Source organism: Amycolatopsis sp., from assembly GCF_025464955.1.
Classification (GTDB): Bacteria; Actinomycetota; Actinomycetes; order Mycobacteriales; family Pseudonocardiaceae; genus Amycolatopsis.
The window spans coordinates 53060-144761 of record NZ_JAODNM010000126.1 but is presented as its reverse complement, the minus strand read 5'-3'; the positions used below and the strand labels follow the sequence as shown (position 1 = coordinate 144761).

Annotated in this window: 86 protein-coding genes, 1 tRNA gene, 1 rRNA gene and 2 pseudogenes (1 of these 90 only partly in view); 45 read left to right on the top strand and 45 right to left on the bottom strand. The window is 66.6% G+C overall.

Going from position 1 to position 91702, the window contains the following annotated elements; all coding sequences use genetic code 11:
• Positions 1-100: ribosomal RNA gene (gene rrf, locus JWQ81_RS33700) — 5S ribosomal RNA — on the top strand; the annotation flags it as partial.
• A 305-nt stretch (positions 101-405) separates the two neighbouring features.
• On the opposite strand, the gene JWQ81_RS33695 is transcribed toward rrf, so the two are convergent.
• Positions 406-1305, bottom strand: a complete 900-nt coding sequence (locus tag JWQ81_RS33695; RefSeq protein WP_297547833.1) for a ketopantoate reductase family protein — start codon at positions 1303-1305, stop codon at positions 406-408.
• 14 nt (positions 1306-1319) lie between these two features.
• Positions 1320-1814: a helix-turn-helix domain-containing protein gene (locus JWQ81_RS33690; protein ID WP_297547832.1), complete on the bottom strand. Its 495-nt coding sequence runs from the start codon at positions 1812-1814 to the stop codon at positions 1320-1322.
• Positions 1815-1994: 180 nt separating this feature from the next.
• On the opposite strand from JWQ81_RS33690, the gene JWQ81_RS33685 reads away from it, so the two are divergent.
• A complete protein-coding gene (locus JWQ81_RS33685) occupies positions 1995-4424 on the top strand; it encodes a glycoside hydrolase N-terminal domain-containing protein (RefSeq protein WP_297547831.1) in 2430 nt (809 codons plus the stop codon).
• Between the two features lie 48 nt (positions 4425-4472).
• On the top strand, positions 4473-5249 hold the full coding sequence (locus JWQ81_RS33680; protein ID WP_297547830.1) for an isocitrate lyase/phosphoenolpyruvate mutase family protein: 777 nt from the start codon (positions 4473-4475) through the stop codon (positions 5247-5249).
• A 12-nt stretch (positions 5250-5261) separates the two neighbouring features.
• On the opposite strand, the gene JWQ81_RS33675 is transcribed toward JWQ81_RS33680, so the two are convergent.
• Positions 5262-6026 carry an NAD(P)H-dependent oxidoreductase gene (locus tag JWQ81_RS33675; RefSeq protein WP_297547829.1) on the bottom strand — a complete coding sequence of 255 codons (765 nt, stop codon included), beginning with the start codon at positions 6024-6026 and terminating at the stop codon, positions 5262-5264.
• 70 nt (positions 6027-6096) lie between these two features.
• Between JWQ81_RS33675 and JWQ81_RS33670 the strand changes: the two genes are divergently transcribed.
• The gene (locus JWQ81_RS33670) at positions 6097-7101 is read left to right on the top strand and encodes a helix-turn-helix domain-containing protein (RefSeq protein WP_297547828.1); all 1005 of its coding nucleotides are present in this window, start codon (positions 6097-6099) and stop codon (positions 7099-7101) included.
• A gap of 108 nt (positions 7102-7209) precedes the next feature.
• Complete coding sequence (locus JWQ81_RS33665; protein ID WP_297547827.1) at positions 7210-8070, top strand: NAD(+)/NADH kinase; 861 nt, start codon at positions 7210-7212, stop codon at positions 8068-8070.
• On the opposite strand, the gene ligD is transcribed toward JWQ81_RS33665, so the two are convergent.
• Positions 8067-8984 carry a non-homologous end-joining DNA ligase gene (gene ligD, locus JWQ81_RS33660; RefSeq protein ID WP_297547826.1) on the bottom strand — a complete coding sequence of 306 codons (918 nt, stop codon included), beginning with the start codon at positions 8982-8984 and terminating at the stop codon, positions 8067-8069. The genes JWQ81_RS33665 and ligD overlap by 4 nt on opposite strands.
• Positions 8985-9182: 198 nt before the next feature.
• Between ligD and JWQ81_RS33655 the strand changes: the two genes are divergently transcribed.
• A complete protein-coding gene (locus JWQ81_RS33655; RefSeq protein ID WP_297547825.1) occupies positions 9183-10094 on the top strand; it encodes a Ku protein in 912 nt (303 codons plus the stop codon).
• Positions 10095-10261: 167 nt separating this feature from the next.
• Positions 10262-10480, top strand: coding sequence for a hypothetical protein (locus JWQ81_RS33650; protein WP_297547840.1), 219 nt, complete (start codon positions 10262-10264; stop codon positions 10478-10480).
• Here JWQ81_RS33650 and JWQ81_RS33645 read toward each other — a convergent pair whose 3' ends face one another.
• From JWQ81_RS33645 to JWQ81_RS33635, 3 genes are all read right to left on the bottom strand, one after another.
• Positions 10481-11293 (bottom strand): alpha/beta hydrolase, encoded by an 813-nt coding sequence (locus tag JWQ81_RS33645; RefSeq protein ID WP_297547824.1) that lies wholly within the window; start codon positions 11291-11293, stop codon positions 10481-10483.
• A gap of 37 nt (positions 11294-11330) precedes the next feature.
• Positions 11331-12071: an SRPBCC domain-containing protein gene (locus JWQ81_RS33640; protein WP_297547823.1), complete on the bottom strand. Its 741-nt coding sequence runs from the start codon at positions 12069-12071 to the stop codon at positions 11331-11333.
• 186 nt (positions 12072-12257) lie between these two features.
• Positions 12258-12788, bottom strand: coding sequence for an SRPBCC family protein (locus JWQ81_RS33635; RefSeq protein ID WP_297547822.1), 531 nt, complete (start codon positions 12786-12788; stop codon positions 12258-12260).
• A 192-nt stretch (positions 12789-12980) separates the two neighbouring features.
• Here JWQ81_RS33635 and JWQ81_RS33630 point away from each other — a divergent pair, with 192 nt between their 5' ends.
• Together JWQ81_RS33630 and JWQ81_RS33625 are read left to right on the top strand one after the other, a co-directional pair.
• On the top strand, positions 12981-13412 hold the full coding sequence (locus JWQ81_RS33630) for an SRPBCC family protein (protein WP_297547821.1): 432 nt from the start codon (positions 12981-12983) through the stop codon (positions 13410-13412).
• Positions 13409-13891, top strand: a complete 483-nt coding sequence (locus JWQ81_RS33625; protein ID WP_297547820.1) for a MarR family transcriptional regulator — start codon at positions 13409-13411, stop codon at positions 13889-13891. The genes JWQ81_RS33630 and JWQ81_RS33625 overlap by 4 nt, the downstream gene beginning before the upstream one ends.
• A 299-nt stretch (positions 13892-14190) precedes the next feature.
• Here the strand turns inward: JWQ81_RS33625 and glgB are convergent, their stop codons facing one another.
• From glgB to glgX (JWQ81_RS33600), 5 genes are all read right to left on the bottom strand, one after another.
• Positions 14191-16395 carry a 1,4-alpha-glucan branching protein GlgB gene (gene glgB, locus JWQ81_RS33620; protein ID WP_297547839.1) on the bottom strand — a complete coding sequence of 735 codons (2205 nt, stop codon included), beginning with the start codon at positions 16393-16395 and terminating at the stop codon, positions 14191-14193.
• Positions 16396-16400: 5 nt separating this feature from the next.
• A complete protein-coding gene (locus JWQ81_RS33615) occupies positions 16401-17783 on the bottom strand; it encodes an aminoglycoside phosphotransferase (RefSeq protein WP_297547819.1) in 1383 nt (460 codons plus the stop codon).
• A gap of 4 nt (positions 17784-17787) precedes the next feature.
• Positions 17788-19593: a maltose alpha-D-glucosyltransferase gene (gene treS, locus JWQ81_RS33610; protein ID WP_297547818.1), complete on the bottom strand. Its 1806-nt coding sequence runs from the start codon at positions 19591-19593 to the stop codon at positions 17788-17790.
• 96 nt (positions 19594-19689) lie between these two features.
• Positions 19690-21669, bottom strand: a complete 1980-nt coding sequence (locus tag JWQ81_RS33605) for a maltotransferase domain-containing protein (protein WP_297547817.1) — start codon at positions 21667-21669, stop codon at positions 19690-19692.
• 419 nt (positions 21670-22088) lie between these two features.
• Positions 22089-24206 (bottom strand): glycogen debranching protein GlgX, encoded by a 2118-nt coding sequence (glgX, locus tag JWQ81_RS33600; RefSeq protein ID WP_297547816.1) that lies wholly within the window; start codon positions 24204-24206, stop codon positions 22089-22091.
• Positions 24207-24879: 673 nt separating this feature from the next.
• Between glgX (JWQ81_RS33600) and JWQ81_RS33595 the strand changes: the two genes are divergently transcribed.
• Positions 24880-25788, top strand: coding sequence for a DUF222 domain-containing protein (locus tag JWQ81_RS33595; RefSeq protein WP_297547815.1), 909 nt, complete (start codon positions 24880-24882; stop codon positions 25786-25788).
• A gap of 119 nt (positions 25789-25907) precedes the next feature.
• Here the strand turns inward: JWQ81_RS33595 and treZ are convergent, their stop codons facing one another.
• From treZ to malQ, 4 genes are read right to left on the bottom strand one after another with little or no spacing between them, the layout of a single operon-like run.
• Complete coding sequence (gene treZ / locus JWQ81_RS33590; protein WP_297547814.1) at positions 25908-27635, bottom strand: malto-oligosyltrehalose trehalohydrolase; 1728 nt, start codon at positions 27633-27635, stop codon at positions 25908-25910.
• The gene (treY, locus tag JWQ81_RS33585) at positions 27632-29932 is read right to left on the bottom strand and encodes a malto-oligosyltrehalose synthase (protein WP_297547813.1); all 2301 of its coding nucleotides are present in this window, start codon (positions 29930-29932) and stop codon (positions 27632-27634) included. The genes treZ and treY overlap by 4 nt, the downstream gene beginning before the upstream one ends.
• Positions 29929-32067 carry a glycogen debranching protein GlgX gene (gene glgX, locus JWQ81_RS33580; RefSeq protein ID WP_297547812.1) on the bottom strand — a complete coding sequence of 713 codons (2139 nt, stop codon included), beginning with the start codon at positions 32065-32067 and terminating at the stop codon, positions 29929-29931. The genes treY and glgX (JWQ81_RS33580) overlap by 4 nt, the downstream gene beginning before the upstream one ends.
• 45 nt (positions 32068-32112) lie before the next feature.
• Positions 32113-34056, bottom strand: a complete 1944-nt coding sequence (gene malQ / locus JWQ81_RS33575; RefSeq protein WP_297547811.1) for a 4-alpha-glucanotransferase — start codon at positions 34054-34056, stop codon at positions 32113-32115.
• Between the two features lie 250 nt (positions 34057-34306).
• On the opposite strand from malQ, the gene eno reads away from it, so the two are divergent.
• Positions 34307-35590, top strand: a complete 1284-nt coding sequence (gene eno / locus JWQ81_RS33570) for a phosphopyruvate hydratase (protein WP_297547810.1) — start codon at positions 34307-34309, stop codon at positions 35588-35590.
• Positions 35591-35660: 70 nt separating this feature from the next.
• On the opposite strand, the gene JWQ81_RS33565 is transcribed toward eno, so the two are convergent.
• The gene (locus JWQ81_RS33565) at positions 35661-36104 is read right to left on the bottom strand and encodes a GNAT family N-acetyltransferase (protein WP_297547809.1); all 444 of its coding nucleotides are present in this window, start codon (positions 36102-36104) and stop codon (positions 35661-35663) included.
• A pseudogene (locus JWQ81_RS33560) lies at positions 36101-36627 on the bottom strand (response regulator transcription factor). Before JWQ81_RS33560 ends, JWQ81_RS33565 begins: the two are co-directional and overlap by 4 nt.
• A gap of 166 nt (positions 36628-36793) precedes the next feature.
• On the opposite strand from JWQ81_RS33560, the gene JWQ81_RS33550 reads away from it, so the two are divergent.
• A complete protein-coding gene (locus JWQ81_RS33550) occupies positions 36794-37021 on the top strand; it encodes a hypothetical protein (RefSeq protein WP_297547841.1) in 228 nt (75 codons plus the stop codon).
• A gap of 222 nt (positions 37022-37243) precedes the next feature.
• Here JWQ81_RS33550 and JWQ81_RS33545 read toward each other — a convergent pair whose 3' ends face one another.
• Complete coding sequence (locus JWQ81_RS33545; RefSeq protein ID WP_297547808.1) at positions 37244-37792, bottom strand: GNAT family protein; 549 nt, start codon at positions 37790-37792, stop codon at positions 37244-37246.
• A gap of 243 nt (positions 37793-38035) precedes the next feature.
• Here JWQ81_RS33545 and JWQ81_RS33540 point away from each other — a divergent pair, with 243 nt between their 5' ends.
• From JWQ81_RS33540 to JWQ81_RS33530, 3 genes are all read left to right on the top strand, one after another.
• A complete protein-coding gene (locus JWQ81_RS33540; protein ID WP_297547807.1) occupies positions 38036-38200 on the top strand; it encodes a hypothetical protein in 165 nt (54 codons plus the stop codon).
• Positions 38201-38259: 59 nt separating this feature from the next.
• Positions 38260-39150, top strand: coding sequence for a hypothetical protein (locus tag JWQ81_RS33535; RefSeq protein ID WP_297547806.1), 891 nt, complete (start codon positions 38260-38262; stop codon positions 39148-39150).
• A 123-nt stretch (positions 39151-39273) separates the two neighbouring features.
• Positions 39274-39966 (top strand): aspartate/glutamate racemase family protein, encoded by a 693-nt coding sequence (locus JWQ81_RS33530; protein ID WP_297547838.1) that lies wholly within the window; start codon positions 39274-39276, stop codon positions 39964-39966.
• Between the two features lie 7 nt (positions 39967-39973).
• Here JWQ81_RS33530 and JWQ81_RS33525 read toward each other — a convergent pair whose 3' ends face one another.
• The 3 genes from JWQ81_RS33525 to JWQ81_RS33515 form a co-directional block, all read right to left on the bottom strand.
• The gene (locus JWQ81_RS33525; RefSeq protein ID WP_297547805.1) at positions 39974-40480 is read right to left on the bottom strand and encodes a DUF1992 domain-containing protein; all 507 of its coding nucleotides are present in this window, start codon (positions 40478-40480) and stop codon (positions 39974-39976) included.
• A gap of 106 nt (positions 40481-40586) precedes the next feature.
• Complete coding sequence (locus JWQ81_RS33520) at positions 40587-41804, bottom strand: cytochrome P450 (protein ID WP_297547804.1); 1218 nt, start codon at positions 41802-41804, stop codon at positions 40587-40589.
• Entirely contained in the window at positions 41788-42327 is a 540-nt protein-coding gene (locus JWQ81_RS33515) for a PadR family transcriptional regulator (RefSeq protein WP_297547803.1), read from the bottom strand. Before JWQ81_RS33515 ends, JWQ81_RS33520 begins: the two co-directional genes overlap by 17 nt.
• Before the next feature lie 244 nt (positions 42328-42571).
• On the opposite strand from JWQ81_RS33515, the gene JWQ81_RS33510 reads away from it, so the two are divergent.
• The 3 genes from JWQ81_RS33510 to JWQ81_RS33500 all read left to right on the top strand — a co-directional run bounded on the left by JWQ81_RS33510 (position 42572) and on the right by JWQ81_RS33500 (position 44719).
• Positions 42572-42988 carry an SsgA family sporulation/cell division regulator gene (locus tag JWQ81_RS33510; protein WP_297547837.1) on the top strand — a complete coding sequence of 139 codons (417 nt, stop codon included), beginning with the start codon at positions 42572-42574 and terminating at the stop codon, positions 42986-42988.
• Between the two features lie 94 nt (positions 42989-43082).
• Entirely contained in the window at positions 43083-43484 is a 402-nt protein-coding gene (locus tag JWQ81_RS33505; RefSeq protein WP_297547802.1) for a YciI family protein, read from the top strand.
• Positions 43481-44719, top strand: coding sequence for a DUF6596 domain-containing protein (locus JWQ81_RS33500; protein WP_297547801.1), 1239 nt, complete (start codon positions 43481-43483; stop codon positions 44717-44719). Before JWQ81_RS33505 ends, JWQ81_RS33500 begins: the two co-directional genes overlap by 4 nt.
• 55 nt (positions 44720-44774) lie before the next feature.
• Here the strand turns inward: JWQ81_RS33500 and JWQ81_RS33495 are convergent, their stop codons facing one another.
• On the bottom strand, positions 44775-45209 hold the full coding sequence (locus JWQ81_RS33495; protein WP_297547800.1) for a DUF6069 family protein: 435 nt from the start codon (positions 45207-45209) through the stop codon (positions 44775-44777).
• A gap of 136 nt (positions 45210-45345) precedes the next feature.
• On the opposite strand from JWQ81_RS33495, the gene JWQ81_RS33490 reads away from it, so the two are divergent.
• Positions 45346-46290: an aldo/keto reductase gene (locus JWQ81_RS33490; protein WP_297547799.1), complete on the top strand. Its 945-nt coding sequence runs from the start codon at positions 45346-45348 to the stop codon at positions 46288-46290.
• Between the two features lie 19 nt (positions 46291-46309).
• Here JWQ81_RS33490 and JWQ81_RS33485 read toward each other — a convergent pair whose 3' ends face one another.
• The 3 genes from JWQ81_RS33485 to JWQ81_RS33475 all read right to left on the bottom strand — a co-directional run bounded on the left by JWQ81_RS33485 (position 46310) and on the right by JWQ81_RS33475 (position 47993).
• Entirely contained in the window at positions 46310-47110 is an 801-nt protein-coding gene (locus JWQ81_RS33485) for an ATP-binding cassette domain-containing protein (RefSeq protein WP_297547798.1), read from the bottom strand.
• Positions 47111-47261: 151 nt separating this feature from the next.
• Positions 47262-47405: a hypothetical protein gene (locus JWQ81_RS33480; RefSeq protein ID WP_297547797.1), complete on the bottom strand. Its 144-nt coding sequence runs from the start codon at positions 47403-47405 to the stop codon at positions 47262-47264.
• Positions 47406-47543: 138 nt separating this feature from the next.
• Positions 47544-47993 (bottom strand): DUF222 domain-containing protein, encoded by a 450-nt coding sequence (locus JWQ81_RS33475; RefSeq protein WP_297547796.1) that lies wholly within the window; start codon positions 47991-47993, stop codon positions 47544-47546.
• A gap of 367 nt (positions 47994-48360) precedes the next feature.
• Between JWQ81_RS33475 and JWQ81_RS33470 the strand changes: the two genes are divergently transcribed.
• Positions 48361-48789, top strand: coding sequence for a DUF5709 domain-containing protein (locus tag JWQ81_RS33470; protein WP_297547795.1), 429 nt, complete (start codon positions 48361-48363; stop codon positions 48787-48789).
• Positions 48790-49383: 594 nt separating this feature from the next.
• On the top strand, positions 49384-50172 hold the full coding sequence (locus JWQ81_RS33465; protein ID WP_297547794.1) for an oxidoreductase: 789 nt from the start codon (positions 49384-49386) through the stop codon (positions 50170-50172).
• Positions 50173-50296: 124 nt separating this feature from the next.
• Here JWQ81_RS33465 and JWQ81_RS33460 read toward each other — a convergent pair whose 3' ends face one another.
• The 4 genes from JWQ81_RS33460 to JWQ81_RS33445 all read right to left on the bottom strand — a co-directional run bounded on the left by JWQ81_RS33460 (position 50297) and on the right by JWQ81_RS33445 (position 54371).
• The gene (locus tag JWQ81_RS33460) at positions 50297-50989 is read right to left on the bottom strand and encodes an RraA family protein (RefSeq protein WP_297547793.1); all 693 of its coding nucleotides are present in this window, start codon (positions 50987-50989) and stop codon (positions 50297-50299) included.
• Positions 50990-51229: 240 nt separating this feature from the next.
• Entirely contained in the window at positions 51230-52717 is a 1488-nt protein-coding gene (locus JWQ81_RS33455) for a carboxylesterase family protein (RefSeq protein WP_297547792.1), read from the bottom strand.
• Entirely contained in the window at positions 52717-53034 is a 318-nt protein-coding gene (locus tag JWQ81_RS33450) for a hypothetical protein (protein ID WP_297547791.1), read from the bottom strand. Before JWQ81_RS33450 ends, JWQ81_RS33455 begins: the two co-directional genes overlap by 1 nt.
• Positions 53034-54371 carry an acyclic terpene utilization AtuA family protein gene (locus JWQ81_RS33445; RefSeq protein WP_297547790.1) on the bottom strand — a complete coding sequence of 446 codons (1338 nt, stop codon included), beginning with the start codon at positions 54369-54371 and terminating at the stop codon, positions 53034-53036. The genes JWQ81_RS33450 and JWQ81_RS33445 overlap by 1 nt, the downstream gene beginning before the upstream one ends.
• A gap of 80 nt (positions 54372-54451) precedes the next feature.
• Here JWQ81_RS33445 and JWQ81_RS33440 point away from each other — a divergent pair, with 80 nt between their 5' ends.
• The gene (locus tag JWQ81_RS33440) at positions 54452-55348 is read left to right on the top strand and encodes a LysR family transcriptional regulator (RefSeq protein ID WP_297547789.1); all 897 of its coding nucleotides are present in this window, start codon (positions 54452-54454) and stop codon (positions 55346-55348) included.
• A gap of 31 nt (positions 55349-55379) precedes the next feature.
• Here the strand turns inward: JWQ81_RS33440 and JWQ81_RS33435 are convergent, their stop codons facing one another.
• Positions 55380-55736 carry a helix-turn-helix domain-containing protein gene (locus tag JWQ81_RS33435; protein WP_297547788.1) on the bottom strand — a complete coding sequence of 119 codons (357 nt, stop codon included), beginning with the start codon at positions 55734-55736 and terminating at the stop codon, positions 55380-55382.
• A 134-nt stretch (positions 55737-55870) separates the two neighbouring features.
• Between JWQ81_RS33435 and JWQ81_RS33430 the strand changes: the two genes are divergently transcribed.
• From JWQ81_RS33430 to JWQ81_RS33420, 3 genes and pseudogenes are all read left to right on the top strand, one after another.
• Entirely contained in the window at positions 55871-56488 is a 618-nt protein-coding gene (locus JWQ81_RS33430; RefSeq protein ID WP_297547787.1) for a malonic semialdehyde reductase, read from the top strand.
• A gap of 72 nt (positions 56489-56560) precedes the next feature.
• A pseudogene (locus JWQ81_RS45155) lies at positions 56561-56707 on the top strand (hypothetical protein); the annotation flags it as partial.
• Between the two features lie 665 nt (positions 56708-57372).
• On the top strand, positions 57373-57798 hold the full coding sequence (locus JWQ81_RS33420; protein ID WP_297547785.1) for a pyridoxamine 5'-phosphate oxidase family protein: 426 nt from the start codon (positions 57373-57375) through the stop codon (positions 57796-57798).
• Here the strand turns inward: JWQ81_RS33420 and JWQ81_RS33415 are convergent.
• Entirely contained in the window at positions 57750-58811 is a 1062-nt protein-coding gene (locus tag JWQ81_RS33415; protein ID WP_297547784.1) for a LacI family DNA-binding transcriptional regulator, read from the bottom strand. The genes JWQ81_RS33420 and JWQ81_RS33415 overlap by 49 nt on opposite strands.
• Before the next feature lie 113 nt (positions 58812-58924).
• Between JWQ81_RS33415 and JWQ81_RS33410 the strand changes: the two genes are divergently transcribed.
• Complete coding sequence (locus JWQ81_RS33410; protein WP_297547783.1) at positions 58925-60079, top strand: adenosylhomocysteinase; 1155 nt, start codon at positions 58925-58927, stop codon at positions 60077-60079.
• A 248-nt stretch (positions 60080-60327) separates the two neighbouring features.
• Here JWQ81_RS33410 and JWQ81_RS33405 read toward each other — a convergent pair whose 3' ends face one another.
• Together JWQ81_RS33405 and JWQ81_RS33400 are read right to left on the bottom strand one after the other, a co-directional pair.
• Complete coding sequence (locus JWQ81_RS33405; RefSeq protein WP_297547782.1) at positions 60328-60606, bottom strand: hypothetical protein; 279 nt, start codon at positions 60604-60606, stop codon at positions 60328-60330.
• Between the two features lie 191 nt (positions 60607-60797).
• Positions 60798-63026 carry an alpha-galactosidase gene (locus JWQ81_RS33400; RefSeq protein ID WP_297547781.1) on the bottom strand — a complete coding sequence of 743 codons (2229 nt, stop codon included), beginning with the start codon at positions 63024-63026 and terminating at the stop codon, positions 60798-60800.
• Between the two features lie 329 nt (positions 63027-63355).
• Between JWQ81_RS33400 and JWQ81_RS33395 the strand changes: the two genes are divergently transcribed.
• From JWQ81_RS33395 to JWQ81_RS33375, 5 genes are all read left to right on the top strand, one after another.
• Positions 63356-63529 carry a CopG family transcriptional regulator gene (locus JWQ81_RS33395; protein WP_297547780.1) on the top strand — a complete coding sequence of 58 codons (174 nt, stop codon included), beginning with the start codon at positions 63356-63358 and terminating at the stop codon, positions 63527-63529.
• Position 63530: 1 nt separating this feature from the next.
• The gene (locus JWQ81_RS33390) at positions 63531-63875 is read left to right on the top strand and encodes a VOC family protein (protein ID WP_297547779.1); all 345 of its coding nucleotides are present in this window, start codon (positions 63531-63533) and stop codon (positions 63873-63875) included.
• A gap of 16 nt (positions 63876-63891) precedes the next feature.
• On the top strand, positions 63892-64749 hold the full coding sequence (locus JWQ81_RS33385; protein ID WP_297547778.1) for a class I SAM-dependent methyltransferase: 858 nt from the start codon (positions 63892-63894) through the stop codon (positions 64747-64749).
• A gap of 95 nt (positions 64750-64844) precedes the next feature.
• Positions 64845-65381 (top strand): helix-turn-helix transcriptional regulator, encoded by a 537-nt coding sequence (locus tag JWQ81_RS33380; protein WP_297547777.1) that lies wholly within the window; start codon positions 64845-64847, stop codon positions 65379-65381.
• Positions 65374-66060 (top strand): VC0807 family protein, encoded by a 687-nt coding sequence (locus tag JWQ81_RS33375; RefSeq protein WP_297547776.1) that lies wholly within the window; start codon positions 65374-65376, stop codon positions 66058-66060. Before JWQ81_RS33380 ends, JWQ81_RS33375 begins: the two co-directional genes overlap by 8 nt.
• On the opposite strand, the gene JWQ81_RS33370 is transcribed toward JWQ81_RS33375, so the two are convergent.
• Entirely contained in the window at positions 66061-66243 is a 183-nt protein-coding gene (locus JWQ81_RS33370; protein ID WP_297547775.1) for a hypothetical protein, read from the bottom strand.
• Positions 66244-66436: 193 nt separating this feature from the next.
• Here JWQ81_RS33370 and JWQ81_RS33365 point away from each other — a divergent pair, with 193 nt between their 5' ends.
• A complete protein-coding gene (locus JWQ81_RS33365) occupies positions 66437-67369 on the top strand; it encodes a DMT family transporter (protein WP_297547774.1) in 933 nt (310 codons plus the stop codon).
• On the opposite strand, the gene JWQ81_RS33360 is transcribed toward JWQ81_RS33365, so the two are convergent.
• The gene (locus JWQ81_RS33360) at positions 67357-67815 is read right to left on the bottom strand and encodes a helix-turn-helix domain-containing protein (RefSeq protein ID WP_297547773.1); all 459 of its coding nucleotides are present in this window, start codon (positions 67813-67815) and stop codon (positions 67357-67359) included. The two genes, JWQ81_RS33365 and JWQ81_RS33360, sit on opposite strands and share 13 nt — an antisense overlap.
• A gap of 100 nt (positions 67816-67915) precedes the next feature.
• Between JWQ81_RS33360 and JWQ81_RS33355 the strand changes: the two genes are divergently transcribed.
• Positions 67916-68608 (top strand): SDR family oxidoreductase, encoded by a 693-nt coding sequence (locus JWQ81_RS33355; RefSeq protein WP_297547772.1) that lies wholly within the window; start codon positions 67916-67918, stop codon positions 68606-68608.
• A gap of 33 nt (positions 68609-68641) precedes the next feature.
• On the opposite strand, the gene JWQ81_RS33350 is transcribed toward JWQ81_RS33355, so the two are convergent.
• The 3 genes from JWQ81_RS33350 to mgtA are packed head-to-tail and all read right to left on the bottom strand — an operon-like array spanning position 68642 to position 74407.
• Positions 68642-69928, bottom strand: coding sequence for a nitrate/sulfonate/bicarbonate ABC transporter ATP-binding protein (locus tag JWQ81_RS33350; protein ID WP_297547771.1), 1287 nt, complete (start codon positions 69926-69928; stop codon positions 68642-68644).
• Between the two features lie 38 nt (positions 69929-69966).
• Positions 69967-71703, bottom strand: coding sequence for an ABC transporter permease subunit (locus JWQ81_RS33345; RefSeq protein ID WP_297547770.1), 1737 nt, complete (start codon positions 71701-71703; stop codon positions 69967-69969).
• A gap of 40 nt (positions 71704-71743) precedes the next feature.
• Positions 71744-74407 (bottom strand): magnesium-translocating P-type ATPase, encoded by a 2664-nt coding sequence (gene mgtA / locus JWQ81_RS33340; RefSeq protein ID WP_297547769.1) that lies wholly within the window; start codon positions 74405-74407, stop codon positions 71744-71746.
• 302 nt (positions 74408-74709) lie between these two features.
• Between mgtA and JWQ81_RS33335 the strand changes: the two genes are divergently transcribed.
• Positions 74710-75066 (top strand): metalloregulator ArsR/SmtB family transcription factor, encoded by a 357-nt coding sequence (locus JWQ81_RS33335; protein WP_297547768.1) that lies wholly within the window; start codon positions 74710-74712, stop codon positions 75064-75066.
• Positions 75067-75085: 19 nt separating this feature from the next.
• Here JWQ81_RS33335 and JWQ81_RS33330 read toward each other — a convergent pair whose 3' ends face one another.
• Positions 75086-75535, bottom strand: coding sequence for a MarR family transcriptional regulator (locus JWQ81_RS33330; RefSeq protein WP_297547767.1), 450 nt, complete (start codon positions 75533-75535; stop codon positions 75086-75088).
• A 448-nt stretch (positions 75536-75983) separates the two neighbouring features.
• Between JWQ81_RS33330 and JWQ81_RS33325 the strand changes: the two genes are divergently transcribed.
• From JWQ81_RS33325 to JWQ81_RS33305, 5 genes are all read left to right on the top strand, one after another.
• A complete protein-coding gene (locus JWQ81_RS33325; RefSeq protein WP_297547766.1) occupies positions 75984-76619 on the top strand; it encodes a DUF4232 domain-containing protein in 636 nt (211 codons plus the stop codon).
• Between the two features lie 81 nt (positions 76620-76700).
• Entirely contained in the window at positions 76701-77324 is a 624-nt protein-coding gene (locus JWQ81_RS33320; RefSeq protein ID WP_297547765.1) for a hypothetical protein, read from the top strand.
• Between the two features lies 1 nt (position 77325).
• The gene (locus tag JWQ81_RS33315) at positions 77326-77796 is read left to right on the top strand and encodes a hypothetical protein (protein WP_297547764.1); all 471 of its coding nucleotides are present in this window, start codon (positions 77326-77328) and stop codon (positions 77794-77796) included.
• A gap of 108 nt (positions 77797-77904) precedes the next feature.
• Positions 77905-78534, top strand: coding sequence for a TetR/AcrR family transcriptional regulator (locus JWQ81_RS33310; RefSeq protein ID WP_297547763.1), 630 nt, complete (start codon positions 77905-77907; stop codon positions 78532-78534).
• Positions 78535-78642: 108 nt separating this feature from the next.
• Positions 78643-79290 (top strand): NAD(P)-dependent oxidoreductase, encoded by a 648-nt coding sequence (locus tag JWQ81_RS33305; protein ID WP_297547762.1) that lies wholly within the window; start codon positions 78643-78645, stop codon positions 79288-79290.
• A 39-nt stretch (positions 79291-79329) separates the two neighbouring features.
• Here the strand turns inward: JWQ81_RS33305 and JWQ81_RS33300 are convergent, their stop codons facing one another.
• The 4 genes from JWQ81_RS33300 to JWQ81_RS33285 form a co-directional block, all read right to left on the bottom strand.
• Complete coding sequence (locus JWQ81_RS33300) at positions 79330-79692, bottom strand: hypothetical protein (RefSeq protein WP_297547761.1); 363 nt, start codon at positions 79690-79692, stop codon at positions 79330-79332.
• 719 nt (positions 79693-80411) lie between these two features.
• A tRNA-Arg gene (locus JWQ81_RS33295) sits at positions 80412-80485 on the bottom strand.
• A gap of 255 nt (positions 80486-80740) precedes the next feature.
• Positions 80741-81145, bottom strand: coding sequence for a peptidase inhibitor family I36 protein (locus tag JWQ81_RS33290; protein ID WP_297547760.1), 405 nt, complete (start codon positions 81143-81145; stop codon positions 80741-80743).
• A gap of 196 nt (positions 81146-81341) precedes the next feature.
• Complete coding sequence (locus tag JWQ81_RS33285) at positions 81342-82427, bottom strand: LacI family DNA-binding transcriptional regulator (protein WP_297547759.1); 1086 nt, start codon at positions 82425-82427, stop codon at positions 81342-81344.
• A gap of 84 nt (positions 82428-82511) precedes the next feature.
• Here JWQ81_RS33285 and JWQ81_RS33280 point away from each other — a divergent pair, with 84 nt between their 5' ends.
• Positions 82512-83684, top strand: coding sequence for an MFS transporter (locus JWQ81_RS33280; protein WP_297547758.1), 1173 nt, complete (start codon positions 82512-82514; stop codon positions 83682-83684).
• Here the strand turns inward: JWQ81_RS33280 and JWQ81_RS33275 are convergent.
• Positions 83681-84322 (bottom strand): histidine phosphatase family protein, encoded by a 642-nt coding sequence (locus JWQ81_RS33275; protein WP_297547836.1) that lies wholly within the window; start codon positions 84320-84322, stop codon positions 83681-83683. The two genes, JWQ81_RS33280 and JWQ81_RS33275, sit on opposite strands and share 4 nt — an antisense overlap.
• Before the next feature lie 155 nt (positions 84323-84477).
• On the opposite strand from JWQ81_RS33275, the gene JWQ81_RS33270 reads away from it, so the two are divergent.
• From JWQ81_RS33270 to JWQ81_RS33250, 5 genes are all read left to right on the top strand, one after another.
• Complete coding sequence (locus tag JWQ81_RS33270) at positions 84478-86403, top strand: cytochrome c oxidase assembly protein (protein WP_297547835.1); 1926 nt, start codon at positions 84478-84480, stop codon at positions 86401-86403.
• A gap of 197 nt (positions 86404-86600) precedes the next feature.
• On the top strand, positions 86601-87077 hold the full coding sequence (locus JWQ81_RS33265) for a single-stranded DNA-binding protein (protein WP_297547757.1): 477 nt from the start codon (positions 86601-86603) through the stop codon (positions 87075-87077).
• A 144-nt stretch (positions 87078-87221) separates the two neighbouring features.
• Entirely contained in the window at positions 87222-88901 is a 1680-nt protein-coding gene (gene ettA / locus JWQ81_RS33260; RefSeq protein WP_297547756.1) for an energy-dependent translational throttle protein EttA, read from the top strand.
• A 135-nt stretch (positions 88902-89036) separates the two neighbouring features.
• Entirely contained in the window at positions 89037-91184 is a 2148-nt protein-coding gene (locus JWQ81_RS33255; RefSeq protein WP_297547755.1) for a hypothetical protein, read from the top strand.
• A gap of 243 nt (positions 91185-91427) precedes the next feature.
• On the top strand, positions 91428-91702 hold the 5' portion of the coding sequence (locus tag JWQ81_RS33250) for an NAD-glutamate dehydrogenase (protein ID WP_297547754.1). 4714 nt of this gene lie beyond the right edge of the window; 275 of the gene's 4989 nt are visible here — the first part of the coding sequence; its start codon is at positions 91428-91430; its stop codon lies off the right edge, out of view.

The window sequence follows — 91702 nt, the reverse complement described above, 5'->3', positions numbered from 1 at the left end:
CAGGGAAACGCCCGGTCCCATTCCGAACCCGGAAGCTAAGCCTGGTAGCGCCGATGGTACTGCAGTCGAAGGGCTGTGGGAGAGTAGGACACCGCCGGACATATTTTCAGTGAAGGATGACGGTAGCTCCGGTCGAGAGCATTTATTGTTCTCCCGGGGCTACCGTCATTTCCACGTCTGCGCGCACACACGAGTTCGCCGTCCATACACGCGAGTGTGCAGTTCATGCGCGCGTGTGCGTGATCGGTGGACATCCGCGTGCGAACCGTGCGCACGGAACGTCGGGCGACGCGCAGGGAACGTCGGACAGCGTGCACAGAGGGTCGGACGACGAGCCGACCGGTTGCGACCGCCGGCCGGCTGGGTGTGTACGCGAGCCGACCCGCCGCGGCATAACCAAATGCTCTACGGTTGTCCGGCGCCGAGGATCTCGCTGACGACGGCCGTGGTCGTGGGGGCTTGGGTTGCGCCGAGCGCGCGGATGATCGGGCCAGCGATGGCGTCGAGCTCCAGCGGCCGGTTGGACAAAAAGTCCTTGAGCATCGATGACTGCATGGTGGCCGGCATCTGCGCCAAACGCGTTTGCGCCGCTTCGCCGTCGAGGTCTACTCCGACCTTCGCCGCGGCCGCGACTGCTTCGGCGACCAGAAGCGTCGGCCACTCGGGACGCTTCTCGCGTGCCAGGCCGGCGGGCAGACCTGTTCCGGTGGTCAGGAGGGCGAACGGGGCCAGCATGGCGAGCTTGAGCCAGAGCACGCGGTTCTCGTCGTCCTCCGACCTCACCGCGAACCCCGCGTCCGACAGGAGCCCGGCAAGTCCGGCAGAATTCGGCGCGACCACGATGTCCGAGAACGGCGAAAGCTGTTCGATCACCCCCGGCCGGTGCCGAGTGGCTTCGACCGCGATCGTCGCGGCGACGACGTCCGATCCCGGATAGACCGCTCGGAGCAACGGAAGATGATCGACGCCGTTGAGGAACGGGACGATGGTCGTCCCGTTCACCATAGCCGCGGGAACTCGCTGCAGCGCAGACAGAAGCTCGGTCGCCTTCACCGCGATAAGCAGAATGTCGACCGGTCCGCCGAGCCAGGCTCGCGCCTCCGGACGCGTGGTGATGACGTCACGTCCGGGCAGTTGCAGCGTCAAGCCGGACGCGGCGATGACCGCGGCCGTGCGCTCGGTCGCTACCACCGTGATGTGGTGTCCCTGCGCGCTCAGTCGCGCCGCCAGCAGGCCGCCGATCGCGCCGGGCCCCAGCACGCCGATCCGGCGGGGCCTGGTCGATGGTTCAGCGTTGTCGCTCATCCTGGATCTCGCTTTCATTCTGCGGGTCGGGGTTCGCGCGGCATGCGCGAGAGTTTGGCCTCGTGCGCGTCCGGCCCCGCGACGTAGACGAAGGTGTCGAGGTTGATCGGCTGACCACTGCGCTTGTCGATCAGTTCGGGGTCCGCGACTAGACCGGTCTCCCGGTTGACCAGCCGCACCGGTGCTGTCCTGGCCGGTCCGTGTTTCGCGCCCCAGGCGCGTAGCGACTCGATGGCCGGTTGCAGGTCACGACCGCGCTCGGTGAGCAGGTACTCGTAGCGCGGCGGCCGGTCCTGGTATTGGCGACGTTCGAGCAGGCCCGACTCGGTGAGCGCCTTCAGCCGGCGAGCTAGCGAGTTGGTGGAGATCCCGAGGCTTCGCTCGAACTCGTCAAAGCGCGTCAGCCCGTGCAGTGCATCCCGGAGGATCAGCAGGCTCCACCACTCGCCGACCTGTTCGAGGCACAGCGCGAGCGAGCAGGTCATGTCTTCGAAACTTTTCCGCTGCATCGGCACCTCCCTGTGCAGCCTACTTCCATCATGGAAGTCATGGCGAATCGAGAGGTGACACCTCAGACAGTCATCAGATCTATTGCCGACCAACGACCCTTGATTCCGGGGATTCGTTGACAATCCTCCAGGATAGATCCTATCTTTTGGGGGTTCTTGGCCAGCTGAAGGGACTCAACGATGACGGACTCTTCCCCCAGTCGGAACGAGGCGGACCGGCAGGGCCCCTCGCGCCGCGACTTCCTGAAGATCGGCGGCACCGTCGGGGCAGGGCTGGCGCTCGGCGGACTGAGGCCGTTCGTCGCCCAGGCCGAGCCACTCAGGCCGCCGGGGCAGGCCGAATCGCAACTGGTCGCCGACTCCGTGGCCACCGAACTCTGGTACCCGGCTCCGGCGGACGAAGCGAAGATCATCGAACAGGGACTGCCGATCGGGAACGGGCGGCTCGGTGGCCTGGTCGGTGGCGACCCGGCACACGACGTCCTTTATCTGACCGATGCGACGCTCTGGACCGGCGGCCTCAACGCGGAACTGCAGAGTGACGGCCAGTTCCCGTATGACACAGCTCATTTCGGTACGTTCAGCCTCCTGGCGAAGCTGGCGGTCTCCGTGACCGGGCATTCGACGTCGTCGATCGCCGGTTACCGGCGGCGGCTCGACCTCAGCAACGGGCTCGTCACCTCGGCCTACACCTACCAAGGCGTCACCTATCGGCGCGAAACCTACGCGAGTCACCCGGACGACGTCGTTGTCATCCGCCTGTCGCAGTCCGGTGGCGGAACCCACAGCGGTTCGGTGTCGCTGGCCGGTACGCACGGCGAGACGACCACAGCCGACGCCGCGACCAAGTCGGCTTCGTTCAGCGCGACCTTCGGCAACGGCCTGAAGTACGGCGCCGTCGTGACGGCTACGTCCGCCACCGGCAAGGTCTCGGTCAGTGGCACGGATGTGACGTTTACGCACTGCGACGAGGTGGTCATCGTCGTGAGTGGCGGGACGAACTACACCCCCGACGCCGACGTGGACTTCATGGATGCCGGCTGCGATCCGCTCGCGCTCGCGCGCGTCAAGGCTCGAGCGGCCGCCCGAGTCGGCGGCAAGGTCCTGCTGGTGACCCACGTCGTCGACTACCACTCGCTGTACAACGGTATGACCGTCGACCTCGGTACGTCCACGAAAGCGCAGAAATCCCTCGACACCTGGGCGCGCTTGACCGCGCGTGCCGCGGCAGGCTCTGCCCCCGACCCAGAGTTGGAGGTGAGCTATCTGCAGCTCGGTCGGTACCTGATGATCTCGGGTTCGCGCGACAGCCTCCCGCTCAACCTGCAAGGGCTGTGGCTGAGCAACAACACGCCGGACTGGATGGCGGACTACCACACCGACATCAACGTCCAGATGAACTACTGGCTCGCCGATCGCGCGGGACTTTCACGGTCTTTCGACGCCTTCGCCGACTACTGCCTTTCACAGGTTTCGTCGTGGACAACGCAGACGCAGCGACTGTTCAACGACCCGAAAAACGGATTCCGCAACACCTCGGGAAAGGTCGCGGGCTGGACGACGGCGTTTTCGTCCAATATCTATGGCGGACTCGGCTGGTGGTGGCATCCGGCGGGTAACGCCTGGCTCTGCAACTCACTGTGGGAGCACTACGAATACACCCAGGACCGCGAGTTCCTGCGCAAGATCTACCCGATCATCAAGGGCGCGTGCGAGTTCTGGGAAGCCCGGTTGATCACCACCACCGTCACCGATCCCGCGACGGGCACTTCGCGCACCGTGCTCATCGATGATCACGACTGGTCGCCCGAGCAAGGTCCGACCGACGAACGGGGAGTCACCTACGCCCAGGAAATCGTCTGGGACCTCTTTGAGCACTATCGGCTGGCGACCGCGACACTGGGCAAGGATTCCGAGTACGCCAGGACGATCACCGGTCTGCAGAGCAAGCTCTATCTGCCGGTCGTCAGCCCGAAAACGGGGTGGCTCGAAGAATGGATGTCGCCCGACAACCTCGGCGAGGTCGAACACCGGCACTTGTCACCGCTGATCGGATTCTTCCCCGGAGACAGGATCAAGAACGATTCCAGCCCGGCAGAGTTGCTGACCGGTGTGCGCAACCTCCTGACCGCTCGCGGAATGGAGAGCTTCGGCTGGGCGTGTGCGTGGCGGGCATTGTGCTGGGCGCGGCTTCACGACGCCGAGAAGGCATACCAGCTGGTCCTCACCGTTCTCAAACCGTCGGTGAACTTCAGCAACGGGGCGGCGGCGAACCTGTTCGACATGTACAGCTTCGGTGACCGCACGATCTTCCAGATCGATGCGAACTTCGGCACGCCGTCGGCGATGATCGAAATGCTCCTGTATTCGCGGCCCGGGGTCATCGAGCTATTGCCCGCACTGCCGGCCGCTTGGGCCGCGTCCGGCCGCATCGCCGGTATCGGCGCCCGCGGCGGGTTCACCGTGGACTTCGCCTGGAAGGCGGGCAAGGTCACCTCGGCGACAGTCTGGAGCACCGGCGGCACGTCGACGACGGTCCGGGTCGGGTCGTGGAGCAAGAAGGTCGTACTGGCGCCGGGCCGATCGGTCACCGTGGTCCCGGGGAAGTAGGCGTCCGACAGCTGACTTGGTTCGGTGGAGTTGTCGTAGGGTCGGGGCATGACGTCCTCAGCCGACAAGGCCTCGACCCTGCTCAAACTCCACGAAGCGCCGGAACTGCTGAAGGTGGTGAACGTCTGGGACGTGATCAGCGCCAAGGTGGTCGCCGAACTCGACGGGACCCGCGCGCTGGCCACGGCCAGTCACTCCATCGCGGCTTCCTACGGTTACGCCGACGGGGAGAACATCCCGGTCGACCTGATGATCGAGGCCGTCGGCCGCATCGCCGCCGCCACTGACCTCCCGGTGAGCGCGGATCTCGAAGCGGGCTACGGCGATCCGGGTGAAACGGTCAGGAAAGCGATCGACGTCGGCATCGTCGGCGCGAACCTCGAGGACCAGGCGAAACCACTCGGCGACGCCGTTGCCGCGGTCGAAGCGGTGGTGAAGGCCGGTGAATCGGCCGGCGTGCAGTTCGTGCTCAACGCGCGTACCGACGTCTTCGTCAAGGCCGGCGACCGCGCGCCCGAGGACGTGCTCGCCGACGCCATCGAACGAGGTAAAGCCTTCCTCGACGCCGGCGCCCCGGTGGTGTTCGTGCCAGGCAAGTTCGACGAGCGGACCGTCGCCGCGCTCGTCGAGGCGCTCGGGCCGCAGAAGCTGACCTTGATCAGCCTGCCGGGATCACTCCCGCTCGAGACCCTGGAACGACTGGGCGTCGCCCGGGTGTCCTTCGGCCCGTGGAGCCAGCGCGTCGCCTTGACCGCCCTCAGCAACTTTGCGGCCGACGTCATCGCCGGCGGCGGCATCCCGGACGGGACGCGCCCGCTGAACTGACTCCGGTCGACCTCAGCCTGTGCGGTGCACCCCGTTTCCCGTTCTGCCCGGGGCGATTTCCGGGCGCAGCACCAGGTCCTTGTCGTAGTCCCCGCTGTTCTGGCGTCGGAACGGCAACGGTGTCGTCGTCGGCAACGTGCGTAGCCGCTCTCGCAACTCCTTCGCTGCTTGCTCGAACTGCTCGGCGGAGAACCGGTCCGCTGCCGGCACCAGCAGTGGGGGCACGACGTCCATTCCCGTGTACCACAGGGTTCCGTGCTGCAAGGGGAACAACAGGTCGTTGATCTCGCCGTTGATTCCGCGCGGCGCGAAGGTCGCTTCGCGGGCTCCGGCGCTCACCACGACCATCGCCCGCTTCCCGGAGAGTCCTCCTTCGCCGTACCGCAAGGTTCGACCGTTTTCGACGACGTCGTAGGCGAAGCCTCTGACGAAAACCCGGTCGAACCAGCCTTTGAGGATCGCCGGCATGCCGTACCACCAGAGCGGGAACTGGAGGATCACGGTCTCTGCCCAGCGGAGCTTGTCCCGCTCGGCGCGGATGTCGTCACTCAGCTTCCCTGACATGTACGCCCGCTTCGACGCCGAGCCGACTCGGAACGGTTCAGCGCTGTCGTGGTCGAAGTCGTCCGCGTCGACTGCTGCCTTCCATTCCATCGCGTACAGGTCGGACTGCCGATACTCGTGCCCGAGTGCACTCAGTTCCCGGATTCCTTCGTCTCTCAAGTGCGCGTTCAACGAGCGTTGGTCGGGGTGGGCGAACAGCCAGAGGATCTTCATAACTCCACTGTCGTTCGATCCGAGGACGTCGGCGAGTGGCCTGAAAGCCAACATGTGAAAGAATCGGGCCATGACCGCTTTCCCGTCGCCCGGCCGGCATCAGGTTGCCGTCCTCGTTCGCGACGGAGTGCTTCCGATGGAGTTGGGCATCGTGCACCGCCTGTTCGGACAGGCTGTTTCAGCCGGGGGCGACAAGCTGTACGAGGTCGTGACCTGCACGCTCTCACCCGGCGAGATCCGGACCGATGCCGACTTCGGCGTCACCGTTTCGACCGGCGTGGACGCGTTGAGCGAGGCCGACACCGTGGTCATCCCGGCTTCGACGGAGGACTACGAGTCGACCGATGCGCAACTGTCGGGCCCACTCACCGAAGCCCTCGCTCGTATTCGCCCCGGCACGCGCCTGGCGTCGATCTGCACCGGGTCGTTCGTGCTCGCCGCGGCAGGGCTGCTCGACGGGCGTCCGGCCACGACCCATTGGAAGTCAGCCGAGCAGTTCCAGGCGCTCTTTCCGCTGGTCGAGCTCGATCCGGATGTCCTCTACACCGACGACGGCGACATCCTGACCGCAGCCGGCGTCGCCTCCGGGATCGACCTCTGTCTCCACATGATCCGGTGTGACCACGGTTCTTCCGTGGCCAACGCCGTCGCGCGCACCACGATGGTCCCGCCTCACCGCGACGGCGGTCAGGCTCAGTTCATCCAGCGACCGGTACCCGACGCTCGGCAGCTGTCGACCGCCGCCGTCCGGGCTTGGGCCCTCGAGCATCTCGACCGGCCTCTCACCCTGTGCGACCTGGCAGCTCGCGAGTCGATGAGCAAGCGGACCTTCACCCGGCGTTTCCGCGACGAAGTCGGCGTCTCGCCTGGGCAGTGGCTGGCCCAGCAGCGGGTCGAACGCGCCCGTGAGCTGCTGGAGAAGACCGACCTCGCAGTCGACCGCATCGCGGAGGACGCTGGGTTCGGCACCGCGGCGTCGCTGCGCCAGCATCTGCAAACCTCGCTCGGTGTGTCGCCGAGCGCCTACCGCCGGACCTTCCGTGGTCCCGCGGCGTCGCCGAGTCCGGCGAACTAGTGACTGGAGCACGTTTTGCGTGATCTCTTCACCCCCTGCCTGCCCCTCGATCGTGGTGCACCGGGCATGCTCATGGGCGAGGACACCGGCGAAAGGGAGAGATCGTTCATGGGATCAATGCGCGCACTCGGCCTGGTCCTGCACCCGCGCCGGGACTGCGCGCCGGTGATCGCGACGATCGTCGACTGGGCACGCTCGCGAGATATCGACGTGCTCGGACTCCCGGAGGAGCCCGGTCGCGCGTCGGACCGGGTCTCCATGCTGGAGTCGGGACCCCTCGCGGCCCATGCGGATGTCCTGGTCAGTCTGGGCGGTGACGGCACGATGCTGCGGGCGATGCGGCTCAGCGCCGACAGGCGTATCCCGGTGCTCGGGGTGAACCTCGGCAGGCTGGGTTTCCTGGCCGAGGTCGATGTCCCCGAACTGGCCGAGGCACTGTGTTCGATCGAGCGCGACGAGTTCACCGTCGAAGACCGGTCGGGTCTCCGCGCGACGACCGGCGACACTGATGTGCGGGCGTTCAACGACATCGCGCTGGTCCGCGTCCCCGGGCACGGGATGACCGACGTCCAGTTGCACGTCGAGGGCAATCCGTTCGTCCGGTATTCCGCCGACGCACTCGTGGTCGCGACTCCGACCGGGTCGACTGCCTACAGCTTCTCGGCGGGTGGACCGATCGTCTCGCCCCGCGCGGAGGGGCTCCTCGTGACCCCGGCAGCGCCGCATTCGGCGTTCAATCGGGCGTTGTTCCTGTCCAGTGGTGAGAAGCTCGCTCTCGAGGTGCTGCCCAGCAGCGGGGAGCTCGCCGTGGAGGCGGACGGACTGCTGATCGGCCATGTCGTGCCTGGCGCGATCATCGAGATCTCGGTGCTCCCGGCCGCGGCCAGGGTGATCCGCTTCGGCCGGACCACGTTTTACCAGCGCACACAGCGTAAGTTCCGGCTCACCGGGTCCGCTGAGATCGACTAGTGGTTCGGCAGCGCCGCGACGTGGTCGGGCAGCTCGGCCAGCAAGTCACCGTCGCGCTCGAGACGTTCGAGGACGTCGTCACTGGTGAACGTCAGGTCTGACGTCGTCGTGCAGGCCTCGACTTCGGCCCAGGTGACGGGCGTTGACACCGTCGGCTGGGCGCGTCCGCGCAGCGAGTACGGCGCGATAGTGGTCTTCGCCGGGTTGTTCTGGCTCCAGTCGACGAAGACCTTGCCGGGGCGCAGCGACTTGACCATTTTGGCCACCACGAGGTCGGCTCGCCGCTCGGTCAGGCGCTCCGCGAGCGTTTTCGCGTACTCGGAGGTGGCTTCCGGGCGGCGGGTGCGGACCGCGCAATAGAGCTGCATGCCCTTGGAACCGCTGGTCTTGGCATATGCGGTCAGTCCGTCTTCGGCGAGCGCGTCCCGGAGGAGCACGGCGACTTCGGCGCACTCCACCACCGTCGCCGGCTCGCCCGGATCGAGGTCGAAGACCAGCAGGTCGGGGTCGCGCCGCGCGCCGCGTGGACCGACTGTCCACTGCGGAACGTGGAGTTCGAGCGCGGCGAGGTTCGCCGCCCAGATGAGTGTCGGCAGGTCGGTGATCACGGGATGGTGGTTGATCTCGGTGCCGCTGCCGCGCGAATGCGTTTCGAGCCGGGCGGTCCGCACCCATTCGGGTGCGTGGCGGGACACGTCCTTCTCGTAGAACCCCTGGTGATCGACCCCGTCGGGGTAGCGCAGGAAAGTTGTCGGGCGATCAGCCAGCCGGGGAAGCAGTACCGGTGCGACCTGGCGGTAGTAGTCGATCACGTCGCGTTTGGTGAACTCCGCCTCGGGATAGAGCACCTTGTCCAGGTTGGACAGCGACAGGCGCCGACCGTCTACTTCCACCTCGATTCGGCGGCCGGCCATCGGTGTCTCCTCGTGTCGCGGCGCTTGGCCACCAGTGTCGCGGACCTGGTCGGAACACGCCATGCAAGCGGCCGGAACGGCCCGTCGGTGCTGGTCACAGGCGCTGGTTCGGGTTTCGCGGAGTGTCGTTTCCCGGCTCGACAGCGTAACGTCTAAAAGCGTCGTGAGTTCGTTTTGCGATGGCGGAGGTGCGATTCGATGCGAGCGATGTGGAAGGGCTCGGTTTCGTTCGGGCTCGTGACGATCCCGATCAACTTGTACGCGGCCACGGAGAACAAGAACGTTTCGCTGCGCCAGGTGCATGAAACCGACGGTGGACGCGTCCAGTACAAGCGGTTCTGCAGTATCGACGGCGAGGAGGTGCCCTACGCCGAGATCGCCAAGGGTTACGAGCTCAGCGACGGCCAAATGGTGGTCATCACTGACGCTGACCTGGCGGAACTGCCGCTTTCGAGCTCAAAGACGATCGACGTGCTCGAGTTCGTCCCGCTGGAATCGATCGACCCGATCCACTTCGACAAGACCTACTACCTCGAGCCGCAGAAGGCCGCGATAAAGCCGTATGTGCTGCTGCGCGACGCGCTGCACAAGTCGAGCCACGTCGCGATAGCCAAGGTCGCCATCCGGCAGCGCGAGGCGCTTGCCGTGCTGCGAGTGCTGTCGGACGTGTTGGTGATGACGACCGTCCTGTGGCCGGACGAAGTCCGCACACCGGACTTCGCTTTCCTGCGCGAGGACGCTCCGTCGGTGCGGCCGCAGGAGATGACGATGGCGACCTCGCTGATCGATTCCCTGTCTGAGCCGGTGTTCGAACCTGACAAGTACCAGGACGACTACCGCGAAGCCCTGGACTCGCTCATCCAGGCGAAGATCGACGGCAAGGACACCACCGCGCCGAGCAAACCGGGGGAGAAGGCCGAGGTCGTCGACCTGATGTCGGCCCTGCAGGCGAGTGTCACCGCTGCGAAGAAGACCCGCTCGACCGGTCTCGTGAAGAAGACTCCCGCCGGTCGGCCCCGCAAAGCGGAGCCCGATCCAGAGCAGGAGAAGCCGGTCGCGAAGAAGCCCGCCGCGGCGACGAGAGCCCGCAGGACACCGAAAAGCGCCTGACCTGACCCGTCCGGATGGTGCTGGGGACTGCCCGCGGCGACACGCCGCGCATGTGCCAAACTCTGTCGTCCCGCAGTGGTATTAAGGGCTCAGCGATGAACTGGCTGCCCGTGCTCAGACCGGCGGACGGATGCGGTTCACCAGCGCGAGCGGAAGGCGGCGGGATGATGGATTGTGCGGCCTGCACCAGCGGGATCGACCACTGCCACGGCACCTTGGTGGTTCACCCCGACGGTGGGTACTCCGAGTGCACGGACGTCGAGTGCAGTGGCCTTGACCGGGTGCGTCACGCGTTGATCATCGACTGCCAGACCGTCCAGGGCGGCTGTGGTTGTGTCGACACCGACGCCGACGAGTCGTCGGACGGACTGCTGCGAGCGTCCTGATCAGCCGTGGTCGGTGAAGAACCTGGTCAGAACCGGTGCCAGTGCCGGTGGCTTCACGAGGTGCGTCTGTCCTGGCAAGGTCTCGTAGCGGGCCTGAGGCAGTACGTCGGCGAGTGACTTCGTGCCATTTCGCATCCATTTCGGGCTCTTGCCTCCGTCGATCACGAGCGTGGGTGCGGTCGCGGACGACCACTGGGCGGCCGGCAGCGGCGTGCCGTGCTGGTAGGCGTCCACCAGCCTCACGTCGTAAGGCAACGTGTGCGCCACCCCTTTCAACTTCGGCCACGCCGGCATGAGCCGCATCATCGCGACGACGAGGGCGGGCAGTCCGACGCCCTTGCGCATGAAGTGCTTGACCGAGTCACCCCGTCGGTCCGTGGCGACCAGCCGCTCCAGCTGCAGTAGGTAGTCCGGCGACAACGCTGCCCGTGTGTTGTCGACGATGAATGGTGCCTCGTACAACGCGAGCTTCTTCACGGGCAGCCCGCGGTTCGTTGCTTCCAGCGCAAGCGCGGCGCCCGAGGAGATGCCATACAAGTACGCGGATCCACCGGCCTCGGCGAACAGCGCTTGGAGGTCTTCGACTTCCCGCTCGGCCGAGTACGCCCCGGCGGCGCTGTTGTCACCGCTTTCGCCGCGCCCCCGCCGGTCGTAGGTGAAGACCGTGAAGTGCTCGGCGAGCAACGCCGCCAGCGGACCGTTCGGCCCGGACGCTCGGTAGCAGAGCGCGCCGTCGACCAGGATGAGAGCCGGTCCTTCGCCGATTCGGTCGAACGCGATGGCGGTGCCGTCCTGGGATGTAACCGTGTTCATGGGTCTCTCCATTCTCGACGTCTTGTCTCTCGTCGGGTCAGCCGAGCAGGTCAAGCCAGGTACGCCAAGCGGCTTCCGTCGACGACCTGTCGATCTCGGCGAACACGTGGTGGACGGCGACCATTGAGCCGCCGAGGCCCTGCATGAACCCGTACAGCGTGTCGCCGGTCCGCACCCCCAGGCACTGGGGACTGACCGAATACACCACACCTTCGATCGGCGGGAGTCCATCCGGAACGAACCGGACGGTGTCGCCCGGACTGATGGAGCCGGATAGTCCGAGCCGGTCGGCGAGTGCCGCCCAGGTCTTCTCCCAGTCGGCAACCGGCGGACCGAAAACGGTCACCGGGGAGGCCGTGCGACCAGCGAACCAGGCGAGGTATTCCCTCAGCGCCCGGAAGAAGAACGCGAGGCCGTAGTTCATCGCCTCGTACTCGGCTTCCCAGTCGTCGCCGGGGAGGAAACCGCTGGTCACCATGCGAAGTACCGTGCTGCCGCTGTCCTGTCCCTCGATGAGGAACTCGTAGGCGACGAACCGACCGTCCGGGGCCACGCCGCTGGTGTACGCGAGTCGTTTCAGCGGATCCCATTCGGTCACCGCGGATTCCGGGTTGTAGTCGCCGAACGCGGTCCGGACCGCGCCGCCTATCCCGGGGTCGACCTCGTTCCGGCCCATGAACCAGGAGTCGATTCCCGGTCCGGTGGCGATGGCTGCCCACACTTGTTCCGGGGTCGTGTCGACCTCAGCTTCGGCGGGGGTCCGGAATTCATGGCCCATCTCAGTGTTCCTCCTGGGGAGACCGGCGGTCGCGGCCGGCGCGCTCGGGTGCGAGGCGACTCAGCTCATCCCGCGGACTTCGCGGCAAGCGCGATCGCCGTCACCTTGACCATGCGACCAGAATCCCACCGACAACTAAAACTGTCAAGACTTCTTTCGCTGTCGGATGACCAGGTGTCGAGACTGTCAGTCTTTCGTCGCGGAAGGCGCCTCCGGAATGAAAGCCCCAGATGGCATGCCCGAAGCGAGGTATTCGTCGTACAGCGTGCGCCATGGTTCGGCGGTGTCGCTGTGGGGGCCGTCGGCGAGCTTGCCGTCCAAGTGTTTGGCGAACTCACCGAGGCAGACGCTCCAGCCCGCGGCGTTGCGTGCCGCTGCGTCGCGGGCTTCCAGGACATCGGTCAACGTGAGTCGGCACCTCCCAGGGTCGACTTCCTCGAGTTCGAAGTGAAGCTCGTCTCCGCCCCAAGTAAAGGCCAGATGCCGTGGCGGGTCGAACGAGATGACTCGACCCGTCATCGGCTCGGTGTGGGGGTCGTCCGAGAACGAGATGAGCCCGTCGACTCGCGGTTCGAGCTCGACTTTGGACGGGAACCAGTGCGCGAGCTCCGCCGGGTCGACGACCGCGGCCCAGACTCGCTCGATCGGGTGGTTGTAGGTGTGCTGGAAGCGGACGGACGGCCGTCCCTGGTGGTCAACGAACGTTCCGCGGTCCATCGGCTCTCCTTGTGGTAGTCGGCTTGCGGTGATCACCTCGCAATATGCCATAGACAGCATATGCCCTACAAGGCACTGACGAGATCAGCCCATCTTCGGTCGAGGGCTTTCGCGCATCGCCGGCTGGATCGTTCCTTGATAGTTGTCGCGACTACCGATAATGTAGTCGCAACAACTATCAAGGAGTCGGCGATGCACCTGATCTCGGCAGAAAAGACCATCAGGGGAGACCTGTCGGCGATCTGGGCTGTCGCCGTCGATGTGAACCGTTGGGCGAGCTGGGATCCGCATGAGGAGGAGGCACGGCTCGACGGAGCATTCGCCCCCGGCGGCACCGGCTGGTCGAAGCCTCACGGCGGACCGGCGACGACGTGGACGATCACCGACGTCACCGAGCGGAGCATTTGGGCGTCGGAATGTGCCCTGCCCGGAGGGAAACTCGCTGGTGAGAACGTCTTCGAAGCGTTAGGGGACGGGCGGGTCCGGTGTGTGAAAACGGTGCGCGTCACCGGTCCTCTGGTGCCGCTGTTTCGCTTCTACTTCGGTCGCCGCATCCGCCGGGACATGCTCAAGACCTTCACGGCGCTCGAGATCGCTGCCGCGCGGTACGCGGCAGCGTCATGACGGATCGGGAATCCGGCCCCCTGCTGTCGGCCGGGTTCTGGTTGCATCACGCGGCGTTGACCTGGCGGGCAGAACTCGACAACCGCTTGCGGCCGCTGGGACTGACCCCGACGCAGTTCCTGCTCCTGGCGTCGGTCGGGTGGCTGGAGCACCTCGATGGTCCGCCGACCCAGCAGGAGGTCGCTCGCCAGGCGGGTGCGGACCGGATGATGACCTCCAAGGTCGTGCGCACGCTCGAGGAACGGGGATTGGTGGATCGGCGTGCGCACGAATCCGATGCTCGTGCACTGCGATTGGCCTTGACCTCCGCCGGGCGAGTGTTGACCAGGCAGGCGACTGCGGTCGCACGTGAGGTGGACACCCGATTTTTCGGCGAAGAGTCCGAAGACCTCCGTGCCGCTTTGCGGAGCGTCGCGCTTCTGCGCAAGAACGCGCTCTCATCGGTGGCTTCGGTGGACGATGGTGCGTTGGGTCGCTGAGGCCGTGCGACCATCGATTGGCTGGTGGTCGCGCCACCGCCGGCCGTTCTCGGCGACACAACCGAACGGTCTGGCCGGTATCGGATCGGCGGACGCCAGGTTCTGCCCGACGGTGGGCGTCCGTTCTCATATGCCGACCTCGCCGCCGCAGTGCTCGACGAGGTCGACGTACCTCGACACCATCGCGAACTGGTCGCTGTGGCAGTGTGATGCGCTGAGCGGACCTTCGGCTTTGGCTACAGACTTCCTTGAGCGTGCTAGCTCGGTGACGTTTTCGACGTCACCGAGCTAGCGACGTCTCACGCCTCTACGTCCGCGTCCGCTTCCGGGGCTAGCCACAGCACGCCGCTCGGTGGCAGCTGCAGGATCGCTGACGCGGGCTGGCCGTGCCAAGGCTTGGCTTCGACTTCGACCATGCCGAGATTGCCAACACCGGAACCGCCGTATGCCACGGCGTCGGTGTTGACCACCTCGCGCCATCGGCCGGCTGACGGCAGGCCCACCCGATAGTCGTGGTGTGGAGACCCGGAGAAGTTCGCCACGCACGCGACCTGCGAGCCGTCCTCACCGATGCGCAGGAAACTCAGCACGTTGCCACCGGAGTCGTTCGCGTCGATCCACCGGAAACCCTCCGGCTTGCTGTCCGCGCTGAACAACGCCGGCGAAGATCGGTACACGCTGTTGAGATCGCCGAGCAGGCTTCGCACGCCCTGATGCAACGGCTGGTCGAGCAACGCCCAGTCCAGCGAACGAGACTCTGACCACTCCCGCTCCTGGCCGAACTCGCCGCCCATGAACAACAGCTGCTTGCCTGGGTGGGCCCACATGAACGCCAGCAGCGCGCGCAACCCGGCCGCCTTGTTCCAGTCGTCGCCCGGCATCCGTTGCCACAGCGAGCCTTTGCCGTGTACGACCTCGTCATGCGAAAGCGGCAGCACGAAGTTCTCGCTCCACGCGTATACGAGCGAGAACGTCATCTCGTTGTGGTGGAAGGATCGGTGCACCGCTTCACGGCCAAGGTAGTGCAGCGTGTCGTGCATCCAGCCCATGTTCCACTTGAAGCCGAAGCCGAGGCCGCCCAAATGCGTGGGCCGGGTGACGCCGGGCCACGCCGTCGATTCCTCGGCGACCATCAGTACCCCGGGATGCCGCTTGTAAACAGTCGCGTTCAGCTCCTGCAGGAACTTCACCGCGTCCAGGTTCTCGCGGCCGCCGTATTGGTTCGGCAGCCACTCGCCTTCCTTTCGCGAGTAGTCGAGATACAGCATCGACGCGACGGCGTCCACGCGAAGGCCGTCGAGGTGGAATTCCTCGATCCAGAACAGCGCGTTGGCGACGAGGAAGTTCCGGACCTCGTTGCGGCCGAAGTCGAATACGAGCGTGCCCCAGTCCGGCTGCTCGCCGCGGCGGGGGTCGGCGTGTTCGTACAGCGGGGTCCCGTCGAACCGCGCGAGCGCCCAGCTGTCGCGGGGGAAATGCGCGGGCACCCAGTCCACCAGCACCCCGATACCGCGCTGGTGCAACAGATCGACGAAGTATCGGAAGTCGTCCGGGGTGCCGAATCGGGACGTCGGTGCGTAGTAGGAGGTGACCTGGTATCCCCATGAGCCGCCGAACGGGTGCTCGGACACCGGAAGCAGCTCCACGTGCGTGAAGCCGGTCTCGATGACGTAGTCAGCGAGTTGCTCGGCCATCTCCCGGTAGTCCAGGCCTTGCCGCCACGACGCCAAGTGGACTTCGTAGACGCTGACGGGTGCGTTCGTCCAGTTCGTGGCTTCGCGCTTGGCTTCCCACTCCGCGTCGCCCCACGTGTACTCCGACGTCGTCACGACTGACGCGGTGGCAGGCGGCTTCTCGGTGGCGAACGCCATCGGGTCGGCCTTTTCGTGCCAGCTGCCATCGGCGCCGAGAATGCGGAACTTGTAGTGTGCGCCGGTCGCGACGCCCGGGATGAAAATCTCCCAGATGCCCGAGGAACCCAAGGAGCGCATCGGGTTTGCGCGGCCATCCCAGCCGTCGAAGTCGCCGATCACGCGGACACCGCGAGCGGTCGGCGCCCACACCGCGAACGACACGCCCTCGACAGTGCCGCTTGGGGTGTCGTAGCTGCGGACATGCGCGCCGAGGACGTCCCACAGCCGCTCGTGGCGTCCCTCACCGATCAGGTGCCGGTCCAGCTCGCCGACCGTGGGTAGCCACCGGTATGCGTCGTCCAGGGTGACCGGATGCCCGGAGTAGTCGATCTCCAGCCGGTAGTCGCCGGGGTGCTCGGGCAGCACGCCGGCGAACAAGCCGTCGACCACCCTGTCCAGCGGGAATCGGCGATCGCCGGCCACGACGTCCACCGACGTCGCGCCGGGGCGCAGCGCCCGCGCGACGATTCCGTTCTTGACCCGGTGTACACCGAGCACGGAGTGCGGATCGTGGTGTGATCCGGCCAGCAGCCGGTCCACGTCCTCCGGCGACGGCGCCGCCTCGGGGAGTTCGGCTGGGATCGCGTTCACGTCCTTCACTCGCTTCCTTCGGTTATCCGGGCGATCGACGACAGGGGGATGGTCAGCCACTCGGGCCGGTTCGCGTGCTCGTAGGAAACCTCGTAGACCGCCTTGTCCAGCTCGAACGCGCGAAGCAGCTCGGCATGATCGCGTGGGTCGCCGATCGATTCGGCTGCGGCCTCGGCGTATCCCTCACAGAACGCCGCACGGTTGCGTCGGGCCCACTCGAGCGCCCGCTCGGTCAGTGTCGGGTCTTCTGGCTGGCCGACGAGCATTTGGTACGCCGCGTAGTCGAATGACCGCAGCATTCCGGCGACGTCTCGTAGGGGGGAGCGCAGCGCCGTCCGTTCCGCGACCGGCGCGGCGGGCTCACCTTCGAAATCGATGAGCAACCATCCGTTGACCGTCCTGAGTACCTGGCCGAGGTGCAGGTCTCCGTGCACGTACTGCATGAACATGCCGTCACCGGCTTCGCGCAGTTTCTCGAAGGCCGCGCGCAGCGCCGGAACATGCTCGGCCAGTTCCGCCACACTCTCGACGACGGTATCCAGGCGATCGAGCATCGCCTTGGCTGTCCGCTCGAACTCCGCGGAGTCGGCTGGTTGCTGCCCCAGCGCGCGCTGAAGGTCGGCGTGCACCGTGGCGACGGCATGCCCCAGCCGGTGCGACTCACCTGCGAAATCGCCGCCGACCTCGTCGGGATGCTGGTCAGGGTCCGCCAAGAGGTCCCGGACGCTGGTCGTGGCCATCGCCCAGCCGTCGACCGCGTCGGGCAGGAACTGCTGGAGCAAGCCGATGGTCGTCGGTTCGCCGTCGAGTTCGCCGATGATCGACCCGAGTGGCTCCGCGATGTGTTCACACCCGACCTCCCGGAGCGCGCGGTGCAGAAGTAGATCCGGGTTCGCGCCGGTGGTGAGCTTGCGGAACAGCTTCAAGATGTACTGATTGCCGTAGACCAGGGAGGTGTTGCTCTGTTCGGAGGTGATCGGCCTGGCTCGCAGGTCCTGGGGCAGTTCGATGCCGGGTTCGGCGGAGAACCGCAGCGATCCGACCTGGTGGCCTGTTCTGATGAAGTCCAGCAGACACGCAGTGAGATCCCCGTCGCCACTCGCCTCGTAGCAGGGCAAGCCCGCCTCGGCGCCGATCCAGCTGGAGCCCAGGTGCTCGGGCAGCTGGGCCCGGCTGCCGATGAGCAGTTGGTACGGCTCGTGGCGGTCGTCCTGCACCACGTCCACGACCACGTGCAGCAACAACGGGTCACCGCCGAGCAGCACCGTGGTGTTCAGCGCGTTCACCGCGGTGATCGGTCGGTCCTTGCCGGCGAACCACCGCTGGGCCGGGAGCCACTCGGCCAGATGCGTGACAAGCCGGCTGACTAGTTCGTGGGGTTCGGTCACGTGGTTACCTCGTGTCGCCTTCGTTGTCCTCGACCAGCTGGAACCAGTAGAAACCGTGGCCCGGCAGGGTCAGCAGGTACGACAGCTCACCGATGTCGGGAAAGCGCACGCCGCCGGTGAGCTCCACCGGCGTGCTCCCGCGATGCTCCGACAGGTCCAGTTCGACCGGCTGCGGGAACCGGGAAAGGTTGTTGACGCACAGTACGACATCAAGTTTGCCGTCTGGCCTGATCCAGCGCCGTTTGTAGGCCAGCACGCTGGGGTTGGAACCGCCCAGCTCGATGAACTCGCCCTCGGCGAAGGCGTGGTGCTGCTTGCGGACCTCGATCATGCGGCGGGTCCAGTTCAGCAGCGACGAGGCGTTGTTGGTCTGCGCTTCGACGTTGATCGCCTGGTAGCCGTAGGTGGCGTCCATAGTCACGGGCAGGTAGATGCGGCCGGGGTCGCAACTGGAGAACCCCGCGTTGCGATCGGGAGTCCACTGCATCGGCGTCCGGACCGCGTCGCGGTCTCCGAGCCAGATGTTGTCTCCCATGCCGATCTCGTCACCGTAGTACAGAACGGGTGAACCGGGCAGGCTGAGCAGCATGGCGGTGAACAGTTCCTGCTGGTTGCGATCGTTGTCCAGCAGCGGCGCGAGTCGTCGGCGGATGCCGATGTTGGCCTTCATCCGCGGGTCCTTGGCATATTCCGCGTACATGTAGTCGCGTTCTTCGTCGCTGACCATTTCGAGGGTGAGCTCGTCGTGGTTACGCAGGAAGATGCCCCATTGCGTGCCGTCGGGAATCTTGGGCGTCTGCGCGAGGATCTCGGAGATCGGGAACCGGGACTCGCGTCGGACGGCCATGAAGATGCGGGGCATGAGCGGGAAGTGGAACGCCATGTGGCACTCGTCGCCGCCTACGGCCGGGTCGCCGAAGTACTCGACGACGTCTGACGGCCATTGGTTGGCTTCGGCGAGCAAGATCCGGCCCGGGTACTCCTCGTCGACGACCTTGCGGCAGCGTTTGAGAAATTCGTGGGTCCGGGGCAGGTTCTCGCAGTTGGTGCCTTCCTGTTCGAACAGGTAAGGCACGGCGTCGAGCCTGAAGCCGTCGATACCCAGGTCCAGCCAGAACCGCAGAGTATCGATCATCGCTTCCTGGACATCCGGGTTCTCGAAGTTCAGGTCGGGTTGGTGCGCGAAGAACCGGTGCCAGTAGAACTGCCCTCGTACCGGGTCGTAGGTCCAGTTCGAAGTTTCGGTGTCGACGAAGATGATCCGAGCATCGGAGTAGCGGGAGTCGTCATCGCTCCACACGTAGTAGTTGCCGTAGGGGCCGTCGGGTTCCATCCGCGACTGCTGGAACCAGGGATGGGCATCGGAGGTGTGGTTCAGTACGAGGTCGGTAATGACCCGGATACCGCGCTTGTGGGCTTCGTTGAGCAGCAAGACGAAGTCGTCGACGCTGCCGAACTCGGGGAGGACCGCACGGAAGTCACTGATGTCGTAGCCGCCGTCCCGCAAAGGCGAGGCGTAGAACGGCGGAAGCCACAGGCAGTCGATACCGAGCCAGGCGAGGTAGTCGAGCTTGCTGGCCAGACCTCGCAGATCGCCGGTGCCATCGCCGTTGGAATCGCGGAAGGCACGAACCAGAACCTCGTAGAAGACCGCGCCTTTGAACCAGTCGGGGTCCTTGGGTGCCTGTTCCGCGGAAAGGAAGTCTTCAGCCTGGGGTTCGACCAGCATGCCGTCGGGCGTCATCGTCTCACCGGTGTGCGGCACACCGTCCAGGCCGAGCGCCGCGTCGGGTCGGGGGTTGTCGTCCATGGGTTCCACCTCGTCCCACCTCATCGGGGGTGCGTTCGATCCGCCCCTGCGTACCTTGTGGACGCGGGGTTGTCTACGGGACTGTCTTGTCCCGGGCTAGATAGCGAGCCGGCGTTGTACGCCGACGACGTGAGCGACCGCGCGCCAAGGTTCGAGGCGCACGTAGTTGGCCTGTCCCCAGTCCCACGTCTCGCCGGTGACCTCGTCGTGCGCGATAAGCCGCTCGTGCCACTCGAAGCCCAATGAAGGCAGATCGAGCCAAAGAGTGCCTTCTTGCGCCGCTCCGGGGTCGAGGGTGACCACGGTGACCACGGTGTCCCCGGTTTCCGGATCCTGTTTCGAGTAGGCCAAGAGTGCGTCGTTGTCGATGTGGTGGAAGCGCAGCGTTCGCATCTGGTGTAGTGCCGGGTGCGCTCGCCGTGCGGCGTTGAGCCGGGTCAACCACGGCTCAAGGGACCGGCCCTCGGCCAGTGCGCCGGCGAAATCACGTGGCCTCAACTCGTACTTCTCCGAGTTGAGGTACTCCTCACTGCCTGCGCGGACAGGTTCGTGTTCGAACAGTTCGTAGCCTGAGTAGACACCCCAGGTGGGCGACAATGTCGCCGCGAGCGCTGCCCGCAGCGCGAACATGCCGGGACCGCCCGTCTGCAGGGATTCGTGGAGGATGTCCGGGGTGTTGACGAACAGGTTCGGGCGACCCTGCTCCCAATGCTCGACCAGGTCGACGCCGAATTCGATCAACTCTTCCTTCGTCGTGCGCCAGGTGAAGTAGGTGTAGCTCTGGGTGAAACCGAGCCTGGCCAAACCCCACAGGCGTGCTGGGCGGGTAAACGCCTCGGCGAGGAAGAGCACATCCGGGTACGCGTCCTTGACCGACTTGATCAGCCAGGCCCAGAAGTCCGGTGGCTTGGTGTGGGGGTTGTCGACCCTGAAGATCCGGACCCCGTGGCCCACCCAGTGGAGTACTACCCGCAACACCTCGGCATAGATGCCTTGGGGATCGTTGTCGAAGTTGACCGGATAGATGTCCTGGTACTTCTTCGGAGGATTCTCCGCGTAGGCGATCGAGCCATCAGGTCGGGTGGTGAAGAACTCGGGGTTTTTCACCACCCAGGGATGATCAGGAGCGACTTGCAGGGCCAGATCGAGCGCGACCTCCATCCCCAGTTCTGCCGCGCGCGCCACGAAGGCGTCGAAATCGGAGATCGTGCCGAGCTCGGGGTGGATGGCGTCGTGTCCGCCTTCGTCCGAACCGATCGCCCACGGGGAACCGACGTCTTCGGGCCCGGTGATCAAGGTGTTGTTGGGACCCTTGCGGTTCAACTGGCCGATCGGATGGATCGGGGGAAGGTAGACGACGTCGAAACCCATCTTCGCCACGCGGTCCAGCGCCGCGGCGGCGGTGGCGAACGTGCCGTGCACCGGCCGACCAGCCTCGTCGGTGCCGCCGGTGGACCGGGGGAAGAGTTCGTACCAGGCACCGAAAGCCGCACGTTCGCGGTCGACCCATACCTTCAGCGGTTTGCCTTTGGTGATGAGTTCACGAACCGGGTGTTCGTACATGACCTCCCGCACCGCCGTCGACGATGCTGGTCCTACGCGCTCGGACAGTGAGAGCTCGTTGTCGCGCAACGCCGTTGCCGCGCCGGCCAGTGTCATCCGCTCGAGTCGTCGGCCCGGGCGTCGCGACACCCTGTCCAGCAGCAGTGCCCCCGACTCCAGATCGTTGGCGAGTTCGGCAGGTCCCTGGCCGGCTGCGATCTTGACCTCGACGACGTGACGCCAAGTGGCCCACGGGTCGCTCCAAGCGTCCACCCGATAGGTCCACAGGCCTTCGGTATCCGGGACGATCATCGCTGCGAACGCATCGAGCCCGGTGCCCTGCTCCACCATTCGGGTCTGTCTGGCAACCCGGTCGTGGGGGCCTCTCCAGGACACCGTCGCCGATACGGCGTCGTGTCCTTCGCGCCACACCGTGGCTGTAACGGGAATGTGTTCGCCCACAACGGCTTTAGCCGGGTACCGACCACAGCTCACCGCCGGGGCCACGTCGTCGATGCCGAGCCGACCCGTCATGCGCAGCGCCCCTCTCGCCCATGGTGACGCGACATTGCCGCGGCCCTGCTCAGTCTGCCCGGTTGGGTCAGGAGGCTTGTCACCGGGGACTCTTGTTTGCGGTGTACCCGTTCTCCAGTTGGCTCACACTTCCTTCCTCAGCTGCCTGCTGCCGGCGACTGGTGTCCAAAGTGGTCACTGAGCGGTAATGGAGCCGTCATCTGCGTGTCACCCGTCCGGACGAAGACGGTTCCTGCGTGCCCGATTTTGGTCATTCGAGTGACGATCGCGTGTAGTGGGCTGTGCCGGCAGCGTGAGGCTCAGGCGATTTGCGGCACGTCTTCCGGTGAACTGCAACGGGCTGCGGAACGCGGGTGGCGGGCGACTACCGGTTGGTAACTGCTCCCGTTGCTTGTCGTCCTGCCGCCCTGTCCTCGTACTCAGCGTGGGGCGCAGAGGAGAAGCAACGACCTGCCTGGCAGGGTCACGCGACTGCCGGCTTTGAGTGCGCCGGGGTTGGCGGGGCTGCCATCGCGAGTGCTGGTGTCAAGCTTCGGGTCAAAGGTGACGCCGTACTCCGGCCCCGGCAATACGACGTCGACCGGCGATTCACCCGAGTGGAGCAGCAGTAGCCACGAGTGGTCCTTGATCACCTCGCCGTCGCGGGTTCGGGACTGGCTGTTCGAGCCGTCGATCCACATACCGAGGGTATGGCGGCGCTCGTCGAACCAGGTCGTTTCAGCCATCTCTTCACCGTCGGCCGAGAACCAAATCAGGTCAGGATCGCCACTGGGGGTTGTGCGGCCTTCGAAGAACTCCGGCTGCCGCAGCGCTGGGCTGTTGGCCCGCAGGTGCACCGCCCGTCGCGCGAACGCGAGCATCGATTCCGCGTCGGTGGACAAGTTCCAGTTGACCCATGACGTCTCGTTGTCCAGACAGTAGGCGTTGTTGTTGCCTTGTTGGGTGCGCCAGATTTCGTCCCCGGCGGTCAACATCGGAGTACCGGTGGAGAGCAGGAGGGTCGCGAACAGGTTGCGGGCCTGCCTCGCGCGAAGTTCCAGCACCTCGGGATCGGTGGTCTCCCCCTCCTCACCATGGTTCCATGAACGGTTGTCGTTTGTTCCGTCGCGGTTCTCTTCGCCGTTCGCTTCGTTGTGTTTGTTGTTGTAGGACACCAGATCCCGCAGGGTGAATCCGTCATGGGCAGTGATGAAGTTGATCGACTGCCACGGGCGCCGCAGGTCGTCGGCGTAGAGGTCCGACGACCCTGACAGCCGGTATGCGAGGTCGCGGACACTCCGATTGCCCCGCCAGAAGTCACGGACGTCGTCGCGGTAGATGCCGTTCCACTCCGTCCACTGCCTGCCGAACTCGCCCACGCGGTATCCGTCGCCGGTTGCGTCCCACGGTTCGGCGATCAGTTTGCAGCGCGACAGGATCGGATCCGTGGTGATCGCGGTCAGCATCGCCGAGTCGCGGTCGAACGCGCCGCCGCCAGGACGTCCCAGAGTGCTCGCGAGATCGAAGCGGAAGCCGTCTACTCCCAGCTCCGCCGTCCAGTAGCGCAGCGAGTCGGTCACCAGCCTCACGACGGCCGGAGAACCCGCGTCCAGCGTGTTACCGCAGCCCGTGATGTCGGCCATGTCCCCGTTTGGCGAGTGCAGGTAGTAGGCCGGCGCGTCGAGTCCCCGGAAGCTCAATGTCGGTCCGTCAGGACCACCTTCGCACGTGTGGTTGAACACGACGTCGAGCAGGACCTCGATGTTGGCCGCATGGAGTGCGGCGACCATGGTCCGGAACTCCTCGATCTCACGACCCGGTTCGCTTGCGTAGCCGGCGTGCGGTGCGAAGTAGCCCAGCGGCGAGTAACCCCAATAGTTGTGGCGGCCGGCACTGACTAGGGATGGTTCGTCTGCGAAGGAGTGCACGGGCAGCAACTCGACCCCGGTCACGCCGAGCCTGACCAGGTGTTCGATCGCGGCCGGATGGGCGAGGCCCAGATAGGTCCCGCGCAGCGCCTCGGGAACACCCGGGTGACGCTGGGTGAAGCCCTTGACATGCAGTTCGTAGAACACGGACTCTTCGAAGGGCGTTTCCGGCTTGATGCCCGTGTCAGGACCGCCGGGGGAACTCACGACCGACAGCGGGACGCTCCCGAGCGAGTCGATCAGCGACTCGGGCCCACTGGGGTCGCCGACGTAACCTACGGCGGCGTCCATGTCTGTCAGCCGGCCCGCAATCTTCCTGGCGTAGGGATCCACCAGCAGTTTTGCCGGGTTACAGCGCAGGCCGCGGGAGGGGTCGTACGGGCCATGCACCCGATAGCCGTACTTCTGGCCAGGGGTGACCCCCGGTACCAGACCATGCCACACGCCGAACGTTCGTTCGATCAGATCGATGCGTCGTTCAGAGCCGTCGTCGCTGATGAGGCACACCTCGACGGCGTCGGCGACAGCTGAGGTCACGGCGAACCGGACACCTCCTGCCTCCGAGTGCGCGCCCAAGGGGAACGGTCGGCCGGCGAGTACGAGAGTGTCGGACGCTGGTCGGGTAGCCATCCCCCGATACTTCCAGGGATCTTCACCGAAGTGTGCTGTTACCCCCATGGTCGGCTCCGTGAGGTGCCTGGCGGCCAGCGAGCAGGACGAGCGGCAGGGCGGTGCTCGACCCGATGAGGCGGCTAGGTGCGGTAATCACCACAAGCGGTTGATAAGCCAGCCGCAAGCCACCGAGACGTCGATCTTCACGGTCGGTGGCTTGCAGTCGCGAGAGAGTCAGCGGCTCGCTGGCCACGCGCATCGTTCAACTGGAGGCCGAAGTGGTCGGGCTGCGCACGGGCGGTGCAGGCCCGCGCGGCGATCGGCCAGGCGACAGCTCTGATGGAGCCAATCTCGAGTGCGCCCCGCAGGATGTCTCAGCAGCAGAACGTCAAGTTGCACCTCGATGCGAGCAGGTTGGTAGCCGCGTTCGAAGCGACCCGTCACGGAGACCTGCAGCCTCGCTCAACGGACGACGAGGTACGCGAGGGTCAGTTGCTATGGGAGCGTCTTGCGAGAACTCGGCCGGCTCAAAGGATTCTGCTCACGAATGACGCCTGCGGATCGAGCGCCTGGCCCGGTACGAGTGCTTTCGAGTCGTGTTCCGTCCCTGGGCCCGACAGTCGAAACATCACGCTTATGGGTGACGTGCGCAAGGCGGATTCTGTCGGTGCCCCTCAGTATGTTCGAACGCGTGATCGAACAAAGAAGACCTGAAGCGAAGTCGAGCCCGGACCCACCGGGGCTCGACGTCAACGCGCTGTTCGCGGTGGTTGTGGATGAGTTGGACCAAGACGATGCCTTACGGATGGTTCAGGTGATCGGAAAGGCGCAGGCGATGCTGGACGCTGTCCGGCTGCGTGTGCTGGGTCGGTTCTCCGCGCTGCGTGGTGATGACCCATCGGCTCTGAAGTTGGTGGCATGCACGGAAAAAGTCAGTACCGCCAGAGCCAGCCGGGACCTCGCGCTCGCGCGCAGCGTGAGGAACCGCCTTCCGCGGGTGTTCGCGGCTTTGGAGTCAGGACAGCTTGGAGGTGATCGCGTTGCCCAGATCGCCCGTGCTACCCACTCGTTGTCCACCTCCCGGTGCCGAGAGGTGGATCAGGCACTGCTTCCACGAGCTCGTGAGAAGACCCCAAGCCAGCTTGCTCACCTGCTGCGCGTTGTGATCGCGCAGATCGATCCGGTCGGTGCCGCCCGCCGGGCCGAAAAGCGCACGGCGGAGCGGCGTGTGTCCGTCGGGCGGGGTTCGGGTGGAATGTCGTGGCTGCGTGCGCTGCTTGATACCGACGAGACTCTCGCGGTGTACAAGCGGCTTGACGCGATCGCCCAAGACGTCCATAGAGGTGGGGATCGTCGGTCTCTCGATCAGTTGCGGGCTGACACGGTCCGGGACCTCCTGCTGGGGAACATGTCCAGTCGAGTCGTCACACACGTCTATGTACCGTCGGCGGGGCACGATCCCTCGCTCGGCCCAGATGCCGGGGCCGAGCCGCTCCGAACTCATCGAGGGGGCTCCCACCGGTCGGGTCGAATGTCTTCGTCGGGAGGCAAGACCGCGCGCAGGGGTTCGCGCAAGAACAAGGTCGGCAAGCGGCGATGAATATGCTTGCCTGTGGTGCTCGTGGGGCGGAATGTGCGACCGATTGTTAAGCCGGTGAATCAGGGTGGGGTGGCTGTCAGAAAACCCAGCCGGAGCCACTGCCAGGCTCCGGCTCTCGATCACCGGGCCGGTGAAACCGTCAGAAGCACAAACGACTCGGCAGGCACGCGAACCCCGTTGCCAGACAGGACTGCGTCTCCCCAGGACAGCAAGACCTCCTTGCTGTCACCGTCGAGCGGCACGGTCGCAGACTTGCGACTGAGATTGCATACGAGTCTGATGTTGCCGCGATGCAATGCGATCCACGAGTCGTCCGATGCGTGATGAACCGTGAGTGTGTCCAGCCTGGGGTTCGCCAGTACGGGGTGATCTCGTCGCAGGGCGATCAGCGATCGGTAGAGGCCGAGTATGTCGCGATGCCCGGGCTGGGTTAGTTCGGTCCATTTCAGCCGAGACCGCTCGACAGTCGCCGGATCCATGGGATCCGGCACGTCGGCTTCGCCCCAGCCGTGACGGCCGAATTCTCGACGACGCCCGGTGCGTACCGCCTCGGCGAGCGCGGGATCAGGAAAGGAGGCGAAGAACTGCCACGGAGTACTGGCTGCCCACTCCTCGCCCATGAAGATCATCGGCGTGTAAGGCGAACAGAACACAATCGCAGCACCACAGGCCAGCAATCCAGGGGAAACCGTCGCGGACAGCCTGTCACCGGTCGCCCGGTTGCCGATTTGATCGTGGTTCTGCAGGTAGGCCAGGAAACGGTGACCAGGGATGCGATGGGTATCTACGGGGCGACCATGGGTGCGCTCACGGAAGGAGGACCAACTGCCCGCGTGAAAGAATACTTCGCGCAATGTGCGTGCGAGTGCGCCGGGAGCGGCGAAGTCCTCGTAGTAGCCGCCTGTTTCTCCCGACAATGCGACGTGCAGGCTGTGATGCATATCGTCAGACCATTGGGCGTTCAAGCCGTAGCCGCCGGCTTCACGTGCTGTTACGAGCTTCGGGTCGTTCAGGTCGGACTCGGCTATGAGCGTCAATGGGCGTGCGAGGTTGGCTGACAATGCCTCGACTTCTGTGGCGAGCTGTTCGAGAAGGTGTACCGCTCGCCGGTCGACGAGTGCGTGAACGGCGTCGAGGCGCAGAGCGTCGACATGGAAATCGCGGAACCAGCTCAACGCGTTGTCGATCACGTACCGGCGTACTTCGTCGGAGTTCGGGCCGTCCAGGTTCAGGCCGGGTCCCCAATCGTTCTGCCCGGCGAAGTACGGGCCGAAACGACCCAGATATGCCCCGGACGGGCCGAGATGGTTGTAGACCACGTCGAGTGCCACGCCGAGGCCTCGTGCGTGGCACGCGTCGATAAGCCGTTTGAAGCCGTCAGGTCCGCCATATGGCTCGTGAACAGCGCCCCACAGCACACCGTCGTAGCCCCAGCCGTCCGTGCCATCGAACGAATTGACCGGCAGCACCTCGACCAGGGTGATGCCCAGCTCCACCAGGTGGTCGAGCTTTCCTATCGCCGCATCGAAGGTACCTTCCGGGGTGAACGTGCCGATGTGCAGCTCATAGACGACGCTGCCCGGCAGCGCACGACCGGTCCACGACTGGTCAGTCCACAGAAAGGTGTTGTGGTTGTAGACACGCGATGGCTTGTGTACGCCGTTCGGTTGCCACGTCGAACGTGGGTCGGGGAGGGCTGTGTCGTCGTCATCGAGGAGGAACGCGTAGTCGGTTCCGGACAAGTCTGCCGTCCACCAGCCCCCGGTGGCGCGGGTCATGGCGTGGACCCTTCCATCGACCTGCAGTCGGACGCGTTCCTGGGCTGGTGCCCATACGGTGAAGGTCACGGTTCACCTCGGACGAGCAGCGCAACGGGAAAGCGGTCGAGAAGCGCGGTCAAAGCGGGCAGGCGACTTTCGACCGAGCGGTCTGTCAGCACGTCGATCCACGTTCCGGACCCTGCCGGCAAGGGCAGGACTGTGTCGCGCCAGCCGCCGCCGGCCTCCAGCTGCGCCGGCAGTCGAGTGGCGACCACGACCAGGTCCGAGCTTCGAGTGAACGCGATGGCGTGGTCGGCAGCGTCTCCTGCTGCGTGGATGGCCCGGTAGCCGTGGAACAGGGCGGGACGGTCACGGCGAAGTGTCAACGCCCGGTGCGTCACCAGCAGTTTCGCCGCGCCGGTGTCGTCGACTTCGGGCAGCCACCCAGTCGAAATGCGGCCGAGGATTTCGCGGCGCCGGTCATAGTCCACCGGTCGTCGGTTGTCGGGATCGACCAGCGATAGGTCCCACAGCTCGGTTCCCTGGTAGACATCGGGGACGCCCGGCGAGGTGAGCTGGAGCAGCTTCTGTCCCAGACCGTTCGACCAGCCATGGTGGGATACCCGCTGCACGAATCCGGCGATCTCGGCTGCGAGTTCCTCGTCACCGAGGACCTCGTCCGGCCAGGCCGCGACGGCGCGCTCGAACGCCTCGTCGTGGTCGACCCAAGTCGTACGGACTTTGGCTTCCTTGGCGGCTTTGTCGAGATAGTCGCGCAACCTGGCCGGGCTGATCGGCCAGGCGCCGATCAGGGTCTGCCAGGCGAGCAGATTCAGCGACGGCTCGTCTATGCCATGCTTCGTCGACCAGGCAGTCACCGCGGCGGCGAATTCGCCGGGTAGCTCGGAAAGCACAGCCAACCGGGCACGGACGTCTTCAGAGCGTTTCGTGTCGTGGGTGGTGAGGGCGGTCATCGTCGAGGGCCATCCAGCCTCGCGCGCTGCGGCCAGGGAGTGGAACTCGTCGACTCCGACGCCGAAGACGTCCGGCGAGCCGCCGACCTCGTTCAAAGCAGCGAACCTGGTGTACCGGTAGAACGCGGTGTCCTCTGTGCCTTTCGCCACGACCATGCCGGACGTCTGCTGGATGCGGGTGGCCAGCTCATCTGCCGGAGCGTCTCGAACTTGGCTGTCCAGCGCGTCGAGTACTCCGACGAGGTCGGGTCGGGCTTCTCGGACGCGGCTTATCGCCGCACTCCAGTTCGGCTCACCCTCGGGCAGATACGAGCGGTACACATCGAACCCGATCATGATCTCGGCGACCGCTTGGCGTATCGCCTCGACGCCGAAGCTGTCGCAGCCGTCGATGAGGGCGGCGATCCGCCGGACCTCGGCCACCAGGATCGTGTCCGTGACCAATCGTCGCGTCGTGTCCTCGCACTTCGCGAAGTCCGTCGGAACACCGAGCTCGCCTGCAAGATCGGTGAAATCCGGAGCGGCCGAGGCGTCGACGAACACGCCGCAGATCTCTCGCAACGCGTCGTAGCCCGTAGTCCCGTCCACCGGCCAGCTGGTGGGCAACGCCTCGCCGGGATGCAGGATCTTCTCGACCACCAACCAAGCGTCGGGCGCTGCTTCCCGAAGTCGTCGCATGTAGGCACCGGGATCGGCCAGCCCGTCCGGATGGTCGACGCGCAGCCCTGTTACTTCGCCGGCCGAGATCCACCGCAGCACCTCGTCGTGGGTGGCGTGAAAGACCTCTGGGTCTTCCACGCGTGCTGCGGCAAGAGTGGTGATGTCGAAGAACCGCCGGTAGTTCAGCTCCGCATTGCCCCGCCGCCAATCAACCAGCTCGTAATGCTGGCGGTCGTGCACTTCCTCCGGTGAACCGCCTTCAGTGCCAGGGGCGATCGGGAAGCGGTGGTCGTAGTAGGCCAGCTCCCCGTCCTCGATCGAGAGCTCTGATACGGCGTCGGCTGAGCCGAGCACCGGCAGCAGCAGGCGTCCACGCGACCAGTCGATGTCGAAGTACCCGGCATAACGGGATCCCTGGCCGTCGCTCAGCACGTCCCACCACCACGGGTTGGCCCGGGGGACCTCGACGGAAAGGTGGTTGGGCACGATGTCGACGACTAGACCAAGCCCCGCTTCGCGTAGCGTGCCCGCCAGTACGAGCCGCTGTTCCTCGCCGCCCAGTGCGGGGCGTGCGCGGGTCGGATCGACGACGTCGTAGCCGTGTGTCGATCCGGGAGCGGCGTCCAGCACCGGCGACGCGTACAGCGCGCCGACGCCGAGCGCTCGCAGATAGTCGACGAGGTCCGCGGCGTCGGAGAATGTGAACTCCGGCCGGAGCTGTACCCGATAGGTCGAAGCGGGAACCGTCACTGAGCTGCCTGCTCGGTCTGCTTGGCGCGCCGCAGCACGACCAGTGACCGGGCCACGACCTTGAGCGTTCCCCCGGCCACGGCTGCTTGCTGACCAGGTTCGGCGGCCACCTCGCCGGTTGACGTATCGACCACCACCGTCCACTCGCGGCCGTAATCCTCGCCGGGCAAGGTCATCTCGATATCCTCGTAGTGGGCGTTGAAAGCCATCAGGAACGAATCGTCGACGACGGGCATCCCGCGCTGGTCGAGGTCGGGAATGCCTTCGCCGTTGAGGAACACGACGACCGCTTTGCCGAAGGCGTCGTCCCAGTTCTGCTCGGTCATCTCCTCGCCGGCCGGGGTGAACCAGGCGATGTCGCGGAGCTCGTCGCCCTTGCCGATCGGCTTGCCGGCGAAGAACCTGCGGCGGCGGAACACCGGATGCTGTTTGCGCAGGCTGGTCAGACCGGCGGTGAATTCGATGAGTCCCTTGTGCTCCTCGGCGAGCGACCAGTCAACCCAGGACAGTTCGGTGTCCTGGCAGTAGGCGTTGTTGTTGCCTTGCTGGGTACGGCCCATCTCGTCACCGTGCAGCAGCATCGGTACGCCTTGGGAGAGCAGCATCGTGGCGAGGAGGTTGCGCCGCTGCCGTTCACGCAGCACGTTGACTTCCTTGTCTTCGGTCGGGCCCTCGACTCCGCAGTTCCACGACCGGTTGTCGTCGGCGCCGTCGCGGCCGTCCTCACCGTTGGCCTCATTGTGTTTCTCGTTGTACGACACGAGGTCGTTGAGGGTGAAGCCGTCGTGCGCGGTCACGAAGTTGATCGACGCGAACGGGCGGCGGCCGTCGTCCTGGTACAAGTCGGAGGATCCGGTGATCCGTGACGCGAACTCGCCCAGCGTCGCGGATTCGCCCCGCCAGAAGTCGCGGACGGTGTCGCGGTACTGCCCATTCCATTCGGTCCACAGCGGCGGGAAGTTGCCGACCTGGTAACCACCGGGACCGACGTCCCATGGCTCGGCGATCAGCTTCACCTGGCTTACCACCGGATCCTGCTGCACGAGGTCGAAGAATGTCGACAGCCTGTCGACGTCGTAGAACTCGCGCGCCAGCGTGGCGGCGAGGTCGAACCGGAAACCGTCGACGCGCATTTCTGTCACCCAGTAGCGCAGCGAGTCCATGATCAGCTGCAGCGTGTGAGGGCTCCGCACGTTGAGGGAGTTCCCCGTACCGGTGTAGTCCATGTAGTACTTCGGATCGTCCTCGACGACCCGGTAGTACGCGTCGTTGTCGATGCCGCGCATGGACAACGTCGGGCCTAGGTGGTTTCCCTCGGCCGTGTGGTTGTAGACGACGTCGAGGATGACTTCGATGTTCGCCTCGTGGAAGGCGCGCACCATGCCTTTGAACTCCTGGACCTGGCCGCCTTGGTTGGACAACGCCGCGTAGGCGTCGTGCGGGGCGAAGAACCCGATGGTGTTGTAGCCCCAGTAGTTGCGTAAGCCTTTTTCGGCGAGGCCGTGGTCGGTCAAGAACTGGTGCACCGGCATCAGTTCGATCGCCGTCACACCCAGGTTCTGCAGATGCTCGATGATCGCCGGGTGCGCGAGACCGGCGTAGGTGCCGCGTAGCCGCGCGGGGACTTCGGGGTGGTTCATCGTCATGCCCTTGACGTGGGCTTCGTAGATGACCGACTCGTTGTACGGCGTCTTCGGCTGTCGGTCGTTCGCCCAGTCGAAGAAGGGGCTCACCACCAGCGAGTACGGCACGTGTCCGGCCGAGTCCGCGTCGTTGCGCTCCTCCGGTGAACCGAACTTGTAGCCGAACAGCGACTCGTCCCAGTCCACGCCGTGGGAAACGGCCTTGGCGTACGGGTCGATCAGCAGCTTGTTCGGGTTGCAGCGCAGGCCGCGTTCGGGATCGTGCGGCCCGTGCACGCGGTAGCCGTAGCGCTGACCGGGGCCGACGCCGAGCAGGTAGCCGTGATGCACGAAGCCGTCGACCTCGGGCAACCTGGCCTTGGTCTCCTTGCCGTCGTCGTCGAACAGGCACAGCTCGACGAAGTCGGCGACTTCGGAGAACAAGGTGAAATTGGTGCCGACACCGTCGTAGGTGGCGCCGAGCGGGTAGGGCGTTCCGGGCCAGGGCCGCACGTGTTCTCCTCAGGCGGTCGGGGGCTTAAAGGTACCCAAGCCGGGTCAGGGCATCCGACGGGCGGCGCGTAGCGGCGCGACCGCCGCTCGTACCCGCTCGTCGTCGAAGAACTCCTCGATGGTGACGGGGAGGGGGATACGCCAGTTCGGATACTGGTCGATCGTGCCGGGCAGGTTCGGCTGGCGGCGTTCGGCGACCACGTCGGCGGGTGAGGTCAGGACGAGGCGCGATGATGCGGAAGCCAGGAGCGCGTGCAGCGCGACGACCAGGTCATCGGTGGGCACCTCTTCACCGTGCAACAGCGCTATGAGTGCTTCTCGGTCAGCCATCGCGTCGGCGTATTCCAGGTCTGCCGGGCGGTCGAGCAGCCCCAGCTCAGCACGTACGCGGACGTGTTCGGCGGTGAGCCAGCCGGACACCGTCGGCAGGTCGTGGGTGGAGATGCTCGCCATCGTTTCGGGCTCCCATCGGCGAGGCGGGACGAACGGGCGCCCGGCCGAATCCCAGTCGCGCTGGAACCACAAGACGGCCGAGCTGAGTACGCCGCGGTCGTGCATGGTCTCGGTGACCTCGGGCTCGATCGTGCCGAGGTCTTCGCCCACCACGACGGCGCCGGCGCGATGCGCCTCGAGCGCCAGGATTCCGACCATCGCCTCGGCGTCGTAGTGCACGTAGGTGCCGCGGTTCGCCGGCTCGCCCGGCGGGATCCACCAGAGCCGCCACAGTCCGGCGATGTGGTCGATCCGGATACCGTCGGCATGGTCCAGGACTCCGCGCAGCACGTCCCGGAACGGGGCGTAGCCCAGCTCGGCGAGGCGGTCGGGCCGCCACGGCGGCAGGTTCCAGTCCTGGCCCTGCTGGTTGAACGCGTCCGGCGGCGCGCCCACCCGGACCTGCGCGGCGAAGGCGTCGCGAAGTGCCCAGGTGTCGGCGCCTCCGGGGTGGACGCCGACCGGCAGGTCGTGCACGACGCCCACGGGCATGCCGGCTTCCCGGGCTGCGCGCCGCACGTCATCGAGCTGACCGTGGCAAAGCCGCTGCAGCCAGACATGGAACGCCACCGCGTCGGCCAGCTCATCACGAGCGGCGGCGACCGCGGAACCGCCCGGATCACGCAGGGTTTCCGGCCATTCACGCCAGTCCGCACCGTGTACCTCCGCCAATGCGCAGTAGGTGGCGAAGTCTCGCAGGGCGAAGCCGTCTTCGATGCCAGAGGACTCGTGGAACGGCCACAACAGTCGCAACGCGGCCCGTTTGGCTTCCCAGACGGCGTCGTAGTCGATCAGTTCGGTGTTCTTCGGCGGCTCGAGGGCGAGCACGCGCGCCCGGGTGGCGTCGTCAGCGCGCTCGAACTCCACGGTCGCGGAAACACGCAGGTAGAGCGGGTTGGCGAAGCGGCGACTCGACGGCGAGTAGGGCGACCGCTCGACGGGGTGGGTGGGACTGATCGCCTGGACCGGGTTGACCAGTAGCACCCCGGCGCCCAGTTCGGCGCCCGAGCGGTGGGCCATCGTGGCCAGGTCACCGAAGTCGCCCATACCCCATGATCCGGCCGAACGCAGCGAGTAGAGCTGCAGCATCCACCCCCAAGCGGGCGGGACCTCGGGCAGGCGATGCGGTACGACGGCGAGCACCACGGACTGTCCGGCGGTCTCCACCCGATGCCAGCCGAGGGGCACGTCGGCGGGGATGACTCCGTCGAGGGTGCGGCGGGTGCCGTCCTCCAGGTGAAGGATGGCCGGTACGCCGATTTCGCGTGATGCGCCCGCCTTGACCACCAGCGTGGGCGGCAGGTCGGCGGCGGCGCGAGTGGTGCGGACGGCATCGAGTTCGCGGGTGACCGATTCCGGTGTGGATGCGTCGACGTCGAACTGCGCGAGGATCGCGACGACGACATCGTCGTCGACCTCCACTTCGCGCTGGTCCGCGTTCTCGTAGCGGGTCGCGACCCCGTAGGCGGTGGCGAGGTCGGCGAGGTCGGTGTGCACGGGGACAGCATTCCCGCACGGGGTCCAGGCCCGCCACACGGGTGTGCGGTCACCACCCGAAGGACACCTGCCGGATTAGTGTCCACAATGGATTCTGCGGCCGCCGAGGTCGGCCAATACCACAGATTATCGGGGTACGCGAACAGTTGCCGGACCGCTATGCTGCGGTCGCACCTTCCGCGGGCTCATCGGCGAGCCGACCGGTGTCCATCATCCCGGTTCATTCAGTCGTATTCGAATGAGGAGTCACATGACAGCCATTGTCCGTGTCGTCGGCCGCCAGATCCTGGACAGCCGCGGCAACCCCACCGTCGAGGTCGATGTCCGGCTGGCGGACGGGTCGATCGGCCGCGCTGCGGTGCCTTCGGGAGCGTCGACCGGGACCAAGGAGGCGGTCGAGCTCCGTGACGGCGACAAGGGGAGCTACCACGGCAAAGGCGTCCGCAAAGCGGTCGAGGCGGTCAACGGAGAGATCGCTGACGCGGTCAAGGGGTTCGACGCCGAGACCCAGGCCGACATCGACCGGGTCATGATCGAACTCGACGGCACTCCGAACAAGGCGAGGCTCGGCGCGAACGCCACTCTCGGCGTGTCGCTCGCGGTGGCCAAGGCGGCCGCGGCGGCGCACGCGGTTCCGCTCTACCGCTATGTCGGCGGGGTCTTCGCGCACCTGCTGCCGATGCCGATGATGAACATCATCAACGGCGGCGCGCACGCCGACAATGCGCTCGACTTCCAGGAGTTCATGATCGCGCCGGTCGGTGCGGAAACATTCGCCGACGCGGTCCGGATCGGCTCCGAGGTGTTCCACACACTGCGAAAGTCCCTCCACGAGGCTGGGCACAACACCAACGTGGGGGACGAGGGCGGCTTCGCGCCGAACCTCGGGACCGCCGACGAGGCGCTCGAATTCGTCACCGCCGCGATCGAGAAGTCGGGGTACATCCCGGGCGAGGACGTCGCGCTCCTGCTGGACCCCGCCGCGTCCGAGTTCTACGGCGACGGCGTCTACGACTACAAGGGCGAGGGGCGCAAGCGGTCGATCGAGGAGCACGTCGCGTATCTCACGGAGCTGGTCAACCGCTTCCCGATCGTGTCGATCGAGGACGGTATGGCGCAGGACGACTTCGCGGGCTGGAAGTCGCTGACCGAGACCATCGGCGACCGCTGCCAACTGGTCGGCGACGACGTCTTCTGCACCAACGTGAAGCTGCTGAAGGACGGGATCGACCGGGGCATCGCGAACTCGATCCTGGTGAAGGTCAACCAGATCGGCACGTTGACCGAGACGCTGGACACCGCGAACACCGCGTTCAAGGCCGGTTACACCGTGGTGATGTCGCACCGGTCCGGCGAGACCGAGGACACCACGATCGCGGACCTCGCCGTCGCGATCAACTGCGGCCAGATCAAGACCGGTTCGCTGTCACGGTCCGACCGGACCGCGAAGTACAACCAGCTCATCCGCATCGAGGAGGAGCTCGGATCTGAAGCCGTCTATGCGGGACGCAACTCGCTCAGCCGCGTCGGCTGAGCAAAATTCGGGTGCCGCGGCCGGGATTTCCGATTCCTGCCACGGCTCCGGGTGCGCAGGACGTGCCTCGTCAGGCCAACGACCGTTTGAGATAGACAGCTGTGTCTTCGAACCCCAGCCGCAGGTAGTAGTCCCTCGCCCGGCGGGTGGGGACGGTGACTTCCACTGCACCGCCCGCTCGCGCCCGGTCGACGACGGCGAGGACCAGCTCACCGCCGATGCCCTCGTTTCGAGAAGCCGGGGCGACCATCAGTTCCTGTAGTTCGACGATGGGCCCGTTGGCGTGGAGCGTCAGCAGCCGGAAGGCGAGCGCGTAGCCGACGACCTCGTGGTGCCTGCCGGCTTCCGCTACCAGCAGGTCCGCTGCGCCGGACGCAGTCAGCCGCACCAGTTCCGGGAACGTCGTGTCGAACGCTGTCAGCAGGGGGCGGTGGCTGGTCGCGAACCCGGTCAGCAGTGCGAAGACCCGTTCGGCATCACCGGCCACGGCGGCCCTGACCAGTATCCGGGTCATCGCGCCTGCAGGTAGGTCAGGGCTGTGCGGACCCGGCGGTTGTCATCGTCGGAACGTTCGAGGTGCGGCTTCGTGAAGATTCCGTTGATGTGTTTGGTGACGGCACTGATGGACAGGAACAGCCGGGCGGCGATGGCGGTGTTGGACCGGCCTTCCGCGAGGAGTCGCAGAACGTCGTGTTCCCGGGGCGTCAACCGGGCCAGCCGGTGGTCCGCCGGGCGATGGGTGAGTAGCTCGGACACGACGTCCGGACGTAGAACTGTTCGACATGCTGGGAGAGCACCAGCGCCGGCAGGCCGGGGACGAGGCGTCGAGCCGTGAGAGCTGCTCGCAGGCCTTCGTCGGTGAACGTCGGTGGTAGTCGGACGTCGACGACGGCGACGTCGGGCCGATGACGGACCATCGCTTCGAGGAGCGCGGGACCAGTGTCGACCGCCGCCGTGACAGTGATGCCCGCGGATTCGAGCAGCCGGATCAGACCTGTCCAGAGGAGGTACTGGTCTTCGGCGAGGACAACTCGCACGGAATCTCCAAGGTCGCGACGGTCGGGCCGCCTGAGGGGCTGGTGATCTCCAGTGTGCCGTCGAAGCTCGCGATCCGGCGCTGGACGCCTCGCAGCCCGGTGCCTGTGCAGCGTCGACGCCGCCAAAGCCTTGGTCTGTGATCGTCACCCGTAGCCGGCTTCCGTCATGGCTCGCGGTGAGGGCGGCGTCGACCGCGGTACTCGTGCTCGCCTCGATGGCGTTGTCCCTGGGGTCGCGCTGATCACCGGCGATCAGCGGGCACTGCTCGCCAGGGAAAGCTGGCTGACCGGTGCGCTGGGGCTCTGGATCCTCGGGTCGTTGGCACTGGCTCGACCGTTTCTTCTCGACGTCGCGATCAAAATCAGCCGTCCGGGTGCGGGGGGCGCGACTTGACGCCCTGTGGCGCCTTGAACCCAAGTTCCGAAAGTGGCTGGTGCTGGCCAGCGTCGCTTGGGGTGTCGCCTTTCCGCTCGACGCGGCGGCCCGGGTCGTGGTGGCCTACGCGCTGCCGTCGACAGCGTGCCGTTGATCGGCACGGTGCTGCTGGTGGGCCTGATCGTCCTCGCCCACGCCGTCGTGATGGTGTGCGGGCGCCGCAATGGCGCGTTGGCGCTGCTAAGGCGTCGCGGCTGACTTCCCTCGCCATTCCGAGGCGAGCAGGCCGAGGAAGACTTCGTCGACGAACTCCCCGTTTACCCACGCCGCGAGCCGCCGGGTGCCTTCGAGGACGAACCCCGATTTGGTGGACGCCCTGATCATCGGTTCGTTGGTGGCGAGGGTGTCGACCTGCAGGCGGTGCAGGCCGCGGATGGCGAACCCGTACTGGCACAGCGCGGCGGCGATGTCCACGCTCAGCCCTTGCCCTCGAAAGGCCGGTCGGAGCGACAGCCCGAGATGGGCTTCCCGGTTGTGCGGGTCGATGCTCCACAACAAGGCTTCGCCGACGAGCTCGTCATCGGCCAGCCGGACGACAGAGAACGACGCGGTGTCATCGCTCGGATCCGTCACTTTGTGCGGGGCCGTCGAGGAGCCGGGCGGAATAGGTCGCCAGGGGCGGGAGTCGGCCTTCGACCTGGTTTCGACGTCGTTGTAGAGCTCGGAATGGAGAATGGCAACGTCGGTTTCGTGCCGGGCTCGCAGCCCGATCGTCTCGCCACGGATCATGGCGAATGTCTAACCGACGCGTGCGGTCGCGGGCAAGCCGATTACCCCGATGCGTTCCCGAGTATGACTTCACGACGCTTGTCGATCGGCGCTTCGCCTTGCCAGCGTTGGATTTTGCGGACCTGTAGTCCGAGTTGTCCGGCGCAGGCAAGGCGGTCACCTGACCATGTGGAGTCGGCCACGAAAGGTTCAGACATCGGAGGGCCGGCGGCCATCACCGCCCCATTCGGCGCGGGCGCGGCGGTGGACAGGAAACGGTCGTCCCGCGTGCGCTACCGGGGGTACGGCCTGATCGCCGCGGACGTGACGCCGGCCCTGCCTGGCAGGCAGACCACGATCAGTGTCCGCGCGCTCGCCCAGGACGGCACGGTCATCGACAGGTTCACCCTGGTGCGCCGAGCCAAGTAGGCCCCTAGTGCGTATGTTTTTCACGTTGCCCCCTGCCTGTCCCCACCAGAAGGAGCTCCATGATGTGGCGTAAGGGAATTCGTCGTGCCGCGGTCCTGCTCGGAACCGGTGCGGTGGTGTTGCTGGGTGTGACGGCGCCGTCGGCCGAAGCGGCCACGGCCACGCCGCACGGCGTCACCGGCTGGACCCAGGTCAGCGAAACGCCCGAATTCACCCCGATGTACAACGAAGGCGTCGCCACGGTCAACCCGCCCGGCGGCAGTCCGCACCAGTACTACACGGGCACCCTCTCGGTACCGCTGGACCTGGTCTCCAGCTGGAACCACATCGGCGACCCGGACTCCTCCAAGGGCTACATCTTCGACGACTTCCAGTACAGCGCGAGCAACCCGACGTCGAAACTGTTTCGCGTGACCACGCCGTCAGGCGGCCACTACGACTACACGCACACCCTGGTTTCCGGCGAGGAGTACAACAACTCGTGGGTCGCGGTCTCCCCGGACTCGCAGTGGATGGTCAACGGCGAGTGGGACACGATGAACCACTTCCTCGTCTTTCCGACGCCGGTCCTGAACTCGTCCACCCCGCAGACGGGAGGCGCGTTGAACCTGGCTGCGTACCTGAACCTGGACCACCCGGTGCGCGACATCCAGGGCTGCACGTTCTTCTCGGCCACCCGGCTGCTGTGTGCTTCCGACGACACCGGTACGGATCTGTACCCGACCAGCAAGCAGCTGCTGCAGATCGACCTGCCGCACGCACTCGACGGCACCGAGGTCACCGGGCACGTCACCTCGCTGGGGCAGCTCCCGCTGTCCAGTATCTGCACGGGCAACTACGAAGTCGAAGGCACCGACTACGACCCCGCGACCGGCAACCTGCGAGTGCTGATCATCCAGCCGGGCGTGTGCGCGGCGGTCACCGAGCTGTACGCCTTCAAGCTGGCGTGACTCCGCCCCGGTCATGGCGCGGTAGTGTCGCCGACGTCGGTGCTTCGCCAGGACAGGGGAACGGATGACACGAACGTGGAACCCCGGCGGCGTGGTCCGATGAGCGCTCTCGCCGCTCGGCCGATGCGCACCATCGGGATGCTCGGCGGGATGAGCTGGGAGAGCAGCGCCGAGTACTACCGCCTGGCGAACGAACTGGTCCGGGAGAAGCTCGGCGGACTGCATTCGGCGCGATGCGTGCTGCATTCGGTCGACTTCGCCGACGTCGAACGCCTGCAGGTCGCCGGACGTTGGGACGCCGCCGGATACCTGCTCGCCGAAGCCGCGCGTGGACTGCAAGCAGCCGGCGCCGACCTGCTCGTGCTGTGTACCAACACCATGCACAAGGTCGCCGACCAGGTGCAGGCCGCCGTCGAGATCCCTCTGTTGCACCTGGGCGACGCGACTGCAGCGGCGGTATTGGGCGAAGGGCTGGCGACGGTCGGCCTGCTCGGTACGGCCTTCACGATGGAGCAGGACTTCTATCGGGATCGTCTGGCCGGCCATGGGCTGAAGGTGCTGATCCCGGAGGCGCAGGACCGGGCTGTCGTCCACCGCGTCATTTACGAAGAGCTGTGTCTCGGAGTAGTGAGAGAGTCGTCGCGCGACGCTTACCGAGCGGTGATCGGGAGACTGGTCGATGCCGGCGCGCGGGGAGTCATCCTGGGTTGCACGGAGATCGAGCTTCTGATCAGGCCGGAAGACAGTCCGGTGCCGGTGTTTCCCACGACCCGTCTGCACGTCGAAGCGGCCGTGGAGCGCGCTCTCGCCCCGTGAACGATGCTCACGGTGGCTCCTCCCGCCGGTGGCTCTTTCGACGCCACCATGACGTCCGTTTTGGCACGGGCTTCACTATTCTCGGCGCGCTCGGCGGGATTTCCTTGGCGTGCAAGCGATCCGCGTGCCACCGTTCGACAACCTCGCCGACAACCACCGGACGCACCGGAATCGACGGGCCCGATGGCGCGCGCATCCACGCCACGATTTCCTGATTGAGCTTTTCGACGACTTCGCGGACCGCGCGTTCGGATGTCAAGCGGCTGACCGTGTCCGGCAAGCGCTGGATCTCCTTGCGAAGCCTCAGTGAGGTGGGGAGCAGCGCGTCAGCCGACAGTCCCTCGCTCGCCAGCTTCCGCTTGATCCACCAGTTTTCGTCGTGGGGCCCGCCGGCATCGGGCAGCGGCTTGCCGGTGCCGGGCAAGTTGTCGAAGTCTCCGCGTGCTTCCGCTTCGCGGATCTGCTTGTCGACCCAGGACTCGAAGTTGACGCCGGACGGCTTGCGTTCGGTCATCAACCGATTGTCCCGAAATCCCACCGGACGTGCCAGCGCCCGGAGGTGGGTGCGGTCCGCTGCCGCATCACACCTCACCTCCGGTGTCGAGTCTTCGCACGGTCGCCTACCAGATCACCGGCACCGAGGCGACGCCCCCGGTCAGCCGGTCGGCGCGGATGACAAGGTCGTCGACGTCGATCGCCAGGCGAAGGTTCGGGAACCGACGGAACAGCGTCGAGAACACCACGCGCAGTTCGGTCCGGGCGAGACTGGCACCGATGCAGAAATGCCCGCCGTGCCCGAACGCGAGGTGGGTGTTGGGACGGCGCGACGGGTCGAACCGGTCGGGCTCCTCGAACACTTCGGGATCCCGGTTCGCCGCGTTGGAGGCGATGAGGACGGCTTCACCCCGGGCGATTGTCTGCCCGCCTACCTGAATGTCGGCATGCGCGTAGCGCAGCAGGCCCAGGCCTCCCGGCGCGGACATGCGCAGGATCTCTTCGACCGTGCCGGCCACCAGGCCGTCGGGGTCGGCGGCGAGAGCGTCACGCCGGTCGAGGTCGCTGAGCAGCCGTAGGACCCCGAGGTCGATCCGTCCCGCAGTAGTCTCGTGCCCGGCGAACAGAAGGCCGGCCGCCAGTTCTGCGAGCGCCTCGTCGGTGAACGTCGGGTCTTCGCTCTGCGCGAGGACCAGGTCCGAGATGACGTCCTGGGTCGGCTCTGCCCGTTTCGCCTTCGCCAACTCGCTGGTGTAGGCCGAAAACTCCTGCAACGCGTTGCGGGCATCGTCGCCGGCGTTCAGCTGACCGATCCGGTCGGACAAGCCGCCGAAGCGTTCGCGGTCCTCGTATGGGACGCCCAGCAGCTCGCAGATGACGAGCACCGGAAGCGGGAACGACAGATGTTCGTGCAGGTCGACGGGCTGCTCAGGGGCATTATCGTGAGCGGCCTCCATAGTGTCGAGACACGCGTCGACGATGGTTTGGACATGCTCGGTGAGCAGCCTCATCCGCCTGGCCGAGAACGCGGGCACGAGCAGCTTCCGCAGGCGTTGGCGATCGGCTTGCTCGTCGTCGTACTCACCGGACGGACCCGAGAGAACGGCCGCGTCGGAGACCTTGGACGCCTCCTCGGGCACCGGGTGCGACCGGCCTAGGCGGGAGTCCCCGAACAGGGCCTTGGCCTCGTCATGGCGGGTCACCAGCCACGCTGGATCGCCGGCGGGTGTGCGGACGCGGGTCATCGGAGCGGTCCGCCGCAGGACTTCGTAGAGCGGGGCGAGGTCGAGGATGTTCGGCCGGGCGAAGGGCAGTTGCGGGGCGAGCTCAGTGCTTGTGGTCATCGGAGTCCTCCTCGGATGGTGGGGTTGCTCGGTCGCGCAAGAGAGTGAGCCAGTTCTGTTCGGCATGGAGCCTCCTCAGCAGCTCGTCGAGTACGACACCGCTCCATGCCTCGGGTTCCCTTGTGTCGCGTAAGGCCGTCAGCCGGATGTGCTGTTTCGCCAGTGCTCGTTCACGCGCCTCGAATATCTGCCGACGCTCGTTGTCGGTGAGCCACTGGAATTGGCTCACCCTGACGAGGAACTCCGCGTTGTCGTCGGCCAGCTCGTCGGGCAGATCGGCAAGCAGGTCGTGCAGCAGTTCACGGCCGACTTCGGTGATCGTGTAGACGTGCCGCGGTGGACGTCCTTCCTGGGGCTCTGCGGTCTTGACCGCGGCGCCGGCCTCGGCGAACCGGCGCAGAGTCGGGTAGAGCGAGTTGTTCGACAGGGCGTATCCGGTGGTTTCTTCGACGCGCCTTCGCAGCTCGTAGCCGTGTGATGGCCGGGCTGCCATGTTCGCCAGAAGTACCACGTCGATCCACATAAGGCACTCTAACCTAGGTCACGATAACTTAGCTAGAACTCAATGTTCTCGTCGGCTGACAGCGGGTAATCTGGAAGCAATGTGACCGTCGTCACGGCGGCACCACCCCGTTGAGTGACAATATGAAGTCCATTCATGTACCGATGGAGTGAAAGATCGTTCTTCTCGGTCTCATGACTGTCACTGGGCGTCATATGTAGGCCAAGATGATCTTTATTCACCGCACACGGAAGGGGCTATGACCATGGGCGTCGAACACAGCGTCACCCGAGCGACGATCGTCTTCGGGCTGCGAACCTTCGGGGCCCGCCCGTCGCCTCTCAAGGTCGATCTCGAGTACGACACCCGCGACCCGTACGCCGTGACCACGGCCTATCACACCGGCCACGGCACGGTCCGCTGGATGTTCGGCCGCGACCTGCTCGCCGACGGCCTGCTCACCCAGGTCGGGGACGGGGATGTGCGAGTCGGCCCGGCCTCACATCCCGCGCTGGTTCTGTTCGAACTGAACGCTCCGGACGGGTCCGCGGTCCTGGAAGCTCCGGCACACGAACTCGCGACCTTCCTCAACCGCACTTATGAGCAGGTACCGCCGGGTGCCGAATCCGAACGGTTCGACTTCGACCACGAACTGGGCAAGTTGGCTTTCGGGAACTTCTGAAATAGCTCGCCTGGGGATGTCGAGAACTCGCCGCCGGCTCCGTTCCACTCCTGAATGCGCCAAGATGGGCGCGCGGAAGACTGAGGAGCCGGACATGCCGAAGTTCATGTTGCTGCAGAACTACACGCCGATCGAGGGCGTGGAACCGATCTCGAGCTGGGCGCCCGAGGACATCAATGCGCATGTCGCCTTTCAACTGGCGCTGAACAACGAGCTCGTCGCGTCCGGTGAATTCGTCGACGGTCAGGGCCTGGCCGGACCCGAGTTGGCGAAATTCGTCACTTTCGACGGCGTCGGCGCCCCAGTGGTGACTGACGGACCGTTCCCGGAGGCCAAGGAACTGCTCGCGGGCTACCGGATCGTCGACGTCGAGTCGGAGGCGCGTGCCGTCGAGATCGCGGCGAAGACCTCCGCCGCACCGGGTCCCGGTGGAGCCCCGATCCGCCAGCCGATCGAGGTACGCCAGGTGATGGGCGCGCCGACCCCTGAACTGTGAATCCCCGACCGGGGTTCGAGGATGTGTTGCGTGAGCTCGCGCCGCAGGTCCTCGGTGCGGTCATCCGGCGGTTCGGCGATTTCGACGCCGCCGAGGACGCGGTTCAGGAAGCGTTGCTCGCGGCGGCACTGCACTGGCAGCGGAACGGCGTGCCGGAGTACCCACGTGGTTGGCTGATCCAGACCGCCGTGCGGCGGATGACGGACCAGCTGCGCAGCGACAACGCCCGGCGACGTCGCGAAGAAGCCGTCGCCTCCCAGCTGCCGCCGGCTCGTGATGGTGACGGCGGAGTCGTCGTCGCCGACCATGACGACACGTTGACTCTGCTGTTCCTTTGCTGTCATCCGGCACTGACCCCGTCTTCGGCCATCGCGCTGACTTTGCGCGCGGTCGGTGGCCTGACCACCGCCGAGATCGCGAACGCGTTCCTGGTGCCGGAAGCGACCATGGCGCAGCGGATCAGCCGGGCGAAACAGCGCATCAAATCGTCCGGGGCGCAGTTCTCACCGCCCGAGGGCGGGGAATGGGCACCACGGCTGCGATCGGTGCTCCATGTGCTCTACCTGGTCTTCAACGAGGGGTACACCAGCAGCGTCGGCAGCGGCCTACATCGCACCGAGTTATCGGACGAAGCGATCCGGTTGGCGAGGCTGGCGCACGGCTTGCTGCCCGCAGACGGTGAGGTCGGCGGACTGCTCGCGCTCATGTTGCTCACCGACGCCAGGCGTCCCGCCCGTGCCGGCGACGGCGGCGCGCTGATCCCGCTCGCCGAGCAGGACCGGACGAAGTGGGACCGGCGGCTGATTGCCGAGGGAACCGCGTTGATCACCGCCGCGGTGACGGCGGGAGCGATCGGCGAGTACCAGTTGCAGGCCGGCATCGCGGCCGTCCATGACGATGCCGACCGCGCGGAGGACACCGATTGGCCGCAGATCCTCACCCTGTACGGCCTGCTCGAGCGGATGACCGGGAACCCGATGGTGGCGCTCAACCGGGCGATCGCCGCGGCCATGGTGCACGGGCCGACAGCCGGTTTGAAGTTGCTCGAAGCGCTTGACGAACCGCTGGCTGGCCACCACCGCCTGGATGCTGTCCGCGCCCACTTCTTCGAGATGGCCGGTGATATCGACGCAGCCGTGGCGCATTACCGGGCCGCGGCCGGCCGCACGACGAATCTTCCGGAACAGCACTACCTCGTCACCCGCGCAGCCCGGCTCGCGCGGACGGACGGCTGACCTGGTGACAGCGGCGTCCTGTGGGGACACCGCCGTCACCGTGCCGCTCGGGCGGTCATCCCCGGGACGTGGTCTTCGGCAGCCTTGGGATGAGCACCACACCGACGGCGAGATGGACTAGGACCAGGGAAATCTCGGTGCCTACTGTGGCGTGCTCCAGGAAGATCGGGACGAACGAGAGCACGAGGACGGCGGTTGCCAGTGCGGACCAGATTTTGGCGGCGCTTGGGGTGAAGTGCTCGAACAGTGCGAGAGCGGCCCAGCCTAGGGCTGAACACACAAGGGTGAAACCGGCGATGATCGGCAGCGTCAGGACGACTTCGCCCTGACCGTCGGCGAGGTGGAAGTCGACGCCCAGCGCCGAGGCAACGAACCAGACCGCGCTGGCGGCGACAATCGCCGCGCCGACGGTCAGAGCCCGGATCCACCGGCGGGCGGAACCGGCGGTGGCAGTGCGGGACGAGGGGCTGAAGGTGGTCGACGCAGTCATGGCGGTTCCTTGTCGGTGTCGTGCCGCCGGAGGCGCTCCGGCGGGCTTCTGCTGACACGTCGAACAGCGGACGGACGGATCGACACGGTCTCCGAAATTTCTTTTCCCGACCGGCCCGGCCATTAGGGTTCGGGGGATGAACGGTGAACTGGTGTACGGCTGCATGGGTCTGGGCGGTGCGTGGTCCGACGCCCCGCTGACCACCGAAGACGTCGATATCGCCGAACGTGCCGTGCGAGTGGCGCTCGATATCGGGATCACGTGGTTCGACCAGGCTGACATCTATCGGAATGGCAAGTCCGAGGAGGCGCTGGGGCAGGTCCTGTCCCGCGACCCCGGATTGCGAGACCGCGTCCGCATCCAGACGAAATGCGGCATCCGGCTTGGCGAGAACGGGCTTGAGGCGTACTACGACCTGAGCAAAGCGTCGATCCTCGAACGTGTCCACGGCAGTCTTGAACGGCTCGGCGTGGACCGCGTCGATGTGCTGTTACTGCACCGGCCCGACCCGCTGATGGAGCCCGACGAAATCGCCGCGGCGTTCGCGGAACTGCGTTCGGCGGGCAAGGTCGGCGCGTTCGGTGTCTCGAATATGTCTGCGTCGCAGATGGAGTATCTGCGGTCCATCGTGGACGAGCCACTGGTGGTGAACCAGTTGGAGATGAGCCTGCGCAAACGGGACTGGGTGGAGGCAGGAGTCCTGGTCAACCATCCGGAGGGCGCCGGGATCAGTTTCCCCGAGGGCACCATTGAGTATTGCCAGGCCCACGATGTCCGGCTTCAAGCCTGGGGCGCGCTGGCCCAGGGGGTCTACTCCGGAGCCGCGCCGGCGGACCGCTCGCTTGCCGAGGAGCGCACGGCCGTCCTGGTCTCGACCATGGCCGGGGAAAAGAACACGACGCCGGAGGCGATCGTGCTCGGCTGGCTGATGCGGCATCCCGCGGGGATCGAACCCGTCATCGGCACGGCGGACCCGGTCCGGATCCGCGCCTGCGGCGACGCCGCCCGGCAGGCCGCGGCGATGACCGGGCCCGAGTGGTACTCGCTGTACACCGCGGCCCGTGGTCGTCCGGTGCCCTGAGAGGTCTGTCCGCCCGCCGTCACAGCGGTGACGGCGGGCGTCGGTCGCTGCCCGGCACTGAGCCGGTGAACCCGACTAGGGAGTCCGTCAGTTCGGTGAGCGCGGTGTTCGTATCCGCCGGTGCGGTTTGTTGCCGAGGCGGCTTGATCTTGACCCCGTGCTCGGCTGTACCGGCAATGAACTCTTCGGTCGAGCTTTGGCAGACGAGCTTTCCCGCATCGATCACGACAAGTCGGGAAGCGGCCAAAGCCACCTCGGAAATGACGTGCGACGACACCACGACGGTGCGCCCTTCATCGGTGAGACGGCGGGTGAATTTGCGGGCCCAGAGGATGTCTTCCGGCGCGAGTCCGTTCATCGGTTCGTCGAGCAGCAGCACCTCGGGGTCACCGAGCAGCGCCGCCGCGAAGCCGAGACGCCGCGCCATACCGAGCGAAAGCCCACCGGCCCGGTCGCCCGCGACGGTACTCAGGCCGACTGCCTCAAGCACGTCATCGACGCGGACTGCCGGGACCCTGTTCGACTTGGCCATCCAAGCCAGGTGCGCTCGTGCGGACCGGTTCGGGTGCGTTGACCTCGCGTCCAGCAGGGCGCCGACCGTGCGCAGTGGATGTTTCAGTTCGCGGTACCGCTTGCCGTCGAAAAGGACCTTCCCCGCCGTCGGGTTGTCCAGTCCCAGCGCCAGCCGCAAGGTGGTCGACTTACCGGCGCCGTGGGGCCCCAGCAGTCCCGTCACCTGGCCGGCTGTGACCTCGAACGTGAGGTCGTCCACGGCGCGCGTTTTGCCGTACGACTTCGTAAGGCCTGTTACCTCGATCATGCCGTCTCCCCGCGATGGTGCTGCCCGCCGCGTCATCCTGACGGACGTCGCGCTCCTCCGCCTCCCACGGTGGGATGATCTTTTCCCTGCCGCGGGTTCGGCGGTCCATTGAGGACGGGCAAAACATGTCCGAGACGGTTGAACCTCGTCTTCAGGTCGTCTGACGGCCTTTGACCTCGGCGAAGGAGCGCAGCCGCACCCGGTTGTCGTCGTCGATCAGCACCACGCCCGGATTCGGACCGCTCAGTGCCTCCATCACGCGGATGGCGGCGGCCGCGGCGGCATCGTTCCGCAACGTCCACAGCGGGTAGCTGTTCGGGCCAGTTCCGCGCTCCCGGTCGTCCCCCGGACCTGGGTGATCTCGATGGCCACGGCGCCGCCCTGGCCGGTGTCGATCGTGCGTACTTCCACGATCTCATCGCCGCGATTCAGGTCAAGAACGACTGCGCGAACGAAGGTCCTCGGCATCGGTGGTCGCCCGCGCGATCTGGCGGACACGCTCCATCGACAACCGCCCCGCCGCCAACTCCGCGCCCGTCATCGGCAACCGTGACACCAGCACGCCCGCCAACTCCACATCACCGCCAGCTTTCGCCACGCTGGTTCGCTCCACACCCGCTACCACTGCAGCGGTATCACTTCCGCGGAGTCCACTCAAACGCCCGACAAACCGCAACCGTACCGCCTCCAACATCGCTTGTGCGCGAGCCAACGCACTCAACGCCCGCACTACGCCGGCTTCGTCCACTCCCTCTGCTGACAACTCCAACAACGACGCCAACTCAGAATCTCTACAATCGATCACCCGCCCGACGGTAGCCATCACCTCCGACAAAAACTCGGATCCATCACTCACCCGCACGAGTGAATCCGTCCAGATCATGAAAAACCCATACGCAGAAGTAAAAATATCGTCCTTGAGCGAGCGGATCCGGCTGAGTCGCCTTGAACGAATTCGTCAGGCGACTCGAACTCGCACCCAGGATGGGGAGGTCCCTCCGTGGCGATCCTTACCTCGCGCGCGTTGCGTCGGCCTGATCTGCCGTGCATCCTGGCGGGGCGTCGTCGACAACGGCGGCGTTCGGGTTGTGTGGCAAAAAGGGACTAGGCTGCCGATGACCGCGAAGCCCCCACTGCGACGACACCCCAAAGTCGCAGCAAGGCGTCGAGAAGGAACAGCCGCGATCCTTACCCGGGTTCAGGGCTTCGGACCCTGATTCCATTCGTAGCGGACGAAGGAGCAGGACATCATGGACGACGACATCGATGACAACGCGGATACCGGCCTACTCGACGTCGAGGACACGCTTGAGGACAGGGGCGTCCGCGACGCACTGGACGAAGGCTACTCGCCGCCTGAACGTCCTTGGGCAACCCAAGACTGGGGAACTACGGCGCGAGAGGAATCGTCCGGCGAGAGCTGGAAAGGCCGGCTCGCTCGGGAGGTGCCCGAACTGTCCGATGTGGATGGTGATGGGCTCGGGGACGTCGTCGGAACGGACGGTGAGTTGCTTGACCGCGAGGTAGGGGACAGACGGGCCGGCAGGTTGGTTTCCTCGGACGAGGGAACGTCGGACGATCGTGACGAAGAGCTGTTCGCGTCCGATGTCGGCATCGACGGCGGAGCGGCATCAGCCGAGGAGGCAGCCGTTCATATCGTTGTTCCCCCGGATTCGTAAGGTAGCCACCTTTGCGTGCGAGATCGGGGCTAAACCTGGCTGCGCGAAGCCTTCAACAACGCGGCGAAAGTCTTGGCGCAACAGTGGTGTGGCTGCGTTCGTCAAGACACGCTCGAAAGGATCACGGCTAGTTGAAGTACGAGCCGTATGCCCCGATCGGATTGGCCGGCGGGCTCCGTGCCGACGGGGTGAGTGTGAAAGCCGCGGCACCTGCCTGATCCACGAGCAGTGGACGGCGTCCTGTAGACGGGGCCGGATGATCAGCCAGGCGACCCAAGTCGACAAGGCAACCATCAGGCCGGCCGAGTCGATGGCCACCGAAGCAATCGCCAACCCCCGTCGCGGCAGCGCGGTGTTGATACTTTCCTTCCCGACCTCTGGCGTTGTCACAGTTGTTCACCCTGGGCTCGTTCTGATCGCTTGCAGGTGTCATCGCTGCCCGGGCGTTCTGACGTTACTCACTGGTTCGGTTCGATGCCTGCGGAACTCAGCTTGCCAGGCCGAGATGGGCAAGTTCTGTTCAAAAGTCGTTCCCCTAGGCTGATGCGGAGCGCCTTTTCGGCGTCGAATCGACTTCCGAACCAGGAGTTTCCCGTGGACCTGAACCTGACTGGCAAGACTGCCGTCGTCACTGGCGCGAGCAAGGGGATCGGACTGGCCGTCACCCGCGCTCTGCTTAGCGAGGGTGCGAATGTCGTCGCCGGAGCCCGTTCACACGGCGCTGAGTTGTCCGATCTCTCCGCGCTGGGTTCGCTGCATCCAGTCGAGGTCGACCTGAGCACCCCCGACGGACCTGCCGGGCTGGTCGCGGAGGCGGTCCGACAGTTCGGTGGTGTCGACATCCTGGTCAACAATGTGGGCGGCGTGACCGTCCGGGTGGACGGGTTCCTCGCGATCACTGATGAGGACTGGGAGCGGACTTTGACGATCAACTTCCTCTCGGCCGTCCGGACCACCCGTGCGGCCTTGCCTTACCTGCTCGAGCGTGCACCTGCCACCATCGTCACGGTCAGTTCGGTGAACTCGTTCCTTCCGGATCCGACGGTTATCGACTACTGCGCGGCAAAAGGCGCGCTCACCAACTTCTCCAAATCGCTGTCGAAGGAGTTCGGCCCGCGCGGGATTCGCGTCAACACAGTCAGTCCGGGGCCGGTGGAGACCGCGCTGTGGCTAGGTGACGACGGAGTTGCGGCTACTGTCGCGAAAGCCGCCGGCGGTCAGGCCACCGACGTCGTGGCACAGGCTTCGGCGGGTGTTCCGACCGGCCGCTTCACGCGCGCCGAAGAAGTCGCTGACTTGGTGACCTTGCTGGCCAGCGGGCGCGCGGGGAACGTGACCGGTTCCGACTTCGTCATCGACGGAGGTCTCATCACTACTTTGTGAGCATGGCGCTCTGCTGCCTGGGCCGCGAGGTCGTTGACATGACGTCGGCTGATGGCTGCTGGTGCCAAGAGCAGCCTCGGCTGAGTCGGCTGAAACGCCATCCGGGATGAGATCGAACCCCGTGCTACTCCTCGATGGCCCCGCCGATCTGGCGGAGGTGGTGCCGGAAGGTGTAGGAGGGGTCGGCGACGCGACGCGTGAGGTAGTTGTCAAAGGCGGTCTGTCGACGCAAGGTGTCGCCCGCTTTGATCCGGTCGGCCTGTGTCCGCTCGGTCTCCCAGATGCGGTGCGCGGTCGCCAGCACTTCTTCGACGCGCTCGGCAGCGACGAACAGCACGCCGTCGTCGTCGCCGAAGACGACGTCCTCGGGGCTGACCATATGAGGCCCGAACCTGGCTGTCTTCAGCGCTTCGGGCTCCTGCTCGTCCAGTCGCGTCGGGCCGGGTGGATAGCTGCCGTAGCTGAATACGGGAAGCCCGATGTCCACGAGTTCTGGGGTGTCGCGATGCAGCCCCCAGATCACCAGGCCTGCGACTCCGGAGGCCTCGGCCTCGAGCACCGCCAGGTCACCGACGCAGGCTTCGTCAGTTCGTCCGCCGTTGTCGACCACGAGCACGTCACCTTGCTCGGCCTTGCCGAACGCCTCCAGGAAGACATCCACGCTTCCGTAGTGGCGCGTCGGCAACGCGCGGCCGGCTATCCGGTGCCCCGCTGCGACCGCGCAGATTCCGGGTGGCGCGGGCCGCAGTGGCACGCCTAGCCGCACGCAGGCATCGGCGACCAGCGGTGTGGAGAGGTCGGCGAAGGCCTTCAGCATGGGCGATTCTCCCGGGTTCGGACCCGCCATCGGGTGATGCCGTGATCCTACCGACGCGTCCGTCAGCGCGTTTGTCACTCAGCGAGGGCCGGGGCGATGTGCACCTCGACCAACCCGCGGAATTTTCGGCGAGATCACCCAAGCCAACTCCTCAGGTTCTTCCGCGTGGTCTTGGCACGCGTGACGAACGGCGCGGCAGTGACGCTTGCGCAATGCCAGCATCTTTGGCCGTGCGGGTAGCTAGCGCTCCTGGGCGCGCCAGAGGGCGGCGACTTCGTCGTCAGCGGGTTCGGTGACGAGACTGCCGGAGCCGCCGAACTCGCGGGTGTTCGAGCCGGCGCCGCCGTCGTAGACGGGCCAGCCCGGGTCGCCGGTGCTGACAAAGCGCCTCCAGGCGTCGAGCAGGTCGTCCGCGATCGCGACGTTTTCCGGCGTGTCGGCGCCGGCGACGTTGAGCTGGTCGAAGAAGTAGGGGACGTCGGCGCCGTGCGGTGTGCCGGCCTCCGGTCCGGCCGGTTGGCCGCTGAACAAGGCGGCGTAGGCCTTACCCCCGGCGTCGACCTGCGCTTGTGCCAGCCGACTTGCCGGGATGCGGTAGATCGCGTCGGTGAGGAACCGGGTGCGCAGCCGGGCAAGGCCCGCGTCCGGGTCGCGCTTGCGGTAGGCGGACAAGAGGGCGTCGGGCTCGCTGAAGCCGGTCCGCCGCATCTCGGCGAGGAGCTCGTCGTCGTGCGAGGGGACGAATCCGGGGAGCTGCTCCCACATCCGTATCTCGTCGCGGTTGGCGCTGACCAGCAGAGACACGTTCTTGGCGGACCCCGCTCGCACCGCCTGCTGGGGCAAGATCGGAAGTACGGTTCCATCGTGGACTACGCCCCAGGCTCGGCCGCCGGAGAGGTTGCGCCGGCCGATGTCCGAGTCGATCACGGTTGCCTGAGCTTCGAGAATCCGTTCCGCGGACATGGAACGAAATTCGTCCACAGTGGAAACACGCAGCGCGGCAAAGAGATCATCGGCGATCGACGCCGCGATCTTGGCGCTGTACACGCGTTCGGTGCTGCCGCTGCTCAGGATCGCGTGATGGAATGTTCCGGCGGCCGAAGGCGCGGCGAGCAGCGCACCGATGGAAAACGCGCCGGCGGACTCGCCGACCAGGGTGACGTTGCCGGGATCGCCGCCGAAGGCCTCGATGTTCTCCTGGACCCAGTGCAGGCCCGCGATTTGGTCCTGGAGGCCGAGATTGCTGCTGTCGGCCCATTCCTGCCCGCCGACGCCGGCGAGATGCAGCCAGCCGAGCGCGCCGAGCCGGTAGTTCAGCGCGACGACCACGGCGCCCGTCCGGCGACCGAGTGACGCCGCGTCGGTCATCGGCGGCGACGCGGATCCCAGCTCGAACCCGCCACCATAGATCCAGACGATGACCGGCCGTGCCCCCTCGATCCCCGGCGTCCAGATGTTGAGGTAAAGACAGTCCTCGCTGGTCCGGCCCAGCGCGGACAGAGATTCGTTGTCCGGCAGGGAAACCGTTCCGCGCTGGGGCGGGCAGGGCGGGAATTCGGAAGCCTCGCGCACGCCCTCCCACGACGCGTTCGGCTGTGGCGGGCGGAGTCGCAGCTCGCCGACTGGCGCTTGGGCGAACGGGATGCCCGCGAACAGCGCACCGCCGGTCGGCTGGGCGCGGCCACGTACGTCGCCGCTGGTGGTGGTCACGGTGGGCCTGGTCGTCATCATGTCTCCGTTCGGCCGGGCAGTTCCATCTCCAGTAACGAGGAGCCAAGGCTCTTGCCGTGGATGTCGAGGTTGAGAGTGCGGGTGACCCCGCCGCCGAGCGCGTCATGCAGGACGAACTTCAGCGCGGATAGCTGGGGGAGTTCGTAGCGTTCGACGTGGCCGTGGACGATGTCGGCGAAGTGCTCGCGGACGCGGCCGGCCGTCACGTGCTGCCGGAGGAACTCGTAGTCGCCGGGTTGGTAGGCGACGACGGAGATGTCGGAGATCGTGCCCTTGTCCCCGGTGCGGCTGTGGGCGAGCTCGTGCAGCCTCATCAGACCTCCATGGCCGTGAGCTTGAGAGAAACCTGCCGGCGGGGAACGAAAACCGACAGGATGGCCACCACCTGGTGGGTCTCGCGGGTGGCGCCCCCGCCGCCGGCCGGACCGTTCAGCCACAACGACGTCACCTCGTGGCCGACGCGCTTGGCCTGGTCGAAGCTGTCCGTCCGGCCGACCACGCGGACGCGCACTTCGGCGGGTTCGGCGGTGGACTTGCCCGCGCCCCGGTGCGCCGCGTCGACGCCGATGAGCTCGAACCGCGTCTCGGTCGTCGGCACGCCGACGAAGTCCAGCCGTTCGCGGACGACGTCGAGCGCGAGCTTGCCCCGAGCGAGCGCGTTCGGGCCGGTGTAGGAGATCTGCCCCTCTCCGATGAAGCTGTCGACGTAGCCGACCGACACCTTCAGCGTGGGCGGCCGCTCCCGGCCGGTGATACCGGAAACGGCGACTTCGTCGGGGCCGACTTGGGTCAGTTGAGCGCCCGAGAAGTCGGCGACGGCGTCTGCGGACAAATAGGCCGAAGGGTCGTGTACTTCGTACAGCAGTTGTTCGGTGCACGTCCGGACCGTGACCCGGCCGCCGGAGCCCGGGACCTTCGTGACGGTGAACGAACCGTCTTCGCTGACTTCGGCGATGGGAAAGCCGAGGTGGGCAAGATCTGGGACGTCCTTGTAGCCGGGGTCCGCGAAGTAGCCTCCGGTGACATGGCCGGTGCACTCCAAGAGGTGTCCGACGCAGATGCCCTTGCCGAGCAGATCCCAGTCGTCGTGAGCCCAGCCGAACTCGTGCACGAGCGGCGCGAGGTAGAGCGACGGGTCCGCGATGCGGCCGGTGATCACGATGTCGGCTCCGCCCGCGAGGGCCGCGACGACACCTTCGCAGCCGGTGTAGGCGTTCGCCGACACGACCGTGTCCCCGAGCGAGGACAACGTCGCCTCGCGCTCGAGCAGCGGCAGATCGGTGCCTTTGATGATGTCGAGCATGTCGTCGCCCGTCACGGCGACGACCTTCAGCCCGGTCAGGCCCTTGCGATGAGCGATGTCCGCGACCAGCCTGGCCGCGGCGAGCGGGTTTGCCGCACCCATATTGGTGATGATCTTGATGCCGCGGGCGGCACACGTGTCCAGGACGGCGTCCATGCGGTCGCCTAGCCATTCGTTGTATCCAGCGGCCGGATCGCGGAGGCGGTCGAGCTGGGCCAGGGCGATTGTCCGCTCGGCCAGGCACTCGAAGACGAGGTAGTCCAACCTGCCGTGTTCGGCAAGTTCGGCGGCGGGTTCGATGCGGTCGTCCGCGAAGCCGGCGCCGGAGCCGATTCTTACTTTCTTCATGATCACTCCCTGCCACCATCATGACCGGAGGACCTGTGCTTTGCCACTATCAATAATGCACTCGGTTATGCTCTTGGCGTATGGATCTCACTCTCCATCAGTTGACCGTGTTCTGCCGGGTCGCCCGGACCGGCTCGTTCACCCAGGCCGCCGGCGAACTGCTGCTGAGCCAGTCGGTGGTGAGTAGAAGCATCGGCGAGATCGAGCGCAAACTGGATGTCAGCCTGCTGAGCAGAACGACTCGATCGGTGGACCTGACCGATGCGGGCACCGAACTGCTCGACATTGCCGAGGGCATCCTCGACAGCTACCAGAGCGGGTTGCGCCGGTTCGCCGACTACCGGGCCGGGGAGCGCGGCCATGTCACGATCGCCGCCCTGCCGTCGATCGCGGCCGCAGTTCTGCCGCCGGTCGTCGCTGGGTTCCTGGCCGACTTTCCCCAGGTCAGGGTGCATCTGGTCGATGGGACGACGCGGGAGGTGCTCGAGAAACTCCGCTCTGGCACGGCGGACATCGCGGTCACCGAGAGCAGCCCGGCGTCCACCGGTCTGCTCTTGCGTCCGCTGTTCGAAGACCGGGTTGTCGCTGTACTGCCGGAAGGGCACCACCTGGCCGCGCGAGCCAAGCTCACCTGGACCGAGCTGGCTGCCGAACCGTTCGTCGCGTTGAGTGCGGACAGCAGCGTGCGGCGGCTGACCGATCTCGCGTTCGCTCAAGCCGGCTCGGAGCCTGAAACACTGGTGGAAACCCGAACTATTGCCACCGCCGGCGGCATGGTGGCGGCCGGGCTCGGCGTCAGCGCGATGCCCGAACTTGTCCTGCCGCTGCTGTCGTTCACCCGGTTCGTCACCCGCCCGCTGGTCGGACCGGTGGTCACCAGGAAGGTGGCGATGCACTTGCGGCACGAATACCCGCTGTCCGCGGCAGCGCATCGATTTGTCGACCGCCTTGCCCAGGCAATGCCGGTTGTGAGCTGATACTCGACCGCCTGGGCCGGCGTCCGCTGGGTCAGTGGTTGCGGCACTGCGACTCGGGCAGGTTGTCCCTGGCCCAGGTCGTGAGTTCGTTGAGCGCCGGGAGCAGGGCCTTTCCGGACGCCGTCAGCTCATAACGCACCGCAATCGGCGGCCCCGCTTCGACGGTGCGCTGTACGAGGTCAGCCTTGACCAGCTCGGACAGTCGTTCCGACAAGACCGAGTCGCTGATCCCGCCGACCGCCCGTTTCAGGTCAGCGAAGCCCGCCTGGCTCTGCATGAGAGCTCCCAGCAATACGCCGTTCCAGCGCTTGCCCAGGAAGCCGAACGCGCGAGCCAACGCCTTGTCACAGGCCTCGACCTCGTGATCCGGCTCAATCCTGGTCTCCATAAACCCAGCATACCTGCAAGCTAGGTTTGCACCTGGGGCTAGTTTTTTCAAAGTCGCCATGGTTGAAGAAGTTGATGCGTGATATCTTCGAAGATGTCGCTAGTTTTATAATAGTTGCAACTGAAGGAAGAGTCATGACGGACGCCGTGGAAGACCTGAAGCTCGACCGGCTGGACGACGCCGGGCGCGCGGTGCTGTTCACCGACGCGCGCACCGCCAACAGCTTCGCGCCGACTCCGGTCACAGACGCTGACCTGACCGCGATCTGGGACCTCGCGAAATGGGCGCCGACCGCGGCCAACACCCAGCCGCTCCGCGTGCTGTACGTCCGGGCGGGCGCGGGCCGCGACCGACTCCTCGAGCACATGGCGGATGGCAACAAGGCCAAGACCGCGGCCTCCCCGGCCGTCGCGGTGCTCGCCGTCGACACCGAGTTCCACGAGCACATTCCCACCGTGCTGCCGTTCCGGCCGGAACTGAAAGACGTCTTCGATGCCGACGAAGACATGCGGACCGGTACCGGGGAATTCAATGCGACGCTGCAGGCCGGCTACTTCATTCTCGCCGTCCGCGCGCAGGGCCTCGCAGCCGGTCCGATGGCCGGATTCGACAAAGCCGGTCTCGACGCCGAGTTCTTCCCCGACGGCCGATTCCGGTCGTTCCTGGTCGTCAACATCGGCCACCCGGGTGAAAACCCCTGGTTCGACCGGCTTCCCCGGTTGGACCACGCCGACGTCGTGCAGTGGGCCTGACCGGTCACCCTCGACGACAGCGGCGGCCGGGCGACGTCGCCCGGCCGCTGGTGGCTCCACGCGCAGGTACGCTTGATCCGCTATGGCTACCGACTCGAAACGCGGCCCCTACGCGAAGGGTCGGAACGGCGTGCCCGGATCCTGGCTGCCGCGCTCGACGCCTACGCCAGCTCCGGTCGTCAAGGGCCGTCCTTGCGGAACATCGCTGACAGCGTCGGATTGACGGAGGCCGGCGTCCTGCACTACTTCGACAGCAAGGACGAGCTGCTGGTCGAAGTGCTCGCTGCGCGTGACCGCGCCGATGCGGCCGCATTCGACATCGAGACCGTCGACGGCGTCTGGGCGCTGCTCGGACGTGCCACGCAGACCCCGGGACTGGTCAAACTCCTCGTCGACATGACCGCGGCGCCGGCGTCCCCCGAACACCCCGCGCACGCGTTCATGCAGGCTCGGACCAAGTTCATCGTTGACCTGCTCAGGAAGCTCTTCGACGCCGAGGACCGTGGAAGGCCCGCGTCATGGTGGCCGCGGCCGAAGGACTGCAGGTGCAGTGGCTGCGCGATCCGACCGTGGACATCATCGCCGACCTCAAGCGCCTCGTCCGGCAGCTCACCGACTGACTTCCGCCTGCCGCTCCAGCGCGTGCAACCTGGTGCTGCCCGGTACTTCTCGGTCAAGGTGTCGCAGCGCAAAGCAGGTGATCATCAGCAGTCGATCTGGGAGAGTGCAGGTCATGGGCGAGGGCGGAACCGGTCGACGAGTGATGCACCGACGGCGCCGTTATCCCTTGTGTCCGGTGGAAAGTCTGCCGGGACAACTGGAAATCCGACCCGATCGGACAGCGCCGGAGCAAAATTGTCGGTGCCCTTCGCTAGTTTCGGATCATGTCGTTGTCAGTGGAGGAGAGAGAACGGTTTCTTGCCGAGCCACGCATCGCGGCGCTCGCCGTTTCCGACGGCCCTGATCGCGGGCCGCTGAACGTGCCGATCTGGTACCGGTACGCGCCTGGTGGTGAGCCGTGGGTGGTCACGTCGGCGTCGTCCCGCAAGGCGCGGTTGATCGAGGCGGCGGGTCGGTTCAGTCTGATGGCGGAGCGGCTCGAACCGACCGTCCGATACGTCTCGGTCGAGGGGCCGGTCGCCCGGATCGTGCCTGCCACCGATGAGCAGTTGTGGGAGATGAGCCGTGGCTACCTGCCCGAGGACAAGGCTGAGGGGTACATGGAGTTCGCCAAGGTCGAGCTCGGTGCGCAGGTGTCGATCTACCTGGAACCGGTGCACTGGCTGTCGGCCGATATGGGCGCAGCCTGATGCTCGGCGGTCGAGCCGCGGACGATCAGGGTAAGCGGGAGTGTCGATGATCGGCCCGGTTCGCCGTTGATGCGGCCGACGAGCGCGCGCACAGCGGCCGCACCGAGTTCAGCGGCGGGAATGGACACCGACGTCAGCTCGGGCGTGAGATAGCTGGCGAGGTCGATGTCGTTGAAGCCGACGATCGACAGGTCTCCGGGGATGTCGCGGCCCAGGATGCGGCACGCACGGTAGAGGCTGGCTGCGAGCAAGTCGTCGTCGCAGAACACAGCGGTGACACTGGTGTCGCGCAGGAAGTCGACTGCGGCGGCTGTCGACTCGTGAAGGTCGAAGCTGGACGCGAACTGCCACGAAGGCTGGAAGTCGATGCCGTGCGCGGCGAGTTCGTCGATCAACCGGCTTTCCCTCACTCGGAAGGTTTCCCGGTCGAGGTCCGCTCGGGCGTGCCCGATGTCGCGGTGGCCGAGCCCGTACAGGTGCTCGACGACCTGCCGCATCCCGTCACCTATGTCGATTTCGAGCGACGGCCGGATCGGTGTCGTCGGGCATTCGACGACCACGAGGTTGTCGGTGGCGTCGGCCAGGCCGGCGGTGATTTCGGTGTCCTCGGCGTAGACGATGACGCCCGCGAGCAGGCGCGTCTTGATCATCGCGATCGCGCGGTCCGCCCATTCGGGGCCGGCGGCGGTGTCGACCAGCACGACGGCCATGTCCTCGGCGCGGGCGGCCTGTTCGGCGGCGACGAGCACCCGGCCGAAGTACTCGTGCCGCACGTTCGGCACCGCGAGCGCGATCACGTGCGGGCGGCCGCCGCGCAGTACCTGCGCGGAAACGTTGGGTCGGTAGCCCAGGCGCGCGGCGGTGTCGATGACCAGTCGCTGGGTTTTCGCCGACACGCGCCCGGACGTCTTGCCCGAGATGACCAGCGACACCGTGGATTGGGACACCCCAGCCGCGTCGGCGACATCGACGCTGGTCACAGCCTTGGGCTGGCCTTGCTTCCGCGACGTCATCGCCTTCCTTCCGTCTATTGACTGCCACACCGTACCGCGGTTAACGTGACGTCATACGTATGACTTGGTACGTATGACGCGGTACGTACGACTTCGTTGGGAAGGATCTTCTCGTGTCAGTGTTGGCTACACGGATCGACTGGGCGCGGGAGCACTGTCGCCTGCTGCGGAGCATCTCGGCGGAGTACGCCGGGACGCGTCCTTTCGAGGGGCTGACGATCGGGACGGGCATCCACATCGAGGCCAAAACCGTCGCGCTGCTTCTCACGCTCCGAGATGGCGGCGCAAAAGTCGTCGCCACCGGGAACCTCAATACCACCCAGGCCGAAGCTGTCGACGTCCTGCGGGCGGAGGGGATCACGGTGGTCGGATCAGTGACCAAGGACGCGGACGTCCACGGCCGGTACCTCGACGAGGTGCTGGCCGCGGAGCCGGATCTCATCCTCGACAACGGCGGCGATCTGTTCGCGAAGTACCTCGAAAAGCCTTATCCCGGCCTACTGGGTGGCACGGAGGAGACGACGTCCGGTCGCATGCGGCTCGAGCCGTTGCGTGACGCGCTCGGCGTGCCGGTACTCGTCATCAACGACAGTCCCATCAAGCAGTTCGCCGAAAACGAACATGCTGTCGGCCAGAGCACGCTCGAGTCGTTCCTGCGCTTGACGAACCGGTCCACCAACGGCGAGCGCGTCACCGTCTTCGGTTACGGCGCTTGCGGCCGCGGTGTCGCGGCGAACTTCCGCGGGGCGTACGCCCGGGTGTCCGTCGTGGACGTCGACCCGGTGCAACGGCTCCGCGCGCACCTGGACGGCTTCGCCGCACCCGCGCGGGAAACGGCGCTTGCGAACGCCGACGTCGTCATCACGGTGACCGGCGGCCGGAACGTCGTTACGGCGGCGGACCTACCGCTGCTGAGGGACGGCGTGATTCTGGCGAACGCCGGGCACTTCCCGGTCGAGATCGACGTCGAGGGCATCCTCGGCCACCCGGACGTCGTGGCCAGGCACGAATACACCGACGACTTGCTGACCGTGGAACTCGCCGACGGCAGGCGCGTCCATGTGTTCTCGCGGGGACACATGTTCAACCTCGCCGGGCCCAGGCCGATCGGCAACTCGATCGAGTCGATGGACTTGGGGTTCGCGTTGCAGGCGAGGTGCCTCGAAGCCGTCGCGTGCGGGACCGTCGATGCGAGCAGCTGTGTCGTGCCGGTGCCGCGCCGCATCGACGACCGGGTCGCCACCGGCTACCTGGACCAGCGGTACTAACCGAGGCCGAACCGCTTCGCCCAGGCCGTCATGTCGCCGGTCGTCGCGTTCCCGCCGCACAGCACCAGACCTAGACTCGCTTGGTATCCGACTCGGTCGAGCACCCGCCTGGCGGCGGGCAGGTGGCAGCCGCCAGGCGGGTTCGGCCCACACCTTCGCGTAGTCGGCTAGGTCGAGCGTGCCCTGGACGGCTTCCGCGTCGGACACCACGAGCACTTCGGTGACTAGCGTGGATACGTGGTCGTAGGTCAGCTGTGAAACGCTGGGGCACTGAGCGTGGAAACGATCGACGTCAGCTCGACCGGCACCGGGCCACCGGCCGACAGCGCTTCGGGCATAGCCTGTGCGCCTTCGGTTTCCACGCCCCACACGCGCACGTCCGCCGCCGGGAGCGCAGCGCCGCGGCGACGCCGGAGATCAGACCGAGCCGTGAACGACGAGCCGCGCTGCAGCAGTTCCAGCTTGGCGGTCACGGGCACGCCGAGGAGCTCGGACAGTCCCGGGCTCGGCACCGTCGGCGTCCGCACGACGTGACCGGCGATCCGGTCCGCGGGTCTTCGATCCCGGAAACATCGATCGCTGGACTCATTTCCTTCCCAGTCTCCCAGCCGATCCTGTGACGGTTCCGCTGCGGCACGCTGACGTGATCACCGCCCCCCGACACAGCGACTCGCCGCCGAGTTGCGAGCGTGCAAGTCGGCGGCGAGTTGCTGACGGGTCAGGCGGTGGGGGTGAGGATCCAGCGCTGGTTGTCGCCGTTGTTCGCCGGCCATTGGATGATCGCGGCGCCGTTGGCCAGAGAGTTGTTGGTCTCGTCGACTACTTGACCGTCGTACTGGCTCTTCAGCTGGATCTGGTTGGGTCCCGCGTCGACGAGTTGCCAGCGGGAGTTCGCCCCGCCGTCATCGGAGAACTGGATCAGCTGGGTCCCGTTGGTCGTAGTCGGGCCGGGGATGTTCAGCAGCTTGCCGCTGTTGACGTTGGTCACGGTGTCGTAGCCATTGCCGGCCGACCGCACGTGCCACTGCTGGTCGGTGCGGCCGTTGTCCTGCCACTGCACGATTTTCGCGCCGTTGGCCGTCGAGTCGTTGTCGACGTCCAGGCGCCCTCCGCTACTGGCGTTGACCAGGCGGTAGGTCGTGTTCGGGTCGGGGTCGGGCACGAGCCGCCATTGCTGGCTCGTCGCGCTCCCTGCCGAGGACTGGACCACGGGTGCGCCGTCGGCGGTGGACGCGCCGGCGACGTCGGCGTTCTGCCCGTCCGAGCGAGCGGCGAAGGTGTACGCGCCGGAGCCGGCCGTGTTCACCCGCCACTGCGCGTCCGCGCGGCTGTTGTCGGCGGACTGGACCAGTTGCGTGCCGGACGTTGTGGTCGCGCCGGGGACGTCGAGCACCTTCCCGCTGCCGACGTTGACGATCTTGTAATACCCATCGCCGGTCGACGTCAATTGCCAGCGCTGGCTCGCCGACGTACCGGCCGAGGACTGTGCGATCCCGGCGCCGTCCGCCGTCGAGCCGCCGGTCACGTCGAGATACTTGCCCGTGGCCGAGTTGACGATCGCGTAGTGCAGCCCTGTGTAGTGGGAACCGGCAGCCGGGGTGACCCGCAGCAGGCGCGACGCGTGCGGCGCCAGCGTCGCCGAGAAGCTGTTCGGGAACGAGCCGAGGTCGGTGTGGCTCCACAGGTCGCGCGCGGTCGCCGTGCCGCCGAAACCGACGTCCACCCAGTTCGCCTTGACCGTCGACGCGCTGTTCGACAGGTTGAACAGCGCCACGGTGTAGCTGCCGTCGCCGTTGGGCGTGGCCCATACCTGCTGCTGGGTGGTCCGGTCCACCGGACGCGCCGCGTGTCCGCGCTGGTCGGTGGCGATGACCTCGTCGTTCGTCAGCAGCCCGACGTCATAGGCGTCGAGATGGGTCAGGTCGCTGCCGAGCACCAACGGTGCGGCAGACGCCGCCCACAGCGTCATCTGCGTCTGGCGTTCGTCCTGGGTCAGCCCGTCGTTGCTGCCGTTCCCGAGTTCGACCGAGTCCAGGTCGTTCCAACCGCCCGCACCCGCATACTTGGCCCACGCCGGTGCGTCGGTGAAGCGCGCGGCGATGTTGTTCCAGTTCGTAAGGGGAAACGACGTCGACGAGCAGTAGCACTCGATGTCGCCGTCGACGCGCCAGCCGTTCGAGTATTGCCGCCAGAGGGCGCCGTTGGCGAGGTCGAGCGAGTTCGACAGCTCGAAGTGGATCGTCCGGCCAGTCTGCCGCAGGGCTTGCGACCAGTGCTGCACGTCGCCGATGTCGCCGTCCCCGACGCCGTCGAGCTTGATGTAGTCGACGCCCCAACTCGCGAGCTGGTTGGCCCACGAGTTGAGGAAAGCCTGTGCGGCAGCGGGGTTTTTGGTGTAGTCGATGAAGTACATCGCGCCGTTGCCGAAGTTGTAGTTCGCCTCGTAGCCGGTGGTGCTGGACACGATGTCGCGCGCGTGGAAGGCGGTGCCCTCGATCGGCGTGTTCTGTTGGTAGGCCGCCACGGAGATGCCCGGCGTCAGGTACATGCCGAACTTCTCGCCCTGGCCGTGCACATAGTCGCCGACCGCGCTCATCCCGTGGGGGAACTTCGAGGTGTCGATGACCCAACGTCCGTAGGCGTCGACGGTGGTGGCCGGGTTGAGGTAGAAGAAGTCGTCGATATTGAGATAGCCGTAGCCGTGGGCGACCAGCCCGCTGTCGTGCATAGCCTTCGCCTGAGCCTCGATGGTGGCTTCGGTCGGGCCTTTACGGACGAAGCTCCAACTGCTCCAGCCCATCTGCGGAGCGAGGGCCGCGCCGTTGTCGGCGGCCCGTGCCGGCGTCGCTGTCGGCATGGTCACCACCAGCGCGGCCGCGGCCACCAGCGCCGCCAGCGCGGCGATGAGACGTCGTGGATTCGAGGACTGTGCGGCGATGCCGTTCACGTGCCACCAACTTCGTCGGGGTGGGGGACGCTTCATGTAACACGCTGGTCAGCGCCGGTTCAACAGTGGTCCAGTCCAATCGGGGATTCTGTCCGCTTTCCTGTCCGTTCCTGTCCGTTCCCGTTCGGCAGGTGAAGCCGACCTTGCCGAACTGGGTGCCGGTCAGCAGTCGCTCGATGCCGGAGACTCCTCGCTCCAGCGGCCGCGCTGAGTCGATCGCCGGTCGCCGCGCACAACCTCGCGAGCCGGTCGAGCTCGGCGGGGCGACCGTCGCTCGGTGATCGTCGAAGTGGTTGCAGTCTAGCTTGCTAGCATGCTATTTTCAGGTTATGGGCGACGAGGACGTCAAGCAGTTCAACGTGTACTTGCCGGTGGGGCTGATCAGACAGGTCAAGCATCACGCCGTCGAGTCGGAGATGTCGCTCTCCGCATTGGTCGCCGAAGCGCTGCGCGCCTACCTCGACGACATCCACCGGCAACGGCAGTCCGAAAAGGAGACCTGACATGGCAACCGAAGGCATCGAGGCGGTTTTCCTGGGAACCCACAACTGGGGCAAGTCGGCCAAGTTCTTCCTGGCTCTGGGCTACAAGCTCGAGTTCGAGACCGACCACAACTCCGGGCGGCTCAGCAACGGTGACAGTCCACCGCTCTTCATCGCCGAGATTCCCGAAAACGAGGAACCTCAGGCGCGGCTCGTGCTGAAGGTGCCCGACGCGGACGCGTTCAGTGCCGATCCGATCGTCGAGGTCGTCACGCCGTTCGAGGAAACGCACTACGGGACCAGGGAAATGACTGTTCGCGACCCCGACGGGCGCATCTGGAACCTCCAGGCCCCGCTCAAGAACTGAACAGGAGCCGACTGTCATGGACGAAAACGGAGCCGCCGAGCCCGACAGCACGGCTGTGCGAACTGCTTTGTGGCGGGCCATGCACGTCCAGGTCGATCCGCCGCCGCACGTACTCGACGACGAGATCGGGCTGCGCCTGGTGGCCCCGGATGACGGCTGGCGCAGCCGTCCGGACATGGACCAGCAAGGCACGAGGCTGTTCCGTGCATCCATGGTGGCGCGGGCTCGCGTCATCGAAGACCTGGTTGTCGAGGAGGCCTCCGGTGGCGTCGGCCAGTACGTCATCCTCGGCGCCGGTCTGGACACCTTTGCCCAGCGCAGGCCGGAAATCGCGGCCGGCCTGCGGGTGTTCGAGGTCGACCAGCCTGGTCCTCAGGCCTGGAAGCGTGAGCGGCTGATCGAACTCGGCCTCGGCATCCCGGAGTGGCTGCGGCTCGTACCGGTCGACTTCGAGACCGATGGGTCCTGGTGGAAACGGCTGGTGAGCGCGGGTTTCGATGCGGGACGCCCGGCGGTCGTGGCTTCCGCGGGCGTCAGCATGTACCTGACCAGGGACGCGATCATGGAAACGTTGCGCCAGATCATGGCACTCGCCCCGGGTTCGACGCTGGCCATGACGTTCATCCTGCCGCCGGAACTCGTCGACCCGGAGCTGCGCCCCGCCATGGAGGGCGCGGCGCGAGGTGCGCAAGCGTCCGGGACGCCGTTCCTCAGCTACTTCACCCCGGACCAGATGGTGGACCTGGCCAGGGAGACAGGTTTTCGAGACATCCGGCACGTGTCGGCGGCCGATCTCGCCGAGCGCTACTTCGCGGACCGGACCGACGGCCTTCGTCCGGCCAGCGGGGAGGAGCTACTGGTCGCGACAGTTTAAAGGACCGGAGCCGTCGGTTGCATAGTACGTAACGTGCTAGTACGGTACGTACTATGACACTTCGAGGGCACCTTTCCCCTGTCTCGATCGCAGTGTTGGCGCTGCTGGCCGAGGAACCGATGCACGCCTATCGGATGCAGCAATTGATCAAGGAACGCGGCGTGGACATGGTGGTCAACGTGCGCAACCGGTCGGGACTCCATTCGGCGCTCGAGCGGCTGGTCCGGGACGGGCTGATCCAGGTCCTCGCCGTCGAGCGCGACACGCGCCACCCCGAGAGAACGGTCTACGAGCTGGCTGAGCAAGGCCGCGACGCGTTGCTGGCCGGCTTGCGAGACAGCGTCGCGAATGCGGCTCCGGAGTTTCCACTGTTCCCTGCGGTCGTGTCGTTCCTGCATCTGCTCGACTCGCAGGAGGTGCGACTGCAGTTGGACAAACGGGCCGAGGGGCTGCGCCAACGGCTCGCCGCGGCGCGTGCGGTGATCACCGCCTCGGAGGAGTACGGGGTTCCCCGGCTGCACCTCCTCGAGCATGAGTACATCCAGGCGGTCACCGCGGCGGAACTGGACTGGGTGCGCGGGGTATCGGAAGACATCGTCGCCGGAACCCTCACTTGGAAGGCCCATGTCTGACCAGAAACGGCCGCAGGCCGGTGGTTTGCTGCCGGCTCTGCTGGAGGTCGCACTTTCCTTGGGGCTCTACTACCTCTTGCGCGCCTTCGGGGTCGGGGTCTTCTGGGCGCTCCTCGCGCCGGGGCTCGCCGTCGGCATCATCACCGTGGTGGTGACCGTCCGCCGCGCGCGGGTGGACATGATCGGGCTGCTGGTGCTCTGCGAACTCGCCGTGACGATCGTCCTTACGCTGACGACGCAGAATGCTCGCATCGCGGCTCTTCGTGAACCGGCGTATTTCCTCATCGCCGGTGTGTTTTGCCTGAGTACCCTGTTCTCTCGGATGCCGCTCACCCATGCGAGCACGTCCTCGATGGCCGGCTTCGGAGATCCGACACGCGAAAAGGCGTTCGAGCTCGCGTGGCGGAACGACCCCAGGTATCGCCTGTGGCAGCGGCTGCTGACGGCTTCGCTCGGGCTGATCATGGTGGTCGGCGCCATCGTCAGGTGGTGGTTCCTCGTCTCCGTCACGGATGCCGAGATCCCCCACGCCATCGACGTCTCCAACATCATCAGTTTTGTGACGATCGCGGCGATAGTCGTCGTGAGCGCTGTGCTCATCCAGCCGCCCCGGCGGATCGTGCTACGACTGGTCGAGAGTTTGCAGACGGAGTCCGACAACGCGAGTCTCGGGTGCTGATCAGTCTTCGACGAGCCGCCGGTATTGCTTGACGAGCGATGTGCCTGCCACACACGCGCCGATGAGGGTGCAGGCGAGTGCGACGAACAGTTCGAGCCGTACATGCGCGTGCGTGTGGGGTGACATGAACATCGGCAAGCGGAACGCCCAGTAGGTGAGTACGAGGCCCAACGGGACCATCAAGCGCGCCACGATCAAGGCAACCGGGGGTACGGGCTGCGATCTTTGGCCCACTCGCTCGACGTGTGTCATGGTGTCCTCTCTCGGAACTGCTCCTTTCAGGTCGCGTGGATCACCCTCGGCGTTACCGTCACCAGTTCGCCGAAAAGGCGAGGGCCCTGTCCGAAACTCGCTGGCATCTCGTCCCGTCGGCGGATTGACTGTCCTTGTGCAGAGCGGAAAACCCCGGTTCGACGTCGTTGTGCAGTTCGGCCTGCTGGCACTGGCGTGGGGGGCGAGCTTCCTGTTCATCAAGATCGGGCTCGAAGGGCTCTCGCCGGCGCAGGTGGTGTGGTCTCGGCTGGTGTTCGGGGCGTTGACGCTGGGGCTGATCATGGTGCTGACACGTCGGCCGGTGCCCCGGGATCCGGTGCTGTGGGGGCACTGCGCGGTGGTCGCACTGATGCTGTGCGTGGTCCCGTTCCTGCTGTTCTCCTGGGCCGAGCAACACATCTCGTCCGGGCTGGCGAGCATCTACAACGGCACCACGCCGCTGACGACGATGGTGTTCGCGGCAGCGGCGCTCCACGCCGAGCGGATCACCCGCGACCGGGGGATCGGGCTGGGCCTGGGTTTTGCCGGGGTGTTGCTGATCATCGGCCCGTGGTCGATCGACCCGGGCAGCGGCCTGGCCCCGCAGTTGGCCTGCCTCGGGGCGACGACCTGCTACGGCGTGGCGTTCGCGTACCTGCGCAAGTTCGTTTCCCCCCGTGAGGTGCCGGCGTTGACGGTCGCGTTCGTTCAGGTCACCAGTGGCGCCGTCGTGATGGTGGTGGCCACTCCGTGGATCGCGGGTAGCGCGCTGCGGCTGACGCCGTCGGTCGTGGTGAGCATGATCGTGCTCGGCGCTGTCTGTACGGGGTTGGCCTACATCTGGAACACCAACGTCGTGGGCGCCTGGGGCGCGGCCAACGGCGCCGCGGTGACCTACGTGACGCCGATCGTCGGTGTGGTGCTGGGCATCCTGGTGCTCGAAGAGCCACTGAGCTGGAACCAACCGGTCGGGGCGGTACTGGTGATCACGGGCATCCTGGCCGCGCACGGCAGACTCACCCCGAACAGCCGGACCCCGAGCGGTCAGACCGGGTAGGACGCCGTCCGGAGCGCCTCGACGTCGTCGGGGGAGACCTCGCGGCCGTCTTCGTCGATGAAGCCGACGTGGACCGGGCGGTCGGTGTCGCGGACACGCCGTTCGATGGTGGGCCCGGCCGGCCACGGCAGGTACTTGTCGCCCCACTGCTGCAGTGAGCCGAGCGCGACGTGCAGTTCGCGGCCCGCTTCGGTCAGGTGGTAAGCGTCACGCGGCCGGCTGCCGGGTTCCTGGTAGGGCTCGCGCGTCATGACGCCGTACTCGACGAGCGTGGTCAACCGCGCGGCGAGCACGTCGGGGGCGACCCCCAGCGACTTCTGGAACTGCGCGAACCTGGTCGTTCCGGCCAGCGCGTCACGCAGGATGAGGAACGTCCAGCGCTCACCGAGCACGCCCAGGCTGCGTGCCACCGAGCAACTGGAATCGGTCAGTTTCGGAGTCGCCATAGCGTCCATCATACTCTGACTTGTGGTTTCCAACTTAGAATGCTAGCTTCAGCCGTAGTTGAGTTGGAAACTCCAAGTCAGACCTGCCGAGGAGAACGCCATGAAACTGGCCGGAGCCACCGCTCTCGTCACGGGAGCCAACCGCGGCCTGGGGCGACACTTCGCCCAGCAGCTGCTCGAACGCGGTGTCACCGTGTACGCCGGTGCCCGCAACCCTGATTCGGTCGACCTCCCCGGTGCAATCCCGATCGCTCTCGACGTCACCGATCCCGACTCCGTCGCCGCTGCGGCGAAGGCCACTTCAGGGGTCTCGCTGGTGATCAACAACGCGGGTTCGTACACCGGCGCGTCGGTGACGAAGGGTTCGATGGACGACATCCGCCTCGAGATGGAGACCCACTACTTCGGGACCCTGGCTGTGAGCAGGGCGTTCACGCCGCAACTGGCCGAGCACGACAGCAGCGCGATCCTGAACGTCCTGTCCGTGCTGTCGTGGGTCACCTACCCGGACTACAGCGCGTACTCAGCGGCGAAGTCGGCCGCCTGGTCGCTCACCAACGCGCTGCGCACCGAACTGGCCGGCCAGGGCACTCAGGTCAGCGCCCTGCACGTCGGCTTCATGGACACCGACATGATCAGCCACGTCGACGCCCCGAAGAACGACCCGGCGACCATCGCGAAGCTCGCGCTCGACGCCGTCGAGGACGGAGAGGTCGAGATTGTCGCCGACGAGCAGAGCCGCAAAGTCCAAGCGGGCCTGGCCGGCGGCGTTGCCGCCCTGTACCCGGCATGACGTCGTTTCCCGCAGATCCCGTCTACCTCGGACTCAGGACGCGTCGGTGGTGATCTGGTCGCTGTCGGTGTCGTAGTCGAACAGTTCGGCGTAACGGCCCCAGTCGATCGCGGTGTCGAGTTGCTGCTGGGCGTCGGAGGTGGAGAAACCTCGGCGGAGCGGATCGAGGAAGAACCCCGCGCGCAGGTTCCCGTCGGCGCTCGCGGCCAGTGCGCTGCAGATGGTGCGCACGAGCGGTGCCCGGTGCCTGACCTGCTCGGCGAAGAGCCGTTTGCTGTGCTGGATGTCCGCGGTGGTGAAGTCCTTCCCGACAGCGGTCAGGGTGAGGTCGCCACCGGCGACCTCGACGAAACCGAGCATGGTCGCGGCGTCGACGAGCGGGAGCAGATCGTCGATGTCGAAGGTCAGTTCCGCGGCGAGACCGGGTAGGTCGACGCGGCCGCCTTGGGCGTAGACGATTTCGACGAGTCCGGCGAGCCCGCCCACCGAGGCGATGGGCAGCGGCTGGGCGGTAGGCGTCGCGGTAGCGGGCTCGGCCAGGTGGGCGTCCGGTTCGCGGCCCGTGAGCAGGTCGTAGAGCCGGTCGACCAGCGCCGCGAAGGCGGCGGAGCGGCGGTCGCGGGGGCGTTCGAGGTCGACCGGGACTTCGGCACGGATGCGACCGGGATTGGCGCCCAGTACGACAACGCGGTCCGCGAGCAGGACGGCTTCTTCGATGTTGTGCGTGACTATGCAGATGCCCTTGGTGGGGAACTGCCGCCCGGTCCATAAGGACGTCAGCTCGGTGCGCAGGTTCTCGGCGGTGAGGACGTCCAGCGCGGAGAACGGTTCGTCCATCAGCAGCAGGTCGGGTTCGAGCACGAGTGCGCGCGCGAACCCGACTCGCTGGCGCATGCCGCCGGAGAGTTCCTTGGGGTAGGCGGATTCGAAGCCGTCCAGCCCGATCAGGTCGATCGCTTCCAACGCGCGTTCGCGGCGCGTCACGGGGGCGACCCCCCGGGCGGCCAGGCCGAGCTCGACGTTGTCCTGCACGGTGAGCCACGGCATCAGCGCGAAGGACTGGAACACCATCGCGACCCCCGGGTTGGCGCCGTTGAGCTCCTGGCCGCGGTAGCGGACGCTCCCGGACGTGGGCGCGATGAGCCCGGCGATGGTGCGCAGCAGGGTGGACTTGCCCGACCCGGACCTGCCGAGCAGCGCGACGATCTCGCCCACGCGCAGGTCGAGGCTGATGTCGTCCAGGACGCGCAGCTCGTCGCCCGCGGCCCCGGTGAAGCTCTTGCTGACGGCGTCGACGCTGACGAGTATCTCGTCGGACATGGGAACCTCCGGAAAGTGGTGGTGTCATGGTGTTGGTGTCACAGTGAAAAGCGGCGTTCGGCAAGCGCGTAGAGCCGTCGCCAGAACAGCCGGTTGAGCCCGACGACGTAGAGGCTCATCACGGCGACGCCGATGAGGATGCGGGGTGCGTCGCCGGCGCCGGTGGCCTGCGCGATGTAGGCGCCGAGGCCGGTGGCGGTGAGTGTCGTCGAGCCGTAGGTGACGATCTCGGCGACGATGGAGGCGTTCCACGCGCCGCCCGCCGCGGTGATGCCGCCGGTGATGTAGCTCGGGAAGATCGCCGGGAGGATGAGCTTCCGCCACCACAGCACCCGCGGCAGCCGCAGGTTGGCGGCGGCTTCGCGCAGGTCGTTGGGGATCGCACTGGCCCCGGCGATGACGTTGAACAGGATGTACCACTGCGCGCCCAGGCTCATCAGGATGATCCCGCCCCAGTTCAGGCTGATTCCGGTGGCCACGAGCACGCCGGTCAGCAGCGGGAACAGGAAGTTCGCGGGGAAGCTGGCGAGCACCTGAACCACCGGCTGCGCGAGCCGCGACACCTTGGGGCTCAACCCGATCCACACACCGACCGGCACCCAGATGACGGTGGCGACGGCGACCAGCACGAGCACCCGGCCGAACGTGATCAACCCGAGCAACAGCGCGTGCCCGACTTCGCCGAACCCGGCCGTGCCATGGATGAACGTGACCATCCGGACGAGTCCGTAGGCGATCGCGCCGAGAACCACCACGGCGAAGACCACGTCTCCGGTACGGCGTCGTGCTGGAGACGTCCGCAGCGGATGTTCGGCGAGCCCGAACGCGCTCATGACCCGGTCGAGCGGCGCGACCAGCCTGCCGAACGCCCGCCCCAGCAGGGCTGGGACACGGGAACGGCGCAGCAGGTCCAGAACGATGCTGCGCGGCGCTTCGGCAGCTTCGGAATCCTCCACTCGGAACCGCTCGGCCCACGCCGTGAGCGGGCGCCAGAACCCGACGTTGACGCCGACCACCATGACGATCATGACCACGATCGCGAGCAGCACCTTGCCCAGTTGCCCGTCACCGGTGGCCGTGGCGACATACGCGCCGATACCGGGCAGCGCGTAGTGGTGGTTGTTGACGGTCAAGGCTTCCGAAGCGACCAGGAAGAACCAGCCGCCGCCGAAGCTCATCATGCCGTTCCAGACCAGCGGGATCATCCCGCCGGGCAGATCGAGCCGCCAGAACCGCTGCCAGCGCGACAATCGCAGCAACCGCGCGGCCTCGTCCAGCTCGCGCGGTTGCGAGACGAGCGAGTGGTAGAAGGCAAAGGTCATATTCCACGCCTGCGACGTGAAGATCGCGAAGATCGACGCGCATTCCAAACCTAGTTCCGAACCGGGGAACAGGGCGATGAACCCGGTGATCGTCACCGACAGGAAGCCCAGGATCGGCACCGACTGCAGGATGTCCAATACCGGCAGCAATACCTTCTCGGCGCGTCGCAGTCTCGCCGCGGCAGTGGCGTAGACGAACGTGAACAGCAGTGAGAGGGTCAGCGCGACGAACATGCGTAGGAGGGACCGTGCCGCGTAGTAGGGAAGTTCGGCCGGATCAGTGGACACTGTGGACGGTGCCGTCGTCTGGTCGAATGGCGCGGTCAAACCGTGCGACAGGCGAACGATCAGCCACAGCAGCACAGCGCCGCCGACCAGGACGAGGAGGTCGGCACCACGCTGCTTGGGGCGGGAAAGCACGCCTCGGGAGGGAAACGAGCGCAACAAGGACATCGAACGGCACCTTTGTCCGAAGTAGAGGGTCAGCGACCGGTTACAGCCACGAACCGGTTCGGTGGATGTAGCGGGCCTTGACGACCTGTGCGGCCAGGACGTAGACGAGCAGAATCGCGAGCAACCAAGGGAAGTAGCCGAGTGGCAGGGGCGCCAACCGCAATGGCCCCGCCAGCGGTGACAGCGGCAGCGCCAGCCCGGTGAGCACCACCGCGGCGGACGCGGCCAGGACCGGTCGCGACGGCGGGCGCCACCGGAAGCCGGTTTGGCGGCTGCGCAGCACCAGCACGACCAGTATCTGAGAAAGGAGGCCTTCGACGAACCAGCCGGCTTGGAATAGCGCCTGCTGCTGCGGGGTATCGACGTCGAGCGTCCACCACAGCACGGCGAAGGTGGCGACGTCGAACACCGAGCTGAGCGGCCCGAACGTGAGCATGAACCGGGTGAGCCCGGCGGCATCCCACCGACGCGGCTTGCGGAGGTACTCCTCGTCGACCCGGTCCCACGGCAACGCCAGCTGAGCGGAGTCGTAGAGCAGGTTCTGCACCATCAGCTGGATCGGCAGCATCGGCAGGAAGGGCAGGAAGGCGCCCGCCACCAGGACACTGACGACGTTCCCGAGATTCGATGCGGCGGTGATCTTGACGTACTTCATCGAGTTGGCCAGCGTGCGGCGCCCGTCGAGGACGGCTCGGGACAGCACCGTCAGGTCCTTGTCGACCAGCACCAGATCGGCGGCGTCCTTGGCGACGTCGGTGGCAGTGTCCACGCAGATGCCGACGTCGGCCGCGCGCAACGCGGTCGCGTCGTTGACCCCGTCGCCGACGAACCCGACGGTGTGGCCGAGTTCGCGCAGAGCGGCCACGATCCGAGCCTTGTGGTGCGGGTTGACCTTGGCGAAAACGCCTGCGCGCGCGACGAGCGCCCGCAGGTCGGCGTCACCCGCCGCCTCGACGTCGTGTCCGCAGATGATCTCGCCTGCCTCGATGCCGGCCTGCTCGCAAGTCCGCCGCGCGACCCTCGGGGAGTCGCCGGTCAGGACCTTGACGGTGACGCCGTGGTCGGCGAGTTGCCGCACGGCCGCGGCGGCGGTCGGCTTCACCGGGTCGACGAACCCGACAAAACCCACCAGGACCAGGTCGGTTTCATCGTCGGGGCCGTAGTCGTGGAATCGCGGCGGGGTGTGCTTGGCGGCGATGGCGAGGACGCGCATGCCGTGCGCGTGGTAGGCCGCGACGACGTCGTGAGCTTGCCGTCGCAGGGTCGTCGTCAGTTCGACGACGTCACCGGAGCGCCGGGCGTGAGTGCAGTGGGGAAGGACGTCGTCGGGGTCGCCCTTGACGACCAGGAGCGGGTCCTCGCCGTGGCGCCGGACGACGACAGCGGAACGCCGCCGGTCGTGGTCGAACGGGATCTCGTCGACCTTGGTGACCATCGCCTCGATCAGCAGGCGCTCGCCGGAGGCGACCTGGTCGGCGATCGCCTCGTCCAGCCGGTTGTGCGGCACGGCCTGGAAGTGACTGGCCAGGAACGCGTACGTCGTCGGCTCCTCGCCGAGTTCTCCGTCGAGGGTGATGCCGTGGGCGAACACGACCCTGTCCTCGGTGAGTGTGCCGGTCTTGTCGACACACAGCACGTCCATGCCGCCGAGGTCCCCGATCGCGTCGAGGCGCTTCACGATCACCCTGCGGCGTGCCAGGCTCATCGCGCCGCGGGCCAGGGTGGTGGTCACGATCACCGGCAGCATCTCGGGAGTGAGCCCGACCGCGACTGCCACCGCGAACAACCCGGCCTGCGCCCAGTTCCCGGTGACCGTCCCGTTGACCACCAGCACGATCGGGACCATGACGAGCATGAACCGGATCAGCGTCCAGCCGACCGCCCGGACCCCGGAGTCCAGGCTGCTGTCCGGGCGTCGTTTTCCCGCCTCACGGGCCATCGCCCCGAAGTACGTGCCTTGCCCGGTGGTGAGCACGACCGTCGTCGCCGAGCCGCCGACCACGGCGGTCCCGGCGAAACACACCGACGGCAGTTCGACGATTTCGGTGCCCTCATGGGCTCGACGACGGTGTGGGGTCCGCGGCCAAGGCTCGTCGGCGGCCAAGTGTTTGCGGACGGGGAGCGCCTCGCCGGACAGCGCCGACTGATCGATCAGCAAGTCGTGCGCGGTGAGTACGCGCAGGTCGGCGGGAACGACGTCACCGGGCGCCAGGACGACGACGTCACCGGGGACGAGGTCTTCGACCTGGATCTCACGCTCGGCGGCGGCGTGTCGGTCAGTGGCGCGGCGCCGCACGGTCACCGTAGTGGTCACCAGGCTCCGCAGGGCGCGCATCGCTCGGTCCGACCGCACCTGCTGCCACCAGCGCAAACCCACGCTCACCACGATCATGACGCCCACCGTGACCGACCCGCGAAGGTCTCCGACGACTACGAACACGACGCCGAGACCGGTCAGCAGCGCGACGAACGGGCTGCCCAACGTGCCGCGCAGGCGGGCGAGTGGCGTGGTGTGCGGCGTCGCGTCGACGTGGTTGTCGCCCACGGCGTGCAGGCGTCCGGCGGCGTCGGCCTCGGTCAGGCCTTTGGGTGAGCCGTCGAGCGAGCGGAACACGGTGAGCGGCGCGGCCGAGGCCAGTGCGCGCAAAGCCGCTTCACGCGGGTCTTCGGCGGACGGCAGGCGTGAACGGAGCGTGGAAGGCATTCTGGACATCGGAGAGTCCTGGTGTTTCGTGGGTGGATGAGGGCACCAACTCCCACCACGCGGACCGCCGGGTCGACTACCGGCTACCTCCAGGGCAGAGCCGGACGCCCGCGTCCACGTGGCCGCGACTACTTCCTTCGCCGGTCACCCGGCTCACCTCCCTCTACCGTCCGAAAGCACTTTTTGCCCGCACTACAGTGTCGCGGGCCAGTTCAGTAGATCAGCCGCCCACGCGATAGTCAAACACTTGCGCAAGTGTTGGGTGGTAGGTCACGCTGTTCGTCATCGTCGGAAGGAAGTGTGTGGCCGAATCGCCGTCGCAGCTGCCGGGCGAGCCGTTGCCGGACGACCTGCTGCAGGACGCCGCGTCCACGTTCGGCCTGCTAGCGGCCACAGCGCGGCTGCAGATCGTGTGGCTGCTCGCAGCCGGCGAGCGTGATGTGGGCACGTTGGCGGCGGAACTCGGCCAAGCCGTGCCCGCGGTCAGCCACCATCTCGCCAAGCTCAAGCTCGCCGGCCTGGTCCGGGCGCGTCGCGAGGGCCGTCGCCAGGTCTACCTCGTCGACGATCCTCATGTCGTCGAGATCGTGCAGTTGATCGTCGGTCATCACGGCGAACTCCGCGCCGCGCCTACCATCCGGCGTTTCCGCGGCGCTTGAAGCGGTACTGGCTGTGCTCTTAGGCGCCGTTGGCCAGGTTCTCGCGGCAGGTCAACAGGAATTCGCGGAGCCGGGCAGCTTCGACGGTGTCCAGCCCGTGCAGCATTTCCTGTTCGAGGGCGGCGACTTTCCCGCGGTACTTGCGAAGCAGTTGCCGGCCGGAGACGGTGAGGGCGAGCACCAGTCGCCGCCGGTCGACGGGGTCGCGGTGCCGTTCGATCAGCTCCCGGCTCTGCAGCATGGTGACCATGTCGGCCATCGTCTGGTTCGTCACGAATGAATTGCGGGCCAGTTGCGCCGACGTCAGATCCGGGTGCCGCTCGAGGACGGTGAGTGCCGTGTACTGCAGGGCCGTCATCCCTTCGGGCCGGAACATGTCGTCCAGCCGCGACCGCACGGCCAGTTCCAACTGCTTCATGACGTAAAGCAACGTCGGCTCCGCGGCCTGGCGAGTGCTGGTGCGTGTCATAGGCCTCGTTCGTTTCCGCTTGCGGTGTACCGACTGCCGGTGCCGAGCCTAGCCGATGACGAGAAACTACGGAAACCTGCTGAACAGGAACACTGTACGTTTGGTCGCTCCCGGTCGCGGGCGTTCGTGAAGGCTGCTTTGGCATCGTGGAACGCGGTGAAGGTGGCCTTGACGATTTCGGGCGTTCATGGCGTTGGGATTTGTTGGGGTGTAAGGGGTTCCGTACTGCGGTTCTCGGCCATAGTGGACACCTTCATGCCGGTGGACCCCCGGCGGCACGAACACGGCAGTCGCCATAGTCAGCGAGCGGGTTTCCCAGGGATGCGCTGGTAGTCGCATCGCTCGGAAAGGTTGCGCGCCGAATGATCTTTATCGACGCAACTTCGCCCAATCCGGGGCGTCTTGAGGGAGGTAAGCAGTTCTTCCGAACAAGAAGGAGACAGGTTCCATGCGTATTCCCGCGGTCGCCCCCGTTGTTTCGATGCTGGGTTTGCTGGCCGTGCTGACGGCGTGTGGCGGCGGCCCCCAGGCCACTCCCGCGGCGGTGAGCCCGACGCCCACTACGGCTGTCGTTTCGGCTGGTGGCACGACGTCCGCCGGCGCGAGCACCACGCCGTCGGCCAAGCCAAAGAACACGCCGGCCGCCGGCGTAGGCGACACGGCGAAGTCGTTCAAGGCGGAGTTGGACATGCAGCGCCAGGACGTCGCCATGGTCACGCTGACCAACACCAGTGGCCATTCGGTGACCGTGCAGGGGTGGCCCGACCTGACCTTCACCAACGCCCACGGTGACAAGCTTTCCGTGCCCGCGCAAAAGGTCGAGGTGCCGGGGCCTGGGCCGTCGATCACCGTGGTGGCGGGCGGTTCGGTGTTCGCCCCGGTCGAATGGACCGAGGGTGACAAGGCTGACGACTCGACGTTCGTCGCCGACGGCGTCGCGGTCACGCCTCCCGGCGGGAAGAGCCCGGTCGACACGAAGTTCGTCGGTGTCGACGGCACGACGCCCGGCTACTACGAGTTCGACCTCAAGTCGGTCAAGATCGGTACCTTCCAGCCCAGCACGCACAACCTGCTCCAGTTCTGACCTGCGGCCGGGGACCCCTCCCGGTTCGGTGGCCCTACTGTCCGCGGCGAGATGGTCCACTGCTCGCCCCAGGAGGGTGCCGTGCAACCCGGTCAGCGCCGTCGAAGTATTCGTCCTGCTCACATAGCCGTTCTAGCGCCTTGTTTCCTGCTGGTCGCCTGCACGTCGCAGGGCCCCGCGGCCAAGCAGGCGCAGGGGAACAGCGAGAAGCTTCAGTCACAGGTGTACGTCCAGCACAACAACGTCGAGTTCCAGAACTACAACGAGCGGCAGAAGGTCGCCGACGACCCGGCCACGATCCTGTGGTGCACCGCGTATCCGACCAACAGCAACGCGAAACCGCTGACCTTCCCCATCCGGGGGAAGCTGACCTCCAGTGACAAGCGGCCGTACCCCACCACGGTCATGCAGCCCGGGACCAACGATTCCTCCTATTCACCGGAGGTTCCCGGCCCGGACAGCATGTACGGCCCTTCGGCCGAGTACCGGTACGGGTTCACCCCGGCTGGTATCTATGTCGACTTCACCGGGCTGGAAACTGTCTGCACGACCCAGCCGACGGTCTACCAGAAGCAGAAGACCGACATCGTCTTCCAGGCCGACCAGGGTTTGACCGATGCGTCGGCCAAAGCGAAGGCGGCTCTGCAGGCCGGCGATCCGACGAAGGCCACCCAGATCCTGCAGCAAGCGATCGGAGGCCAGTGAGATGCCGGACGACGATTCTGCCACTGCGAGGCCGTACTCACCGGAAAACCGTGCTTACCGCAGCCTTGGCCTGCGCTGGCTGGCCGCCGCGGTCAGCGCTGTTGTCGCCCTCGGTGTGCTGTTCGGGGTCCTCGGGTTGGCGTTCGGCTGGTTCGATGCCGTCACCGACGTCGTCTCGCCTGAAAACGTCAAAATCCAATACCGCGACGCCTATACCGGCTACGAGGCGCTCAAGGCCACCGCGGGCGATATCTGTGCGGCCAAGTCGGCTGTCGCCGCGGAGACCGATCAGGATGCCAAGTCGCAGCGGGTATCCGAGGAATTGGCGTACGAGCAGAACTATCGGCGTATCGCGGCGAGCTTTGACGCGGCCTATGACGATGCTTTCCGCGCGGAGCACGTCGGCCCCGGTGACCTGCCGAACAAGGCGCCGGACCTGGCATCGCAACTGGCCGCGGCGGGTTGCCATTAGTTCACTGTTGGCCCGGAACGGAACTCGTCGGGACGTCGATGAGGAACCGATCGGTCGGTGTCTGCGGTTTTGGCTACGCTGCCCGCAGGGAGCGACAAGGAGTCAGGCATGTCAGGCGACACTGATCGGGTCGACGTCGGCGAAGGCGCCAAGGTCGTTCACCGCGGCAACCGGCACAAGCGCAGCGAAGAGGCTCGTCAAGCCGTTCTCGAAGCGGCCGACAACTTGCTGGTCGAACGTGGTTTCGCGGGACTGACGATCGAGGGGATCGCGGCCAGGGCGGGGGTCGCCAAGCAGACCATCTACCGCTGGTGGACGTCGAAGACCGACATCCTGATGGACGCGTTCGTCGACGACGCGGCCGAAGCCATGACCCCGCCTGACAGCGGCGACCTTGCCGCCGACCTCCGCATTCAGCTGGCCCGACTCGCCGACTTTCTCACCCGCTCCGATGCCGGTGCGGTCTTCCGCGCGTTGGCTGGGCAGGCGCAGCACGACGCGGACGTGGCCACCCGACTCCGCGCGGACCACCTCAGCAAGCAACGTGAACGCGACCGTGTCCCGCTGCGGCGCGCGGTCGAACGTGGTGAGCTACCGCCGGAGACCGATCTCGACCTCGTGGTGGAGCAACTCCTCAGCCCGATCTACTACCGCGTCCTGGTGACAGGCCAGCCTGTTAGCAGGGAATTCACCGGCGCTCTCGTGGAGCAGTGCTTGTCGGTCGTCACCCGGGGGTAGGCCTCCTTCGATGCCGTCTTCCCTGTTCGGGGTGTGTCGTGTAGCGTCAAGACGACCGGTCATATTGAACGGCGAAGCACGCGAGCCTCCGAATCCAGGGAGAACCACATGTCCAAGGTCGTCATTCTCGGCGCTTCCGGTTACGCCGGCGGTCACATCGCGAACGAGCTCGTGGATCGGGGCCACACTGTTGTCGCGGTGGCTCGCGACACCAGCAAGCTCCCCGCCCGGCCGAACTTCAGCGCCGTGTCCGGTTCCGCCTACGACACGGCCTTTGTCGGCGAGGTGACGGAGGGGGCCGACGTCATCGTCGTGTCGATCCCGTCCATCCCGCCCGACGGACCGGAACTGAAGGATGTCCTGCCGGACGTCCTGGCTGTCGCAGGCAAAGTGGGGGCGCGGCTGGCCGTGGTCGGCGGAACCGGGAGTCTATTCGCGACCGAAGGCGGCCCGCGAGTCTACGAAATCCCGGAGTGGCCGGCGGAATACCTGGGTGAGGCGCTCGCGCACGCACGTGCCCTCGACGTCCTGCGCGCGCACGACGGGGAGGTCGATTGGTTCTACGTCAGCCCGCCGATGGGTTTCGGCTCGTGGAACCCTGGGGTCAGGACCGGTGCGTACCGCGTCGGAACCGATCTGCTGCTGAAGGACGCCGAAGGAAACTCGCAGATCTCGGGTGCCGACATGGCCGTCGCGTTCGCCGACGAGATCGAGACCCCGAAGCACCACAAGACCCGCTTCACCGTCGGCTACTGAACTTCGTGGCCCAGCAGGAATCTCTATGCGCGTTGCTTGTCAGCCTTGACCCTCGAGCTGGTACTGCAGCCGGAGAGCGCGATTGCCTTGAAAAATCGAGATCGATGACAGCAGGTCGGCCACCGTTCCTGATAGACGTTCTCTGTTCTCATCCGGCTGTATTGGCAGTGTGAACCGGAATGTCAAACCGGTTTGACGGTCGGTTGGTGCGATTATCCACTCAGGTCCGGAACGGGCTAGCCTCACATCTATTTCGTCTTTGTCATTTTCTTCCAGGTAGGTTTGAAAACCCAGGGGATTATCCGGACGAAGTATCAGTAGTAACGGTGCGGACGGGAATCCTACGACCAGATCGCCGATGGAGCTGAGGGCACGCCCGCCCAGCGCCGACCCGGTGATCACAGTCTTCCCCTCTTGCCTGTCTGCCTGCCGATACCGCCATGGTCCACGGTTCGTTGAGTCGCCACGCCGACTTCGTGCTCGTGTCACTACTTCGAGTGACCGCACGGACGGTTGCGGGTGTAGCGACCTCGATTTCTTTTGCGGCTCAGGAATCTCGGATGCTCGCCCAGTGGGGCACCGACTCGGAGCGGCGTCCGCGGACGTTGGAGGTGCCGGAGTTGGTCCGACCGCGCGCGGCCAATCGTCGAGAAGGCTTGCGATTTCGTGAATTCTTGGCGTGGTCCTGCTGGTCGTGTCGCAGTCGGAGGGTCCGGCTCGGGGGAGCTGGGCGTGGGTTGGACGCGCTGTGCTCGATCGGCGGATCACCCGATGTGGCCTACGTCTCTTATCGAGTGGGTGCCGTTGTTTCGTGCGGTGATCGATTCATTTCTCAGTGTTACCCCATGGAGACATTATTCTGAACGGGAGGAATCTTGGCGCGGCGGTGCGAGTGTGCAGGTCCGGTCGAACCGATCATCGCGGTCGCCGATGTTTTCCGAAATATCTCTCACGTCCGTGCGGCGGTTGGCCCCCTGCCATAGCGGCCTCACCAGGCCGGTTCCCCGGGGCGCCACGGGACCTGCTTGCAGTTCCGGCGTGTGTCACGTTCGTGTCACGAGTGCTGTCCCGCGGGTTGTCCCGGGCTCGGTGCCCGGGACAAAACCGCAGGTCAACTGCAGTGCCCTCAGCAGGACTCGAACCTGCGACCTAGAGATTAGAAGGCTCTTGCTCTATCCAGCTGAGCTATGAGGGCCCGCGCCGGCGAACCGGACCACTGCTGGTCGCCCAGCGGTAGCTTAGTCACCGTCACCCTCTGATCGTTCGACACCGCCGAATCGTTTCAGGGTGGTTCCCCGGGATGGGTGAGGGGGCCCGCGGACGTGCCACGCATAGCCGGCCGGCACGTCCGCGGGGTGGGCCGCTTCGGGGGAGCGGCCCTGGGTTCGGCGCCGTCCTGCGACGGCCTGCCCCTCGCAGGGGAGGACGGTCGGCGAACCCGGCTGGAGGTCTACGCCCAGATCTGGATCCCCCGGACGACGAACGGTGCTTGGGGTACGAACGTGCCGCCGCCGGGGTAGGTGGTGAAGTCGCCTTCGGTCGAGCAGTCGCGGCCTTCGTACACCGAGATCAGGCGGCTCATCTTGTTCACGAAAGAGTGGCCGTCGAAATTGTCGGGCAGTGGGATGCATTCACCGGGATTGGCTGTTCGCAGGTCGAAAGTCTGGGGTTGGCCGGAATAGAACTCGCCCGGCCAACTGCAGAACTGACCCTGCTCGCAGCCTGCCTCGGGAGGCTGCCCGCCTGGTGCTCCTGGCGAAGCCTGCGCCACGCCGGCGGTGCCCAGGACAGTGGCGACGGCGAGCAGCAGCATCTTCGGCAGGTACGAGCGGACACGGAGCGGATAGCGTGACATGGGTGTGATCTCCCCCAGAATGGTCGCGGTATTTCCGATGACCGCGGTCGATTGTGATGCCTTTGACGATGCCCGGGGAATGGGTGGTTGTCAGCCCGCAATTTCACTTCTGTGGATAAGTGGCTGCAACCTCCCCCGATCGGGGCGTGCTTATCCACAGATTGCCGGAAGGGCTTGTTGAGGGTCCGGGGGCGTGCTAACGCTTGGGCGCCGGGCCGGTCGACCCGCGGATCACCAGTTCGACGTCGAGGGTGGTGGGCGCGGGTGTCCGATGGCCCGACAGCATCCGTACGACCGCTTCGCCGGCCAGCCGGCCTTTGCCGACCAGGTCCTGGCGGACCGTGGTCAGCGTCGGATCCGACCAGCGTGCTGCCGGAGCGTCATCGAAGCCCACCACGGACAGGTCCCCTGGCACGCTGATCCCGAGCTGCCTGGCCGCCGAAAGCACGCCGGGCGCCAGCTGGTCGGACAAGCACAGCACCGCGGTCGGCCGCGGGTGGCGTTCGAGCAGGTCGCGGGCGCCGGGCACGACTTCCTCCGTCGAGGATCCCGCCGCCTCCCAGATGGGCACGCTGCCGGTGTCGATCCCGGCCCCGGCCAGGGTTTCCAGGTAGCCGGCCATGCGTTCCCGGTAGTAGTGGAACCGGCCGGCCTCGGTTTCGATTGCCTCGATCGGGCCGCCGACCGGCGAGGAGAAGCACGGGGCCGTCAGGATGGCGAAGCGGCGGTGCCCCAGGTCCACCAGGTGCCGAGCCGCGGCCACCGCGCCTCCGCGGTCGTCGATATTGACCCTCGCGGCGCCCGGGATCGGCCCGTGGTCGATCGTGACCAGCGGGAGCCCTCGGTCCCGGATCGCCCGGAGCGCGGGCGCGCCGTCCGCCAGCGAGTACGTGACCGCGATGTCGGCCTGCGCGGCCAGCACGCGGTCGACCCGCGGCCCGCCGTCCTCGCCGCCGGGAAGCAGCAGTAGCGCGTGGCCTTCGGGGTCCACCGCACTGGCCAGCGCATCGAGGGTGATCGATAACGCGGGATCGGAGAACGCGGCGGACAGCCCGGCGTCGAGCATGAACGCGATCGCGCCGGTCCGGTTGGTGGCGAGACTGCGGGCTGTCGGGTTCGGGCCCGCGTACCCCAGTCGTTTCGCCGCGCGCAGGACCTCCGTACGCAGATCCGACGACAGCTGATCCGGCCGGTTGTAGGCGTTCGACACCGTTGCCCTCGACACGCCCACGGCCCCGGCGACGTCGTCGAGAGTCGGTCGTCGCCGTCGCGTGTTGGTCACCCGGACAGTCTAGTGCGAACTACCCGTTGGACTTTCTGAAGCGCTTCAGTCATTCTGGGACAAGGTTCTTCGGAAGGGGGTGCGGTGGTCTCGCAACGGACGGCCGTCTTCGTGGTCTTCGCGATCAACGGTGCGGGGGTCGGTTCCTGGGCGCCTCGCGTCCCAGCCCTGACCGAGCAGGTCGGCGCCGTGCCCGGTTCGCTCGGGCTGGCGCTACTGGGCAGCAGCGTCGGCATGATCCTGTCGGCCTCTGCCGCCGGTCGGGTGATCGAACGGTTCGGCGCGCGGGTGGTCGTCGCGGTGTCGACGATCATGGTCGCGATCGTCATGCCGCTGCTCGGCAGCGCGGGGTCGGTGCCCTGGCTGGCTGTCGCGTTGTTCGGCTTCGGGATGTCCGTCGGCATGATGGACGTCGCGATGAACATCGCCGCGGTGAGCGTCGAGCGCAGGCTCGGCCTGCCGATCATGCCCTCGTTCCACGCTGGATACAGTTTTGGCGCCCTGGCCGGCTCGCTTGCCGCGGGGCTGGCCGCCGGGACGCACCTGTCGCCCACGCGCCATCTGCTGATCGCGGGCATCGTCATGGCACTGGTCGTGCTGGCGGTCATGCGCGCCGTGCCGAACACCGCACCCCACCCGACCGCCGAGCGGGCGCCGGCGCCGAAGGTCACGCCGCTGCGCCGTCCCGTGCTCTGGCTGCTGGCCGTGGTCGCGTTGTGCTCCGCCGTCGCCGAAGGCGCCAGTGCCGATTGGTCTGCCTTGCTGATGGTCACCCGGCACGCGATGAGCCAAGGTGCCGCCGCGCTGGCCTTCTCCGGGTTCGCGCTCGCGATGGCGTTGGCCAGGCTCGGCGGAGGCTGGGCGCAACGCCGGTTCGGTCCGACGCGCACGCTTGCTTCGGGTTCCGCGGTCGCGGCTGCCGGCCTGCTCGCGGCCGCACTCGTACCCAGTGCCGCTGTCGCCTACGTCGGATTCGTGCTGGCCGGCGCCGGACTCGCGGCGGCGTTCCCGATCGCGCTCAGCTTGGCCGGCGCTGCTGGGAAACGGGCCGACGACAGCGGGGGAGAGCGCGAGCTCGCCTTCGTCACCACGATCGCGTACAGCGGCTTCCTGATCGGCCCCCCGGTGATCGGCGCGATCGCCCAGCTGACGACGCTGTCGGCGTCGTTCGTCGTGGTCGGCTTCATCGGTGCGCTCATCGCCCCCGCCGCGATCGCCGCCGCGCGGTCGCGGGACAAGGAACACAGCCTTGTCTAGTGCGCCTGTGTGGCGCCGTCCGGGGAGAGCCGCCACTGCCGGAACGGCCGGTCGAGGGTCCATTTCCCGTTGACGTGCTCCACCACCCGGTACTCGCAGGTGTCGAGGTTCGACAGCGACTCGAACAGGTCGACACTCCAGCCGAACAGGCGGCGGCACAGCAACCGGATGGTCAGTCCGTGCGAGACGATCACCACAGTGGCGGGATGCTCGTGACCGGTGGTCCGGAGGTCGGACAGGAACGCCGCGACCCGGTCGTCGACGTCGGCGCCCGATTCGCCGAACGGCAGCCGGTAGAAGAAGTGGCCGAACTCATGGCGCAGGCGCTGCTGGATCTCCTGGTCGGCGGGGTCCTGCAGGTTGCCCCAGTCCTGCTCGCGCAACCGCGGCTCCGGCACGATCCGCTCGCACGACGGGCCGATGTCGAGCAGCCGCAACGTTTCCCTGGTCCGCAGGTACGGGCTCACGTACACCGCCGCGCGCTGGCCTTCGAGCAGTTTCGTGACGATCGGGCCGGCCAGCTTCGCCTGGAGGGTGCCGGTTTCGGTGAGCGGCAGCGCGTGGTCGGGAATCCGGGTATAGGCCAGTTCGTCCACATTGCCCAGCGATTGCGCATGCCGTAACAGGATGATCCGCACGAACCCATCTTGCCCGCCGAACCCGCGGACCGGCGCAGGCACGCCCGGCCTACCCTCGTGACGTGCCTTCTGACTTGCCTTCTGACGATGTGACCACCCCCCGTGGCCGGGCGAGTGTGCTGCCACTGATCTCCGTCGGCGTCGTGATCGCGGCGATGGTGGCGGTCGGCCTGGTCGCGCTCACCGGCGGCGCGGGCGCCCTGGTCACCGGGCTCACCGACCCCGGGCTCGTCACGCGGTACGGCAGCACGGCGGTCCGGGTGCTGGCCGAGGCCGCGTCCGTGGTGTGTGTCGGTTCCTTGCTGCTCGCGGCGTTCCTGGTGCCGCCGCAGGAGTCCGGGACGCTGGCGCCGGACGGGTATGGCGCGCTGCGGACCGCCAACGTCGCGGCGTGGGCGTGGTTCGTCACCTCGGTGGCGTCCGTGGTGTTCACCGCCGCCGACGGCGCCGGCAAGCCGGTGGCGGAGGTGCTGAACCCGACCACGCTGGTGGAGCTCGTCGACGCGATCGAGCAGCCCAAGGCCTGGGTGTTCACCGCCGTGATCGCGCTGGTCCTCGCCGTCGGCTGCCGCCTCGCGCTGTCCTGGGGGTGGACCACCGCGCTGTTCTTCCTGGCCGTGGGCGGGCTCGTCCCGGTCGCGGTCACCGGCCACTCGGCCAGCGGCGGTTCCCACGACATGGCCACCAACAGCCTGCTGTTCCACCTGATCGCCGCCGCGCTGTGGGTCGGCGGGTTGATCGCGGTGCTCGCGCTGGGCTGGCGCAAGGGCACGAACTTGGCGCTCGCCGCTCGTCGCTTCTCCCGCCTCGCGCTCGTGTGCTGGATCGTGATGGCGATCTCCGGGGTGATCAACGCGCTGGTGCGGATCTCGGTGTCCGACCTGCTCACCACCGACTACGGACTGCTCGTCGTCGCGAAGATCGTCGCGCTGCTCCTGCTGGGCGTGTTCGGGCATCAGCAGAGGCAGCGCGGGGTGCGCCCGCTCGTCGACGGAGGCAGCGGGCGGCAGCTGCTCAGGCTCGCGTCGGTCGAAGTGCTGCTGATGTTCGTCACCCTCGGCATTGCGAGCGGCCTGGCACGCACCCCGCCGCCCGCCGAGAGCTTCACCCAGCCCTCGAACACCGAACTGCTCATCGGCTACAACCTCGACGGGCCGCCGACGGTCGGGCGGCTGCTGTTCGACTGGCGCTTCGACCTGATCTTCGGCACCGCCGCGCTGGTGCTGGCCTGGCTCTACCTGGCGGGTGTCCGGCGGCTTCGGCGTCGCGGCGACAAGTGGCCGGTGGGCCGGACGATCGCGTGGCTCGCCGGCTGTTTCGTGCTGCTGATGGGCACTTCTTCCGGCATCGGCCGGTACGCGCCGGCCATGTTCAGCGTGCACATGGGTCAGCACATGCTCCTGGCGATGGTGACGCCGGTGCTGTTCGTGCTCGGCGGACCGGTCACCCTGGCGCTGCGGTCACTGCCTGCCGCGGGCAAGGGGCAGCCGCCGGGACCGCGTGAGTGGCTGCTGGCCGCCGTGCACTCACCGGTGTCCAGGTTCCTCACCCATCCGATTATCGCGCTCGTGCTTTTCGTCGGGTCGTTCTACGCGCTGTACTTCTCCGGGCTGTTCGACTCGGCGTTGGACTACCACTGGGCACACATCTTGATGAACCTCCACTTCCTGCTGACCGGCTACCTGTTCTACTGGCCGGTGATCGGGGTGGATCCCGCCCCGCGCCGGATTCCGCACCTGGGCAAGCTGGGCATGATGTTCGGTGCCATGCCGTTCCACGCGTTCTTCGGGGTGATCCTGATGAGCATGCAGACCGTCATCGGCGAGCAGTTCTACCGGTCGGTGAAACTGCCGTGGGTCAGCGACCTGCTCTCCGACCAGCGGCTCGGCGGCGGCATCGCATGGGCCTCGGGGGAGATCCCGGTGCTGCTCGTACTCATCGCGTTGCTGGTGCAGTGGTCGCGCGCCGACGACCGCGAGGCGCGCCGCAAGGACCGCCGCGAGGAGGTCACTGGTGACGAGGACCTCAACGCCTACAACGAGATGCTGCGTCAGATGTCCGGCGGCAAACCGACCGAGTGAGTCCGGAGAGCGCTACCACAGGCCTCCGACATTTCCCGCCTTCGCCGGCCGGACCGCGGCGAGTTGTTCACCCGCGCCGCCAGTTGTCCACAGATTGGCCGAGCACGCCCTTTTCCCCTTCACGCTGACGCAAGCTGGGTTCACGCCTCGCCGGCGGCAGCAGGCCCCGGCACCGTGAAGGGGAAGGGATCAGGATCATGGCGGTAGGGGAGACCACGGTCACGTTGGTCGGCAGCGTCGCCAGCGAGCTGACGCGCTCGACGTCGAACGGGCACGACGTCGTCAGCTTCTGGGTGCGCAGTACGGAACGCCGACGGGACAGGGGAAGCGGCGACTGGATCGACGGGCGCCACCTGTCGGTCAGGGTGACCTGTTGGCGCAAACTCGCCGAGGCCGTCCACAGCTCGCTCACCAAGGGCGACCCGGTCATCGTCACCGGCCGGCTGTTCACCGGCGGCCCGGCCGACACCGAACAGTCTCGTCCTGTACCTGAGCTTGAGGCCTCGGCCGTGGGGCCGAACCTCAACCGGTGCACGGCGGTCGTGCAACGCGTCCGCAGGCCCCGTCCGATCGAGCGACCCGAGTTCCGGGCGTGGCGCCCGCTGCCCGGACCGCGCCCGGCCGGTGCCGAGAACGCGCTTGTCGGCGAGGGTGCGGGGGTGTCCGCCGCATGAGTGCGGGGGAGACGCGGGAGCGCTGGTGGCGTCGGCGTTTCGCGCGGCACCGGGCCCGGCCGGGTAGTGATCGCGGCCTTACGGTCGGTAGAGCTGTGGTGACCGCCGTCGAGCCCTCCGCGAGCTCGCTCTACGATCGCTCGCATGGCCGAGTACATCTACACGATGCAAAAGGTGCGCAAGACCGTCGGGGACAAGGTCATCCTCGACGATGTCAGCACCGCGTTCTTCCCCGGAGCCAAGATCGGCGTTGTCGGTCCCAACGGTGCTGGAAAGTCCACCGTGCTCAAGATCATGGCCGGGTTGGAGAACGCCAGCAACGGCGAGGCCGTCCTGAAACCGGGGGCGTCGGTGGGCATCCTGATGCAGGAGCCGGTCCTCAACGAGGAAAAGACCGTGCGCGGCAACGTCGAAGAGGGCCTGGGCGACATCAAGGTCAAACTCGACCGGTACAACGAGATCGCCAAGCTGATGGAGACCGACTACAGCGACGAGCTGATGGAGGAGATGGGGCAGCTCCAGGAGGATCTCGACCACGGGGACGCCTGGGAGATCGACTCCATGCTCGAGCAGGCCATGGACGCGCTGCGCTGTCCCCCGCCGGAGGAGGGCGTCGGCCACCTTTCCGGTGGTGAGCGCCGCCGCGTGGCGCTGTGCAAGCTGCTGCTGTCCAGCCCGGACCTGCTGCTGCTCGACGAGCCCACCAACCATTTGGACGCCGAGAGCGTGCTCTGGCTGGAGCAGTTCCTGTCCACCTACCCTGGCGCCGTCCTGGCCGTCACGCACGACCGGTACTTCCTGGACAACGTGGCCGAGTGGATCATGGAGATCGACCGCGGCCGGGTCGTCGGCTACGAGGGCAACTACTCGACCTACCTCGAGAAGAAGCAGGAACGCCTCGAGGTCCAGGGCAAGAAGGACCAGAAGCTCGCCAAGCGGCTCAAGACCGAACTCGAGTGGGTGCGGTCCAACGCGAAGGCCCGCCAGACCAAGTCGCGGTCCCGGCTCGACCGGTACGAGGAGATGGCCGCCGAGGCCGACAAGTACCGGAAGCTGGACTTCGAGGAGATCCAGATCCCGCCTGGCCCGCGCCTGGGCAATGTCGTGGTCGAGGTCGACAAGCTGCGCAAGGGATTCGACGGCCGGGTCCTCATCGACGGGCTGTCGTTCGACCTGCCGCGCAACGGCATCGTCGGGGTCATCGGACCGAACGGGGTCGGCAAGACGACGCTGTTCAAGACCATCGTCGGGCTCGAGGAAGCCGACGACGGCCTCGTCCGGATCGGCGAGACGGTCAAACTGTCCTATGTGGACCAGAACCGTGAGGGGCTGCTGGACCCGAAGAAGACGGTGTGGGAGGTGGTTTCGGACAAGCTCGACTTCATCCACGTCGGGCAGGTCGAGATGCCGTCCCGGGCCTACGTCAGCGCCTTCGGTTTCAAGGGGCCGGACCAGCAGAAGCCTTCGGGGGTGCTCTCCGGTGGCGAGCGCAACCGGCTGAACCTGGCGATGACTCTGAAGCAGGGTGGAAACCTGATCCTGCTGGACGAACCGACGAACGACCTGGACGTCGAGACGCTCGGCTCGCTGGAGAACGCGCTCGAACAGTTCCCCGGCTGCGCCGTGGTCATCTCGCACGACCGGTGGTTCCTCGACCGGGTGGCGACCCACATCCTCGCCTGGGAGGGCACCGACGAGAACCCGTCGCAGTGGTACTGGTTCGAAGGCAACTTCGAAGGGTACGAGAAGAACAAGATCAACCGTCTCGGCGCGGAAGCCGCCCGGCCACACCGGGTGACCCACCGCAAGCTCACCCGCGACTAGGCATCCGGCGAGCTTGCTCCAGCGGGCTCACGCACTCGGCGATCGCACGTTCCCCGACGGAAGGGACGATCCTTGTGATACTCCTGAGTACCGCTGAGCGAGCACGTCTTAGCCGACATTGAAGCGGAGTCCCCAGTGGTAGCCAGCAAGCACATCCGAACAAGCACGTCCGCCGGTTCTCCGGCGGGCGCGTGGAACGCGGTCATGGGCGATGGCGGGCTCGACGCCGTTGGGCACCTCCTCGGCAAAGCGGCGGACGTCTCGTTGCGGGCGCCCGAGCTCTCGCTCATCCTCGGCGAGCGCGCGGCGGCGCTGGCGGAGGCGGCCGGGTCCGATCAGCTGTGGGTGCGAGCCGAGAGCCTGGTGGTCTCGGCCAGTGTCCGGCTCGGTGACCGCCCGGCGACCGTCGGCCGGGCGGTGGCCGCGCTGCGTGCGGCCGAAGACGCCGGCTACGCCGACATCGCGGCCCGCCTCCGGATCGACCTGGCGGTCTGCGCACGCGCCGTCGGCGCGCCGCTGACCGCGCTCGCCGCGCTGCGGCCGGTGCTGGCGGAGCCGCACCTGTCGCCGGTCCAGCGAGCCGAGGCGCTGTGCCACCTGGTCGGCTGCCTGGCCCAGTTCGGCCGGAAAGCCGAGTTGGACAGGGTGCTGCTGGAGGCCGACAGGCTGTGCTCCACCGACGAGAGCCTCGACGCGGACACGGTCCTGCTGCTGCGCGCGCTCCTGCGGGTCGGGACGTCCGCGCACCGCCGCCGCCACGGCGACCTCACGGCCGCCGCCGATGCCGCGCGCACCGGGCTCGGCCTGCTCGAACGCCTCGACCGGCCGGAGGACGCCGCCGGTCTGGTCCGGATCCGCCTGGTGCTCCAGCTGGCGTGCACCCTGCTCGACCGCGGCGACACGGAGATGGCGCTCGAGATCTCCGAGCCGGTGCTGGCCGCGCCGCTGCGGGCGGCGAGTATCGCGCCCGCCGGCTGGCTCCGCCTCGCCATCGCCACCCGGGTGCACCTGCCAGCCGGCTCCGGCGAGGCGGCCACGGTCTTGCTCCGCGAAGCCGTCTACAGCACCGACCAGCACGGTCTGCACGCGTTGACCGCGCGGTTGTGGCTCGAACTGGCGCAACTGGAGGAGCGGCTCGGCAGGCCGTCCGAGGCGATCGAATGCCTGCACCGCTCCCGCGCCGCCGAACACCTCCACTCCAGGGAGCGGCGGCAGGCCTGTGGACTGCTCTCCGGGGAGTTCGGCTCCGGTGAGCAGGCGCAGGTCGACCTCGATGACATCCTCTCGCCGACCACCTCGCGCTCGGCGGTCTCTCCGGCGGCACCCGCGGTACCGGAGCTGCAGCTCGCGCCGGCCCCGGCCGCTGAACCCGCTCCGAGGGTTCCTCAGGTCACGGTGAGCCACGTGCCACTGGCCGTTCCGGAGTCGTTCGCCCCCAGCTGGGAACTGCCCGAGCCGCCGCGCAACGGCTCGTCGAACGGCCGGTCCGCCCACGTCAGCCCCGCTAGTGCGACGAGCCAGACAAGCCCGACAAGCCCGACAAACACGGCGAGTCCGACGAACGGGCGCGCCACCGAGAGCCGGTCCCCGGCCGTCCCGGAGCCGGTTAACGGCCACCGCGACGCCCTCGCGCCTACCACCCGCCACGACTCCGAGCACGGTTCGGTCGCGGCGCGGTCGGTCCTCGACAGGCTCGGCATCGCCGGCGCCAACACCGGTGGCGGCGGCGGACGGCGACGCGCCACCGACGACGTCTCGTCCGTGCTCCCGCCCGAGCCGGCTCGGGCAACTCCAGTGCCCACCCCCGAACCAGTGGCGGTCTTCGAGCCCGAGCCCCCGGCTCCCGCGCCCGTGGTGACCGAACCCACACCCGAACCTTTCCGGCGCCCGGCGCCGTCGAATGACGAATTGTCCATCGGTGACCGGTATGGAGACCAGGTTTCCGATCCGTGGCTCCCGCGCCTGCGCATGCCGCCGTCTCTGGAACCTCTTCAGGACAGCGGCGGTTCCCAGTGGTCGTCGACCTCCGAGCCGTTTGGCGACGGTTACGCCCGCGCGATCTCCGCCGACGAGCCGCCGCCGGACGCCGGCCTGGCCGAGCTGCTTGCCAGGGCACTGGCCGAGCACCAAGCGGGTACGTCCAGCGCTTCGGCCTTGGTCAAACGCCTGGGGCCGCAAACCGAACGGCAGGCCGAACGACAGGACGTGCGCCCGATGAACGGGCATCGGCGATCGGGGGAGACTGCCGCGGACAGCGGCCGTCACCGCACTGACGAGAGTTAGCTCGATCACTAGGTAAATCACCGGATCCACTATGGAATTCACCTGGATTGGGTACTGCTTTCAGCGCACTGGATCGATGACTGAACCGATCACGTTTCCCTTGTGGGTTCAAGCATTCTCGCCCTATGGGGGCGCAACCCGGTGTTCTGTGAACGCCGCGGTGTCCGGGCATTAAGGTGGGCCTTGCCGTCCACATCGAAGTGGCCGGCACCGTTTACCTCACGCAAAGTGGAGAGTTGCTCAATGAGCTCGACGGGAGTCTCGTCCCCGCCCGAAAGTGGCGTCGGCATCGAGAACGGTGGCGTTCAGCGCCGATCGGCCACCCCGGAACAGATCCGGGACGACCTGATCGACGCGGCGGCCGCCCTGGCACCGGAGATCGGCGAGCTCGTTCGCCTGTACTACCGGCACATTCCGGCCGAGGAAGTGCTCGGGGACGACCCGGTCGCGCTCGTCGGCGCGGTCCGTTCGCATCTGCAGCTGGCCCAGCAGCGGGTGCCGGGACGGCCGGCCGTGCG

Bases quoted from the DNA above. Each gene is read 5' to 3' on its own strand.
- JWQ81_RS33695 (WP_297547833.1), bottom strand. From the start codon at position 1,305: ATGAGCGACAACGCTGAACCATCGACCAGGCCCCGCCGGATCGGCGTG.
- JWQ81_RS33690 (WP_297547832.1), bottom strand. From the start codon at position 1,814: ATGCAGCGGAAAAGTTTCGAAGACATGACCTGCTCGCTCGCGCTGTGC.
- JWQ81_RS33685 (WP_297547831.1), top strand. From the start codon at position 1,995: ATGACGGACTCTTCCCCCAGTCGGAACGAGGCGGACCGGCAGGGCCCC.
- JWQ81_RS33680 (WP_297547830.1), top strand. From the start codon at position 4,473: ATGACGTCCTCAGCCGACAAGGCCTCGACCCTGCTCAAACTCCACGAA.
- JWQ81_RS33675 (WP_297547829.1), bottom strand. From the start codon at position 6,026: ATGAAGATCCTCTGGCTGTTCGCCCACCCCGACCAACGCTCGTTGAAC.
- JWQ81_RS33670 (WP_297547828.1), top strand. From the start codon at position 6,097: ATGACCGCTTTCCCGTCGCCCGGCCGGCATCAGGTTGCCGTCCTCGTT.
- JWQ81_RS33665 (WP_297547827.1), top strand. From the start codon at position 7,210: ATGGGATCAATGCGCGCACTCGGCCTGGTCCTGCACCCGCGCCGGGAC.
- ligD (WP_297547826.1), bottom strand. From the start codon at position 8,984: ATGGCCGGCCGCCGAATCGAGGTGGAAGTAGACGGTCGGCGCCTGTCG.
- JWQ81_RS33655 (WP_297547825.1), top strand. From the start codon at position 9,183: ATGCGAGCGATGTGGAAGGGCTCGGTTTCGTTCGGGCTCGTGACGATC.
- JWQ81_RS33650 (WP_297547840.1), top strand. From the start codon at position 10,262: ATGGATTGTGCGGCCTGCACCAGCGGGATCGACCACTGCCACGGCACC.
- JWQ81_RS33645 (WP_297547824.1), bottom strand. From the start codon at position 11,293: ATGAACACGGTTACATCCCAGGACGGCACCGCCATCGCGTTCGACCGA.
- JWQ81_RS33640 (WP_297547823.1), bottom strand. From the start codon at position 12,071: ATGGGCCATGAATTCCGGACCCCCGCCGAAGCTGAGGTCGACACGACC.
- JWQ81_RS33635 (WP_297547822.1), bottom strand. From the start codon at position 12,788: ATGGACCGCGGAACGTTCGTTGACCACCAGGGACGGCCGTCCGTCCGC.
- JWQ81_RS33630 (WP_297547821.1), top strand. From the start codon at position 12,981: ATGCACCTGATCTCGGCAGAAAAGACCATCAGGGGAGACCTGTCGGCG.
- JWQ81_RS33625 (WP_297547820.1), top strand. From the start codon at position 13,409: ATGACGGATCGGGAATCCGGCCCCCTGCTGTCGGCCGGGTTCTGGTTG.
- treS (WP_297547818.1), bottom strand. From the start codon at position 19,593: ATGGACGACAACCCCCGACCCGACGCGGCGCTCGGCCTGGACGGTGTG.
- JWQ81_RS33605 (WP_297547817.1), bottom strand. From the start codon at position 21,669: ATGACGGGTCGGCTCGGCATCGACGACGTGGCCCCGGCGGTGAGCTGT.
- glgX (WP_297547816.1), bottom strand. From the start codon at position 24,206: ATGGCTACCCGACCAGCGTCCGACACTCTCGTACTCGCCGGCCGACCG.
- eno (WP_297547810.1), top strand. From the start codon at position 34,307: ATGACAGCCATTGTCCGTGTCGTCGGCCGCCAGATCCTGGACAGCCGC.
- JWQ81_RS33565 (WP_297547809.1), bottom strand. From the start codon at position 36,104: ATGACCCGGATACTGGTCAGGGCCGCCGTGGCCGGTGATGCCGAACGG.
- JWQ81_RS33550 (WP_297547841.1), top strand. From the start codon at position 36,794: ATGGCTCGCGGTGAGGGCGGCGTCGACCGCGGTACTCGTGCTCGCCTC.
- JWQ81_RS33545 (WP_297547808.1), bottom strand. From the start codon at position 37,792: ATGATCCGTGGCGAGACGATCGGGCTGCGAGCCCGGCACGAAACCGAC.
- JWQ81_RS33535 (WP_297547806.1), top strand. From the start codon at position 38,260: ATGATGTGGCGTAAGGGAATTCGTCGTGCCGCGGTCCTGCTCGGAACC.
- JWQ81_RS33530 (WP_297547838.1), top strand. From the start codon at position 39,274: ATGCGCACCATCGGGATGCTCGGCGGGATGAGCTGGGAGAGCAGCGCC.
- JWQ81_RS33525 (WP_297547805.1), bottom strand. From the start codon at position 40,480: ATGACCGAACGCAAGCCGTCCGGCGTCAACTTCGAGTCCTGGGTCGAC.
- JWQ81_RS33520 (WP_297547804.1), bottom strand. From the start codon at position 41,804: ATGACCACAAGCACTGAGCTCGCCCCGCAACTGCCCTTCGCCCGGCCG.
- JWQ81_RS33515 (WP_297547803.1), bottom strand. From the start codon at position 42,327: ATGTGGATCGACGTGGTACTTCTGGCGAACATGGCAGCCCGGCCATCA.
- JWQ81_RS33510 (WP_297547837.1), top strand. From the start codon at position 42,572: ATGGGCGTCGAACACAGCGTCACCCGAGCGACGATCGTCTTCGGGCTG.
- JWQ81_RS33505 (WP_297547802.1), top strand. From the start codon at position 43,083: ATGCCGAAGTTCATGTTGCTGCAGAACTACACGCCGATCGAGGGCGTG.
- JWQ81_RS33495 (WP_297547800.1), bottom strand. From the start codon at position 45,209: ATGACTGCGTCGACCACCTTCAGCCCCTCGTCCCGCACTGCCACCGCC.
- JWQ81_RS33490 (WP_297547799.1), top strand. From the start codon at position 45,346: ATGAACGGTGAACTGGTGTACGGCTGCATGGGTCTGGGCGGTGCGTGG.
- JWQ81_RS33485 (WP_297547798.1), bottom strand. From the start codon at position 47,110: ATGATCGAGGTAACAGGCCTTACGAAGTCGTACGGCAAAACGCGCGCC.
- JWQ81_RS33475 (WP_297547796.1), bottom strand. From the start codon at position 47,993: ATGATCTGGACGGATTCACTCGTGCGGGTGAGTGATGGATCCGAGTTT.
- JWQ81_RS33470 (WP_297547795.1), top strand. From the start codon at position 48,361: ATGGACGACGACATCGATGACAACGCGGATACCGGCCTACTCGACGTC.
- JWQ81_RS33460 (WP_297547793.1), bottom strand. From the start codon at position 50,989: ATGCTGAAGGCCTTCGCCGACCTCTCCACACCGCTGGTCGCCGATGCC.
- JWQ81_RS33455 (WP_297547792.1), bottom strand. From the start codon at position 52,717: ATGACGACCAGGCCCACCGTGACCACCACCAGCGGCGACGTACGTGGC.
- JWQ81_RS33450 (WP_297547791.1), bottom strand. From the start codon at position 53,034: ATGAGGCTGCACGAGCTCGCCCACAGCCGCACCGGGGACAAGGGCACG.
- JWQ81_RS33445 (WP_297547790.1), bottom strand. From the start codon at position 54,371: ATGAAGAAAGTAAGAATCGGCTCCGGCGCCGGCTTCGCGGACGACCGC.
- JWQ81_RS33440 (WP_297547789.1), top strand. From the start codon at position 54,452: ATGGATCTCACTCTCCATCAGTTGACCGTGTTCTGCCGGGTCGCCCGG.
- JWQ81_RS33435 (WP_297547788.1), bottom strand. From the start codon at position 55,736: ATGGAGACCAGGATTGAGCCGGATCACGAGGTCGAGGCCTGTGACAAG.
- JWQ81_RS33430 (WP_297547787.1), top strand. From the start codon at position 55,871: ATGACGGACGCCGTGGAAGACCTGAAGCTCGACCGGCTGGACGACGCC.
- JWQ81_RS33420 (WP_297547785.1), top strand. From the start codon at position 57,373: ATGTCGTTGTCAGTGGAGGAGAGAGAACGGTTTCTTGCCGAGCCACGC.
- JWQ81_RS33415 (WP_297547784.1), bottom strand. From the start codon at position 58,811: ATGACGTCGCGGAAGCAAGGCCAGCCCAAGGCTGTGACCAGCGTCGAT.
- JWQ81_RS33395 (WP_297547780.1), top strand. From the start codon at position 63,356: ATGGGCGACGAGGACGTCAAGCAGTTCAACGTGTACTTGCCGGTGGGG.
- JWQ81_RS33390 (WP_297547779.1), top strand. From the start codon at position 63,531: ATGGCAACCGAAGGCATCGAGGCGGTTTTCCTGGGAACCCACAACTGG.
- JWQ81_RS33385 (WP_297547778.1), top strand. From the start codon at position 63,892: ATGGACGAAAACGGAGCCGCCGAGCCCGACAGCACGGCTGTGCGAACT.
- JWQ81_RS33375 (WP_297547776.1), top strand. From the start codon at position 65,374: ATGTCTGACCAGAAACGGCCGCAGGCCGGTGGTTTGCTGCCGGCTCTG.
- JWQ81_RS33360 (WP_297547773.1), bottom strand. From the start codon at position 67,815: ATGGCGACTCCGAAACTGACCGATTCCAGTTGCTCGGTGGCACGCAGC.
- JWQ81_RS33355 (WP_297547772.1), top strand. From the start codon at position 67,916: ATGAAACTGGCCGGAGCCACCGCTCTCGTCACGGGAGCCAACCGCGGC.
- JWQ81_RS33350 (WP_297547771.1), bottom strand. From the start codon at position 69,928: ATGTCCGACGAGATACTCGTCAGCGTCGACGCCGTCAGCAAGAGCTTC.
- JWQ81_RS33345 (WP_297547770.1), bottom strand. From the start codon at position 71,703: ATGTCCTTGTTGCGCTCGTTTCCCTCCCGAGGCGTGCTTTCCCGCCCC.
- mgtA (WP_297547769.1), bottom strand. From the start codon at position 74,407: ATGCCTTCCACGCTCCGTTCACGCCTGCCGTCCGCCGAAGACCCGCGT.
- JWQ81_RS33330 (WP_297547767.1), bottom strand. From the start codon at position 75,535: ATGACACGCACCAGCACTCGCCAGGCCGCGGAGCCGACGTTGCTTTAC.
- JWQ81_RS33325 (WP_297547766.1), top strand. From the start codon at position 75,984: ATGCGTATTCCCGCGGTCGCCCCCGTTGTTTCGATGCTGGGTTTGCTG.
- JWQ81_RS33315 (WP_297547764.1), top strand. From the start codon at position 77,326: ATGCCGGACGACGATTCTGCCACTGCGAGGCCGTACTCACCGGAAAAC.
- JWQ81_RS33310 (WP_297547763.1), top strand. From the start codon at position 77,905: ATGTCAGGCGACACTGATCGGGTCGACGTCGGCGAAGGCGCCAAGGTC.
- JWQ81_RS33305 (WP_297547762.1), top strand. From the start codon at position 78,643: ATGTCCAAGGTCGTCATTCTCGGCGCTTCCGGTTACGCCGGCGGTCAC.
- JWQ81_RS33290 (WP_297547760.1), bottom strand. From the start codon at position 81,145: ATGTCACGCTATCCGCTCCGTGTCCGCTCGTACCTGCCGAAGATGCTG.
- JWQ81_RS33270 (WP_297547835.1), top strand. From the start codon at position 84,478: ATGGTGGCGGTCGGCCTGGTCGCGCTCACCGGCGGCGCGGGCGCCCTG.
- JWQ81_RS33265 (WP_297547757.1), top strand. From the start codon at position 86,601: ATGGCGGTAGGGGAGACCACGGTCACGTTGGTCGGCAGCGTCGCCAGC.
- ettA (WP_297547756.1), top strand. From the start codon at position 87,222: ATGGCCGAGTACATCTACACGATGCAAAAGGTGCGCAAGACCGTCGGG.